The organism is Mesorhizobium sp. M0633, from assembly GCF_040320645.1.
In the GTDB taxonomy this organism is placed as follows: Bacteria; Pseudomonadota; Alphaproteobacteria; order Rhizobiales; family Rhizobiaceae; genus Mesorhizobium.
Map to the genome: position 1 here is coordinate 1 of NZ_JAMYQC010000013.1, position 115,343 is coordinate 115,343.

97 protein-coding genes and 3 pseudogenes (1 of these 100 running past the window's edge) are annotated in these 115,343 nt (G+C 60.9%); 64 read left to right on the forward strand and 36 right to left on the reverse strand.

Going from position 1 to position 115,343, the window contains the following annotated elements; translation table 11 throughout:
• Positions 1-165: 165 nt before the first annotated feature.
• The 4 genes and pseudogenes from NKI47_RS15700 (at position 166) to NKI47_RS15715 (ending at position 2,191) form a co-directional block, all read left to right on the forward strand.
• Positions 166-1,190: pseudogene (locus tag NKI47_RS15700) on the forward strand (zinc-binding alcohol dehydrogenase family protein).
• 104 nt (positions 1,191-1,294) lie between these two features.
• A pseudogene (locus NKI47_RS15705) lies at positions 1,295-1,396 on the forward strand (EamA family transporter); the annotation flags it as partial.
• A 133-nt stretch (positions 1,397-1,529) separates the two neighbouring features.
• Entirely contained in the window at positions 1,530-1,757 is a 228-nt protein-coding gene (locus NKI47_RS15710) for a CopG family transcriptional regulator (protein ID WP_352569963.1), read from the forward strand.
• Positions 1,754-2,191 (forward strand): TA system VapC family ribonuclease toxin, encoded by a 438-nt coding sequence (locus NKI47_RS15715; RefSeq protein WP_352591305.1) that lies wholly within the window; start codon positions 1,754-1,756, stop codon positions 2,189-2,191. Before NKI47_RS15710 ends, NKI47_RS15715 begins: the two co-directional genes overlap by 4 nt.
• 289 nt (positions 2,192-2,480) lie before the next feature.
• On the opposite strand, the gene NKI47_RS15720 is transcribed toward NKI47_RS15715, so the two are convergent.
• Both NKI47_RS15720 and NKI47_RS15725 read right to left on the reverse strand, forming a co-directional pair.
• Positions 2,481-3,608, reverse strand: coding sequence for an NAD(P)/FAD-dependent oxidoreductase (locus tag NKI47_RS15720; RefSeq protein WP_352591307.1), 1,128 nt, complete (start codon positions 3,606-3,608; stop codon positions 2,481-2,483).
• Between the two features lie 64 nt (positions 3,609-3,672).
• Entirely contained in the window at positions 3,673-4,674 is a 1,002-nt protein-coding gene (locus NKI47_RS15725; protein WP_352591310.1) for an SIS domain-containing protein, read from the reverse strand.
• Between the two features lie 100 nt (positions 4,675-4,774).
• Here NKI47_RS15725 and NKI47_RS15730 point away from each other — a divergent pair, with 100 nt between their 5' ends.
• The 4 genes from NKI47_RS15730 to NKI47_RS15745 all read left to right on the forward strand — a co-directional run bounded on the left by NKI47_RS15730 (position 4,775) and on the right by NKI47_RS15745 (position 9,464).
• Positions 4,775-5,641, forward strand: coding sequence for a PfkB family carbohydrate kinase (locus NKI47_RS15730; protein WP_352591313.1), 867 nt, complete (start codon positions 4,775-4,777; stop codon positions 5,639-5,641).
• Positions 5,642-5,799: 158 nt separating this feature from the next.
• Positions 5,800-6,636 carry an ABC transporter substrate-binding protein gene (locus tag NKI47_RS15735; protein ID WP_352591316.1) on the forward strand — a complete coding sequence of 279 codons (837 nt, stop codon included), beginning with the start codon at positions 5,800-5,802 and terminating at the stop codon, positions 6,634-6,636.
• A gap of 76 nt (positions 6,637-6,712) precedes the next feature.
• Positions 6,713-8,242: an amino acid ABC transporter permease/ATP-binding protein gene (locus NKI47_RS15740; RefSeq protein ID WP_352591319.1), complete on the forward strand. Its 1,530-nt coding sequence runs from the start codon at positions 6,713-6,715 to the stop codon at positions 8,240-8,242.
• A gap of 88 nt (positions 8,243-8,330) precedes the next feature.
• Positions 8,331-9,464: a LacI family DNA-binding transcriptional regulator gene (locus NKI47_RS15745; RefSeq protein ID WP_352591322.1), complete on the forward strand. Its 1,134-nt coding sequence runs from the start codon at positions 8,331-8,333 to the stop codon at positions 9,462-9,464.
• Between the two features lie 717 nt (positions 9,465-10,181).
• Here NKI47_RS15745 and NKI47_RS15750 read toward each other — a convergent pair.
• Positions 10,182-11,060: pseudogene (locus tag NKI47_RS15750) on the reverse strand (metallophosphoesterase); the annotation flags it as partial.
• A 986-nt stretch (positions 11,061-12,046) separates the two neighbouring features.
• Positions 12,047-13,603 carry a family 16 glycosylhydrolase gene (locus NKI47_RS15755; RefSeq protein WP_352591328.1) on the reverse strand — a complete coding sequence of 519 codons (1,557 nt, stop codon included), beginning with the start codon at positions 13,601-13,603 and terminating at the stop codon, positions 12,047-12,049.
• A gap of 1,610 nt (positions 13,604-15,213) precedes the next feature.
• Between NKI47_RS15755 and NKI47_RS15760 the strand changes: the two genes are divergently transcribed.
• Complete coding sequence (locus NKI47_RS15760) at positions 15,214-15,942, forward strand: class I SAM-dependent methyltransferase (RefSeq protein WP_352591330.1); 729 nt, start codon at positions 15,214-15,216, stop codon at positions 15,940-15,942.
• A gap of 128 nt (positions 15,943-16,070) precedes the next feature.
• Here NKI47_RS15760 and NKI47_RS15765 read toward each other — a convergent pair whose 3' ends face one another.
• Genes NKI47_RS15765 through NKI47_RS15785 form a run of 5 tightly spaced genes read right to left on the reverse strand, consistent with a single transcriptional unit; the run spans position 16,071 to position 21,549 of the window.
• Complete coding sequence (locus tag NKI47_RS15765; RefSeq protein ID WP_352591333.1) at positions 16,071-16,952, reverse strand: NAD-dependent epimerase/dehydratase family protein; 882 nt, start codon at positions 16,950-16,952, stop codon at positions 16,071-16,073.
• 6 nt (positions 16,953-16,958) lie between these two features.
• On the reverse strand, positions 16,959-18,575 hold the full coding sequence (locus NKI47_RS15770; RefSeq protein ID WP_352591336.1) for a Rossmann-fold NAD(P)-binding domain-containing protein: 1,617 nt from the start codon (positions 18,573-18,575) through the stop codon (positions 16,959-16,961).
• Complete coding sequence (locus tag NKI47_RS15775) at positions 18,576-19,754, reverse strand: glycosyltransferase family 2 protein (protein ID WP_352591339.1); 1,179 nt, start codon at positions 19,752-19,754, stop codon at positions 18,576-18,578.
• Positions 19,742-20,263 carry a glycosyltransferase family 2 protein gene (locus NKI47_RS15780; protein WP_352591342.1) on the reverse strand — a complete coding sequence of 174 codons (522 nt, stop codon included), beginning with the start codon at positions 20,261-20,263 and terminating at the stop codon, positions 19,742-19,744. Before NKI47_RS15780 ends, NKI47_RS15775 begins: the two co-directional genes overlap by 13 nt.
• Positions 20,260-21,549 (reverse strand): glycoside hydrolase 5 family protein, encoded by a 1,290-nt coding sequence (locus NKI47_RS15785; RefSeq protein WP_352591345.1) that lies wholly within the window; start codon positions 21,547-21,549, stop codon positions 20,260-20,262. Before NKI47_RS15785 ends, NKI47_RS15780 begins: the two co-directional genes overlap by 4 nt.
• A 334-nt stretch (positions 21,550-21,883) precedes the next feature.
• On the opposite strand from NKI47_RS15785, the gene NKI47_RS15790 reads away from it, so the two are divergent.
• The 11 genes from NKI47_RS15790 to NKI47_RS15840 all read left to right on the forward strand — a co-directional run bounded on the left by NKI47_RS15790 (position 21,884) and on the right by NKI47_RS15840 (position 34,696).
• The gene (locus tag NKI47_RS15790) at positions 21,884-23,563 is read left to right on the forward strand and encodes a glucosamine inositolphosphorylceramide transferase family protein (RefSeq protein WP_352591348.1); all 1,680 of its coding nucleotides are present in this window, start codon (positions 21,884-21,886) and stop codon (positions 23,561-23,563) included.
• Between the two features lie 690 nt (positions 23,564-24,253).
• A complete protein-coding gene (locus tag NKI47_RS15795) occupies positions 24,254-25,072 on the forward strand; it encodes a glycosyltransferase family 2 protein (protein ID WP_352591351.1) in 819 nt (272 codons plus the stop codon).
• On the forward strand, positions 25,060-26,205 hold the full coding sequence (locus NKI47_RS15800; protein ID WP_352591354.1) for a glycosyltransferase family 4 protein: 1,146 nt from the start codon (positions 25,060-25,062) through the stop codon (positions 26,203-26,205). Before NKI47_RS15795 ends, NKI47_RS15800 begins: the two co-directional genes overlap by 13 nt.
• Positions 26,205-28,181, forward strand: a complete 1,977-nt coding sequence (locus NKI47_RS15805) for a putative glycosyltransferase family protein (protein WP_352591357.1) — start codon at positions 26,205-26,207, stop codon at positions 28,179-28,181. Before NKI47_RS15800 ends, NKI47_RS15805 begins: the two co-directional genes overlap by 1 nt.
• 100 nt (positions 28,182-28,281) lie before the next feature.
• Positions 28,282-28,926: a hypothetical protein gene (locus NKI47_RS15810; RefSeq protein ID WP_352591360.1), complete on the forward strand. Its 645-nt coding sequence runs from the start codon at positions 28,282-28,284 to the stop codon at positions 28,924-28,926.
• A 14-nt stretch (positions 28,927-28,940) separates the two neighbouring features.
• Complete coding sequence (locus NKI47_RS15815) at positions 28,941-30,218, forward strand: glycosyltransferase family 4 protein (protein ID WP_352454209.1); 1,278 nt, start codon at positions 28,941-28,943, stop codon at positions 30,216-30,218.
• The gene (locus NKI47_RS15820) at positions 30,209-31,543 is read left to right on the forward strand and encodes a lipopolysaccharide biosynthesis protein (RefSeq protein WP_352591363.1); all 1,335 of its coding nucleotides are present in this window, start codon (positions 30,209-30,211) and stop codon (positions 31,541-31,543) included. The genes NKI47_RS15815 and NKI47_RS15820 overlap by 10 nt, the downstream gene beginning before the upstream one ends.
• Before the next feature lie 13 nt (positions 31,544-31,556).
• Complete coding sequence (locus NKI47_RS15825; RefSeq protein ID WP_352591366.1) at positions 31,557-31,847, forward strand: hypothetical protein; 291 nt, start codon at positions 31,557-31,559, stop codon at positions 31,845-31,847.
• 40 nt (positions 31,848-31,887) lie between these two features.
• Positions 31,888-33,072, forward strand: coding sequence for a GNAT family N-acetyltransferase (locus tag NKI47_RS15830; RefSeq protein ID WP_352591369.1), 1,185 nt, complete (start codon positions 31,888-31,890; stop codon positions 33,070-33,072).
• 27 nt (positions 33,073-33,099) lie between these two features.
• Entirely contained in the window at positions 33,100-33,456 is a 357-nt protein-coding gene (locus NKI47_RS15835; protein WP_352591372.1) for a hypothetical protein, read from the forward strand.
• A gap of 70 nt (positions 33,457-33,526) precedes the next feature.
• Positions 33,527-34,696: an FAD-dependent oxidoreductase gene (locus tag NKI47_RS15840; RefSeq protein ID WP_352591375.1), complete on the forward strand. Its 1,170-nt coding sequence runs from the start codon at positions 33,527-33,529 to the stop codon at positions 34,694-34,696.
• Between the two features lie 122 nt (positions 34,697-34,818).
• On the opposite strand, the gene NKI47_RS15845 is transcribed toward NKI47_RS15840, so the two are convergent.
• The 3 genes from NKI47_RS15845 to NKI47_RS15855 all read right to left on the reverse strand — a co-directional run bounded on the left by NKI47_RS15845 (position 34,819) and on the right by NKI47_RS15855 (position 38,553).
• Entirely contained in the window at positions 34,819-35,079 is a 261-nt protein-coding gene (locus NKI47_RS15845) for a class I SAM-dependent methyltransferase (protein ID WP_352591653.1), read from the reverse strand.
• A gap of 476 nt (positions 35,080-35,555) precedes the next feature.
• Positions 35,556-37,511 carry a polysaccharide biosynthesis/export family protein gene (locus NKI47_RS15850; RefSeq protein WP_352591377.1) on the reverse strand — a complete coding sequence of 652 codons (1,956 nt, stop codon included), beginning with the start codon at positions 37,509-37,511 and terminating at the stop codon, positions 35,556-35,558.
• 592 nt (positions 37,512-38,103) lie between these two features.
• Positions 38,104-38,553, reverse strand: coding sequence for a hypothetical protein (locus NKI47_RS15855; protein WP_352591380.1), 450 nt, complete (start codon positions 38,551-38,553; stop codon positions 38,104-38,106).
• On the opposite strand from NKI47_RS15855, the gene NKI47_RS15860 reads away from it, so the two are divergent.
• Positions 38,531-39,352, forward strand: a complete 822-nt coding sequence (locus tag NKI47_RS15860) for a LuxR C-terminal-related transcriptional regulator (RefSeq protein WP_352591383.1) — start codon at positions 38,531-38,533, stop codon at positions 39,350-39,352. The two genes, NKI47_RS15855 and NKI47_RS15860, sit on opposite strands and share 23 nt — an antisense overlap.
• Positions 39,353-39,676: 324 nt before the next feature.
• A complete protein-coding gene (locus NKI47_RS15865; protein ID WP_352591386.1) occupies positions 39,677-39,943 on the forward strand; it encodes a hypothetical protein in 267 nt (88 codons plus the stop codon).
• A gap of 107 nt (positions 39,944-40,050) precedes the next feature.
• Here NKI47_RS15865 and NKI47_RS15870 read toward each other — a convergent pair whose 3' ends face one another.
• From NKI47_RS15870 to NKI47_RS15885, 4 genes are all read right to left on the reverse strand, one after another.
• Complete coding sequence (locus tag NKI47_RS15870) at positions 40,051-40,809, reverse strand: LuxR C-terminal-related transcriptional regulator (protein WP_352591389.1); 759 nt, start codon at positions 40,807-40,809, stop codon at positions 40,051-40,053.
• 549 nt (positions 40,810-41,358) lie between these two features.
• Positions 41,359-42,015, reverse strand: coding sequence for a Crp/Fnr family transcriptional regulator (locus NKI47_RS15875; protein ID WP_352454219.1), 657 nt, complete (start codon positions 42,013-42,015; stop codon positions 41,359-41,361).
• Positions 42,016-42,331: 316 nt separating this feature from the next.
• Positions 42,332-43,408, reverse strand: coding sequence for an FAD-binding oxidoreductase (locus tag NKI47_RS15880; protein ID WP_352591392.1), 1,077 nt, complete (start codon positions 43,406-43,408; stop codon positions 42,332-42,334).
• A 91-nt stretch (positions 43,409-43,499) separates the two neighbouring features.
• The gene (locus NKI47_RS15885) at positions 43,500-44,357 is read right to left on the reverse strand and encodes a LysR family transcriptional regulator (RefSeq protein ID WP_292653663.1); all 858 of its coding nucleotides are present in this window, start codon (positions 44,355-44,357) and stop codon (positions 43,500-43,502) included.
• A 133-nt stretch (positions 44,358-44,490) separates the two neighbouring features.
• On the opposite strand from NKI47_RS15885, the gene NKI47_RS15890 reads away from it, so the two are divergent.
• The 6 genes from NKI47_RS15890 (at position 44,491) to NKI47_RS15915 (ending at position 51,304) form a co-directional block, all read left to right on the forward strand.
• Positions 44,491-45,573, forward strand: a complete 1,083-nt coding sequence (locus NKI47_RS15890) for an amidohydrolase family protein (protein ID WP_352591395.1) — start codon at positions 44,491-44,493, stop codon at positions 45,571-45,573.
• A gap of 11 nt (positions 45,574-45,584) precedes the next feature.
• Positions 45,585-45,938, forward strand: coding sequence for a Rieske (2Fe-2S) protein (locus tag NKI47_RS15895; protein ID WP_352591398.1), 354 nt, complete (start codon positions 45,585-45,587; stop codon positions 45,936-45,938).
• Between the two features lie 112 nt (positions 45,939-46,050).
• Positions 46,051-47,658: an ABC transporter substrate-binding protein gene (locus NKI47_RS15900; protein ID WP_352591402.1), complete on the forward strand. Its 1,608-nt coding sequence runs from the start codon at positions 46,051-46,053 to the stop codon at positions 47,656-47,658.
• Positions 47,659-47,758: 100 nt separating this feature from the next.
• Entirely contained in the window at positions 47,759-48,805 is a 1,047-nt protein-coding gene (locus NKI47_RS15905) for an ABC transporter permease (protein ID WP_352591405.1), read from the forward strand.
• A complete protein-coding gene (locus NKI47_RS15910; protein ID WP_352591408.1) occupies positions 48,802-49,686 on the forward strand; it encodes an ABC transporter permease in 885 nt (294 codons plus the stop codon). Before NKI47_RS15905 ends, NKI47_RS15910 begins: the two co-directional genes overlap by 4 nt.
• Positions 49,676-51,304 carry an ABC transporter ATP-binding protein gene (locus NKI47_RS15915; protein WP_352591411.1) on the forward strand — a complete coding sequence of 543 codons (1,629 nt, stop codon included), beginning with the start codon at positions 49,676-49,678 and terminating at the stop codon, positions 51,302-51,304. Before NKI47_RS15910 ends, NKI47_RS15915 begins: the two co-directional genes overlap by 11 nt.
• A gap of 209 nt (positions 51,305-51,513) precedes the next feature.
• Here NKI47_RS15915 and NKI47_RS15920 read toward each other — a convergent pair whose 3' ends face one another.
• Entirely contained in the window at positions 51,514-52,554 is a 1,041-nt protein-coding gene (locus tag NKI47_RS15920; protein WP_352591414.1) for an EscU/YscU/HrcU family type III secretion system export apparatus switch protein, read from the reverse strand.
• 78 nt (positions 52,555-52,632) lie between these two features.
• On the opposite strand from NKI47_RS15920, the gene NKI47_RS15925 reads away from it, so the two are divergent.
• Positions 52,633-53,442, forward strand: coding sequence for a tetratricopeptide repeat protein (locus NKI47_RS15925; RefSeq protein ID WP_352591417.1), 810 nt, complete (start codon positions 52,633-52,635; stop codon positions 53,440-53,442).
• An 83-nt stretch (positions 53,443-53,525) separates the two neighbouring features.
• On the opposite strand, the gene NKI47_RS15930 is transcribed toward NKI47_RS15925, so the two are convergent.
• From NKI47_RS15930 to NKI47_RS15960, 7 genes are all read right to left on the reverse strand, one after another.
• Positions 53,526-53,975: a hypothetical protein gene (locus tag NKI47_RS15930; RefSeq protein WP_352449145.1), complete on the reverse strand. Its 450-nt coding sequence runs from the start codon at positions 53,973-53,975 to the stop codon at positions 53,526-53,528.
• 12 nt (positions 53,976-53,987) lie between these two features.
• On the reverse strand, positions 53,988-55,346 hold the full coding sequence (locus NKI47_RS15935) for a type II and III secretion system protein family protein (protein WP_352591420.1): 1,359 nt from the start codon (positions 55,344-55,346) through the stop codon (positions 53,988-53,990).
• 44 nt (positions 55,347-55,390) lie between these two features.
• On the reverse strand, positions 55,391-57,559 hold the full coding sequence (gene sctV, locus NKI47_RS15940) for a type III secretion system export apparatus subunit SctV (RefSeq protein WP_352591423.1): 2,169 nt from the start codon (positions 57,557-57,559) through the stop codon (positions 55,391-55,393).
• Positions 57,556-57,942, reverse strand: a complete 387-nt coding sequence (locus NKI47_RS15945) for a tetratricopeptide repeat protein (protein ID WP_352591426.1) — start codon at positions 57,940-57,942, stop codon at positions 57,556-57,558. The genes sctV and NKI47_RS15945 overlap by 4 nt, the downstream gene beginning before the upstream one ends.
• Positions 57,893-58,324 (reverse strand): hypothetical protein, encoded by a 432-nt coding sequence (locus tag NKI47_RS15950; RefSeq protein WP_352591429.1) that lies wholly within the window; start codon positions 58,322-58,324, stop codon positions 57,893-57,895. Before NKI47_RS15950 ends, NKI47_RS15945 begins: the two co-directional genes overlap by 50 nt.
• Positions 58,321-59,325: a SctD/MshK family protein gene (locus tag NKI47_RS15955; RefSeq protein WP_352591432.1), complete on the reverse strand. Its 1,005-nt coding sequence runs from the start codon at positions 59,323-59,325 to the stop codon at positions 58,321-58,323. Before NKI47_RS15955 ends, NKI47_RS15950 begins: the two co-directional genes overlap by 4 nt.
• A gap of 123 nt (positions 59,326-59,448) precedes the next feature.
• Positions 59,449-59,631, reverse strand: a complete 183-nt coding sequence (locus NKI47_RS15960; RefSeq protein WP_126092905.1) for a hypothetical protein — start codon at positions 59,629-59,631, stop codon at positions 59,449-59,451.
• A 199-nt stretch (positions 59,632-59,830) separates the two neighbouring features.
• Between NKI47_RS15960 and NKI47_RS15965 the strand changes: the two genes are divergently transcribed.
• Together NKI47_RS15965 and NKI47_RS15970 are read left to right on the forward strand one after the other, a co-directional pair.
• Positions 59,831-60,706 carry a MurR/RpiR family transcriptional regulator gene (locus NKI47_RS15965; RefSeq protein ID WP_352591435.1) on the forward strand — a complete coding sequence of 292 codons (876 nt, stop codon included), beginning with the start codon at positions 59,831-59,833 and terminating at the stop codon, positions 60,704-60,706.
• 76 nt (positions 60,707-60,782) lie between these two features.
• A complete protein-coding gene (locus tag NKI47_RS15970; protein ID WP_352591438.1) occupies positions 60,783-68,699 on the forward strand; it encodes a LysM peptidoglycan-binding domain-containing protein in 7,917 nt (2,638 codons plus the stop codon).
• Here NKI47_RS15970 and NKI47_RS15975 read toward each other — a convergent pair.
• Together NKI47_RS15975 and NKI47_RS15980 are read right to left on the reverse strand one after the other, a co-directional pair.
• On the reverse strand, positions 68,683-69,648 hold the full coding sequence (locus NKI47_RS15975) for a LysR family transcriptional regulator (RefSeq protein WP_352591441.1): 966 nt from the start codon (positions 69,646-69,648) through the stop codon (positions 68,683-68,685). The two genes, NKI47_RS15970 and NKI47_RS15975, sit on opposite strands and share 17 nt — an antisense overlap.
• Before the next feature lie 3 nt (positions 69,649-69,651).
• Positions 69,652-70,374: a L,D-transpeptidase gene (locus NKI47_RS15980; RefSeq protein ID WP_352591444.1), complete on the reverse strand. Its 723-nt coding sequence runs from the start codon at positions 70,372-70,374 to the stop codon at positions 69,652-69,654.
• Positions 70,375-70,773: 399 nt separating this feature from the next.
• Here NKI47_RS15980 and NKI47_RS15985 point away from each other — a divergent pair, with 399 nt between their 5' ends.
• The 12 genes from NKI47_RS15985 to NKI47_RS16040 all read left to right on the forward strand — a co-directional run bounded on the left by NKI47_RS15985 (position 70,774) and on the right by NKI47_RS16040 (position 79,713).
• The gene (locus tag NKI47_RS15985) at positions 70,774-71,250 is read left to right on the forward strand and encodes a type III secretion protein (protein WP_352591447.1); all 477 of its coding nucleotides are present in this window, start codon (positions 70,774-70,776) and stop codon (positions 71,248-71,250) included.
• 18 nt (positions 71,251-71,268) lie between these two features.
• Positions 71,269-71,898, forward strand: coding sequence for a hypothetical protein (locus NKI47_RS15990; RefSeq protein WP_352591450.1), 630 nt, complete (start codon positions 71,269-71,271; stop codon positions 71,896-71,898).
• A gap of 22 nt (positions 71,899-71,920) precedes the next feature.
• Entirely contained in the window at positions 71,921-72,748 is an 828-nt protein-coding gene (sctJ, locus tag NKI47_RS15995; RefSeq protein WP_352591453.1) for a type III secretion system inner membrane ring lipoprotein SctJ, read from the forward strand.
• Positions 72,745-73,365, forward strand: a complete 621-nt coding sequence (locus NKI47_RS16000; RefSeq protein ID WP_352591455.1) for a SctK family type III secretion system sorting platform protein — start codon at positions 72,745-72,747, stop codon at positions 73,363-73,365. The genes sctJ and NKI47_RS16000 overlap by 4 nt, the downstream gene beginning before the upstream one ends.
• A gap of 5 nt (positions 73,366-73,370) precedes the next feature.
• Positions 73,371-73,985, forward strand: coding sequence for a type III secretion system stator protein SctL (gene sctL, locus NKI47_RS16005; RefSeq protein ID WP_352591457.1), 615 nt, complete (start codon positions 73,371-73,373; stop codon positions 73,983-73,985).
• Complete coding sequence (locus NKI47_RS16010) at positions 73,982-75,340, forward strand: FliI/YscN family ATPase (protein WP_352591460.1); 1,359 nt, start codon at positions 73,982-73,984, stop codon at positions 75,338-75,340. Before sctL ends, NKI47_RS16010 begins: the two co-directional genes overlap by 4 nt.
• Entirely contained in the window at positions 75,327-75,809 is a 483-nt protein-coding gene (locus NKI47_RS16015) for a hypothetical protein (RefSeq protein WP_352591463.1), read from the forward strand. Before NKI47_RS16010 ends, NKI47_RS16015 begins: the two co-directional genes overlap by 14 nt.
• Positions 75,810-75,829: 20 nt before the next feature.
• Positions 75,830-76,951, forward strand: coding sequence for a type III secretion system cytoplasmic ring protein SctQ (gene sctQ, locus NKI47_RS16020; RefSeq protein WP_352591466.1), 1,122 nt, complete (start codon positions 75,830-75,832; stop codon positions 76,949-76,951).
• The gene (gene sctR / locus NKI47_RS16025; RefSeq protein WP_352454246.1) at positions 76,944-77,597 is read left to right on the forward strand and encodes a type III secretion system export apparatus subunit SctR; all 654 of its coding nucleotides are present in this window, start codon (positions 76,944-76,946) and stop codon (positions 77,595-77,597) included. The genes sctQ and sctR overlap by 8 nt, the downstream gene beginning before the upstream one ends.
• A gap of 17 nt (positions 77,598-77,614) precedes the next feature.
• Positions 77,615-77,884: an EscS/YscS/HrcS family type III secretion system export apparatus protein gene (locus NKI47_RS16030; RefSeq protein WP_352454247.1), complete on the forward strand. Its 270-nt coding sequence runs from the start codon at positions 77,615-77,617 to the stop codon at positions 77,882-77,884.
• 9 nt (positions 77,885-77,893) lie between these two features.
• A complete protein-coding gene (gene sctT, locus NKI47_RS16035; RefSeq protein ID WP_352591469.1) occupies positions 77,894-78,709 on the forward strand; it encodes a type III secretion system export apparatus subunit SctT in 816 nt (271 codons plus the stop codon).
• Positions 78,710-78,870: 161 nt separating this feature from the next.
• Entirely contained in the window at positions 78,871-79,713 is an 843-nt protein-coding gene (locus NKI47_RS16040; RefSeq protein ID WP_352591472.1) for a D-glutamate cyclase family protein, read from the forward strand.
• A gap of 300 nt (positions 79,714-80,013) precedes the next feature.
• On the opposite strand, the gene NKI47_RS16045 is transcribed toward NKI47_RS16040, so the two are convergent.
• On the reverse strand, positions 80,014-80,814 hold the full coding sequence (locus NKI47_RS16045; RefSeq protein WP_352591475.1) for an IclR family transcriptional regulator: 801 nt from the start codon (positions 80,812-80,814) through the stop codon (positions 80,014-80,016).
• 239 nt (positions 80,815-81,053) lie between these two features.
• On the opposite strand from NKI47_RS16045, the gene NKI47_RS16050 reads away from it, so the two are divergent.
• The 4 genes from NKI47_RS16050 to NKI47_RS16065 are packed head-to-tail and all read left to right on the forward strand — an operon-like array spanning position 81,054 to position 85,563.
• Complete coding sequence (locus NKI47_RS16050; RefSeq protein WP_352470927.1) at positions 81,054-82,106, forward strand: ABC transporter substrate-binding protein; 1,053 nt, start codon at positions 81,054-81,056, stop codon at positions 82,104-82,106.
• 18 nt (positions 82,107-82,124) lie between these two features.
• A complete protein-coding gene (locus NKI47_RS16055; RefSeq protein WP_352591478.1) occupies positions 82,125-83,633 on the forward strand; it encodes a sugar ABC transporter ATP-binding protein in 1,509 nt (502 codons plus the stop codon).
• Positions 83,630-84,595 carry an ABC transporter permease gene (locus NKI47_RS16060; RefSeq protein WP_352591481.1) on the forward strand — a complete coding sequence of 322 codons (966 nt, stop codon included), beginning with the start codon at positions 83,630-83,632 and terminating at the stop codon, positions 84,593-84,595. The genes NKI47_RS16055 and NKI47_RS16060 overlap by 4 nt, the downstream gene beginning before the upstream one ends.
• Complete coding sequence (locus NKI47_RS16065) at positions 84,592-85,563, forward strand: ABC transporter permease (RefSeq protein WP_352449116.1); 972 nt, start codon at positions 84,592-84,594, stop codon at positions 85,561-85,563. Before NKI47_RS16060 ends, NKI47_RS16065 begins: the two co-directional genes overlap by 4 nt.
• On the opposite strand, the gene NKI47_RS16070 is transcribed toward NKI47_RS16065, so the two are convergent.
• Positions 85,537-86,478 (reverse strand): amidohydrolase family protein, encoded by a 942-nt coding sequence (locus tag NKI47_RS16070; protein ID WP_352591485.1) that lies wholly within the window; start codon positions 86,476-86,478, stop codon positions 85,537-85,539. The genes NKI47_RS16065 and NKI47_RS16070 overlap by 27 nt on opposite strands.
• Before the next feature lie 77 nt (positions 86,479-86,555).
• On the opposite strand from NKI47_RS16070, the gene NKI47_RS16075 reads away from it, so the two are divergent.
• The 6 genes from NKI47_RS16075 to NKI47_RS16100 all read left to right on the forward strand — a co-directional run bounded on the left by NKI47_RS16075 (position 86,556) and on the right by NKI47_RS16100 (position 92,348).
• A complete protein-coding gene (locus NKI47_RS16075; RefSeq protein ID WP_352591488.1) occupies positions 86,556-87,875 on the forward strand; it encodes an alanine racemase in 1,320 nt (439 codons plus the stop codon).
• A gap of 49 nt (positions 87,876-87,924) precedes the next feature.
• Complete coding sequence (locus tag NKI47_RS16080) at positions 87,925-88,269, forward strand: RidA family protein (protein ID WP_352591491.1); 345 nt, start codon at positions 87,925-87,927, stop codon at positions 88,267-88,269.
• A 9-nt stretch (positions 88,270-88,278) separates the two neighbouring features.
• A complete protein-coding gene (locus NKI47_RS16085; RefSeq protein WP_352576835.1) occupies positions 88,279-89,286 on the forward strand; it encodes a succinylglutamate desuccinylase/aspartoacylase family protein in 1,008 nt (335 codons plus the stop codon).
• A 55-nt stretch (positions 89,287-89,341) separates the two neighbouring features.
• A complete protein-coding gene (locus NKI47_RS16090; RefSeq protein WP_352591494.1) occupies positions 89,342-90,520 on the forward strand; it encodes a hypothetical protein in 1,179 nt (392 codons plus the stop codon).
• A 368-nt stretch (positions 90,521-90,888) separates the two neighbouring features.
• Positions 90,889-91,041 carry a helix-turn-helix domain-containing protein gene (locus tag NKI47_RS35130; RefSeq protein ID WP_502896956.1) on the forward strand — a complete coding sequence of 51 codons (153 nt, stop codon included), beginning with the start codon at positions 90,889-90,891 and terminating at the stop codon, positions 91,039-91,041.
• Positions 91,041-92,348, forward strand: coding sequence for a type II toxin-antitoxin system HipA family toxin (locus NKI47_RS16100; RefSeq protein WP_352591498.1), 1,308 nt, complete (start codon positions 91,041-91,043; stop codon positions 92,346-92,348). The genes NKI47_RS35130 and NKI47_RS16100 overlap by 1 nt, the downstream gene beginning before the upstream one ends.
• Positions 92,349-92,635: 287 nt before the next feature.
• On the opposite strand, the gene NKI47_RS16105 is transcribed toward NKI47_RS16100, so the two are convergent.
• Positions 92,636-93,079 carry a MarR family winged helix-turn-helix transcriptional regulator gene (locus tag NKI47_RS16105; protein ID WP_352591501.1) on the reverse strand — a complete coding sequence of 148 codons (444 nt, stop codon included), beginning with the start codon at positions 93,077-93,079 and terminating at the stop codon, positions 92,636-92,638.
• A gap of 97 nt (positions 93,080-93,176) precedes the next feature.
• Here NKI47_RS16105 and NKI47_RS16110 point away from each other — a divergent pair, with 97 nt between their 5' ends.
• Positions 93,177-94,778, forward strand: coding sequence for an FAD-dependent monooxygenase (locus NKI47_RS16110; RefSeq protein ID WP_352591504.1), 1,602 nt, complete (start codon positions 93,177-93,179; stop codon positions 94,776-94,778).
• A 232-nt stretch (positions 94,779-95,010) separates the two neighbouring features.
• Here the strand turns inward: NKI47_RS16110 and NKI47_RS16115 are convergent, their stop codons facing one another.
• The gene (locus NKI47_RS16115; RefSeq protein WP_352591507.1) at positions 95,011-95,484 is read right to left on the reverse strand and encodes a phosphatidylglycerophosphatase A family protein; all 474 of its coding nucleotides are present in this window, start codon (positions 95,482-95,484) and stop codon (positions 95,011-95,013) included.
• Between the two features lie 273 nt (positions 95,485-95,757).
• Here NKI47_RS16115 and NKI47_RS16120 point away from each other — a divergent pair, with 273 nt between their 5' ends.
• Positions 95,758-96,384: a CDP-alcohol phosphatidyltransferase family protein gene (locus NKI47_RS16120; protein ID WP_352591510.1), complete on the forward strand. Its 627-nt coding sequence runs from the start codon at positions 95,758-95,760 to the stop codon at positions 96,382-96,384.
• A gap of 59 nt (positions 96,385-96,443) precedes the next feature.
• Here NKI47_RS16120 and NKI47_RS16125 read toward each other — a convergent pair whose 3' ends face one another.
• The 6 genes from NKI47_RS16125 to NKI47_RS16150 form a co-directional block, all read right to left on the reverse strand.
• Positions 96,444-97,463, reverse strand: a complete 1,020-nt coding sequence (locus NKI47_RS16125) for an LLM class flavin-dependent oxidoreductase (protein ID WP_352591513.1) — start codon at positions 97,461-97,463, stop codon at positions 96,444-96,446.
• A 154-nt stretch (positions 97,464-97,617) separates the two neighbouring features.
• Positions 97,618-97,824, reverse strand: a complete 207-nt coding sequence (locus tag NKI47_RS16130; protein ID WP_352591516.1) for a hypothetical protein — start codon at positions 97,822-97,824, stop codon at positions 97,618-97,620.
• 18 nt (positions 97,825-97,842) lie between these two features.
• Entirely contained in the window at positions 97,843-98,985 is a 1,143-nt protein-coding gene (locus NKI47_RS16135; RefSeq protein WP_352591519.1) for a DegT/DnrJ/EryC1/StrS family aminotransferase, read from the reverse strand.
• A 253-nt stretch (positions 98,986-99,238) separates the two neighbouring features.
• Complete coding sequence (locus NKI47_RS16140; RefSeq protein ID WP_352591522.1) at positions 99,239-100,162, reverse strand: carbohydrate kinase family protein; 924 nt, start codon at positions 100,160-100,162, stop codon at positions 99,239-99,241.
• Entirely contained in the window at positions 100,159-100,605 is a 447-nt protein-coding gene (locus NKI47_RS16145; RefSeq protein ID WP_352591525.1) for an RbsD/FucU family protein, read from the reverse strand. The genes NKI47_RS16140 and NKI47_RS16145 overlap by 4 nt, the downstream gene beginning before the upstream one ends.
• Positions 100,606-100,607: 2 nt before the next feature.
• Positions 100,608-101,837, reverse strand: a complete 1,230-nt coding sequence (locus NKI47_RS16150; protein WP_352591528.1) for an ROK family transcriptional regulator — start codon at positions 101,835-101,837, stop codon at positions 100,608-100,610.
• Between the two features lie 267 nt (positions 101,838-102,104).
• Between NKI47_RS16150 and NKI47_RS16155 the strand changes: the two genes are divergently transcribed.
• From NKI47_RS16155 to glgX, 9 genes are all read left to right on the forward strand, one after another.
• Complete coding sequence (locus NKI47_RS16155) at positions 102,105-103,082, forward strand: sugar ABC transporter substrate-binding protein (RefSeq protein ID WP_502896960.1); 978 nt, start codon at positions 102,105-102,107, stop codon at positions 103,080-103,082.
• 154 nt (positions 103,083-103,236) lie between these two features.
• Positions 103,237-104,298, forward strand: a complete 1,062-nt coding sequence (locus NKI47_RS16160; protein WP_292653631.1) for an ABC transporter permease — start codon at positions 103,237-103,239, stop codon at positions 104,296-104,298.
• Between the two features lie 2 nt (positions 104,299-104,300).
• Positions 104,301-105,083 (forward strand): ATP-binding cassette domain-containing protein, encoded by a 783-nt coding sequence (locus NKI47_RS16165; protein WP_352470952.1) that lies wholly within the window; start codon positions 104,301-104,303, stop codon positions 105,081-105,083.
• Between the two features lie 174 nt (positions 105,084-105,257).
• Positions 105,258-107,726, forward strand: coding sequence for a glycogen/starch/alpha-glucan phosphorylase (locus tag NKI47_RS16170; RefSeq protein ID WP_352591532.1), 2,469 nt, complete (start codon positions 105,258-105,260; stop codon positions 107,724-107,726).
• A 146-nt stretch (positions 107,727-107,872) separates the two neighbouring features.
• Positions 107,873-110,086 (forward strand): 1,4-alpha-glucan branching protein GlgB, encoded by a 2,214-nt coding sequence (gene glgB / locus NKI47_RS16175; RefSeq protein WP_352591535.1) that lies wholly within the window; start codon positions 107,873-107,875, stop codon positions 110,084-110,086.
• Positions 110,087-110,121: 35 nt separating this feature from the next.
• Positions 110,122-111,387: a glucose-1-phosphate adenylyltransferase gene (gene glgC / locus NKI47_RS16180; protein WP_352490794.1), complete on the forward strand. Its 1,266-nt coding sequence runs from the start codon at positions 110,122-110,124 to the stop codon at positions 111,385-111,387.
• 3 nt (positions 111,388-111,390) lie between these two features.
• The gene (gene glgA, locus NKI47_RS16185; protein WP_352591538.1) at positions 111,391-112,836 is read left to right on the forward strand and encodes a glycogen synthase GlgA; all 1,446 of its coding nucleotides are present in this window, start codon (positions 111,391-111,393) and stop codon (positions 112,834-112,836) included.
• Positions 112,837-112,839: 3 nt separating this feature from the next.
• On the forward strand, positions 112,840-114,468 hold the full coding sequence (locus tag NKI47_RS16190; protein WP_352591541.1) for an alpha-D-glucose phosphate-specific phosphoglucomutase: 1,629 nt from the start codon (positions 112,840-112,842) through the stop codon (positions 114,466-114,468).
• Positions 114,468-115,343: the start of a glycogen debranching protein GlgX gene (gene glgX / locus NKI47_RS16195; RefSeq protein WP_352591544.1), read on the forward strand. It continues 1,158 nt past the right edge of the window; 876 of the gene's 2,034 nt are visible here — the first part of the coding sequence; it begins with the start codon at positions 114,468-114,470; its stop codon lies beyond the right edge, outside the window. Before NKI47_RS16190 ends, glgX begins: the two co-directional genes overlap by 1 nt.

Genomic DNA, 115,343 nt, shown 5'->3' on the forward strand with positions numbered 1-115,343 from the left:
CGACCCCCCCGTCCGGACCTGGCGCCCCGGGCGGGCGCGCGGGCGCCCCTCCTAATGTAATCTCGTGCTGCGCCCCCGCGGGGGGCGCGCCCCCCCCCCCCCCCCCCCCCACTTCCTGCCGGACTCCAGCTTAGCAAGGGGTGAATTACAATCATGAGCCCCAGCATCAAAGTCGTGCGATGCGCCGAGCCCGGCAGGCTGGTGTTTGAGGAGCAGCAGGCGCCAGGCACTCCGCCGGAGGGCTGGGCACTGGTCGATGTCGCCTATGTCGGGATATGCGGAACCGACTACCACATCTTCGAGGGCAGGCATCCTTACCTCGCCTATCCACGCGTCATGGGCCATGAAGTTTCGGGAACAATCGCGGCAATCAACGCGCCCGTGCATATGGCGGTTGGAGAGCAAATCCTCGTCAATCCTTATCTTTCCTGCGGACATTGTGCCGCCTGCCGCCAGGGCAAGCCGAACTGCTGCATGGCGATCGAGGTGCTTGGCGTGCACCGTGACGGTCCCATGAGTGAGCAGATTTTCGTGCCGGCGCAGAACTTGATTCCCGCGGCCGGTCTGTCACCGGTCGAGGCGGCCACGGTCGAGTTTCTGGCCATTGGTGCTCACGCGGTCCGCAGGTCCATGGCGGGGCCGGGCATTCGCACCTTGGTTATCGGAGCCGGGCCGATCGGCCTCGGCACCGCGCTTTTTGCGCGCATCGCGCAACTCAACGTGACCGTCATGGACGTCGATGCCGAGCGGCTGGCCTTTGCCGCAAGGCAATTGGGCTTCCTGGTGATCGACGGGTCGAAGGGATCGATCATCGAAACGATAGCGGAGCGCACTGCGGGAACAGGTTTCGACGTCGTCTTCGACGCAACGGGAAACAGCCGTTCGATCCAGTCCGCCTTTGCCTATGTTGCCCATGGCGGCGTCATGGTGATGGTCAGCGTCGTGCCGGACACATAACCTTCTCCGATCCAGAGTTCCACAAGCGGGAAATGATGCTGATCGGCAGTCGCAACGCGACGCGTAGCGATTTCCAGCACGTCATTGCCTCGATCTGCGCTGGAAAAATACCAATCGACCGACTCGTCACCCATCGCACCACCCTGCGCGACAGCCCACGCGATATTGCGATCTGGGCGCAGCAGAAGTCCGGTCTGATCAAGGCTGTTGTCGACGTGGCTGGATCTGGCTGACGTCAGCAAACACAATCAAGATATGTGACCGCAGCCCTGATGCTGCATTATGGGAGGGGGAGTTGCTCGGTGACGCCAGGCTAAGCGGCGCGCTTGACACGGCATTCGGAGTGGGTTTCCTCAGTGAACAATTGTCCCTGCCGAACTGGCTTGGCGTTTCACTGATTGCAGCAGCGGGCGCAGTTCTCGTCGCATACAAAGGTTGAAGCCGTGGAGCGACGATCCTTCCGGCACAAAACGCGTTCCACGCAAAGTCCGCCGGCTATTCGCACCGCTTGAGTATCCGACGTCGCTATTCTATATGATGCGTGATGTTTGATGCCCACCAAGGAGGGCGATATGAGAACCACACTGGCGATCGATGACGATGTCCTGGTCGCGGCCAAGGCCATGGCCCGGCAGCAGGATCGCAGCCTCGGCGAGGTCATCACCGATCTCGCCCGGCGCTCGCTGCGCCGGCCTCAAGCCGGCGGCGAGCGCAATGGGATACCTCTATTGTCGCCTCGGCCGGATGCACCTCCTGTCACGCTTGAGACGGTCAATGCCTTGCGAGACGAACTGCCTTGACGTTCCTGCTCGATCTCAATGTGCTGATCGCACTGATAGATCCTGGCCACGTGGCCCATGACGACGCGCATGCCTGGTTCGAAGTGACCGGTAACGCCGCATGGGCTACGTGTCCCATCACCGAAAACGGCGTCTTGCGCATCGTCGGCAACCAAAGATATCCTAATTGTCCCGGTTCGCCCGCCATCGTTGCGCAAATCGTTACCAAGTTGCGGGCTCTGCACGGGCACAGCTTCTGGCCCGACGATGTGACCCTGGTTGGCTCCGGCGACATCGATGCAGCGAAAATCCTGACCTCGGCACAGGTCACCGATACCTATCTTCTCGCGCTCGCCAAGGCGCGCGGCGGCCAACTAGCGAGCTTTGACCGCAAGCTGTCAGCGGCGGCCGTGAAGGGCGGGAAGTCTGCACTGCACCTGATTCCCACAAGGTAGACCGCCGGGGTCTTCGGTGCAGTCTGCCTTTCGATCTTCTTGGCTTTGAATTGAGGATTCCGCAACTTGTCGCGCTTAGCGCACTCCAGTGGATCGCGAGCGGCTATCTGACCATAGTTTGCGGGGCATTCATCTCTCCCCTGCGCGTTCGCGCTTGGACGCGCGGCGCTGACACTCGTCGCCGTCTCTGTCGCCGTAAGACGACAACCCGATCACACGATCATGTCACCCATCTCTTCCCCAGGCCCGCTGCCCATCTGGACAGTTCGGCCTTGCCCCAATTGCCCTTTCAGCTGAAACGATTAGGGCGGAAGGTCGCAAGCATGGGATGCGGATTGCCTGAGGCGATTTCTTTGGCAAGCAATTCGCCGACGATCAATCCAAGCGTGGCGCCGCTGTGGCCAAAGGCGACGTGAAGCCCGGCGACGGTCTCGACGGAGCCAAGCACTGGCTCGCCGTCGCCGGGGATAGGCTTCGGGCCAACTGAATAGGTAGCGAGTTGGAGCCGCGGATTGCCCTGGAGCACCGCACTAGCCTCGTCGAGCAGTCCTTTGACGGTCTTGTCATGCACGATGTAAGTTCCGTCAGAGTTGACCACGACTTCTTCCTCCGACCACGCCGAATCCAAAACAAGTTCGCCATCCGGCGTCGGGCGCACCGCCACGCGCGGCGTATTCAGCACGGCACGGAGCTCGGTCCTGATCGGCTTGGTTTTCAAGAGGAGTGAAATCGGCGTAGCGTCCGGGATATGGACTCCGATCTCAGCAAGCATAACAGGCGTCGCTGGCCCAACGCAAAGGATCACTGCATCCGCCTTTACCGGCACACCATCGGCAGTGACGACGCCACGCGCGCGACCACCTGTGGCATCCGTCCGCACGCGTCCGGCGTTCTGGACGAGCTTGCCGCCGCGGGAGCGGAACTCATTGAGCAGCAGATCGATCAGGCAGGGCAGGTCAACCCATCCTTCGCCAGGATTGAAGATGGCGCCCTGCGGGGTGATGGCGCTGGCGTTGACGCCGGGCGTCACTGCGCCGACTTCGGCAGGGCCGAGCAGAAGCGCGTCATAGCCAATATCCTGCTCCAGTTGGCAGATGGACGCGATCTGGTTCGCCTCATCATCCCGATCCCAGGTGAGGCCGCCGTCAAAGCGAAGCCACGACGCCGTTTCCGGCCTTGTGGCGGCCAGGGTCCGATAACGGTCGATGCCTGCAAGCCTCAAGCGGTGGTAGGCAGTGTCAGCACGTCGCGCTGAGTTCAGCCAGGAAAGTGAACGGCCGGATGCACCGTTAGCCGGCGCGCCGTCGTTGACAATGGTTACATCAACGCCAAGACGAGCAAGGTGCAACGCGGAAGAGATGCCGAAGATGCCCGCGCCGATAACAACGACATGGCGCAGCTTTGGGGAGGCAGTCATGGAGATATCCTTCTTCGCAGAAGACGGGCTGGGGGTTGTTGGATCGCTGCAGAGCGCGGCGGAACTAATAGTCGGTGAGCTTCTTCATGTAGCGCCGGCCCTCAAGCATTGGCCGGCCGCGCAGACCGGCCAGCTCGTAGGCAAAACGCCATAGTGTGTCAAAAAAGACCAAGGGAACGAGATAGGGCTTGATGTGTTCTGACATACCACTGAGGTCGAGTTCCGCTCCATCGAGCACCAGGATGTTTTCCCGGCTGCCGTGCTTGAAAAGGAAATCGCGAGCGCGTTCCGTAAGGTGCCTCGTCTCGTCCAAACCTAGCAAGGCCACGAAGCAAGCGTCCCGGTTCACCACCTCAAATGGGCCGTGAAAGAACTCGTTGGCGTGTATGGCTTGCGAGTCGTACCACTGCATCTCCATCAACACGCAGATGGCGTAGGAATACGCCGCACCGTAGCTTGCACCGCTGGCCAGTGTGTAGATCGTATTGCACGGCGCGAAACGGGGTGCGAAGGCCTTAAACCGGTCGGCATAGGTCCGGTGCGCACGTTCGATCGCCGGCTGAAGATGGCTCAGGCTCATCAGCAGATCGGCGGTCAGCCCGGCATCCTCCCGAGCATCGATTAGGCCGGCGAGCAACATGTAGAGCACGCCGTAGTTGCTGCGGGCTGCATCGATCGGTTTGCCCGTCGTGTAGGAGGCCTGGTAGGCGACTGCGTGGTCGACCGCCTGCGCGAGGGGCGATATCTGGTCGAGCGTCATGCCGATTGTCGTCGCGCCTTGATCCTTTGCATGATTGGCCGCTCGCACGGTCTCGTGGGTGGTGCCTGTCTGCGAGCAAAGGATAACGAGCGCGTCAGGTCCCAACCGTCGCGGATCTCGGCAGACGAACTCATCCGCGTTGTAGATGTCGCAGGCGAATGTGCCGCTGTGACGGTCGACGAAGTATTTGCCTGCCATCATGATCGAGAGCGAGCCGCCGCACGCCACGAGGAAAAGATGCGAAAACTGCCTGCCCGCCGTAGCGGCCAGGGCGCGTTCAACGTCGGCGGGGAGGGCGAAAATCATGAGGTTCCTTTCTCGTTGACAGAGCTTGGGCCGGCGCACAATTGACAATGGCGGGCCATTGTGCGAACGTTATCACACCCTTTAAACTGAAAGTCCTGCGATGGTCAAGATTGCCGCGATGGGCGACAACGTGGTCGATTGTTATCTCGCTCGCGGCGAGATGTATCCTGGCGGAAATTGCCTCAATGTCTCGGTCTATGTCAGCCGCTTCGGCGGGCAGTCGGCCTATGTTGGGGCGATCGGCAAAGACCGGGCAGGGGACTTGATTCACGCCGCACTCAAGTCCGAGCGCGTGGACGTCACCCGATTGCGGCGCCTTGAAGGGCCGACCGCCTATTGCCTCATAGGTCACCGCAACGCCGATCGGATTTTCCTGGACTTCGATCTCGGAATTTCGGCGTTCACGCCGACGCAAGAAGATCTGGATTTTCTCTCGGGTTTTCAGGCCGTCCACATCGGCCAGTCCAGCGGTCTGGACCCCTGGGTTGCCGCTGTATCAAGTAAGTCACTGTTGTCTTATGATTTTTCCACCCGGCGGGAACCGGGACACCGACGCGAGATTGGGCCCTATTGCTATCTGGCTTGCGTCTCGGGTGACGGTCTCGACGACAAGGAATTGGCCGCAATCGCAGCCGAATTGCTTGCATTTGGTTCAAAGTGGGTTCTTGTAACTCGCGGTCGGGCCGGCGCGGTGCTTCACGGCGCCACCGTCTCTTACCGAACCCCGGCGCGGTTGGTTGAACCCGTCGACACCCTGGGCGCGGGCGACACCTTCATCGCGAGAACGCTATTCGGCCTGCTTAAGGAAGAGACGCCTCAGGACATTCTTGGCCAAGCCGCGGAGGCGGCGGCTGCTACCTGCCGGTACTACGGGGCCATCGGCTATGCGGCAGCAATCGATCTAGGAAAGATCACGCCGGAGGTCCTCCGCGGAGCTCGGCGCATTCAAGACGAGAGAACCGTCTAGCTGCGAAATTCAACTGAGCAATTGACGCGAAAAATGGACAATGCTAGTTAAAGTGATAACGTTCTCATTCAAAACCAACGCCATGAAAGAGCGTTTTGATGGATGAGTCGTCGAGTGGGACCGCAGGCCGACTTCGGCCAATCGTAAGAGGAGAAGACATGCAAACGAATTCGAGCAGGCGCCAATTTGTGAAATCCGGTCTGGCGCTGACGATCGCGCTGGTGACAGGACTTGGCACGTTGGCCGCATCAACGCAGGCAAAAGCGGCCGACAACCCCTACAACCTCATCGACCCGACGATGATCAGCGTCGGAACCATGGGCGATGCGAAACCCTATGTCTTCACCGACGCCAACGGCAACTTCACCGGCTTCGACGCTGAACTCTTCCGCGACGTGGCGCGCCGGCTCGGGTTCAAGGAGGAGCAGGTCGTTTTCACCGGCCAAGAATTCTCGGCGCTGCTGCCGTCTGTCGCCAACGGCCGCTTCGACGTCGCTGTCGCCGCCATTGGCACGACCGCGGAGCGCAAGAAGACCGTGGATTTTGGCGACGGCTATCTCGCTGGCTACCTGTCGATCATTTCGGCTGATCCGGCTCTGACGACCAATGAGAGCACCGCCGGAAAGCGCATCGGCGTGATCCAGGGAACGCTGCAGGAAATCTATGCTGAGAAGAACCTGAAGGGCGACATCGTCAAATTCCCCGACAACAACACTGCGGTGGCGGCGCTGAACAACGGGACGATCGATGGCCATTTCACCGACTATGAGTCGGCCAAGCAGTATGTGGAGCGCTACAACAACCTTAAGATAACAATGAATGTGCCGTCCTTCGACGCGCCTGCCGGGTTCGTGGTCAAGAAGGGCAACGACGCTTTCCGAAAAGCGCTAAACAAGGCACTGCGCGAGGCCATGGAGGATGGCACCTGGAAACGGCTTCACGAGAAATGGTTCCCGGGTACCCCGATGCCGGATCAATATCTGCCAAAGAAGTAAATTCGCGCGCATTCGTTATCGTTTCCGGCCGGGCCCGTGAGCAACGGTGCCCGGCCGAGTTATAGATGGACTTGATATGAGCTGGTTCGACAACTTCGCCCGCAGCTTTCTTGATTTCCAGGCGATGGCAGAAGTTCTGCCGAACATGGTGATGGTCGGCCTCAAGAACACCCTGATCCTGGCCCTTGCCTCGACGTTTTTCGGGACGCTGATCGGTATCGTACTCGCCGTGATGGGGATTTCAGAGAACCGGCCGCTGAAACTCCTTGCCCGAGTCTACACCGATATCTTCCGCGGGCTTCCTGCCATTGTCACAATCCTAATCATTGGCCAAGGCTTCGCGCGGTTGGGCCGAGATCTGTTCGGTCCATCGCCTTATCCGCTGGGCATTCTGGCGCTCAGCCTGATCGCCGGCGCCTATATCGGGGAGATTTTCCGCGCCGGCATTCAGAGCGTCGAGCGTGGTCAGATCGACGCCACGCGCACTCTCGGCATGACATATGGCCAAGGCATGCGCCTGGTGGTGATCCCGCAAGGCATCCGCCGCGTCCTGCCTGCACTGGTCAACCAGTTCATCGGCAACGTCAAAGACTCCAGCCTGGTCTATTTTCTTGGTCTGCTCGCCTCCGAACGCGAATTGTTCCGCGTCGGCCAGGACCAGGCCGTGCTGACCGGCAACTTGTCGCCGCTGTTGCTGGCCGGCGTGTTCTATCTCGTGATCACGGTGCCGCTGACCCATCTCGTCAATTACATCGACGCGCGCATGCGCGTCGGCAAACGTATCACCGCTGTGCAAAGTGGCCTCAAGGAAGTCGCCGAGCTTGCCGAAGCGGTCGTGCCGGGCACAGAGACGTTGCCTGCAGCAGCGCCCACACGCTTCAAGGGTGGCGGTATTGAGGTGAAGAATATCGACATGGCCTATGGTGTCGTCCAGGTCCTCCATGACGTCAGTCTGAAAGTGGAGCCGGGGACCGTCACCTGCCTCATCGGTCCGTCGGGCTCGGGCAAGTCGACCTTGCTGCGTTGCCTCAACCGCCTCGTAGAGTGTCGAGCCGGTGACATTCTGCTCGATGGCGAAAGCATCTACAAACAGACCCCTGACCAACTCCGGCGGCGCGTCGGCATGGTTTTCCAGCAGTTCAATCTGTTCCCCGACCGCAGCGCGCTCGCCAACATCACCTTGGCGCTTCGCAAAGTTAAACGCATGTCGCGCGAGGAGGCTGAGGGCGCGGCCTTGGCGAGGCTGAATGAAGTCGGACTGCTGGAGCGTAAGGACCATCGGCCGGCCAATCTCTCGGGCGGGCAACAGCAGCGGGTGGCCATCGCGCGCGCCCTGGCCCTCGAACCCGAGATTATGCTGTTCGACGAAGTCACCAGCGCGCTCGATCCGGAATTGGTCAAAGGCGTCCTGAACTTGATGGCCGATCTTGGTCGGGGCGGGATGACGATGGTGGTCGTTACACACGAGATGAACTTCGCTCGCAAGGTCGCGAACCAGGTCGTATTTATGGACGAGGGGCGGATTGTCGAGGCAGGCCGACCAGAGGACCTATTCGATAACCCGCAAAGCCCGCGTCTTCGGCGCTTTTTGTCCGAGGTGCTGTGATTGCAATGGTGTGCGCAACGGGGGCTGTTGCGGTGTTCGCCCTTGCGGACGGGCTTAACTGCCGCTAGGTCGCCGGCACAACGCGCGCATGGGCGCTAGGTTTTTTTGCCGAGTGACTCAAAGATCACCCAAAAACGCAACTATCATAGAGGTCGCTCGCCGGGCCGGGGTGAGTTCCGCCACGGCCGGGCGTGTTCTTGGTGACTACGGCTACAGCAGCCCCGAGGTTCAGGAGAAGGTGCGCGCCGCAGCAGTTGAGCTGGGCTACCGCCCCAATCGCCTTGCCAAAGGTCTGATCACCGGTAAAACGCAGACTATCGGCGTAGTGGTTGGCGACATCGAAAGCCCATTCTACGCCAGCGTGCTGCGCGGAATAGGGGATGTCGCGCGCCGTGGCGGCTTCGGGGTTGTCGTTACGAACAGTGATGAAAATGCCGAACTCGAGCAAGAGGCGGTGCAACTGCTGCTGGAAAAGCAGGTCGACGGTTTAATTGTCTCATCGACCTTCGTGGACGAGCCGGATCACCTTCATGAAGCAGTCGCGGCTCGCTGTCCCGTCGTGCAGTTCGACCGCATGGTGGCGGGCCTGGAAACCGATTCAGTCGTGGTCGACAACGTTTCTGTAACGCATAGCAGCATCGCGGCGATGATAGCGGCCGGACACAGCCGCATCGGAATATTGGCGGAACTCGGGCCGGGCCAACGCGACGATGTTGGCTCGTTTGTGGCAAACGTTGATCTCTCCAGCGCTGATCTTCGCTACCATCATCCAAGCTGGCAGAGGCTATTGGGTTATCTCGAAGCCCATCGCGCCGCGGGCATTACGCCGGATCCGCAATTGATCCGTCGCGTGGCGCTCTATTCTAGCGAGGCAGCCCGCAAGGAGGCGCTCGATCTGCTGACAATGCGCAATGCACCGTCCGCTCTGTTTACGGCCGATGGTGTGATGTCGACAGGGGTTCTGGAGGCCATTTCCGCATTGAAGCTTGCGATTCCAGGAGACGTTTCGCTGCTCTGCTTCGACGATCTCGACTGGATGCAGTTCGTGGCCCAGGGTATTACAGCCATCGCGCAGCCGGCACATTTGATTGGAGCGGCGGCAGCGGAGCTTCTCTTGAAGAGGCTGGCGGAGGCCACGTTACCTTTCGAGCACCGTGTCCTTGCGGCCCGCTTGGTGGAGCGCAATTCAATTGCGGTTTATCTCACCCGCGAGCCCGTCTGATCCGGCCGCAACGGTCTATAGCTGGGGCTGAATTGCAGCCCCTCTCTATATCGAGGTCGATGCCATACAGGGATATTGACCTGCCGTATGTTTCTTCGCTTGCCTACACGCCATCGGCCATCTGCGGCTCGGCTCGGCTGAATGACAGCCCACCGCGGAACGCTGGATTTCAAAGAGGAATGTGTTCGGCGTGGTTCGGCCGACTATGTCCAGGATCACGGTTTTGATCCGCTATTGCGTGCAACAGTCCTAGCATGCTGCCGGGCGCAGGCCCCTTCAGGAATTTGAGTAGTCCTGAAACGCTGGTTCGCGCCGCCTCATCCAATAGGAGTATGCTCGCCGATGGCCCAAAGGAGATCTCGTGCAACCAGGGCCATTTGCATGCTCCAAGATGCGTTCTGCTCGGGCGCCAACGACAAGGATGGGGCTACAAGATGCCGTACCCATTCAGGTTTTCCGTTCCCCGAGAATGTGTCGAAGAAAGGTGTTTCGGGACGCCTGGCTCAGCTTCTTAAAGGCATTCTAGTGGATCGAGAGCTATCCGCCGACTCCGCCCGTCGGAGAAAGGGATGATAGACTGTGCCGCGTTCGTCTTGGATGCGATGGGAATACGGCATGTACACAACCATCAATACCCTCGTGCGAACGATCAACGGCGGACGGCAGGTCTCGTGATACAGCGGATGGTTCGTCTATAGGACGAGAGGACGTTTTGGGGCCGATATCGACGACCATGATCTCCGGCGACACGCCGAAGCGCACCGGCAGCCATGATACGCCCAAACCCCCGGATACGATCATGTGCCTCCCACCCTCGACGACATGCCCATAAGCGAAGCGCTGTCCGTAGGCTGAATTGATGATGGGGGGGCCAACGAATGGCAAGCGCACCTGTCCGCCATGTGTATGGCCGCATAACGTCAGGCTGACACGGTCAGGGACAGTAATGAAGATGTCCGGTTCATGCGCAAGGAGCAATATCGGATTGCCGTCGTTGGGTATTGCGGCCATTGTTCCAGGCAGATCGTCGACGCCCTTGTACACGCCGCGAGAAAACTGCACGGCCCACTGGTCGCCAAGACCCGCGAGCCAGAATGCTGGGCCATCCTGCTGACGGATAAGCGTGGCGGTGTTCTCGAGGACCGGAATGCCATTGTCGACGAGGGCTGCGCGGACACTATCGACACCGTGCCACCAGTCGTGGTTGCCGAGAATGGCGTGGCAGCCGAGTGGCGCCGAAAGTTTCGAAAGAGAATTCCCCCAAACAGTGTCGGGCACGATCCCGGTGGCATAGCGGGGCAGCACGCCCATCACGTAGTCGCCAAGGAGAAGGATGATGTCGGGCTGCAGGCTATTCGAAACACCAACGATCTCGTCGATCCTGGAAACCGGCATCCAAGGCTCGCAGGCATGGATGTCAGCGACCACGACGATGCGCAGGGGCTTGGCAGTGGTCGGCCAGCGCGGCGGAAGGAGCTTGTAGTGCGTGACACTCAGTCGAAACCGAGGCTCAATCGCGATGGCATAACTCGCCAGACCGAATGCCGCGAGCGACACGGCGCCAAAGAGCTTCAGGAATGAGCGCCGCGACGTCAGCACTTGTGTTTTCCAGCAGAACTAGGTTGGTACTAGAGATCGCTGCGTATTCAGCTGCGGCAGCCTGGACCACATCAACCGCGTGAGAGGCCTCGCTGGTCAATAGTTTCCCAAATTGGCGTCACCTGCAAGCGTTGGTCTTTATTGCGCAGGGAAGGGAGCTCGGGCTAGGACCCGTCACTGCTCCGAATTGCCACTGATCTCGGGCGGATGGTGCAGTTCCATTCCGGATGAATGCGTCGCCTTAGATGGCGAGCGCCTCCATCTCGACATCGTTCATTTGATCCCGTTTTTCGTCGGCCGCGGAATCGACCGCGCGCCCGCTTCGGGTTCGCTTGGTTGTCGTGACTGCGATCAGCTCGACCAGGCCACGCGATTGAGGAGGCGCCGTCCGCGCCAGCTTTGCGTGATGCGGCAGAACAGGGGTGTTCGATGTTGCGCCACGTCGATGTGCCCGTCGGATGGTGATGCAATGTGGAGCGCAAGGCCTGTCTCGCGAGTGAGTTGTTGCAGTTCGACCTTCCACAACCGGCTATGGTCATCCAGCTTCGAGCCGACCGCTTCCCGCCTTTGACCTATCGCCTCGACAAGATTGCGGCGCTCTCGAGTTGAAGCCGGAGGGCGAACTTTCGTCGGCTGCAAACCGGCTTCTTACCGCTCTCGCAGTGTTTCCTGCTTGTATCGCATCATTGGCGAGAGAAAGTAGCTGATGATGCTGCGCATGCCAGTCTGGGATGTTCATTCGGACCCGAAGCTTGGTAACTCCAGTCTCCTCGGTTCGGTCCGAATGGACAACCTGCGCAAAGCTCACAACTAGAGCGGTTCCATCCCGATGGCATCGGGATGGAACCCCATCTCTTTTGCTTGGCAGATCATCGCCGAAAACCGGGCTCCCGCCTTTGGTACGCTGAGTTCGGTTCGGCACCATGGCTTTGAGGTGCTGTTCATCCAGTCCTTATTTGGCCATGGCAGCCCCGCGTAGTCCTTCAGGTCACATAGAACGAGGCTGCGTTGAGCGACAGATGTGGGGAAAGGCTTGCGAACTGTATTTGAGATGCGCCGCCGGCCCCGTCACTGTCGAAAGAGAGCGCCCCGGTTGCACTGTCGTAGATGATGTGATCGGAGCTGTCATGCGCGGCTGCACCAATAAAGAAAGCTTTGGATGGAAGCCCTCCCGGCTGAAGCCCGGCAAAAACGGTATCGCTGAGATGGAACGTATCCTGGGAGCGCTTGAAGTCGGTGATCTTGTCGACATTACCGGCTCCAAGAGCAGTATTGAACGAGAAGGCATCGTGGCCTCCGTAGCCGGTCAAGACGTCGGCGCCGAGGCCGCCGTTAATGACATTGTTGCCGGCATTGCCCTGGATGGTCTGGGCGAACTCGTTGCCGGCGAGGGTCATTGCTTTCGTGCCTGACGCGTTATTGGTAGCGAGGAGCTCGATCTCCGAGCCGGCGGAAAGCGCATAGCTCACCGAGGCGAGCACACTGTCGTTGCCGCCGCCCACCGCCTCAACCACCTTCTCGTTGGCATTATCGACATAATAGGTGTCGTTGCCGCCATAGCCAATCATCGTGTGGCCGCTGGTTCCGTGTAATACATCGGCGTCGCTGGTGCCGTACAAGGTGCCATCGCTGGTGCTGCCGGAAGAAGGAACCGTCCCGGTGCCAGACACGGGCTCGGTCCCGGTCGAGCCAGTGATTGGGGGAGTGACGTTAGCACCCGTCACCGTGTCACCGCTGCCTGCCTTCTGGTAAAGCTGAATCTGATCGACTTGCATCTGCATCGACGAAGGAGTCGAACCATCCAGAGCCGTATGCCATCCGGTCACGTTCGAATTCGCGACCCCATTGTTCATGATCAATTCCATCGGTTCATCCGGGATCGGCGCCTGTGCGCTGGTCACTTGCGCCATCTGATGCCCGTCGAGATACCAGGTGATCGATTGACCGGGCACCCAGTTGATGCCGTACGTGTGGAAGCCGGCCGTGAGGTCGGTCCCCGTATCAATGCTGTTTCCTACCCACCCTGACGGCGAGTGGAGGTGCCAGGAGAACATCTGGTCCGCCGGCCCCGAACCGGTAAATCCGCCCTCCTGCATGTCGATCTCGAAATTGTCGCCGCTGCTGCCGGCGCCATGGCCGGGCAACAGCCAAAGGGCCGGCCATGCGCCATCGCCGCTTGGCGCCTTCATGCTGATCTGAAGGTAGCCGCCATTGAATTCGAAGTTGCCGTAGCTGCTGACCGCGCCGGACGTGACCGGGTATGTCTGTGTGGTCCCCTGATTTATGCCGCTGATGGGCTGCTTGATCGCCGTGAGATCCAAGGCCCCATTGCTCACGGAGACTTGGCTCGGCACATCGTAGTCGGCATAATATTGCGAGCCTGCGTTGCTTCCTCCTGATCCATTGCTATTCCATGGCCAGCCATTGGCGGCATTGCTGGTGATGTAGGTATGCCAGTCGCTGTCGAGCGCCGTACCGGAGAAGTTTTCCTCGAAGACGAGATCGCTAGAGGCAAAGCCTGCGGGGGCGGAAAGAGTCATTCAGTGATCCTCTTTGGTGTTGAAAACAGGGAATTCCACTGCCGCGCATCGCCAAGGCGCGCGGCAGATCGCATGCTCGCAGTTGGGCACTGCGAACGGAGTTTCAAAGTAGCGGAGATTTGGAAGTCCTCGCCCAGACATTATTGTCGAGCAAGCTGAACGTTGAACTCGCCATCCGAAGACGAATTTTGTCGAGGGTGCTGCCGCGCACGCAAGCTGTTCGGCGGTTCCAGCCGCAGCCAAATTGAAGTCGAGCGCAGCTCTTCCGGCACCGCCGAGCTGTTTAGTAAAAACACGGTGTATCCTTGGCTGGTTGTGTTTTTTTGTTGTAATTACGCCTGCGCCATAAGTAAAACGCAGGCAGTTTCGCTCGTTGGACTTATCCCGCTTACCGTCTTATACTATCGGGGAGTGATTAATCCGAGGACAATATATCGAGCTAACACGAGCTTACTGCCATTTGCGGCGAGAATGAGGCTCAGCGAGAACTTATTAACACATTCTAATGTAGGACGTGTGTCGAACGGCCGCACCGAAGCGCCCTTCCGGACGTCCTACCAAAACCGTGTCCGTCGGCTGAAATGTTGCGCCGGTTTGAGCGCATGTGTTCGCGGGGTCGTTCGCATGTGAGGTCATCGACAAGGATGGCCGGAATGTCTTCCGAGTTGCGTGGCGGACGAGCCGTCGAACCTATGGCTGGCGCTGCCGGCCCGATGTTCGACCGTGCCGTTTGCGCGGCCGATGCAGTCTCTACACGTATTGCTGAGGGATCTCGCCAGCGCCACGGCGGCGATGTCCCACATGATCCGCCTTCAATGATCGAAGGTGAGAGCTGGCCCTGCTATCGAGTGCAGGCCCTACAGCGCCGACAGGCCGTTCAATCGAAACGCCAGCGTGCCTGCATGTAACGCGCCGAACCTGCAACCGCATCCAGGGGAAGTGCGATCGCTTGAGCGGCTTGTTGAAGTGGCTGATACTTGACCCCTATGGCGCGGCGCGTTCTCGCCGCGTGGCGCCTGCCACGAGTCTGAACCGCGCAGCCAGTGGCCAAAGCTCCACCTGGGGCACAGTCGATTAGCGTGCTCTTTTGCTGCATGGTCGTCTATGCAGGTTGACCGTCGTTCAGAACGTAAAGCCGACAATGCGGCATCGCTTGTCCCTGATCGGCGAAAATTTCTGCCAGTCAGCCTCGCTGTGGAACGAGAGGAGTTGGATTCCCATGAGCTACCTCAGATGGGCCGCGTGCCTTACGGGACCTCCCCGGAAGCTTCGCCGCCGGCGGCTTGACGCCATCGAGAGTGTCGTTACATTTGTAATGGCTAGGTTTTGCTTTTATCCGGTTGCGCCCACTGAGATGCGCGGTTCGCATGTAGCGTGTAGTCCCGAGGCAACGGAGGAACCCTGAGCGACCTCAAGACCGGTGCGGCTCCCTAACATTCGTCCATTCCCGAAATGTGAAATGCGATCGACAGGACGACTTAGGATCCCCTTCTGGACCTGGCCTTGTGCCATGCAGCGACCTCGATCGCTGGTCGATTTCAAGCCAAAAGAAACTATTAGTAACACCGAAATATTTGAAGAGGCAACTTAATCTGGCTCGACCACAAAAGATGGCAGAGATGATGTCAAGTAATGACCTCTATACCGGAATAGATTATGCCGCTGCTAATCCTACTTGGCATGACGAAGATGGCGGTGTTAAGGCCGCGAACATCGCCAAGATCGTGCACGCCAACAACATCAGTTGCCAGAAAATCGTCGATACAGGTTGTGGGACGGGAAGCGTTCTGGATGCTCTTCTTCGGCATGATATCTTCCGTGATTCAACAGCCATCGGCTACGATATCGCTCCCTACGCTATAAATTTGGCCAAACACCGAGAAAAAAACAACCTCAAGTTTCACTGCGGCGACTTCTTTCAGACCGGCGAGAATTGCGATCTTCTTTTGTGCATCGATGTTTTCGAGCACGTTGATGATTATATTGGCTTCCTTCGAAGACTAAGAGGACGATCAAGATACTATACGTTCCATATTCCACTTGACATGAATGTCGTCGGACTTATACGTGGTCAGCATCTTAAGCAACGCAAGGAGGTTGGTCACCTGCATTACTTTGATCAGGCAACGGCGCTAGCGACTCTGCGCGACACAGATTTTAAAATTATTGACGCACAGTACACTAGGACCGCGGAAGATATTCTGCAGATCCATCCCGAATGGAGAACCACTACAGCCATCCTCGGTAATGCCGCCCGAGGCATTGTCCGGACTATGGCCGGAGAGGACCTGTCGGTGCGCTTACTCGGCGGCGCCTCGCTGATCGTCCTCACGAGCTGAGGTGGTGTTCGTGCGCGTCGAGCGCGAACCGACCTTTGTGTGCTGGAGGCTCACGAAGGTGAAAGTTGCAGTGCCCGGGAAGTGTCAAAACGCTGTCACCCGCAGGGCTGGGCAAATCTCCCATATTTTTAACGTCGATCTCCGTCCAGCGAGAAGCTTCGAAACCTGATTCCGAGCTGCTTGAGCTGCCCTACCCCGGGAACCTCTGCCGCCGGGTGCACGAGCCCCAGGATGGAGTCGGATCGGAAGGGTAGGGGGACGTGCAGGGCCTCTCCTGCCCGGAGCATGCAACTGACAAGCTGCGAGGGCACCGGGACGGCACGTAGTGTTCTGCCTTGTGACGCGGCGATCTCGTTCATGAGCCGTCGGAACGGCACGGGTTCGGGGTTGGCCAGCCCTACCGGTTCCGGCAGGGGCATGTCCGATTCGGCAATACGCACCATGGCGGCTGCCATGTCTGCCTCATGCACGGTGAACTGATGGGAGCGCGCCCCGATGAGAGGTGTAACCGGCAGTTTGGTGAGTTTGCGCAGCGCGCCGGCCATCCCGGCCCAACCGGGGCCGTAAACCAGTCCGAGGCGGGTGGAGACGCCTCCCAGACTGCTGGCTGTGCGCTCACACGCCAGCTTGGCCTGGCCGTACAACTGTCGGGTTCCCTTGTAAGCGGACATCGAGGAGATGAAAATGACCCGGCGAACCCCTGCGTCGGCGGCATTGCGGAGGAGGTGCTGCGAGCCGGACACATTGACACCCCATACATCGCCGGCACTGACGAGACTCAGGTCCCATGCACTATGGATGAGCACATCTAGGTCGCTGAATGCGGGTCCCGACGGCGGGCGCTTAATCTCATATGGGCGCCATTCGGCGACGCCGGCCATTGCGGCGGCAGATGCGGAGGTCGCCCGGTTCGGGCGGGCGAACGCGATGACCTCATGCCCTTGCTGGGCGAAGGTAGCACGCAGGATGGACCCGACATACCCAGTCGCTCCGGTGATGCCGACCCGCATTGATGCTCACCCCGTCAGTTCCATCGCCTCGCAGGCGATGCGATGAGAATTGGCCATCACGGTCAGCGTAAAGGTAGTCGCCGGAACATTTGGGAAAACCGAACCGTCGATAAGATGAATCCGGTCCCAACGCGCCAGCCGCCCGACGCGGTCTGTCGTCGTACTCCGGGCGTCCCGCTCACTAGCGTGGGGAAAGCTGCCGCCAAAGTGGTAGCTCTTGGCCCCACCCGACCACAGCATTTGCGACGTGACCGGCCACAAATCAAGGTAAGGTGCTGCCCTATAGATGCGCTTTATTACGTCAGGCAGCGTCGGAGGCACGTCTTTGCCCCTGACCCTGGTCTCGCTGAACCCCTCGGCAGTAAGGGTAATCCGGGGTAGCTCATCAGGAGCTGCGGGCACCTGGGCTGTGATCCGTATCTTGGGTGACGCCCAGGATGGCAAATAGCCGAGGCCTACCGTCAATCGGCTCAGCAGCCGATCTGTCGCGAAGGCGGCGGCGGGATGTTGGAGGAAGCCGGGCAGCGCATCGTAGTATGCGTGGTTGAACGGGTAACAGTGAACCTGTGAGACGTCGAAGCCTTCGTCGTCCCGGCCGATGACCATGTTGAACTGGTTGAGTGTGAACTCGCGCCTTGTACGTGGGTCGGGAGTCGGCTTCACGGACATCATTGGAAGAACGAACTGAGCCGATTCCGAAAGATGGACCGGCTGGTCCGATCCGAGCGAGCCCAGGATCAGCCGAGTGGTGCCGATAGCTCCGCAACCCACGAAGACCCGGTCGGCTGCGAATCGCTGGATCCGGCCGCTGGATAGCTCCCGAGCCTCCACGACTGCCGTGTCGGCCTCCTGGCCGATTCGAACCGCGAGCAGCCCGCTGTGATAGTCAATCCTCCCGCTGCGCCTGAAGCGGTCGAAGCTGTGCGAGGCCGAGTAGATCAGCGACCGCGGGCACCCAGTCATGCACAGGCCGCAGGGCTGGCATTCGGGCGCCGAGAAGGCGAGCCGCGCGCGCCCTATGGTTATTCCGGTGGAGCGTACACGATCGCGGTGCCGGTCGTAGTTGGCCAGCACCATCTGCGTCCGCGGTGCCAGCGGCGGAAGCGGGTGCGGAGATCCGATGAGCGGAAACCACTCATCGAGATCGTCGGACTCTCCGGCGAACGGAATGTGACCAAGGATCGTCCGATAGTGCTCTTCCATATCCGAGAAACCGAACGGCCATCTCTTGAATGTGGCAGCGCTGAAGGGCATGATCTGGGCCCCCCAGACGTTGCTGAACCCTCCGTAGGCGCATGAGATCACAGCAGAGTTGACTCTACCCTGGGAGTGGACTCCGTCGAGTTGGCCCTTGTTGACAAACGGAAAATCGGATCCGTAGCTTCTCTTTTCAGGGAGCGAATCCGACTGTACGCGCTTGGGTTGCAATCCGATCCGGCGGACGTCCTCCTCATCCCAGTCGCCGACACGCAGCTTGGACAGCCTGGAGATTACCTCTTGCGTCTGGACGTCCAGCACGGTGCCCGGATCGAACACAGTTATCTTCTCGTCAGACTTCCCGGACAGCGCCAACACGGCGGCGGCTGCAGCCGGACCCGAACCAATGATTATCGAAGAAGGCATTCACTTCTCTCGCCCATTGGCTCGCGCGGCTGTGTTAAATACCTGCCTGGTGGCCTGTCGGCGCTGCCGGCGCAATCGCCGCGCCCGCTCGACATGACCGGCGGCGTGGCCTGCCGCGGCCAGACCTATGCCAATGATTATGGCCGAGGACCGGACCAGCCCATGGGGGTCACCCTTGGCGGCTTGCCAAATCCCTCGCGGTACGCCCTTGGTCAGCGCGTGCCAGACGAAGTGGGTTTCCGCACCCAGAGTTGCGGCGTCGCCCATCTGGGCAAGAGCCTCGACCTTCCCCTTGTTGACGAAGAAGCAGCGGCGCCAGAAGTACTTCCAACTCGGCCGTGAGGCGGGTACAAAGTGGCGGACGGTCGCTGCCGGTTCGTAGATGACAGCCTCACTACCCTTGATCTGCGCCACGCGGTGGCACATGTCCATGTCGTCGTGATTGTCGGAGTGGAACCCTCCCACCTGCTCAAGGAGGGTTCGCCGCACCGACATGTTGGCACCTATAAGATGAGCCAAGGGGCCTCGGCTTGTCGGAAGACCGTCATAAGCGCATCCGAACACCCAGTCGAACTGCACGGGAAACCAGGCCGGGCGGCTAGCCTCGAAAACCGGTAGGGGGCGCCCGCCGACGGCGCCGATGCGCTCATCCTGGTACGGGTCTGTGAGAATCCCGAGCCAGTCCTTGTCGGCCGCTGCATCGTCATCCAAGAACGCCAGAATGTCTCCCGCAGCTGTCTCGGCTGCCGTGTTTCGGGCCGACCCCAGGTGCCCGTCGTACTTGTTCTGGATCACCCGTATCGGAGGGGTGGATGCGGCGAAGCCAGCCCAGTACGCGGCACAACGGTGAAACAGGATTTCATTGTGGTCGATGCATACGATGATCTCGCAGGGTTGCAAGGTCTGCTCCTGAACCGAGGCCACCGACTGAAGCATCAGCTCCCATCTGTCCTCGGTGTAGGCACAGATAATCACCGAGATCGTGGGGGGGCGCGGGACCTGCCGGCGTTCGCTGGTGACGCCATGCTCGGTCTGCCCGGTTTTCGATCCAGGCTGACCGGTTGTGGCAACGGCAACGTCATTACCGCGGCGGGCAAAACCGATACTTAGGTTCCGGACGTGGCCCCGCTGGCCAACGCCAATCGGCGTACAGGATTGCGCAAGCATCAGAATACGCATCTAGGAATTCTCCCGACTTGAACTGCCAATGTCTGCCCCAAGCTCTTCGATAGACGATGCGATAAAGCCAGACTTCCACGCGCTGGATTCGGCTTACCCGGAAGCCGGCTCTCAGCATAAAGAAACCACGAGGGCCGAGGTTTGCGCCACAGAGGCTCGAGGCGGCCGCCGACGCCAAGCACGCGCGGGTCGGCGTAGGGCATCAGCAACTCGTCCAGCCAGCGCTCATCGGCGATCGCATCGTCATCGAGAAACGCCACGACCGGCGCGCGCGCCAATCCGGCTCCCGTCGTGCGACCGTCGCACAGTCCACGCACGTTGGTATTAGGTGTGACGACGACACCCTGGATCTCGCGCCGGGCGCTCTCCAAGAGCGCCTCATCGTTGTCGACAACGAGGACGATCTCGCGGGCCGGGCAGGTCTGGCGGCGCACCGACGCGATGGCCGCGTTCAAATCGTCCCAGCGATCGAGTGTGTCGGCGCAGATCACGACGGAGGCTTCGGTCATGGCAACTGCCGGCTGCTTTCTGAGGCCGGGCTGGTTTCGCGTGTCTGCGTCGCCCGAGCCGTGGCGGCTTTGAGGATGTTCCAGAGCGGACCTCCGTCGTTGTGAATATCGAACTTGTCATATTCGTCGACGGGATAGCGTCCGCTGTCCTGCCGCGACACCAGCCGCCACACCATCCAGCCGGCGCAGTTGCGCTCGCGCGTCAGCGTGTCGAGCCACATCGCGTAAGCCTGGGCAAAGTTCTGATTGGAGCGGGCATAGCCGAACTCCTCCAGAAGCACCGGCTTGCCGGCGCGAACTGCCAACCGGCAGAACTCGGTGATCAAGCTGTCGAACTGCTGGACGGTGAGCTTGTAGTAGAGCGGGTAACCGTGCCAGGTCCCGAAATCGAGAGTCGGGATCGTCAGATCCGATAGCTTCGACTCGACGTTAGCGTGCCCTGAGGTGACGAGATGGTTCGGATCGAGCGACTTCACGTAAGCCGTCATTTCGGTGGTCCAAGCCAATCGTAAGGCCTCCGGCTGCGCATTGCCTTCGTTCATTAGCTCCCAGGCCATGATGGTCGGATCATCCCGGTAGGCGAGCCCGGTGAGCGGGTTGACTCGCTGCACGACGTGGCTGACCCAGGTCCTGTAGTCGCGCTTCGTGCGCGGATCCTGGAAGAAAAACTCCGACTTCTCTTTGCTGAGGTCGGTGTCGTACTGGCTCTGCACGCCTGGGGCGTCCCGGCTCCCATACCAGGCCCGCATCTGCTGGGCGCCGCCTGTGAAGGCCCAGAAATCCAGGACGGCGATGATCAGCCTCAGGCGTCGCTTGCCGGCCTCGGCGATGAGGAAATCAACCTTCTGCATGCCGTCGGCGCCGTCATTGATCGCCATCCTGTTTTGGCTCGGGTCCCAGTAGAGCAGGTACGTGCCCTTGACCGAGAGATTGCTGGCTTCGCCTTCAAGCCGCCAATCCCAGATCGTAGGCTTGCTTCCGTCGAGCGACCCGATCACCGGCTGGAGGAAGGTGCGGACCACATTGGCGCCCATCGCCACCGCGTCATCGAGAACGCGGGTGACCTCATCCGGCGACCCGTAGGTCAGATAGTGGTTGTTTACGCCGGTCACGAAGAACGGCTTGCCGTCCAAGGTGAAGTTCGTTCCGGAAGTCTTGATAAAGGACGTTGCCGACGGGTCATCCGCGGCGCTCACGACTGCCGGAACGGACAGCAACGCGCACACCAGCACCCGCAGTCCGGCGTTGCGCAGCCTATTTCTCACTCGTTGCCAGCCAACAATCACCCGGCCATGTGGCTCTCGCCGGGCGCCGAGTGCAACAGCCCCGAAGGATTACCTCCTCTGACCTCGCACAGCCCGGGCGTCGTTCGGGCATAGTGGTGCTTGGCCGATTCCGGTCGCTCGAGTATGGACCCGTGCTGTCAGACATCGCTCCCAACCAAGAGTTCGGCTCCTCTTATTGGCGAGTCCCCGCGGTAGTAATAGGTGGGAAATATTCTCGCGCTGTGACACGCGCCATCGCTTTCCATCTACATCCCTGGCCCGCGGGCCCGCGGCGGAGTCTTGGTAAGGCGGATCGCCGCAGGCGGTTCTCGTCAAGCTGTGAGCCGGCGTCCTTTTGAAATCCGCGGTCAGAACAACAATGCGCATTTGCCTGAGTCTCGATCCATCGCGGCTACTTCGGTGGCACCTCTGGCTGGCAGAAGCGCTTGCTGAAGTGCCCGGCAACGAGGTCTCCTGCGCTTTGGCGGCCGGTCGCCGCCCGCTGCCGTTGACCTGCCGTCTGCTGCTCGAACTCGAACGACTGGTCTATGGCTTTCGCGGGAACGGCGCCACTGACTCCGTCGAGGCGGCGCTGCGGTCCCTGCCGCCGCCTCCGTCCGACCAAGTGGACGTGGTGATCGATTTGAGCGGAGAGGAGACGCGCCCGGCGGGGCTGCGGGTGCTGACGCCGCTCTTCAACGGCGTACCCGGCGAGATCGGCGTCATGGCGGCCGTGGCGAATGATCAGGACCTTCTCGTCGACCTGCACGACACGGCGCGCCCGTTGCGGCCGTGGATGGCCCGTCCGGCCAGTGTAGACCGTGGAGTGTTCTCAGCGAGTCTAGACAGCGTCCTCTCCTGCGCTGTGCTGCTGATCCTCAAAGCCTTGCGCGAGGAAACCGGTTCAGCTGCGTCCGGTGTCCCCGGTTCACGGACGGCCGTGCCTTCACTTGGCGCATCCTCGGCCCTTGCAAGGGCGACCGGCACGGTGGCATCGAAAGCGATCAGGTTTTTGGACGTCCTGGCAAGAGGCGGCAGGATGTGGGGGGTTGGCTGGCGCTTCGATGAATCGGCGAGCCTGCTCGACAAAGGCGAAGCAACCTTCTCGGTGCTCACCGGAAGCACCGATAGCTACCTTGCCGACCCGTTCCCGTTCCGGCGCCAAGGGCAGGATTTCATTTTTGTCGAACAGTACCTCTACTCGAAGAACCGGGGGTGCATTGCGGTCGTGGCAGCGGACCGGGACGGGACCGTCGGCGCACCCCAGATCGTCGTGGAGGAACCGCATCACCTCTCATACCCGTTCGTGTTCGAGCAGGACGGGCAGATCTGGATGATCCCCGAATCGGGGACGGCCAGGAATGTTAGCCTCTACAGGGCAGTGGAATTCCCTTACCGGTGGACGCGGGAGGCCTGCCTCATCGAGGGGATCGAGGGCTACGATACCACGCCTCTCTGCCATGAGGGCGGCTTTTGGTTTTTCGTCAGCCCAAGGCGTTGGAGGTCCACGTCTTGGGATGTCCTCAGCCTCTACCGTGCCGAGAGCCTGACCGGGTCTTGGACGCCCCATGCCGCCAACCCGGTCCTGATCGATGCCAGGCTCAGCCGCCCCGCAGGCGCCGTCATCCGACACGGCGGACGCACGCTACGCCCGGTCCAAGACTGCGCGCGCGGCTATGGCAGCGCGGTGACGTTCTGCCAGATCGATGCGCTCGGGGCGTCGGAGTTTGCCCAGACCCCGGTCGGTCGCATTTGGTCCGGAGCGTTGGGGTGTCACACCTACAACCGCCGGTCTGGCTTGGAGGTGATCGACCTGTTCGGGCATATCCGGGGTTTGCGAGAGGTCACGACCTCCTATCGTTTGCTGGTACCCGACGCGCCGGTCTCGGGACCGCGTGGGGTCTCGGGACCGCGTGGGCAGTCCCTCTCTTGGGCGGTCTCGTCCGGGTCAGCCACCCGTAGCCAGGTGGTCGAGCGCAAGGTACCCCGCCCGAGAAGGGTCGGGCGCGCCCGACCCTTCTCGGGCACAGAATAAGCTCGGAAATCACGGCCGAGTGAAGGAGCGAGCCCACCTGCACATTGCAGCTTCTGGCCAGTGGCAATGTCAGCGTTGTCTGGACGTTCATTTCTTCGCGCCGACGATCTTCGCTGCCTTCCGCACGGTTCGGTCAGTAGAAAATTGTCGCTTGTGAGCTAGTGCCGGCCGCGGGTCGATGGATGTCCTCGCCGGCGTTGGAAGTGGCCCCAGAGGTCTGAACGGGTTTGGCAACGCTGCCAACACAGCTGCTGAAGTGATCGGTGCCGCTGCCGTGCTATCCGCGCTGGTGGTATGGGCTGGAAATAACCTGAAGAGATACCCCAAAAGAGCTAATCATCTATTGTCTTTTCCTAACCATCCATCGTCCTTCCATTTAAGATATGCATAGGTAATGCTCGCATACAACCTAAAAGTTAGGGGGCTGCAACAGATCTTATTTCACCTCATCTTCATTCTTCTTTCCACTATGGCCGGGAGCCCGCATATGATTGGATCAAGCACATCCGTGGATGTGGCGGTCATTGGAGCTGGCCCCCCCGGCTTGTCGCTGGCCGCGCATTTGCGCGCGCGCGATGTGGAGCACCGGACGTATGACCCGGTCCATCATCTCGCCCGATACCTATCGGCAGTCCTGGCGCGCTTTCAGCCCGCCCCCTGGGTTCCATCGTACGACCTTAAAGCGCTGCCATGAACGCCCGTCTTTCCAGCATTGTCGCCCCCATCGGTGCCGCATCGCCGCCTGACTCGATCAATTTCGCGCTGCGGCGATCGTTGATTCTGCCTCGAGTCAGCTTTGTCGTCCCGACGCTCAATGAAGCCGAGAACCTCCCTTGGCTTCTGCCGCGCATCCCCAACTGGGCGCATGAGATCATTATCGTGGATGGCCGTTCCACCGACGACACGGTCGCGGTCGCGCGCCGCCTGCGCGAGGACGTGAAGGTTGTCATGGAGCCCCGCCGGGGCAAGGGCGCTGCACTGCAAGCGGGATTCCTGGCCGCCACAGGCGACATCATCGTCATGCTGGACGCCGACGGCTCCATGGTCCCGGAGGAGGCGATCGTGTTTGTCAGTGCGCTGATGGCCGGCGCGGATCTCGTTAAGGGTTCACGATTTATCCAGGGCGCCGGCACCGGTGACATGTCGCTGTTCCGGATGTTCGGCAACACGGGCCTGACCCTGTTCGTGCGGCTGCTCTATGGCGGTTGGTTCTCCGATCTATGCTACGGATACATAGCCTTCTGGACCAAGCACGTCGCCACGCTGAACTGCGATTGCGACGGGTTCGAGATCGAGACCCTCATCAACGTGCGAGCTTTGAAGAACCACCTCAATATCGTCGAGGTGGCAAGTTTCGAGGCTCGGCGCATCAGCGGTGTGAGCCACCTGCGCGCCATCCCGGACGGCTGGCGCGTCCTCAAAACCATCCTGCGCGAGAGGCTGCACCAACAGCACAGGCGGAGCGCCACAGCCTGTGATGACGGTGGACAACCCCGATGCGAATCCTGATGGTTGCCGCTCGCTGCTACCCCTTCATGGGCGGCATCGAAACTCACATCCAGGAGGTCGGCCCTCGCTTGGCTGCGCGTGGCCACGCGGTTGACGTGCTCACTACCGATCCTTCGGGGGAGCTGCCGGTTGAGGAGGCGGTGCCCGGCATGCGCGTGCAGCGCGTGCCGGCCTGGCCGAGGGAGCTGGACCTCTACGTGGCGCCCCGCATTTATACCGCCATCCGGCGCGGGGTTTGGGATCTGATCCATTTCCAAGGTTACAACAGCTTCGTGGCGCCGATCGGGCTGCTGGCGGCCGTCCGCGGGGACCTTCCGTTCATCCTGACCTTCCACAGCGGCGGGCATTCCTCCCGGCTGCGCAACGCCATGCGCGGCACGCAGCACGCGCTGCTCCGGCCGCTAGTGGCCCGGGCCGCGCGGCTGATTGGCGTCTCCGAATTCGAAGCCAGCTTCTTCAGCGCGAGGATGGGCGTGCCGCGGGAACGGTTTGTGGTCATCCCGAACGGTGCCGCGATGCCGGTTGCGAGCCCCGGCGTCAAAGTCGATCCGCACCTGATCGTCTCGGGCGGCAGGTTGGAGCGTTACAAGGGCCATCACCGGGCGATTGCGGCCTTGCCCGAACTGATCCGCCGGGTACCGGATGCCCGACTGCACATCGTCGGAAGAGGCCCGTACGAGGGAGAATTACGACGCCTCGTCGCGACGCTCGGCCTCGAAAAGCGGGTCACCATTGCGGGAATCCCCGGATCCGAGCGGCAGAAAATGGCAGACCTCCTGGCGAGCGCCGCGCTCTTCATACTGTTCAGCGAATACGAGGCCCATCCGGTCGCCGTGATGGAAGCCCTTTCACTTCGCCGTCCGGTCCTCGTCAGCGACACGTCCGGTCTGCGGGAGCTGGCCACCAACGGCCTGTGCCGGGCGATCCCGTGCAACGCCGGTCCGGGAGAGCTGGCCGCCGCCATGGCCGAGGAACTCGAGTCCCGTCGGGAGGTCCCGGATTTGGCGCTGCCCGACTGGGATGCTTGCGCGCACGCGCTTAGCGACGTCTATTATGATGTCCTCGGCAACCGATCCACTGTCCCCGTGCCCCCCGGTGGCCTGACATCCTGGTCTCCTGCGAGGAGAGTATGATGCTGATGTTGCCAGCTCATTTCACCGCAGGAACCAGGATCAACCCGCTCCAGGTCGGGATCCGATTCGTCTCGGCCGTTGTCGGTCCCGACCTTCGCGACGGCAGCGCCGATGGCCCATCGCAACGCGCCAGTTCCGGATGGATCGCGGCTCTATGCCTAACGATCGCCGCGGCTCTACTCCTGGTCGTGGCCGGGCACGCAGCCGGGCGCCGGGACTATGACGTGGCGGCGCCGCTCTTCTGGTCCGGTGTCGTTCTCCTGGTCGCTCCGATCAGCCTTCGCATCGCCTGGCCGACAACAGCCAGGGGTGAGCGCCTGGTGCTCCTGTTCCTGCTTGCCGAAGCCCTGTTCTACTGCAAGCTAGTCTATTCCCCGACAAGCTTCAGCGGTTACGACGAGGTTTTGCACTGGATCGCGGCCGAGGATCTCATCACAGCCCGGCGGCTGTTCCTGTCCAACCCGCTTTTTCCTATCGGGTCAAGCTACCCCGGCCTGGAAATCCTGACGACCGCGATCGTCGATTTGACGGGACTGCCCTTGTTTGTGGCGGGAGCGCTCTTGTTGGTCATCCTTAAGGGCACGTTCATCGGTGCACTGTTTCTGTTCCTTGAAAGCATCGCCGGATCGCCGCGTATCTCGGCCGTCGCCTGTCTGGCCTATATGGGTTGCTCAACCTTCTTCCTGTTCGACTCGATGTTCTCTTACGAGAGCCTCGGCATGGTGCTGTGCCTGCTGACTTTCGCGGTTGAAGCAGCGTCCAAGGATCTCGTCGGGCAACCGAGGCTGAAGTCGCTCGGGTTGATTGCATTGCTGTTGGCAAGCCTCGCGGTCACGCATCACCTCTCGGCCGCCTTCGCCGCCATCTATTTCGGAGCGCTAGCGGCCCTCGAGGCTTTGCGCCGGCAAGACTCCCTTCGGATCAAGACCAGCATTGCCGTGGGTCTCGCCGCCATCCTCGCCATAGCCCTGCCGATCCTGTGGGTGCAGGCCCGTGACGTCCCTCTCACAGGCTATCTCGGTCCGGTGATCGAGTCCGGCTTCGACACATTGCTCGGGAAGATCCGAGGCGCGCCCACCCCGCCGTCGGAGCACCTCGGAGCGCCGGACAAGGCCCTCTACATGCGGCTCACCACTTTGCTGGCGCTCCTGCTGGTGGCGCTCGGACTGGCAACGGGATTCTTTCGGTCGCTGGCCCTGGCAGCGCCGAGCGGTGCGCGATCCGGTTGGCGTCCCATCCACGGCATTCTCAAACGCCGCTGGCGCGACAGCCGCCTCGTGCTGCTCAGCTTGCTGGCCTTCGGCCTCCCAGTCTCGGTGGCCTTCCGACTGACCGTCGCCGGCTGGGAAATCGGCAACCGCATGGGAACGTTCGTGTTCATCGGCGTTGGACTGGTCGTCGCGGTGAGCATCGTCCACTTCTGGCAGGGTCGCGCGCCACGCGGGTGGCGCCGCATCGCGCCTGCCGTTGCCTTGGTGATCATGGTCCTAGGCGGCGTGACGAGTTCTTCGATTAATCCGATCCATGGGCGCTACAGGGTGGGTGCAGATCAGGAATCGATCGAGCCGATGGGGATCGAAACGGCACTCTGGGCCAGGGAATGGCTGGGTGCCGGCAACCGGTTCACCACCGACCGTATCAACCGTCTTCTGCTTGCGGGTTACGGCCGGCAGGACGTCCGAGTCACCATCGTCAAAGGGATCGATCCCGCGCGCATATTCGATGCCGAGACATTGGGGCCCGACGAGTTTTGGGCGTTGGCGCGAAGCGACATCGATTTCCTGCTCGTTGACCTTCGCCTGACCACGGCTCCGCCGGTGCTCGGCTTTTACTTTCAGCCGTGGCAAGCCCAGCAGGGAACTCCGCTCTCGGGCGCAGCGCTGCTCAAGTTCAATGACGTCAAGGGCGTCACCCGCATCTACGACAACGGCTGGATCGTCATCTACGATGTGAGAGGATTGCATGAGAATTGGTAGCAAGTGGGACCTTCTGGCCGCGTGCCTGTGGGCGGGGGCCGCAGTGGCTGCCGTTTCGGTTAGCGACAGCTTGCTCCTGCGTACTGCCCTGGGCGCGCCCATGGTGTTTTTCGTCTCGGGCCACGTGGTGCTGCGGGCCATGGGTGTCAGGACCACCTCCGCCTTGCAACACCTGGCCTACGCGGTCGGAGCAAGCCTCGCCGCCGGCATTGCCGGGGGCTTTGCCCTGAACGCCGCAGGCTTCCTTACACCGCTCGGGTGGGCGCTGTGGTTCTGGGCCGTGACGGCCGCCGCGGCGCTGCTGGCGGCCGAGCGCCGCGACACACCCGATCTGCCAGCCTGGCCGGCACCAGCGCGGATCCGGTTCTGGCAGGGGGCCGCGTTCATGCTAGCGCTGCTCGTGGCGACCGGAGCCTACGCGGTTGCTGTCCGGGACGAAGCGGCCTACCGGGAATTCAAATACACCGCGTTCTGGTTGTTGCCGTCGGCCAGTGGCGAGTCCGGCCAGATCACCGTCGGCATCAGGAGCGCCGAGACCCAACCTCAGCGATTCGACCTGGAAATCACCCTTGATGGGCAGCCGTTCGCCATCTTCCGATCGCTCACCATCGCGCCGGGCGACACCTGGATACGGAAAATCCCGGTGCCCGTCTTGGGAACTCGCCAGACGGCCGAGGCGCGGCTCTATCGACCGGAAGACAACCGGCTCTATCGCAGCGTTTCGACGATGGTGCCGCGCATCTAGAACGAGGCTGGACCATGCGCATCCTGCTGCTATCACAGTTCTATCCTCCGGTGATCGGGGGAGAGGAGCGGCACGTCCGCAATCTCGGCGCGGCGCTGGCGCAGCGGGGCCATCATGTCAGCGTCGGGACTTTGATGCATCCTGGATCGCCTGAAACCGAGCTGGACGGCGCGGTCCGCGTGCATCGCCTGCAGGGAACGCTCCAGCGCCTGTCGGGCCTTCACACCGATCCCGAGCGGCGCCATGCACCGCCCTTTCCAGATCCCGAATTGGTGCTTGCCCTGAGGCGGCTGGTCGCTCGGGAGGAGCCGGACATAGTCCACGCCCATAACTGGATCTACGCGTCCTTCCTGCTGCTCAAAGGTTGGAGTAGGGCGCGCCTCGTGGTTACGCTCCACGATTACGGCCTTGTCTGCGCCAAGAAGAACTTCATGCATTTGGGCGCCCGTCTCTGCAGTGGCCCAGCGCCGGCCAAGTGCCTGCCCTGCGCCGCAGGACATTACGGGGCGGTGAAGGCAGCCGCGACCACTTTGGGCAACTGGGCGTCGAGTTTTGCCGCTCGGCGCGCGGTGGACCGTTTCATCGCGGTGAGCCACGCGGTGGCGCGCCACACCGGACTGACCGAAGGCCGCGCCCCCTACGAGATCATCCCGAACTTTGTGCCCGATGATGTTGCGATGCTTGGCCCGGAACATCCCTGTCTGCGTGAGCTACCCCGGGGTGAATTCATCCTGTTCGTCGGTGATATGATGCGCCTCAAGGGCATTGACGTTCTCCTGCAAGCCTATGCCGGCCTGGAACGGGCGCCGCAGCTGGTCCTGATCGGGCGCCGGGTCGCCGATACGCCAACAGAGTTTCCGCCGAGCGTTCGCGTCTTCAATGCATGGCCGCATTCCGCCATCATGCATGCGTGGCGGCGCTCACTGTTCGGGGTGCTGCCGTCGGTCGGGCCCGAAGCCTGCGCGACGGTCATCATGGAAGCGATGGCTTCCGGCAAGGCGGTCGTCGCAACCGGCGTGGGCGGCATGCCGGATCTCGTCGATCATGGCGAAACCGGGCTTCTCGTGCCGCCCGGTGATGCGCACGTCCTTGCCCACGCAATGCAGACCCTTCTGCAGGACCGCGCCTTGCTCGCTCGCCTGGAGGCGACAAGCCTCGCCCGAGTCGGGCGCCTCAAGGCAGGAGCGGTCGTGACTCGGATCGAGCAGGTCTACCGGGACGTCGTGTGCCCAGCCGCTAGCAGGTCAGCGGTACCGGCGCAGCAAGGTTCGGGGGAGCCATCATGCCAATAGGTCTCGTGGGGACAGCCATTATTCGCGTCCGGCGAGAGCTTCAAAAGAGCGCCGCGCTCGTTCTGAATTCCGGCGCTGTGGCGATCGGAACGATTGCAACGGCCGGTCTTGGGTTTGTCTATTGGTGGCTCGCGGCCCGGCTGTTTCCGCCGGAGGTGATCGGCAAGGCCTCCGCTCTCCTGTCCGTGATGGCGCTCGTCGGCCTGCTGGGCGAAGCCGGGCTCGGGACCCTGCTGATGGGTGAAATCGTACGGCATCCCGGCAAGGGGCGCGGCCTCGTGGCCGCTGCAGCGTCCGTCGGGGTGGCGCTGGGGGTCGGCCTGGCCTTGTTGTTTGTCTTCGGGGAGGCGTACCTCAACAGCTCGACCGGGCCGATCGGCGGCTGGTTCGAGGCTGTTACGTTCGTCCTCGGCTGCTGCCTGACCGTACTCTGCGCGATGGTCGATCTGGCGCTCGTCGGCAACCTGCGCAGCACCGGCAGGATGATCCGGCAGGTGCTGTTCTCCACGTTCAAGCTGATGCTGATCGCCGTCGCCGCTGCCGCTGGCTACACCTCCAATGCCGCGCTTCTTCTGAGCTGGGTGGCCAGCCTGGTGGCGTCCTGTATCGGCGTCGATCTCTTGACCCGGGGCGGTGCGCGTCGCCTCGTTGGGCCTCCCGATTTCCAGCTGCTCCATACGCTCCGAAGCAAGGTCTTCGACCACTACGCGCTCGATGTCGCCTCGCAGGCACCAGTCGTCATCATGCCCTACCTTGTGCTGGTTCTCCTGTCGCCGATCACAAATGCCGCCCTCATGCCGTTGTGGATGCTGGTCTTTACGGCCTCGTTGATTCCAGCAGCCATGGCCACGATCCTGTTCCCTGTGATCAGAACAAGCCCGAAACAATCCAGACACGACATCCTTGTGTCGCTGTCGGCGTCATTGCTCTTCTCGCTGGCCTGTGCCGTCTTCGTCTTCACCTATTCGCAGGAGATCCTTGCGGTCTTCAATCCGGTCTATCCTGAGATCGCCGGTTCGAGCCTACACTTCCTCGGCTTCAGCCTGTTGGGATCAACGCTCAAATTTCATGCCTGTACGCTGGCGCGGTTGGGCGACAGGATGCGCAAGGCATCTCGCTGGTTCGCGCTTGGCGGATTGCTGGAGCTGTGCTTCGTGGTCGCGGGGGCGAAGCTTGATGGACTTCAAGGCCTGGTCCTAGGCTGGACGCTCGCGGTCAGCATCGAGGGTGCATGTGCCGCCCTGATTTTGGCCTTCGCGATGAAACTGGATTCTGCGGCCGGCCCCGCGCACGACCGACCGACCGCGTCGCCGCTCCAGACTTGAGGAGACACCGATTATGGCGCTGGATTGTCGACTGCAATTGGATGGCCCGTGGGCCATCGCGATCGGACTCGTCGGCGTCGAGCACTTCGGCTGGCCGTGGGTCAAAACGCACTTCCGCATCGGGGCGGGAGCGCTGCGGGTCCAACTGTTCTTCATTTTGAGTGGCTTCCTGATCACGCGCAACTTGCTGTTCAGACTGGAGCAGCCTGCGGGCGAAGTCATCCGCAAGTTCTTCCCTATAATTCGATCGGCGACCCGGACAAGGCACGCTACCTTTTGGGATTTCAAGCAGAACATTCTCTAGCAGCAGGACTGGCTAAACCTCTGTTACATAGGCACACCCAATGACGACGACGGCGAATATTGCTCTGCAAATTTTCACCGATATGGACGCGGTGGAAGCTCAATGGAGAACATTAGAGCAGCATGCGGATTGTACCGTATTCCAATTGTTTGATTGGCAGATGGAATGGTATCACCACATCGGCTCCAAAGAGAGACTGATCCCGGTGATCGTGCTGGGTCTCGACGATACCGGCATGGCGGTTTTTATTCTGCCATTGGCGATCGAACGCCATAGTCTGATCCGCCGGCTGGTCTGGTTTGGATCGGAATTGTGCGATTATAATTCGCCCATTCTGGCGATAAATTTTAGCGATCACGTGAAACCTGGCCGATTCGGCCGCCTGTGGAAAGACATAATTCGGGCGATTCAAGACTATCCTCGACTTCGTTTCGACACTGTTGAATTTTCCAATATGCCCAGTGTTGTCGGCTCCCAACCTAATCCCTTTCTCGAGTTGCCGGTCTTGCTGGCTAATTGCGCCGGGCATGTCGCAACCCTCCCGGAAGCGAACTGGAATAGGTTTTATGCGTCAAAGTTTTCGAATTCGACGCTGCATACCCACCGGCGCAAGGCCAAAAACCTCGCCAAGCAAGGTGGCGGCGCGATTCGCTTTGTAGACGTGCAAGATCAGGCCGAGATCGAGTGCACCATTGCAAAGCTGATCGAACAAAAACGGAGCAGCTATGCCCGAATGGGTGTTCATGATATGTTCGAACGTCCGGGTTTTCGCGAATTTTATTTGGCGATTGTCGCCAATCCTCGGTTGCGCGAGGTCATCCATGTCACGCGGCTGGATGTGGATGGGATTCCGGTGGCGACGGGTCTGGGTCTCCGGTTCAATTCCAGTTATTCACTGGTGATGTCGAGTTATCTGGAGGAGTTTGCCAAATACAGTCCCGGGCGTCAGCATATTCAGGAAATGATGCAATATGCCATTGGCCGGAAGATTCAGAAATTCGATTTCACGATCGGCGACGAGCCTTATAAGCTTTCGTGGTCCGATATCAATTTGCTTCTGTTTTTCCATTTTGATAGCAGAACTTTGCTCGGTCGTATTGTCGTTGCGGTGCGAATGGCTATCCATTATATAGATACATGGTATGCCAAAACGCCGTTAGTAAAGCCGCCGCTGCGGCAGGTTGTTCGCAAGACAAGACGATCCTTGCATCGCATGTTTCTCTGACTGGACGATCGTGAGTTTGAAATCGGTGTGGGATACATCATAGCGCTTCGCGAAAAAGTATGGTACAATGCGGTTTATCTGCGGGAGACGATGATGTATAGTGCAGATATTGGGATTGTAGGAGGCGGTCTGGGGCGGCTCTATCGCCGCCGCGACGCTCGGGCGAGCCGGATTTCGATCGTCCTGATCGACGTGCATCATCCCTGTGCGGAGGATTTTTGCTGCGAGAAAATTGAGGAGAAGCACTTCAAGTTGCTTCGCGAGACTGGCGGGTCGATGGAGGGGATTCCGTCAAAGCTGTTTACCGAACTGTGGATTGCGCGGTTTGGTCGCGTGATAAACAAGCGCGCTAGTTTGGTTTTGCAGCAAAAGACGGAGTCTTGAATTTTCTTCGACACCGTTTGGTGCCGTCATGATCGTGCTGTCAATGAAGTGGTGAGCGGAGGAGCGGGAATTGAATAATATTGATGTAGCGGTCCTCGGGGGTGGTACCGCCGGCTCGTTAGCCGCTGCGATGCTTGGCCGGATGGAGATTTCGACCATCCTTGTTGATATCCATCAAGTCTATCCAGTGGAGTTTCGCTGCGAAAAACTCGATGACGATCAAGTCGACTTGCTCAAAAAAACCGGGCTGGCGGATGCCGTATTGGCGGCTGCGACACCGATGACTGAGATATCGGTGGCCCGTCACGGTTATGTCATCGGTAAAAAGCATGGGAAACACGGCGAGCCTTGCGAATATGGGATGGCTTATCAGGATTTGGTAAATGTTATTCGCCGCCAGATTCCAGATAGCGTCCAATTCATCTGCGCTAAAGTGACCAAAATAACGACGAGCTCCGACCGGCAGAAAGTTACCCTGTCAAATGGTGACACATGGTCGACCCGATTGATTGTGGTGGCGACCGGCTTAAACAATGTCGTCCGGGGTGCGATCACGCGATCCGAGATCAGCAAATGCCACTCGATCAGTGTTGGTTTTGATCTCACCTCTAAAGCTGGTTTCAAATTTCAAGCTTTAACGTATTTTGCGGAAAAGCCAGGGCCCATGGGTTATGTGAGCATGTTTCCGATTGGTTCAAGAATGCGCGCCAATGTGTTCGTCTACCATGGTGATATACGCCATGCGTGGTGTCAGGAAGTGCGCACATCGCCGTTATCTGCATTGTATGCGGTAATGCCCCGATTGAAGCGTCTCCTTGGTGATGCTGTCGTGTCAAGCGATATTCAGATTCGACCCGTTGATCTTTACGCCGCGCAGAATCACGAACAGCAACCCGGTCTGGTATTGGCTGGTGACAGTTTTGCTACCAGCGATCCGGCGGCGGGTACCGGTCTCAATAAAGTGCTAACCGACGTTGATCGGTTACGCCATCATATTCCGACATGGTTAGCCACACCCGGAATGGGGGTCGAGAAAATCCGGACATACTACAATGACCCCGTCAAAGTTGCCTGTGATGAATGGTCGCTTGCTGAAGCATCTTACAACCGATCACTGGCGTCCGATACAACGCTTTTATGGCGTATTCGTCGGATGGGCAGGATTGGTCTCGACATGATGGGAATCTCGATCCCACAACTTCGCTTGGCGGCAAGCGCAGTTCGTTGGGGAGCAGGCTGAACTTGGCGGTATCGACAGCGTTGTTGGCAGCAACGAGCTCATTAACGCCCCATGGCCGAACAGCCTGCTTTCGAGGCCAATCCCCGTAAACGCGCGTGACAGCTCACGATAGCTATATTCCTTCAGGTGGAATCCACATGCAACTTTGTCAAAGTATACCGAATGTCGTGAGGACCCGTGACCGCGTGTGTAGTGATGCAGTAGTAGGCACCGCCAGGTACAAGAACACGGTATAGCTGCGAAAGCTGCCTTACTGCGTCGGGGTGGAGGTGCTCCATCAACCGACCACTAAACACAAAATCAAGACTATTATCGGCGAAAGGTAGATCGATACCATCGATCTTGGCAAATTGAAAATTGGCAGGCTTCTCCCAGGTGGCGATAACGCGTCAGTTACGTTGATTGCATCTGATGAGCAATTATTGCACATTGCTAAGGCTAGCTTACGGCCCCCAATTCGCCGAAACGCGCGCCTTTCTGGACAAAAAAGCTTGCTGTACACTTTAGCATGGAGGCTGAGCCGAGCGTCTTGATCTGAATTCAGCAGCTGAGTAGCCAGAGCCTTCTCGATTTGATAGTGCGCAGATTTCGCTCGTACGCGCGTCGTGACAAAATTCCGAGATCTTTGACCAATCCCTCTTGATTGGCACCTGCATCCCGTTCGATGTCATCTCACTGCAACTTTGTCAGTGATCCGAACTCCTGAGCGGAGGCGGACATGCAAGCGGAGGCGGACATGCTCGATCATGAATCGGTTCAAGCTGTCGGCGACGGCGAGTGGTCGGTTCGCGCTTCCCACTTCGTGCCGACGAGTTCATCCACGCAGACCAGCAATGCAGACCAATGTCCTTGCCGGGCGTCAATTCGGACCGATCCTCTCCTCTCTCACCACGCGGGCAGGCTCGACATCGTTGGGATTGCACGCTCCCGGCAAGCTCTCGCAGCTCGGCGACACGGTTGGGACCGACGAACCGGCCGGCTCTCTTGGCTCGCTTTCGCCTATGATGATGTTGACGAGGTCGCCTGGCTTTAACAGGGTCATCCCAACGGTCTCGATGCTGACCGGCCCGGCAGCCGATTGCCGCACGATTTGATAAGTTGCGCTGTTTGCGTCCTTCGCAAACTGGGCGCGGGTCACCGGCAACGTGTACAGGACGCCTTCGCTGGCGTTCAACTCGCGCTGATTGGCCGCGATCTGACTCTCCATGGTCTCGATCTCGACCTCCAGATCGATCCTGAGGTCGGCCCTGGTCCGCAACACCTCAGACTCCAGCGAAGCGAGGCGCTGCTTGGCGGCCGCGTACTGGTTGAGGGCGTCCTGCCGGCGCTGTTCCGCGTCGGACAATTCGCCCTGGACTTGATCCATCACGGTCATGCTGACAACTTTGCGGTCCACGAGCGTGCGCATGCTGTTGACGCGCTCCTGGCGCAGCTTGATGAGTTCGTTGAGCGACTCCATGCGCCCATACGCGACAACGTCCTGCTTGGCCGCGTCCAGCGCACGCAGGGTCGCGCGCTCACGATCCTTGCGGGCCGTGGCGACGGCCTTGCGCCGGTCGCTCTGCTCGTTGACGAGTTTGGCAGCTTCGGTCGCGCCGGCCAGCTCCAGCAACTGGCGCGGGATTGTGGGTCTCGTACCGTCGCGCTCGGCCTTCAGCACGGCCGCGCGCGCGAGCAACTTCAACATGGCGTCGATTGCCCCGCTCCGCTTCTGGATCTCGCGTACGGCTTCGATCTTCTGCCACGGCTCGCCCTCGGCCCGGTCCAGTCCGCCTGCTAGCGCGATCGCGTGCAGGACGGTCATGCCGGCCGCGTACTTGAACGAGCCTGGATTCTTGACCGGCCCCAGCACGTAGATGGGCGGGCGTTCCAGCGGCAGGACGTTGACCAGTCCCTCGCGGCCCAGCAGTTGATTGAAGGTTTCCACTAGGTCGGCCTGTACCTGTTGCGTAGACCTGTTGGCGACCGGAATGGAGCCAAGCAAGGGCACGGAAATCGTGCCGTCCTCTTGGATAATATATTCGCCGCTCAGTTCCGGACGCTGCAGGATGCCGCGCAAGGCCGAGGGCGCGCGCCCCCACTTGTCTTCCTCGACCTCGACGCGCTCGTAGAACGCGACCTTGAGGCGATCGCCGACGCCAAACAGGTATCCGGTTGGCACGCTTGGTGCCTTGCTGCGGGTTTTGGGGAGTTCGGCATTGGTTTCGACACTCCGTTCGACTGACGCCACGCCCGCCGCATTCGGTCCTGACGCGATCGCACGGGAGGGTTCGGCCATGGCTTGAACCGGTTGTTCTTGCCAGCCATTGATGGCAGCAGATACCTTCTGCATCACGGCTCCCGCGGCTCCGGAGACATCCTCGGCCTTCTGCATCACGGCTCCGGAAACATCGTCGGCCGTCTCCATCATGGCCCCAGAGACATCCTCGACTCTCTGCACAACGGTTGCGGAGACTTCCTCGACCTTCTGCGCCACGGCTGCGGAGGCAGCCTCGACGTTTTGTACCACGGCTGCGGAGGCAGCCTCGACGTTTTGTACCACGGCTGCGGAGGCAGCCTCGACGTTTTGTACCATGGCTGCGGAGGCAGCCTCGACCTTCTGCGCCACGGCTGCGGAGGCCGCCTCGACGTTTTGTATCACGGCTGCGGAGGCATCTTCGACCTTCTGTCTCACGGGCTGCATCACGGGTCGGGAGACTTCCTTGACCTGTGCCACGGCTCTGGAAACAATCTCTAGTGCCCCTAAGTTTTTGGCCGCGGCCCCGCCCAAGGCGGCGACCCCGGAGAGCCCGAAGACAAGCAGGATGGCCTTCAATCCCCTGCGCTGGGCCGCCTGTGACGAGGGAGCGACGGGCTCGCAATTGAATTCTGTATTAACGGCCATGGCGTGTGGCTTTCTCTTTCGATGGTGGCCATCCCGTCCGATGCGTCCGGTCCGGTCGAGCAAGGCTCGACCGGATCGTGACCCTTCACCGCCGGCAGCACAACTGTCCCTTTGTGGGCACTCCATTCGGATAAAGGAGAATCTGGGGCAAACTCGCCCAACCGGATTGCTGCGCTCCAGGAGAGCTTCCTCGATGGTGACAGGACAAACGCGATCGAACGAAACGGAGGGCCGGAAACTTGGTTTGCCGACGTGCGTCTCTGTGGCTCCGACATGCATTGGCAGGATAGCTGGCCATTTCCCACTATGTTGTCCGGGCCCAGAAGAACGACGCGACGAAGCCGTCAGTCTTGGCAATCCTATCGGGTAATCATAGCGAAACTGGCCGCATCGCGTTTCTTTCGTCGGCTCTCATGTCTGGCTAGAATTCCGGCCCCGACAAAGCAAGATCCCTTGCAGCGTTACCCTAAATCGGCCGCGGCAGGCATTGCCTCAGCTGCTGAAGCTCGGCGTGTGCGTGTGCTCAGATCAGCGTGCCCGCGTCAGCGTCGGCTTCACCCGGCCCTGCGCGACATCCCCGAGTGGTCGACTGCCGCGGGGCGGCTCGCCTGAGCCCGCCGCTCGCCGCATAAACCGCGACGCTCTCCCGCCAGATCGGGGGCACCACCACGCCCACCGGAAAACAAGCCCTGGCAATCCTCACGGCCGCGCAGTCCTTTGCTACGATGGCCGCCTCCCTGAGCTGCTGAAACCAGGAGCTCGTGCCCTTGACCAAAAGCCCCAGGTTGAAGAATTCGGATACGCCTCGATGATGCTGCCCTACGCCTAAAGATGGTATTTGGGTGTAAGGGTTTCCGAGCGTAACATTAAGAACAAAAGAAACTGTGCGGCTGGCGCTTTGGAGCATCCCAATCGACAGGTGTATCCCAATCGCGCCGAGCGAGAATGCGATGATGAAAAGAAAATCTTTCATAACCGTGCTTGTCGAGCCGAGCGAGTTGCTTCGAGAAGCGCTTAGTCGAACCCTGAATGCGGCAAATTTTCGTATTCTTTTCTCCGCGGCGACTGTTCACGATCTTCTGCAGAAGCCGCTACCCCAGCACCGTTCCATCTTGCTCATCATAGATGTCGGCGATACTGATGCGGATGCTGAGTTCGCACAAATTGCAGACTTTAAGGCGATCTACCCGACCAGCCATGTCGTTGCGCTAGCCGATCACTGTCGAACGACCAACATAATCTCAGCTTTTCGTGCCGGGGCTAACGGGTATCTGACAAAGGTCGCTGCTTACGACACGTTCATTAAAGCTCTCGAATTGGTTACGCTAGGGCAAATCGTGTTGCCTACGGAAACTTCGATGGTAATTGAAGATATTAGACAAGGGTTGAGGAATGATGCTGTAGCTGCTGAGTTACCGAGCGCTGCAGTTAAAGTGGAGATTGAAGGTGAAGAACTAGTGATTTTGTCAAATCGGGAGAAGTCCATTCTGCGTCGCTTGATCGGAGGGGAATCCAACAAAGTCATCGCGCGCGAGATTAATATCGCCGAGGCTACAGTGAAGGTACACGTCAAGGCCATCCTTCGAAAGATTCGGGTTCGCAACCGAACACAGGCCGCAGTTTGGGCAATGAACCATGGTATGCTTACTCCAGCGTCTGGCGACGGCCCGACGGGGAACGACACGATAGAACCTCAGTCAGCTCACCATCCGCATGACCTGCCTGAAGCACAAAACGGATACCTCTTTCTCGATGATAATCATCCAATATGACCTGCGATAGATCTTCGTTCGGGCTGGCGCATCCACTGCCAGACTTCGTTGCCGATCAACAAGGCATAGGGCTCAAATCGTTCCCGGGCTGGGCGAAGGAGCGCGGTGGGAGACCGCACGCATCATGTGGACGGCGCCGATGTGACCACGACCCGGCCCTTTGTATTGGCGGCGGTCGTCTCAGATCGCGTTGTCGCCTGTACTCAATAGCGTCGATTGCCGAGTTAGATCGCCTCAAACGGCTCGAACTCACTGCGTGATTTGATAACAAATTGCAAAGCTCGCGGATTTTATTGCCATTTTGAATCTGAGGAATTCATCAAAATGGGCGAAGCGAAGACTGTTTCTGGATTGTCATTCAGCGAAGTCCGGATCGGAACGGTTGAAGGCGGAGAATCCGGGGTGCTGGTGTGGAAACGCGACCAATTGGTGGCGGTCCTTACCCAAATCGACGAGGAAGCATATTCCACGAAAGGCAAATGGTTCCTCGAAACGGGATTCGGGCTGCTGAGCGGTCAGCACAAGAATTTCGATACGATCGAGGAGGCCATAGGATGGGTAGGAAGACACACCTTCCCCGAGCCTGCTTAGACAGCCGATTAGCCGCCGATTTCGACTTTCACAATACATGTTTGATAGGGCGAATAGCCGAACATGGCCACAGGATTCACCCAAGGTGGGCAGTGTTATACTTGGGCTCACTCTTCAGGCAGAGTTCCTTCTGAGAGAAGATCGTTGACCTTGCAGGCGACTTCCGTGCGGTTGGTCGCCTTTAGCTTCTTCATGATATTGCGGATGTGGACCTTCACCGTGCTTTCGCGCAAATTCAGTTCGTAGGCGATGATCTTGTTCGCCTTGCCGCGCCGGAGCGCTAGCGCAACCTCGGCCTGCCTAAGCGTGAAAATGCCCGCCAAAGGCTGCGTGTCGCGGCGGCCCGACTCTATCAGGTGCCGCATAGCAAGGACACTGCTCGCCGGCACGAAGATGCCTCCCGCTGCCGCCAGGTTGATTGCCTCGACACAGACATCGATTCCAACAGAGGTCGGAATGTAGCCGCGTGCACCGCATTCGAGAGCGGTCAGTATCTGGGCAAGGTCTTCTGTCTCGGCCAGGACGACCACAGGGACCGATTTGAACTCGGATGAAATGTGCCTGATCTCGTCAGCGAGGCCATAATCTGTAACCTTCCGACTGCCAAGGTTGAAGAGTATGGCGGCAAGGGGAGGGGCAGAGCTCTTTCCGACGCGCCATTCCTCGACGGAACGCCACGCGGTGACATCCATACCGAGTTCGTGGTCCACGAGAGCCGATGCGAGACACTCGCGGTCTAGAGCCCTTCCGTCCAGAATGAGGAGGCATTCCCTGCCTGTCTGCCCGCGAACGGTTTCCGTTCCACCGGACGGGACTCCGGATCGATTTGCCGAAGTGCAATTGTGCAGTCCTGCTGTGGAGCCCATATCAATACCCGCTCTTCCACACAAGCCGCCTTGCGCCGGCCGATATGGTTTCCGCATTCTCTGGCATTGAAAAACTTGGTATTGCGCCTTGTGAAACGTCGAGGCTCGATTACTCCATTTGCGTCCTGTTTAGTTCCCGACCCAGCAGACACCCAACTTGGGTAAGTGTAGGGTTTATTTATAAGCAGTCTCTAACATAGGTTGCTTTTTTCATAATTTTCAGGGAACCGGCGCCAAGCCGGACCAAAGGGCTGCAATCCGCCTGAAGACGCATGCACAGGACCACTTGGCCATCTCACCTAGCAGGCAGCCGAATGTTGATCGGCTGGTACCTGCGGCGATTCCCGCGGTAGACCAGAACTCCTGAAGGTGCCGTTGACATGGTTAGCGCACAGCGCTGATAGCCATGGCTCAACAATTTAGCTTGAGCCCCACCCGTGGATCTGCCGCAGTAAAAGGGGCTCCGCGCATATTTCAGCAACACACCGGCCTCGGTGCGACAGGCCGAGTTGCCGCCCGTCATGATAATCTCTTCAAGCGAGATAGCCGCTACCTGAGATACTCGCTGTCGAATCCGGCTGTTTCGACCAGCTTCTTGCGATTGATCACCTCTACATGGCCTGACTTGAAAGAAACGAGATCGGCCTTGCGGAGCTCCCTTAACGTTCGGTTGACGTGAACCGTGGTCATGCCGAGTATGTCGGCCAGTTCATGCTGGGCAAGAGGACACTCATACCTTCCATGCGCCGACAGCCCAACCCTGGAGAGCCTCACCTCCAACTCTAGCAGGAAGTGGGCGGTACGCCTCATCGCGTTCCGCCGCCCGGTATTCATGAGATGTTCGGCAAGGATGGCGTTCAGGCGCGCCAGGGAGCAGGCGATCTTCTTCCCGATTCGGCCTTCCGACAGGATGGCCTCGACCAGTTCCTTACTGGAAATTTCATAAACAGCTAGTTCGGTTATGGACGCCAGCGACGCAAGACGGGGTCCGTCCAAGCCACGGAAACCGACGACATCCCCCTTGAGGGGAGTGTCTATGATCTGCCGCTCTCCGTCCGGCAGTGCCTGATAAAGTATGCCCCAGCCCGATTTTACAATGAATATCTCACTGTTGTCGTCCTCCTGCCGGCATATCACCGAATGGGGTTTATAGATTTTTGCGGTAACACCGAGAAAATCGTTGTTCCCCCACTCGTCCTTCGACAACGTTCCCCCTATGGGATGCGAGCACATGAACTCCAATAGTGTCTGCATGAAGAATCGCGAACTTGCTTCTGGTTCCACACGACTTGCAATAGTTTCTCCCGAACAAATCGACAGAACGACCTCTTACCCTAGGGGCGGGGTTGCATACTGTCCTCGTCTGTTTGAATGAGGTAAACTGCAATTAATTTAAGGGGTTCAGCGGCGGTGAACTCTCCCGTGCAGCCGGACAACAGGCTCCGAAACGCTAATCACATTGCGGTCGCAACACTATGGCTTGGCTATGGAACGCAAAAGCTGACCCGGATGCGGATGGCAATTACAGGTCAAGCAAAACGTCGCCTTGCGGGCGGCTGCAGCACGCCAGGACGTAGCCTGCCGATTTGGCTTCCGATGTCAGCCCGCCTAAGTCATCCATGACGACTTCGCCAGACAGCTTGGCGATCCGACAGGTCCCGCAAACTCCCTGCTGGCAAGCGGTCGGGACGTAGACGCCACATTGGCGCGCCGCTTCGAGCAAGGTCTCTCCGGGCGCGCAGTCATGCGCAACGCCAGACCTGACGAAGCGGACCGAAGACGAAACCTTTGAAGCCGGTACCGAACGCGAACTGTTGCCGCCTCCGAAGCTCTCCTCATGATACTGTGAACGGGCGAGGCCGATTGCCTCCAGGCAGCCGCGTGCCGTCTTCATGTAGGATTCCGGCCCACAAGCGAAAATGGTGCGGCTATGGAGATCGGGAACCAGGTTCAGGAGCATTTGACTGCCAATGCGTCCAGTTGGACCCCTCCATGCCGCGTCTTCCTGACTGCAAATGCAAGTCACTTTAACATTGGGAAAGCGAGCGGCAAGTGCGTCCAGTTCAAGCCGAAAGATGATGTCTTCCGGCGTTCTCGCACTGTGAATGAAGCGGATATCCTGGTCGGCTGCGCGGTCGGTAAATGCGCGCAGCATCGACATGACGGGAGTTATCCCGCTGCCACCTGAAAGGAAGAGGGACTTTGCATGCGGCAGATCGTCGAGATTGAACGAGCCGAGCGGCCCTTCGATCTCGATCCCGTCGCCCGGCATCAAATTGTCATGCAGCCAATTCGAAACGAGCCCGCCCGGCGTCCGTTTCACGGTGATCTGTAGGTCGAGCGGTCGCGTCGGCGGTGACGAAACGGAGTAGGAGCGCGTCACCGCGGCACCGTTGATCCTAAGGTGCACCAGAACATACTGGCCAGCGCTGAAGCAGAACATCCGATCTGAAGTGGGTGTGAGAACGAATGTTTTCACATCGTGCGTTTCGTCGATCACGCGCCGGCAGAGCACAAGCTGCGATGTGGTCTGTGCCCACTGCCGATGACGCTTTGTTGGGACGAAGCCGGAGGCTGCAAAGGCCGCGTATGCATTCATCAGTCAACTCGGGTTTGAAGTCGAGCCAAGATGCCACTTCAAACCCCGCTGAACAGCCGCGCAATCCTGCCTTTATGATCGGTAATTTCGATTAGACTTCCAGAGACATTACGGCGACCTGGAGAGCTCGGATGCCTTTGCGAATAATTGGTTCATGTTTGCGGCGCGCGAGTATCGCGGTGTGGACTGGCTGGTGCAGCGTCGGCGCTCCCTCGACGAGAAACGATGGGAGCTCGGCCGTGAACCGGCGCGCATCGTCGCTACGCATATAGCAGGTGCCGCCCGTTCGTCGGAGCATGATCTCCGCCAGAGTTTCCGATCCCGTCGAAAGCCGACAGATCGCCAACTCGGCCAGCAGCTCTGCGTGCGTCTTTTCCAGCACGGCGGTGTAGCCCGGGCGAATGTAGGTTTCAGGGTCGACGTCGGACAGCGTTCTGGCAGCCGTCGAAACCATCACATATTCCTCGACCATCAGATGCTCGTAGGCGATCTCAGGCAGGTAACGAGGCGCATAAAGCACGGCGATATCGAGATTTCCCATGCTTAGGTCGCTGACCATCTGGTTCGAATAATCCGACTCGACATGGATCGAGGATTTGGGAAGCGCCTGGCACAGTGTCTCGACCCATCCCGGCAGGACCGAACGGGTCATGCCTACTTGAGCGGCGATGCGCAAGGTGCCCTCGAAACGGTTGAACGCTCGCACGTCGTGGCGAGCTTGCGACCACGTCGACAGCAGGGATCTGGCGTACGCTTCGAACCGCCGCCCTGCGGCTGTCGGCTCAGCACCGGCACGCCCGCGCTGAAAGAGCTCCGACCCGATCGCACTCTCCAGATTCTTGATGCGGGTGCTGATCGTCGACTGGGTCAATCCCAACCGATCGGCGGTGCGATTGAAGTTTCGCGACTCGATAATGTCGAGAAAGGTTTCGATGTGATCTAGCTGCACATGACCTCCGATCGAAAAAGTCGATCATATTGCGCAGGATCATAAGCTTGATCAAACAATACTCAAGGCGGAAGCTGCACACGGTGAAATCGGCCGGCAGATCGACCAGGCTGAAGCTACGGAGCTGAGCAACGTGTTCATAGTCGACTGCGATTGTCACAATTACTGGTCAAGCGCGACCGTATTGGAGCCTTACCTTTCCGGCCTATGGAAGGACATGTTCGTCGAAGGCGAGAAGACAGGTCCCGTTGGCGCCTTCCCGCATGGCCATCGTCCCTGGTTTCATCCGCAGGACTTCTCCCGCAAGGACGTCCGTCCGAAAACAGAAGCCGACAACTATCTCATCATGAAGGAAAAACACCTCGACAAGTACAAGGTCGATGTGGCGATCCTGACCGGCGACGAGCCGATCGAGGCTTCCACCCTCGCCAATCCCTATTATGCCAGCGCCCTCGTCAGCGCCTACAATGACTATCAGATCGACCACTGGCTGCCGAAGGACGATCGCTTCATGGGCTCGATCATCGTCGCGCCACAGGATCCGAAGCTCGCGGCCGCCGAGATACGCCGTCTGGGCAATCACCCGCGCATGGTTCAGGTTCTCGCTTCGCAAGGCTCCGTCAAGCCCTATGGCGATCCGTTTTACCATCCAATTTATGAGGCTTGCGCCGAGGTGGGGCTGCCCTTTGCCATTCATCTGGGCGGCCATGGCGGCGTGAATTCGACCGCGATTGCTCCGGCCCCGACGACATTCTTCTGGGAGACCCATGCCATCCTGCACATGTCGGCGATTTCACATGTCGCAAGCATGATTGCGCATGGCGTCTTCGAGAAATGGCCGGATCTCTACTTCGTAGTCATCGAGTGCGGCGTCGCCTGGGTGCCGTCGGTATTATGGCGCCTGGACGCCGATTACAAAGCTCTACGCAAAGAGACGCCATGGCTGAAGATGCTGCCGTCCGAATACTGCCGGCGCAACATCCGCTTTTCCACGCAGCCGCTGGAGCAGCCCGCAAATATTCAGCATCTCTGGTCCACTCTCGAGGCGATGGACGGCGAAAATACGCTGATGTTTGCCTCCGATTATCCGCATTGGGATTACGACGACGCCAACACGCTGCAAATCCCTCCCGCCTGGAAGAGCAAGATCATGGGGCTGAATGCGTTGGAGGTCTACAAACGCATCCCCCGCGCGCAAGCGGCGAATGCCGCCTGAGGAAGCAGACGATGCCTGAGAAGACATATATTTGCCGTGTCGACGAGATCGAAACCGGATCTCCCTTCATCACCAAGATCCGCAGCCTTTCGGTCGGGGTTTTCCGCATCGGAGATTCATTCCACGCGCTGCTGAATGTTTGTCCGCACCGCGGCGCTCCGCTTTGCGAGGGGCCGCAATGCGGAACAACTGCACCGGTCGAAGGGGCGCAATTCATCTATCACCGCGAAAACGAGATCGTGCGCTGCGCCTGGCATGGCTGGGAATTCGACATCAAATCAGGCGCGGCCCTGGTCGATCCGTCCGTTCGCGCGCGCACATTTCCAGTCACCGTCGAGGCGGGCAGCATCTATGTGACAGCCTGATCGAGGTGCGGATTTGAGCGGTCAGAAGAAAGGGTGATCGCGGCTGACGAGCAGATTTCTTCACAGGTGCTTGACGAACAATAACGCGGAAAATCCGCAATGGGAGAGTCAAATGTCAGAATCTGAATACAAGCTTGGTATCGCTCAAAGCCAGATTGGCCGCGGCAAGATTTCCCGTCGCGACTTCATTCATCTTGGGCTGGCCGCTGGGCTGACGCTTACCGCTGCGGACAAGCTCTTCGTCAGCACGGCCCGGGCCGAACCGCTGCAGGGCGGCTTCGCCAAGCTCGGCATGGCACATGGGGCAACAACGGATTCGATCGATCCGGCCGGCTACCCGGACACATTCACACAAACCGTGTTCTCGGGCTCGATGTCCAACAGCCTCACCGAGGTCGACGCCAAAGGCAACGTCCAGCCGGACCTTGCCGAGAGCTTTGAATCGTCGGATGGCGCCAAAACCTGGGTCTTCAAGCTGCGCAAGGGCGCAACCTTCCACAACGGCAAGAATGTGACGGCGGACGACGTCGTGACTTCGCTGCGCTACCATATGGGCGACGAAACCAAATCGGCGGCGAAGCCGCTGCTTGAACCGGTCGCCAGCATCAAGGCGGACGGCCCGGAGACGGTTGTCTTCACGTTGAAGAGCGGCAATGCCGACTTCCCCTACATCATGAGTGACTACCATCTGGTCATCATGCCGGCCAAGGACGGCAAGGCGGATTGGGGATCGGGCGTTCGCACCGGTGCTTTCGTGCTTGAGAACTTCCAGCCCGGAGTTTCGGCCAAGCTCAAGCGCAATCCGAACTACTTCAAAAATGGCAAACCCTATCTCGACGAGGTGGAGTTCATCGCCATCACCGATCTCGCCGCTCGCATGGCCGCGTTATCGACAGGGGAGGTGGACTATATTGGCCGCGCCGACCTCAAGACCCTCGGCATGTTGAAACGCAATCCCAAGGTGGAGATCGTCGAGGTCACCGGCTATGGCCACTATACCTTGCCGATGAATGTCACGATGGCGCCGTTCGACAATCCGGACGTCCGAATGGCTTTGAAATGGGCGATCAATCGTCAGGAGATCGTCGACAAGATCTTTCTCGGCCACGCCACCGTGGCCAACGACAACCCGATCGCGCCGGCAATCAAATTCGCCACGAATCCGCAGCCGCAACACAGTTTCGATCCGGAGAAAGCCAAGCATTATCTGAAAAAGGCCGGAATGGAAAAACTGAAGGTGGATCTCTCGGTCGCCGATGCCGCTTTTGCAGGCGCTGTGGACGCGGCTGCGCTCATCCGCGAAACGGCAGCCCAGTGCGGCATCGACGTAAACGTCGTGCGTGAGGCCGAGGACGCCTATTGGGATAATGTCTGGCTCAAGAAACCTTGGTGCGCTTCCTATTGGAGCGGTCGCGCGACCGCCGACTGGATGTTCACGCAAGCCTTCGCCGCAGACTCCAGCTGGAACGAGTCGTTCTGGAAAAATCCCCGCTTCAACGAGTTGCTTGCCCAGGCGCGCGCCGAGACCGACGAGGCCAAGCGGGCGGCAATGTATGCCGAGATGCAGCAACTGACCCATGATGATGGCGGCAGCATCGTACTGGTCTTCAACAATTTCGTCAGCGCCAAATCCAATAAGCTCGCACATGGCGAAGTGGCGCCGAACTGGGAGAACGATGGACTGAAGATGGCCGAACGCTGGTGGATCGCCACTGCGTGAGAGTGCGGGCCGGACCCGCGATGGTTGCGAGGGTCCGGTTGGCCCCGGTGTGCCCTGCCGGATGTGGCAGGGCAGCGGCCGCAACGGGAAACGCGTGCAAATGAACCCCGTCGCAAGAACGGTTCTGCAGCGCCTTGGCCTCGGCCTCGTCACGCTGTTCATCGTGTCCATCATCATCTTTTCTGCGATTGCAATGCTTCCGGGCGACTTCGCCAAGGCGATGCTCGGGCAATCCGCCACACCCGAAACGGTCGCCGCCTTCCAGCGAGAAATTGGCATCGACCGTCCGCCTGTCGAGCGCTACTTCGTCTGGGTCGGGCAGATGCTCCACGGGGATTTCGGCTCTTCGTTCGCGAGCCGCACCGGGTATCGGCGCACTGTCGCCGAGATCATCGCGCCGCGCCTCTACAATACGATGTTCCTTGCATCGATGACAGCGCTGATAGCAGTTCCGCTGGCCCTGGGACTTGGCATCCTCGCTGCGCTCTACCGCAATGGCTGGTTCGACCGGCTGGTGAACGCAATGACGCTGACAACCATTTCGTTCCCGGAGTTTTTCGTCGCCTATATGCTCGCCTACCTGGTCATCTCGCGCGACACGTTCATCGGATCCGAGTTTGCACAATCCCTGCCGCACTGGCTCGCAGTGTCACTGAACTGGATGCTCAACGCAGTTCCCAAGTTCCCGACTTTGTCGAATGTGAACGACCAGACGCCATTCTGGGAGCATGTCTGGAGAGTAGCCTTGCCGGCAATCACACTTACGCTCGTCATCGTCGCCCACATGATGCGCATGACACGAGCGGCGATCATCAACATGCTGGCAAGCCCCTATATCGACATGGCGCGTCTGAAGGGAATGTCGCCCATGGCCATCGTACTCAGGCATGCGTTGCCCAACGCCTGGGCTCCGATCGTCACGGTGGTAACGTTTAATCTCGCTTATCTGGTCGTCGGAGTGGTCGTGGTCGAAGTGGTGTTCGTCTATCCCGGCATTGGTCAGCTGATGGTTGATGCGGTCAAATCCAGGGATGTTCCGGTTGTCCAGGCCTGCGCCCTGATTTTCGCGGCGACCTACATCCTGCTCAATCTGACCGCCGACATCATTTCGATCGCCACCAATCCAAGGCTCTTGCATCCACGATGACCAGCTACGAACCCATCGCTCAGGTTCACAGGCTGAGGCGCTCGCGCGCCACCCGGGCCAAAACGGCGCTGAAGAAGGCACCCTTCAGTGCCTGGTTCGGCATCCTCGTCATCATCGGCTATGTCATCGTTGCGGTGTTCGCGCACTGGATCGCCCCATACGGCGAAACGCAGGTCTTCAGCGAAGCCTTCGCACCGTGGAGCGAGCAGTTCAAACTGGGAACCGACCAGCTCGGCCGCGATATGCTCACACGCTTGATTTACGGTGCGCGCAACACCATCGGTATCGCCGTCGCGACCACACTGCTGTCCTTCGCAGTCGGCGTCTCGCTAGGTCTTCTAGCCGCATTGTACAGAGGATGGCTCGACCAGATACTGTCGCGTGCGGTTGACGTGTTGATGTCGATCCCAAGCCTGATCTTCGCCCTGGTGCTGCTTTCGATCTTCGGGTCGTCGATCACCAGCCTGATAATCATAATTGCGCTGCTCGATTCTACCCGTGTCTTTCGGCTCGCACGCGCCGTCGGGCTTAACGTGGCAGTGATGGAATATGTCGAAGTGGCGCGATTGCGCGGGGAAGGCCCGAAATGGATCATCGCCAAGGAAATCCTTCCCAACGTGATGCCGCCGCTGGTCGCGGAGTTCGGCTTGCGATTTTGCTTCGTATTCCTCACGATCGCGGCACTGTCCTTCTTGGGCGTCGGCATTCAGCCGCCGACCGCCGATTGGGGATCGATGGTGCGCGAGAATGCAACCCTGATCACCTACGGCGATGTCACGCCGCTGCTGCCGGCCGGCGCGATTGCCCTCCTCACGGTATCCGTGAATTTCGTCGTGGACTGGTTCCTGCACGCAACAAGCGGGTTGCGGGATGAAAGGTAGCGGTCCGGCCTCGCGCGAAAAAGGCAAGGATCTACTGCAGATCCGCAATCTCCATGTGGAGGGCTTCTCGGACGAGCGATGGCATCCCATTGTCCGCGGGGTCGATCTGGCGCTGAAGCGGGGGGAGGTTCTTGGCCTGATCGGCGAGTCAGGCGCCGGCAAATCCACCATTGGCCTCGCCGCGATGGGTTACGCCAAGCCGGGCTGCCGTATTACACAGGGCTCGATCCTGTTCGACGGGATCGATCTTCTGGCACTCAGCGAAACAGGGCGGCGTCGCCTCAGAGGCTCCCGTCTCGCCTATGTCGCGCAAAGCGCCGCGGCCTCTTTCAATCCGGCCCACCGGCTCCTCGACCAGACTGTCGAAACTGTGGTGGCGCATGGGATTGCCAGCCGAGAGAAAGCGAACCGGAGTGCCGTCGATCTTTATCGGCGTCTTCAGCTTCCAGACCCGGAGACCATCGGCTTTCGCTATCCTCATCAGGTTTCCGGCGGACAGTTGCAACGGGCAATGACCGCGATGGCGATGGCCTGTCGTCCGGACCTCATCGTCTTCGACGAGCCAACGACGGCGCTCGATGTGACGACGCAGGTCGAAGTTCTCGCCTCCATTCGCAATGTCGTGGAGGAATTCAACACGGCTGCAATCTATGTGACGCATGATCTGGCGGTGGTGGCGCAAATGGCGGACCGCATCATGGTTTTGCGCGATGGACTTACCGTGGAGGAGGCTGAAACACGCCAGATGCTCGCCTCGCCCAGCCAGGAATATACCAAAACGCTCTGGGCCGTGCGCAAGCTCGCCAAGCCCGAAGTTCCGGCCGATGAATATCTGCTTACGATAGACAACGTCACCGCGGCTTACGCGCGGAGGGTCAAGGTGCTCCAGGATGTCTCCATCAAAGTTCCACGTGGACGAACAGTGGCTGTGGTCGGCGAATCCGGTTCCGGGAAATCGACGCTCGCTCGCGTCGTTACCGGCCTGTTGCCGCCGCTTTCGGGGTCGATTTCCTTTGCCGGCCAGGCCCTTTCCAAGACCCTGGAGACCCGCCCAAAAGAGATTCTGCGTCGCATACAGATGATTTATCAAATGCCCGACAACGCGCTAAATCCGCGCCAGACGGTCGAAGAAGTCATAGCTCGGCCGCTTGAATTCTATCTTGGCCTCAAGGGAGCGCAGCGGGATCGGCGGATCGGCGAACTCATGCACATGGTCGAGATGAGCGAAACTTACTTGGATCGTCTGCCGGCCGAACTGTCGGGGGGCCAGAAGCAGCGCGTTTGCATCGCCCGGGCGTTGGCCGCCGATCCGGAACTCATCATCTGCGACGAAATCACATCCGCCCTCGACCAGATTGTGCAGGAGGATATCCTGAAGCTCTTGATGCGGCTTCAGCGCGAGCTCGCCATGAGCTACATTTTCATCACCCATGACATTGCCACCGTGCGAGCGATCGCCGACGAAATTGTGGTCATGCACCAGGGGAAAGTCGTTGAGCAGGGATTGAAGAGCGAAATTCTCACGCCGCCGCATGCCCCCTATACCGAACGGCTTTTATCCTCCGTGCCAGAAATGGATCCGGATTGGCTGACAAGGCTGCTGGCCAGCCGGGGCTGAGGACGCATTGTTATTCAACGCGAATGAACGCAAGCTGCGGATCGAGCGGCATGACAGGTCCACCGAAACGCCCTCATTGAATCGGCCTGCTCGGTCTTCCGCCGGGCCGCCTTGACGCTGACGGATGCGCGACAACGGGACTTCCGCTTCGCTTCCACCAGCCGACAGGGCTAGACTGGCATAGAACGACAATCGCAGGGTTTTCGGCTTCAAGTGAGCCCGTGCCGGACGAGGTGGCGAACGACCGGGGAAAACATCTGCTGGCCGATATAAGACCCGATGTTCGCATTTTCGAAGATCGCTTGGGCGGTAACGGCATCCTCGACTATGGGGATACCTGCCTCGCGCGCCTGAGCCATCATATCTTCGGCCGCACGGCCCTGACCCTTGCCGACAATTGTCGGCACAGGCGTTTCGCCCTTGACGTAGCGCAACGCCACGGCGCGGTCGCCTGACACCAAGACGATGACCGCGTTTTCCACACCTAGCTTCGCAGGCTGCATCACTGCTTCGCGCCGCTGTCGCTGCTGTTCACGGCGGATCAATGGATCGCCTTCGAGATCCTTGTGTTCGCGCTTGTATTCGGTTGTTGTCATGCGCATGTCCCGTAGGAACAGCCAGCGCTGAATAGGAACATCGATCAAGCCGATGACGATAAAGGCCAGGGCGGCGGCAGTCCCGAGAGGTGTCATCACCGCCTTGATGATCGGCTCCAGGCATGTCTGACCACAGCCTGGCGCATCGAAGAGAGGCTGTAGCCAGGCGATCAGGATGAATACGAAAAGGCTTGCCAGGAACACCACCTTGACGAGGCCCTTGGCGAACTCGATGACATTGCGGAGCGACAGGATCTTCTGAAGGCCCTTCGCCGGGTTTATGTGATCGAACTGCGGCTTGAGCGGCTCGAACGAGAAGACCGGCCCGAACGTGGCCAGCATGCCGAAGGCTACGGTGAGAACCACAACGATGCCGACTAGCGGCAATGTGGCAAGCATCAGCAATGAGAACGAGTGGTGGATGGCACGTAGGCTGACCTCCTCGAAAGAGCCGCCGGGCACCGTCACAGTCTGCACGAGTTCCGAAAGATATTTGAAGAGCAGCGGCCAGCAAAAATAGAGATAGCCAAGCGCTGCGAAAAGAGTGAAGCCGGATACCAGGTCGCGGCTTTGCGAAACCTGGCCCTTGCGGCGGGCGTCACGAAGCTTCTTGTCGGACGCCGGTAATTTCTTTTCCTCAGCTTCTTCGGCCATGTTGCAATCTTACCGCACTATCGTGGTTCCAGTCGGCCGATGCCCTGTGTAAGGTGGGACAGGCTTGAATACGGAGAGGTGGATTTGCGGTTGCGTGTCGTATTCATGCCAGTCGTCGTCGCGCTGGCGCTGAGCGGTTGCCAGACGACCCAAACCGGCTCCGTGCAGGCCAAGGCGCAGGGCCCATCGTCTCAATCCGAGCGCCTGATCAAGCTTGCCGACGATATTGATGCGCGCGGAGAAAGTGATACCGCCATCGCGCTCTACCAGCGCGCCGCAGCAATGCCAGGCGCCAAGGCGAGCGCGTTCGTCAAGACAGGCGACGCTTACATGCGGGCAGGCTATCCTGCCGATGCCGCCAAAGCTTATCGGGCCGCGCTCGCCAAAGCTCCCAATGACGGGGGAGCAATGCTTGGGCTTGGCTCGGCGATGATGGAGGTAGGCGATATCGATGCAGGCATGCGCGCGCTTGCGCAGGCAGCGCCGCTGGTCAACACCAGCGGCGCCTACAACCGATTGGGCGTTGCGCAGACTTTCGCCGGGCAGACAGGGCAGGCGCAGGAGACTTTCGCCCAGGCGTTGAGACTTGCGCCGGGCGATCTTGACGTCGAGACCAACATGGCATTGGCGGCAGCCCTCGAAGACAATTCCGCTGCGGCGCTGCCGCTGGTGCAGAAAATTGCCGCCGCTCCCAATGCGCAATTGCACCACAAGCGCAACATTGTGGTGGTGTACGGGCTTCTTGGCCAGGCCGACCAGGTCAAGGCCTCGCCGCCAATCGGGCTGACGACCAAGGAGGTGGCCACCCTGCTTGCCCGCGCAAGAACCATTCGGCTGAAGGGCAGCACTCAGGCCAAAGCGAAGGCGCTCGGCTCCATCCTCGGCTAGCGAATCGGGCCGGAGGGCCTGAAGCGATCTTCCGCGAAGCGCGACGCGTAGGGTGACACTACGCGGGCGAATACCGCGCCGGCTCACTCGACTGGGAGCGTTGTTTGCGGCACCGACGGCGCGCTGTTGGCGCCGCCTATCGGAGCCTCCTCGCCATCGAGGTAGCGACGGGCCGCGCGCGCGGTCGGTGCCGCCGCCGCCGGGCCCATGCGGCGGCCTTCTACGAGGTCACGCTGGCTTTCGGACATCCGCTGAAGATTGAAGGCATTGGCGCAACCGGGCGGCAGATGGGAGCCGACGCCGGAGACGATCGTCAGATTCGTCTTGGCAGCAGAGTTGTCGTCGTCGGCTGGCTCGGCCAGACAGGCATCGGGAGCAAGAACTGAGCCGCCGACACCTTTCTCGGAGCCGCCTGCATCCGTCGAAACATAGTTGTAGCCAGGCGAATAATCCTGCCGCTGTTGCGGGCTGCTCGCGCAGCCGGCCAGAACCAGCGCTGGAACAACGCAGAAAAATGCGATGGGGGATGTCATATCCGGTCCTCGTTACTTGATGATCAGACCCGTCGCCGATGCGTCATTGGCGTGCTTGCGGCTGCGGTGCTTGGCTGCCGGACGATCAAGCGGCGTGGCGAGGCTGTCGCGCACCGGTTCCACCAGATAGGGCGTAATCAAAATGACCAGTTCGGTCTCTTCGTGCTGGAAACGCTGTGATTGAAAAAGCGGGCCAAGCACCGGTACATCGCCCAGCACCGGAAACTTTTCCAGATTGCGCGAAGTCCGCTGCTGGAAAAGGCCGGCGATCGCAAATGTCTGACCGCTCGCCACTTCGACCGTGGTGTCGGCCTTGCGCACGACGAAACTCGGCATGGCGAAACCGTTGGCGCTTACGGATCCGGTCTCAGATAGAGAACTGACTTCCGGCTGGACATGGAGCGCGATGCGATTGCGGCCGATCAGCGTCGGGGTGAAGCCGAGGGATACGCCGAAGGGCTTGTATTGGACGGTGACGACGTCGGTTCCTTGCGGGATCGGAACCGGAATTTCGCCACCGGCGAGAAAGCTTGCCGTCTGACCGGTCATGGCCGTCAGGTTCGGTTCGGCCAGTATCTTGACGATGCCGTTGCGTTGCAGGGCCTCGATCAGAATGTCGAAGTTCAGGCCATGCGCCTGGTCCATGTTCAAACCGAAATTCCCGTTGCCCGAGGGCACACCGTTGTCCTGGAACATGTTGAATTCGAAGCCGCCGCTCCTGTAGCCGACGGACCAGTCGACGCCGTAGGACTGCAGTTCCGTGCGCGAGACCTCGGCGAAGCGAACCCGAATGTTGACTTGCTGTGAGCCCTGCACGGTCATGTTGTTCAGCGGCGGCTGTTCCGGTGGCGAGAAGGTCCGGGCGACATTGTCCAGATCCGTTGCCTCATCGACGCCTCGCGCCTCACCTGTTGCAACGATACGGGTCCCGAAAATGTGGAGATTTGTCGCCGAGCTCGGCTGCATTGCTTGCTTGGCCTCGGTAGCAGGCGTGACATCGGGGGTGACGCGGAACTGGGCCGTTGCCTCGATCCGTTCATCGGCCGTGATCGCAATGAGGTTGGTCAGGCCGGGTTTGAGGCCGAACACATAGACCATGCTCGGCGACACGACCTGAAGGTCCGCGATCGTGGTATCGGCAATCAGCACGGATTCGACCGGTTCATTGAACCGCAATAAGCGTCCTTGCCCGACCGGCAAGCCGACCGTTGGTTTGCTCGGCAACGCTGATATGTTCTGTGCCGTCGCATCGGCCAGTGTGAGCAACAACGCCAGCAGGGCGCCAATCGTCGCGATAGCGAGCCGGCCTAAATCTGCCCGCCGGGCGAAAGCGGCTGATCCTGCGCCTGCCGCGGTGTTGTGGATGGTCATGCCATTTCTCTCCTGAATCCCCAATGTCGTCCGTCCGGCTGGCGTCAGGAGGGCGCCTCCTGCGCGGCATTCGCCTGAGCCGACGGGAGCGAATGGGAGACGACGCGCGCGCCGGCTTTGCCGGAGCGGCCGGCGATCGTGGCCAGCGGCTGGACGTTGAATTCGTGTGCGAGTTCCTGGAAGGACAGGACCGGAAGCTCGATGGCATTGTGTGCCAGCAGGCTGCGCATGTGACGGCGCACATCCATCGCGGCGAGGACGACCGGTGAAACATCGGTGGCGTTCTGCGACCGGGCTCGCTCGATTTCGGTGACCAAAGCCTGCGCATCATCGTCCGACAGATTCAGGAAGGTGCCGGTCGATGTGCTTTGCACCGCGTTTCGCAGGATGTCTTCGGCCGACCGCTGCAACACATAGGCCGCGATGATGTTGTTGCGGCCGGCGAAGCGGAAGCTGATCTGGCGCTTCAAGGATGTGCGGACATGTTCCGTCAGCAAGAGGACGTCCTGTTCGCGTTGGCCCCATTCGATGAGTGCCTCGAGGATAAGGCGCAGATTGCGGATCGGGACGTTTTCCCCGACGAGCCGGCGGAGCACTTCCGCGATCTTCTGGAGCGTCACGGTCTCCTGCGCCTCCCTGACCAGATCCGCATAATCCGGTTCCATGTCCGAGAGCAGCCTGCGTGTCTCCTGAATCCCGACGAAATGGCCGGCATAAAGACGAAGTGCATGGCCGGTCCATTTGGCCGCTATTTGCACCGGCGTTGAGAAGACGAACCCGGCTCCCTTCAGTGCTGACAGGTAGCTGTCATCGGCCCATACGAATTTACGCAGACCGGCAATCGGAGAACCTTTTTCGTAAGGTATTTGGAGCAGATCGAGATGCGTCGTGTCCGCTTCGACAAGAACACGGTTGGCAGGAATTTCAGCATCCAGGATGGGCGCACCTTCCAGATCGACGCGGACGCTTCGTTGCGAAAGCATCTCGTCGACCTGCATGCCGATGGCCGGAACGTCGACACCGAGATCACCGAAGAGTTCACGGCGCACGCCGTCGGCGAGCGCGGCAAATTCGGGCTCCGGGACTAAGTGTGCGAGCTCGGTTCCGAAGCGCACGACCACGCGGTAGGATGGAGATAGTGTTGCGGTGGAGATTGCCGAAAGCGACGCGGAATTCCCCCGCTGTGCAGGCGAGGCGGTATGGCCGATGTCTTGAGGCTCGGAATCCTGGGCGGAGCGGCGATTGATTGCATAGGCGCCGGCGCCGCAGCAGCCACCAAGGACCAGGAACATGATGGAGGGGAAGCCTGGCACCATGGCAAGGCCGACCATGATCACGGCTGCGAGTGCGAGCGCGCGGGAGTCGCGGAGCAGTTGGCTGGTTATTTGCTGGCCAAGATCGCCCGTTCCGTCCGCGCTGCCGACGCGCGTCACCATTGTGCCGGCGGCCACAGCGACGAGCAATGCGGGTATCTGCGCCACCAGGCCATCACCCACGGTGAGCAACGTGTAGGTCGCCGCCGCGTCGCCGAGCGACATGTCGTGCTGCAGCGTGCCGACTGCGAAACCACCTATCAAGTTGACCAAAATGATCACAATGCCTGCAATCACGTCTCCCTTGACGAATTTCATGGCGCCGTCCATTGCGCCAAACAGCTGGCTCTCGCGCTCCAGCTGCTGGCGCAGATGGCGTGCCTCCGCCTGGTCGATGTCGCCGTTGCGCAGCTCGGCATCGATGCTCATCTGCTTGCCCGGCAGCGCATCGAGCGTGAAGCGCGCGGCCACCTCGGCGACGCGTTCGGCACCCCGCGCAACAACGATGAACTGCGCAACGGTGATGATCAGGAAGATGACGAGGCCCACGGCAATGCTGCCGCCAACGACGAAGGTGCCGAAGGCGGTAATGATCTCGCCTGCGTCGGCCTGGAGCAGGATCAGTCGCGTGGTCGTGATCGTGATCGCCAGCCGGAACAAAGTGGCGATGAGGATGACCGACGGCAGTGACGAAAACTGCAGTGGATGAGAGACGTAGAATGAGGCCAGCAGAATAAGCACGCTGATGGCGATGTTTGCAGTGATGAGACTGTCGACGAGAAACGTCGGCAATGGAATGAGCATCATTACCACCGCGACGAGCATCAGAATGGCAATGACCAGATCACTGCGGCGTGACAGCCTGGCAAGGAATTGCATCAGCCGTTCCGAGACGGTCATCCGACGCCTCGTTGCGACAGGAAGCTAAGCAAGGCACTGCGCGCCTCCGTCTTGCGCCCGGCCACGAGCAAGGCGCGGCTCTTCAGCAATGTAAGCACCGGGTGATCCATTCCTTCCAAGGTCTCCAGCCTGGCAATCGTGGCAAGCGCCTTTTCCGCCTCGCCATCGAGTATGAGAAGGTGCGCCAACGTTCTGAGGACGCCGGCATTTGCCGGCGAGAGCTGTGCAGCAATAAGCAGGTAGGCCGCGCCCCGCTTTGCCTGCCCGTGGCACCCGTAGAGATAGCCCAGGACATGCAAAAGATGCACGGTGTCACGCGGGTCGGTCAGAGTTCTATCCTTCCTGCATGCGACCAAGCAGATCGCGATGACGCTCGATTTCATCTTCCATCAGCGTTTTGGCGAGCGTCTTGAGTTGCTCCCCACCCTCAAGGGTTGGGACCAGGTGCATTACGAGGTGCTGGAGAATGGGCACGGAGCGCCGCAGGATAGCCGGTTCGGGAATATTGGGCATGACGAAATTGGCGAGTATCTCGTCGAGCGACTCGCCGGCCGCACCTTGAGAAGCCTGGAATTCCGCCGTTTCCGGCCTTTCTGCACCGGCGGCTGATTTCGTCCCCTGAGCACGGTTTGCTGCTTTGTCGACTCCATTCATCCGTCGCCGGCTGATGGCCTGGCCCCGCACACCTTCCGCCTGCCGCCCCTCGCGGCCCGACGTGTCAACCCGTGCCGTGTCGAATCGTGCCGCTTCAAGCCGCCGGTTCACGGATATTTCAGCGCGACCGTGGCGCCGCCCTTGGTCAGGAGAAGTTCGGTTTCGCCGATGTGTTTGACGGCCCAGCCGTCGTCGGTGAACGCACCTTCGTGATAGCGCGTGCCATCGGCTGCGATGACGTAGGGCCGCTCGCCATACCAGATCGCCTGCAGCCTCAGGCGCGGGGCCTGCTGCGCATTGCCAACCATGACGTTTGAGATGAGGGGAAGGTGAGCGCCGAACGACTGATCGAACCAGGATTGCGTTTGTGCCCAGACATCACTCTTGTCATTCGGGATCATACCCGAGACCACGAGGCGTCCCTCTGATTGCAGAACCGTTAATGTGCTTATGCCGAATTGCTCGAGGCGCAGCTTGAGCTGGCTTTCCGCTTCGGCGGCAGTGTGGATTTGCGCTGGCGATGAATCGTCCAGGATTTTTTCCCCTGCCTGGCCGGCGAAAGCCACTCTGACTGGTTGCCCGTCTTGAGAGGACGCCTTTGCGCCAATCTCTTGCTTGGCGAAAGAAAACCCGTTCGCGGCGATGGAAATTGCGAGAACCGCACAGAGAACGCTGCTCGCGACCAGCAGCGGGCGATTGGCAAAGGACCATCGATTGGGTACGCGTTGCAGGCTGACCAGCTTGATCCGCGCCTCGCCAACACTTATGGTGAGCGGCAGCCTGCAGCGGCTGCCATGTCCCTCATGGATGGTCTCGCCCGTGGCCAACGTGACATCGCCGCCGACGGCTTCGATTTCAACTTGGCTGCCCTTGCGCCGCAGCCTTGCGTGAATCGGTGCGATGCCGGCATCGCGCAGGACAATGTCCGACTCATTGCTGGAGCCGATCGTATATTGTGGCTCGACCAGACTGACTTCGGCGCCGGCGTGAAATCCGTGGGTCACGCTCAGCGCAATGGAATGTCCGGTGTCCGGGGAGGGGGCGATGATCGATCGGAGTTGGCGCGCCGGCGCTGCTGGTTCCAGATGTTTGCTGATAGGACGAGCGGTCATGCCACTTCATCTCCCGCCGATGACCATTTCAAATGCAGCCTGATGACGGCGCTGAAAAAATTGCGCCGTGCAAGGTACGCCGCCGGGTGGTTGCGGCGGCGCATGGTTCGGGAATCCGCCGCCTTAGGCCTTTTCAGCCGACTGGCCGAGCGTCCTGGCGGTGCTCATCAGCATGTCATGCTGGGATTTCGCGATCTCTTTCGTGATCTCCAGGCCAAACATGCGCTCCTGGTGCTTGATCATCTTGTCCAGGTTCTGTTCCGGCGACCCTGCAGAGCCGGAGGTAATGGGAGGGGTAGCAGCCATCATTGTCTCCTTGAGGGACTATTCAAGTTGCAAACTCCGGACTCACATCGCTGCAGTCCGGAGGGTTGCGAAGGCAGCTTAAGGCAGCATGGCCGAAAATGAAAGTCCAGTTGGAATATTTGAGACACTTCGGTTCCAACTGTTGCGTCGCCTGGGTTCAAGGAGTACCTTGGCAGGTGGGTGAATGGGGTATTTCAGAATGGAAAAAGGTCCTTTGGCCGAGCTTTTGGTCGACCGGTTCGAGACTATGCCACCGCAGTTGCGGGTCGCCGCACGTTTCGTGCTGGATCATCCCAAGGATGTCGCACTGATGTCGATGCGCGAGCAGGCGCACCAGGCCGGCGTTTCGCACAGCACGATGATGCGGCTGGCGCGATGGATTGGCCTTGAAGGCTACGAAGATATGCGCAGCCTTTATGCGCGCGCGCTGCGCGAGACCAGCGCGGGCGAGCCGGCGCGACAGGGCATCGGACAGCATGGCGATCCGGGATATTCGACTGCCGGCGTCGTTGCCGACACGCTCGCCGCCCAGATCTCAAGCCTTGGCGAATACCGCAACGCCATGCAGTTCATTGCGGCAGCCGGTCTGCTCGCCCGGTCACGCGATCTGTTCGCTGTCGGCTCGCGCGCCGCCTATCCGGTCGCGAGCCACTTCGTTCACATCATGTCGTTGCTGGCTGGCACCGACTGCAAGGTGACGCTTGTCGGCGAGATGGCCGGACCGGGCCTGGATGCCCTCCAGCACGCGGGACGTGGCGCGGTGCTTCTTGCGGTGGGCATATCGCCCTACGAGCGCACGACGATCGACGTTGCGCGCCAGTCGGCTCGGCAGGGCATCGGCGTGGTGGCGATCACAGACAGCAGCGTGTCGCCGCTGACACAGATCGCGCGGGAAACAATTATCGTTACGTCAAATTCGCAGTCGTTCTTCCGAAGCATGGCGCCGGCGTTCGCCGCCGTCGAGATTCTGGCGGCGCTGGCGGCAGCGCAGTCTGAAACGAACGCCGCAGAACGGGTAAAACAGTCGGAAGAGCAGCTTGCTGCTTTCGGCATTTATTGGAAGCCCCCTCGATAACATCCGAAAGGTTGCGATCGGGCGGGCGTGACGGCAGCCAGGCTGCCGGCAACGTTAATTTCCGGAGGTCGTCCTCATGGTTCGCCCGATAACGCCCACCAAGCCGCCGGTCCAGCCGCAAAAGGTCAATGCCAAGGCAAACGCCGCGCAGATAGCGCGGCTGGAGGCCCAGGCTGCCAAGCTGCGGGAGCAGATCAGGCTTGCCAACAGGATGGGCGAGCGTGATTGGGCGGCACAGGCCCGCCAGGAACTGGCCCATGTGAGCACGCAACTGGATTCGCTTCAGTCGCCGCCGGTTGCGGCTTCGGCAGCGCCGAGGGTCAACGTCGTCAACGCCAGCAACGGCACATCCGTCAATGGCAGGACGGTGACGCCGGCTCTCTACACGCAGACCAATGTCGCGGCACTGGCGGCGACACCGGTGAAACTGGATGGCAGCACGCCCGAAGACAACGGCGCGGAAGCGACGGCTGCGCGCAACATTGTCAGCGACGTTACCGGCGGCAAAAGCATCGACCAGATTGCATCTGCCCGGGGCGTGACGCGCGAACAGGTTATCGCCGCGCTCAGGTCCGGCGGGATGACCGTTTCAACCGCTCACCCGAGCGGCAATGGCGACGTGCTGACGACGAAGATCACGGATGCCAGCGGCCGCACCATCACGCAATATTACGACTACCAGCACGACAGCTACTACACGAGCGTGGAGCAACCCAACGGCACGGCAACCACTACACCGATCCGGGATGGGCTCGGGCGCAAGGAAACCAGCAGCTATAATCCCGACACCGGTGCCATCACGACGCGTTACGAAGACGATCTGCGCACCGGAACCGTCACCGAGCGGACCACCTTGCCGAACGGCGCTTCGGTGGAAACCGTTACACCCGGGAACGGGCCGGCCTTGCCGGTCACCACCGTCAACGGTCCAGATGGTCGCAAGACTGTCCTCGCTGCATCTCAGGATCCGGGCGGGGCAACCACCCAGGGCATCAAGGATGATCTCGCGGACGGCAAGAGCATCGAGCAAATCGCGCAGGAAAGGGGTCTGACCAACGAGCAGGTCATCGCCGAGCTGCAGGCCGCGGGCTATCAGGTCACGACGCGCGAACCGACGAGCGACAATGGTGACGTGCAGTCGGTTGAAGTCGTCGATCCGCACACCGGCGTCAAGACCGTCTACTATCACGATTACCAGCATGATGAGCGCACCGTCGTGACGACGTCTGACGGCAAGGAAACGACGGGGTCGGAGGACGGGAACGGCAGGACGCGCAACAGCGTTCGCAACACCGAAACGGGCGAGACCACAACCACAATCGTTGATCCGAAGGCCGGAACCGAAACCACGATCGTCACCGACAAGGACGGTCGGGTGACGACAACGACTACGGAGGAGATCAATGGCGGCGAGCCCGTCGAGTACGAGGTCAAGCCAGGCGACAACCTGACCCTGATAGCGCAGCAATATGGCGTGTCGCTGGACGATCTGAGGAGAACGAACCCCGAGCTCTTCAATTCCCCTCGTGACCCCGACATCATTCACCCGGGCGAAAAGGTTACCATCGAAAACGGTACCCGCACGACCGTGGAAGTCACCTTCAACGGTTATACGCTGACCACGAGCCCTGATGGCAGCATGACGCTGCACAACAACACCACCGGGACCGACCTGAAGATCGAAGCAGGAAGTACGCAGGAGGCGTTGGCCAGGACGCTGTTGGCGGTGAACCCCAACAGCAGTGATGCCACGGAGGCAAAAGAGGGCGAGGTCGTAAAGACCTTCGTCGAAGGGCTGCTGGCGGGTGAAGCCTTGCCCAGTCTCATCGACGCGGCAGAAGAAGCCGGACAAAACAAACAGGACCTGATCGAGAGATATGGTCTAGGTACCGTCGCCACGCCCGAGCTGGACGGTGAGAACAGGGTTGTCAATCCATTCGGCGATCCGCCGCAGGGTAATGCACCCTCCGGCGGAAAGTGGACGCTGATGAAGATCGATGGCGTCTGGACCTGGGTCGATCCCGAGGTGGCCCAGGCCATCATAGCTGAGAACATCGCGCTGTCCCAAATTACAGAGACGCGAGCTCTGGCCGGTCAGCGGCAGGAACAGTTCAACGTCTATATGCTCGACTCCGCCTACAAGGATGCTGTTGATGGGGCGCAGACAGTTATAAACGAGGCGTTGGCACCCCATGGTCTGCAATGGACCCCGCAGAAACCGGAAGGCACGGTTGCCGATGCGCAGGAGCGGCTTACCAAGGCCAACACCTTGCTGCAGAACGCGCAGGATGCCCGTGGCGAATATGAGACTGCTGGGCGCATTCTCGCCGACGCCATCACCCAGCAGAGCGAACTTGCGCCGCTGATTGATCCCAATGCAGACGTTGCATCCGCGCAAGGGCAGCCAGGTCCCAATCGGCAAACGCAGTACGCGCAAGGCCTCGCGGATCATGCGGCTGTCGATCAGCTGTTCTCCGAAGTCGGCCTGCATCTGAGCAAGGGCGACAAGCTCACCATCGACTTCCTGGTGGGGCAAGCCGAGCTTGACGGCGTTCCGACCGACTCGAAGGAATATCAGGACCTCAAGGCGCTGCAGACGACAGCAGGCAATCAGCTCGAATTGGCGGAAGCCTATCAAAGCTACTTCAACGCCCATGCCGATGCCACGCAAGTAGGTGCGCAGCAGACGGACCTCGAGCAGAGACTGCTCGCCGAATACAATAGCGAGCACCAGTTTCTGTTCGAACAGGGAAAGAAACATCAAAGGGTCAGTGGCGATTATCTGGGTCTCTTCCAATCGCAAAAACTTGAGGTCCGCGACGGCCAGCTGTGGGTGGTCAACCAGTTCGAAGAGGGCACGACCGAGCAGCAGCTCACCTACAATCTGAGCGAAACGAACGTCAGGGATGAGTACCGCGATCGGCAACCCAACAAGGACTGGCAGCAGCTTTTGGGCGGCAGCAGTTCCACCGGGCCGGTGTGCACGGCAAATGGCCTGGAAGCGGTGAGGGCCAGCGAGGCGCAGGCGGCGCAGAATCTCAACGATGTCCTGGATCGGCAGCTCGGCGACAGCATTGAAGACCTGAACTCCGAGCTGTCAACGCTGCAGACCAACTTCAACAATGCGTTGACGGAGCACGGGCCAGGAACAGTCGATGCTCCTGAAGGCACCCTGCCCAATGGCGTGCAGCCTGTCGAGATCAACGTCGGCGGACAGACAATCAAGGTGGCGCCGGAGGTTGCCCAGACATACAACGAGATAGGGATCGATGCGTTGACCCAGAGCGGGAAGGCAGTCTGGATCGACCTGGATACAAAAGATGACGATGCCAGTGGACGCTGGGTTGATCCCGAACTAGCGGTCGCCAAACTCAAGCTGGACGCGACAAGGCTTCAGATAACGCAGGCCGAGGAGCTGCGCGGGCTGGTGCAAGGCTTCAGCGACTATCATGAGCTTCGGTCCAGCGATCCCTCGTTGCTGGTTGACCGCAACAGCACGGTGGACAAGACCTATCTAGACGAGCATGAGCAGCAGACGCTTGACGGCATCTATCAGCCGAAGTTCCAGCAACTGCTCGACAGCGGCTACGACAACGAGTTCCGTGAAAAGCGCGGCACGGCCCTTGAGGAGACGGTCGCCAGAACGCTCGGCATAGATCGTTCGACCGAGGAAGGTCTCGAGGCGATCGAGAATGTGACGGAAGAGATTCGCGATATCGGCGGCGACAATCCTTATGTGCGCAGCGTGCCGATTTTCTATGTTGACGATGAGGTCGGGACACAGCAGGTCGCGCTGTTTGCTGTGCGTGACGGAGACGGCAACACTCGCTATGTCGATGTGACCGGCAAAAAGTTCGACGACCTCGGAGATTTCCAGGACAACAACAACCAGTTCGGCGAAGATGGCAAGCTCGTCGTCCCCAAGGGTCTGGAGATGAAGGCCGGCGATGACGGCAGGATCGAACTGGAAGTCGTCAAGTCGCGCAATGTTTCTGCTTGGGACAAGGTCGTCGATCCGCTGGTTGGCATCGGGACGGGTATAGCCACCATTCTGTCGTTCACGCCGGCCGCGCCGATTGCAGCACCCTTGGCCTATACGGGCGCTGCCTATCTCGGCACCCGAGCGGTCATAAACCAGGTCAACCATCTGGAACATGGCGGCGAGTGGGACGATACCGAGTCGCTGATGAATGTCGCCAGCGTGGCAACCACGGTTCTGCCGATGGCTTCCAGCGGTCTGCGCACCATTGGATCAGCAGGAAGGGAAATGACGGCCGCCGGATTGGCGGGAAAGGAAATGACGGCCCTGCAGGCCTTCCGTGGCAGCATAGGCGCAACACGGTCCAGCTCGCCCCTGGCGCTCGAAACCCGAACCTACATGCAGTCGACCGCTGGTTTGAACAAGGCGGCCTGGGGAATGGATGTCGGCTCCGTGATTGTCGGTGCACCTTTGCTGGCGACATCGGCCTACGATCTCGCTGTCAACGGGGAGCAGATGAACGGTCTCCAGCTTGCCAACGCGCTTACGGGTCTTGGCACCGGCATTGCCGGCACGGGCCTCGGCATTCACGGACTGCGGGCACTGCGACCTGGAACGGGCACGCAGGCAAGCGTTTACAGGCCGACCGGGGAACAGGGATTTCAAGATCCTAGTCATCCTGTGATACCTGGAGAAGTGGTCAACACCAGTGACGCCAGCGGTGACGGTCCGACGATGCAGCCGGGCCGCGATCCGCATGGGTCGACTGGGCGCAATTCACCGCCTCCCGCTGATAGCGATCCCATCATTGTGCCGAACAAGCCGGCAGGAAAAGACGACTCGATGCGCCTCGTCTGGGATCCGGAGACGCGCAGCTTCACCGGCATGCCGGAACCCGACACAAGCGGGCACACGTCTCCGGGCAGAACCCTGCGGCTCCAAGACAAGAACGGCGAGGTGATCGTCGCGGCGATGTTGGGCACGGAGCCCAGGAGCCCGGAACAGGTGTATGTGCCGCCTTCCGACGGACCGCGCGCGCCGGCCGATGCGCCGGAGGTCGCGGACAAGACGCACATACTGGTATACGACCCCGATACGGGCGAACCCGTGGTGCTACCCTGGATACGTGGTGCTTCCGACGACCATGTGCCGGGGAATCTTGGGTATCCCGAGGAGGGCAATCAGCCTGTCGAAGGCGCGGGCGATCCTACAAGACCCTTGCGTGGCAATGTCGGCCCGTTTGTGTTCCGGGCCGATACCCGCTCGCCAACCGAGATCAGGGACGCGGGAGGCTTCTCGCCACCGCCCCCGACAGGAATCTGGGTGGACAATCCGCAAGGCATTGCCCTGAGCAACTATGTCATGGGCAATACCCATGGCCGTTTCGTCGGCACGAGCCAGTCGATCTCGGGAGCCAAGGCTTTCGTTTCGGAAGAGTCACGAGCCGCTCGGCAGCAAGGTTACACCTATCTCTACACGCTCAATCCAAGCAGACCGCGCCTCCACGTCCCGACTGAATTCGAGGCAATGGGCCGACCCGTCAGCGACAGGATGGCCCGCGTCGACGAGACCGCAGTCGACGGCAGAATACCATGGAGCGAGGTCTATGGCTGGCGGATGATGGATCCGGACGGGAATTTCGTCGGTGAGTTCACGCGCAATGAGGATGCCGTCGCGCCCGGCACATCGACGCAAAAACGCCCACAGGTCATCTTGCGGCCGGCCGACGAGTTCTGGGATGTCAATACGCCAGCACAGACCGAAGCGCCGCCGCCCCCAGTGGCCGAGGTGGTCAGCAACGAAGCCCCAGCTGTGACTGGCGAAACGCCACAAGCGGTGAATATTGCTGCCGAAACGCCGACAGCCGCTACATGGCCGCCGGCGCCCGACCGGGGCAGGGCGGTTTTTGACCCTGACCGCGGAAAGATCGTCAGCCTTGAGCTTCCGGTGAGCTCCGCCGCGGAACCAGGATATGCGGAACCGGTGCGGGCGCCGACCGGGCCGGAGGTCAGGGCGCTTTCAGCCGATCAGATTTCCGAACTGACAGGCACGCAATTGCACGCCATCAAGCCAGAGCATATCGCCAAGCTGGCGCCTGAGCAGGTTGCTGCACTGAGCCCCGAGCAGATCGGGCAGCTGACGTTTGATCAACTTGCGGCGCTTCGGCCGAAGCAGTTGCGGGCGCTGAGTGCCGAACAGCTCCAGGCGATCAGGCCAAGCAGATTGCAGGCCGTTGCCCCTGGCCGTATCACCGGCTTACGACCGGATCAGGTCGCTGCCTTTTTACCCGAGCAGCTCGCTGCCTTGACCATTGAGCAAGTGCGCAAGCTGACACCCGACCAGATCGCCAAGCTCAGTGATGAGCAGCGCAATGCCCTTACGTCGGAACAAGTCGCCGCCATGAGACCTGCCCAATTCGGCCATCTCGATGCGACCCAGTTCGCGGCGTTGAACCCTGATCTCGTCGCAGCACGCGATCCGGTGGCAACGGCAAAGCTGTCGCCGGACCACATCTCGGCGCTTACGCGGGAGCAGCTTGGCGCTCTGACCATTCATCAGATCGAGGCGCTGACGAAGCAACAGATAGCGGCGCTGACGCCGAAGCAGCTTGCCGAGTTGAGCCCAGGCCAGTTGCGCAAGTTCACGCCTAAGCAGTTTGCCTGGATGTCGACGGAGCAAACAAACGCCCTCTCCGTGCTGCAACTGACGACCTATCGGGCAACGCATAAAAAGGCGATGACGCCGGATCAGGCCACCAGCGTCGATCTGGCCCTCAGCTATGCCAGGATGCGGGAAAACGCTCAGGCGCTCGCCACCTTTGGCGGCATGTCGACCACCTCCTACATGTTGTGGAGTTCATTGCCGCCAACCTGGACCGCCACCGCCGGATCGGTGGCATTTGGCGTGCGAGGCATGGTTTTCGGCGCCCAGGCGCTCTTCCCCAACGCAACCGCAGGTCACAAGCCGTTCGGGCGATTCCTCAACGCGCTCGGCGGAGCCACATTCATTGCCGCAGCGCCAGGTGCCGCGACCGGGATGATCCAGGGTAAGGATCTTGTCGTCAACAGCACGTTCACGCTCGGCAACATCGTCTATGGCACGAAGTCGATGCTGCAGTCGTTCACCGGCAGACCGGTGATCCGAAACCTGGCCGAACATCTGGCTGGACCCGGCTATGTGCTTGGCTGCGCCGTCTATACGCTGCACTCCTGGCCGGCGCCGATCGCCACAGTCGCCGGCACCATGTTCACCTTCGGTTGCGCGGAATTCTGGGCGTCGGCCATAAGGACGGACCGGATGAATCGCCGTTCAGTGCCGCGAACCGATGCTGATATCGCGGCGGCGGAAAAGTCCGACAAGAGATGGGCTGCATGGGATCGGTGGACTCTGGGCATCACCTTCGGCGTTGGAATGCTTCTCTTCTCGCTGGACGCCCTGCTCGCGGAGCCTTGGGAGGGCGCGAAGACCCCCCCTCCACCCGATCCGAAAAAACCGGATGGCGATGCCTCGTCCCAGCAACCCGATGATCCTTCGGATGTTCCAGGTGGCCCGCAGATCCCGGGGGAGGATTTCCCGCAACTTGTCGTGGTCGCCGATGACGGCCTGAATTTGCGGACCCGGCCTGACGGGGATTCGACCGTGGGAACCGTTCTGCAATCCGGCACATTCATCCAACAGACCGCGAAGCCGTGGGCCGATCCGTCAGGGGAGACCTGGATACCTGTCCAAGGTTTCGGACCGGACGGCGAAATGCATAGCGGCTGGGTTTCCGGCGACTATGTCGAGGCTCATGCCGAGGGCAGCAGCAATCCTGAGGGCCGCACGAACCCAACGCTGGAGAAAGACGGTTATCGGTGGGTCGAGGTCAGGGATGGCGACAGCATTCGCCTGATAGCCAAGACCCATTCTGCGGATGTGGCGGACACGGTTGTGCTCAACATGGACCATATTCTGAGCCCGGACGTGATCTTCTCAGGCGACCGCGTCTATCTGCCGATCACCTCGATCGGCTGAGAAACCGCGGGCCGAGCCTATCGTCCATTGACTCCTGCGCCTTGTCGGTTCTCGCGGCATACGCGTTTGCGACACTGGCGGCGAGTTTTGCCGCCCGCTCAGCTGCCGGATTGGACGGTTCGGAGGAGTAGGAGGCGGTAAACTGCAGATCTGACGGATGCCATTCGCAGTCGACAATGCGCAGTTTACCGCTTGCGGTATAGTCCTGGACGACTTCCTCAGGGAGAGAGGCGATGCCGATACCATTGAGTGTCATTTTGATGGAAGCGGCCAGCGAATTAGCGGGAAAGATACGCGGCGTCTCTTCCAGTTCGCCGGTCAGCTTGCGGTAAAGTTCGCTGTAGGGTCTGGTGGTCCGCGCATAGCTGATGATTGGGAATTGCATCAGATCAGTCAGCGTCAGCTTGCGCCGCGGAGGCAGGTTCAGGTGCGGCGAGCAGACCCACACGAGCGGAAAGGACGGCATCTCGATGTTCTCGATGCTGTGTTCCAGAATTGGGCCCATCAGCACCGCAAGATCGAGTCGGTGCGACATGAGTTCGTTGCGAAGGGTGGTCGTCGCATCAACGACGATATCGGTATCGATAAGCGGATAGTTTGCTTGCAGCTCCCGGAGGAAATCCGGTAGCCAGGTGTGAACGATCGTTTCGGCAACCCCGAGCCTAAGCACCCCTGCCGTCTCTGAAAGCGAGCTGGCCGTCAGTTGCAGCCGTTCCGCTACCCGCAGGACCCGTTGAGCAGACGGCAGAAGCCGTTGTCCCTGGGCTGTCAGCCTGACATTGCCGCTCTGCCGCTCGAACAGCTTGGCACCTAGCGCTTCTTCCAGCCCGGCAATTCGGTTGGATACTGCGGGCTGCGTGGTGTTGAGTCGTTCGGCAGCCTTTCGAAAGCTTCCGAAAGTCGCCACCAGTAGAAAGGTTTCGAGCTGCTTGATGTTGAAAGGGATCACAATTCAATGCCGGACAATAATCTGAGCGCCGACCTTTACGCGGTCAAACAGGTCAATGACGTCTTCATTGGTCATGCGAATGCAACCAGAGGAGTTGGCTTGTCCGACGGTCCACGGCTGATTGGTGCCGTGGACGCGATAAAGCGTGTTTCCGATATACAGTGCCCGTGCGCCCAAAGGGTTGTTCGGGCCTCCGGCCACGTGCGCAGGCAAGATACGGCCTTTTGATGCTTCTCTGGATCGCATTTCGGCCGGTGGCCGCCAATCTGGCCAGTCCTTCTTTTTCGAAATCGTGTCGCGACCGGACCACTCCAGCCCCTCCTTGCCGACCCCCACCGCGTATCGTAGCGCTTTGCCGCCCCCCAGCACGTAATAGAGACGCCGCTCCGTGGTGTTGATCACAATCGACCCCTTCGGCTGAGCCTCGCTGAATGTCACGACCTGCCTGGGAATCCCTGACTCCTCGGGCGTGAATTCTCCGTCCGCCGTCAGGCCGGAAGCGCTAGGCGAGACCAGTACATTTCTTCCCCGATCGTATGTCCAACTTCTAGGGTCATAACCGCTGTTCGATTGGGCCTGCGCCGACGCGATTGCGGCAATCGACGCCACCGCGACCAGAACCGATGCACTCAATGCCTCGATGAGACGCGTTGCCGCAAACCTCTTGCCTCGAGCAACGCCTGCGGGCACGTCCAGCTTCGCGAGCAGGCTGTTGGTTGCCGTCACCGAGACCACTCCTTTCCACATACCAATGACCCCGAACCCGGTGGTAACCGATTCCTACCCGCACTGTATCGTCTTGCGGTTCCTTCGCAACATTTGGCACAGGACGTTGGTATGCAATCCAATTGGACTTCCCATTTTCGAGTGTCCACGATAGAATGACATCGGCGGACAAGCTATGAAGCAAGCGAGGCGGGGCATTACTCGTGGGTCGCTTTCGATAGGACCAATGTGACGGGACCCAGCATCAGCCATGGTGATCGGTTATCTGGAGGCAGAGCTGCCCTAGTGGCCTGCCGGCTTGCCGTCGTCCTGGCGCTCGGCTTTGGCTCCCAGCCTGCGTTTGCTGCCGAACCGCGCTGGCCCCCTGGCCCGTACAAATACATCACGATCGATCAGTCCGTGACAGACGCGCTGGTTGAGCTCGGCCGCAACATGCGGGTGCCCATGCGTCTCAGCAAGCTGGTAAAGGGGCGCCTGAGCGCCGGCATGCCGGTTGGAACGGCTCGCGAGTTCCTCGAAGAGATATGCAATCGATACGGGCTGGTCTGGCATTTCGACGGTATCGTCATGAACGTCGCGACGGAAGCGGAAGTCCAGACGGAAATGATCCCGCTTGATGCCAACATGGCTGCTGGCGCCGAAGACAGGCTTTCACGGCTGGGCGTCAGCGACCCGAAGTTTCCAATAAAGGTTTCCAAGCAAGACGATGTCATCTCGGTATCGGGGCCGCCATCCTACATCGAACTCGTCAGGAAAACGCTCGGGGTTCCTGCCACGCCGAGCACGAAGCAGGAAGCCGGCAAAGCTGTGTCGGTCCGCGTTTTCCGCGGAAAGCAGGCGGAGGCGCAGACTGTCCCCTCCGCCAAACCGAACTAAAAACTGGAGGGCACATTCATGCAAATCGCGCCGATTGGAGCCCTAGAGGCTACGCTTGCAAACTTGACCACCAGCATAAGTTCGCAACAGCAAATCACCGCCGGCGCGGCAGCGCAGCCCGGTAACCGAATGGTGGGCGCCAAGCAAGAAAAGCACGATGCCGCGAAGGTCAATATGCCTGAGCGCAGTGATGTCGCGACGCCGGCTGGTCAGCAGGTGGCGCAGACGCCCGGCGCCAATCCGGCAATAGGCGGACAGACTTCCAAACCGGAGAAGACCGAGCCGATCGTCGAACACAAACTCTTCGACTACATGGCCGAGACGGAAAAAGCCGCAGGTGGGGTGTTCACGGAACCATCGGCCCTTTTCGGTTCTGCCGTTAAGTCGCTCGAAGGAACCATGCAGCAGGTCCAGAAGGCTCTTGGCCAGGCTAACGCTTCCTCAAGTGCTGAAACGGCCGCCACGCCGGATCGCGCCGACAAGACGGCCCCGTCCGGCAAGGAAGGCGAAGACTCCCCAGCCAAGAACGCAGAGCAACTCCTGGAACGATCGATTTCGGTGATGTGGGCAGCCGCCAATCTCGAGGTGGTTACGAGCAGCGTGACGGCCGTCACGTCGTCCACCAGCACGCTGATCAAGCAACAGTAAGCGCCGCGGAGTGTTCGCGCCCATGCCAACCTCGCAGCGGCGTTTAACGCGATTGGATCGATGCGGCGCCAGGTTTCGCGTTGCGCTCGTTGTCATGGGTATGCTTGTGCTCCAGGCGTGTTCGGTGGAGTTGTATTCCAACCTCAACCAGCGGCAGGCCAACGAGATCGTGGCCACGCTCATGCGTCACGGGATCCCGGCCCAACGCGAGGTCGGCAAGGACGGCAAGATGACGGTTTCCGTACAGAAGGGCCGCTTCGCCGAAGCTATGGCCATTCTCGACGAGAGCGGCTTGCCCAAACAGGAATTCCAGACGCTCGGCGAGGTGTTCAAGAGGGATGGGCTTGTGTCCTCGCCGGTGGAAGAGCGGGCAACGATGATCTATGGCCTGAGTCAGGAGCTGTCGCAGACGATTTCGGACATCGACGGCGTACTTTCGGCGCGCGTTCATCTCGTCCTGCCCGAAAACGATCCGCTGAGGCAGCAACTGGTACCGTCCTCCGCCTCCGTGTTCATCCGGCATCGCGCATCCGTTCCGATGAATGAGCTCATCCCGCAGGTCAAGATGCTGGTGGCCAAGGGCATCGCCGGGCTGACCTATGACAATGTTTCCGTCACCCTCATTCCGGTTGCAGCGACAGCCCCCGAGCAGGAAACCGGCGAGGCCGGGTTCACCAGCTTCCTCGGCCTGTGGCTACATCCCGACAGCGTCGCCGCCGCGATGTCACTGTTTTATGGCATGGCGGCGGCCATATTCGTGCTGGCTGGTCGGTTGGCCTACATGCAGTGGTATCGACGGCCCGGCATCTATGCGCTCGATGCTTCCGCAATGCCGGTGAAGAAAACATGACCCAGCCCGGCTCGGAGCAAACTGCCAGCCCGGAATGGCAGGCATTCATCTCCAAACCCGCGTCCTATGTGGATGCGGCTTGGCTCGCGGAGTGCTTTGACGGCGCGGTCGGCGAGGCTGCCTGCGAGCGCATGCTGCGCTCGCAACGCTTGCAGGAGCGACTGTCGAAGCTTCTGCTCGATCGGCATAGGCTCTCTCCAGTGGTCGAAGAGCCGGCCGACGAGGTGGATCGAGCGATCGCCTTGTCGTCTGGCGAAGAGCTGGAGGAACTTGCACTTCGCTCGGGCGCGATCTACTGGGCTGGGAGTCTGGCCGCTGTCATTGTTGGGCGCGAAGCGGCCGCATTGCAGGCGGCGCTTGGGGCTGATCTGTGCGCTTTCGCCCTCGCCAACCGCGATCTGGCCGGCCCGATTGATCGATTGGGGCCGCTGGAAGACATTTCCGGTCGCGTCTACGGCGACGGCCTGAGCTGCCTTGGCGCCTGGTGTCAGATCATGCCGGGCGATACGAGCATGCGGGTGCGTCTCAAGCTGGTGCCGCAAGAGCTCATCCACCAGCCGTCAGCCGAACAATTTGCCGAGGTCGGCCCCGCGATTGTTCGACGAGCGATGAGCTAGACGAGATGATCGAATCGGGCAAAGCGTCGGAAGCTCTGAGGCGTCCCTACGCTCGGATCCTGCGGGCCGCCGAGGTGCGCGCTCTCCAGGATGGGCATGCGTTTCTCGATGAAGCAAGGCGTGATGCGCAGCAGTTGCGCGACGCCGCTCGGCGAGCCTATGCGGCCGAATATGCGCAGGGCTATGACGACGGCAAAACGCAAGGCGATGCTGAGGCCACGCGGCTAGTCAGCGAGACGGCGGTCAAGGTGGATCGCTATTTTGGTGGGCTGGAATCCGAAGTCATTGGCCTTGCCGTCGATATCGTCAGGCGAATTCTGGGAGAATTCGACGTCGGCGCGCTTGTCGCCAAAGCCGCAAGACAGGCGGTGACTGAAATCCGCCGCGCCAAGTACCTGAAACTCCGAGTTCATTCCGCGTCCATCGAAAGGGTTCGTGATGAGCTGGACGCAGTCTTGCGCCAGAGTGATCTGGCGATGACGGTTGAGATCGACGCGGATGACGCGCTGGCTCCGGACGCCTGCATCGTTTCGACCGACTTTGCCGTCGTCGACGCGAGCATCGACGCGCAGCTCAAAGCCATAGCTGCCGCGATTGCGCCGAAGACGGAGGTCCGATGACCGCGCCCGCCGCTGATATCGAAAGCCGTCTGGCCACCATCATTCCGAATTTGCGTTCGGGCCTGCGCGACGATACCGGCCGGCCCAGGAAAGGGCGTGTACGGCGTGTCGCCGGCACCGTCATTCATGCGACCGTGGAGGAGGCCCGTATCGGCGAGATATGCGAACTCGTCGACCCTAGGACCGGAAGGGTGACCAAGGCGGAAGTCGTCGGCCTCATGGACGAAATGGCGATCCTTGTTCCGCTGGGCGATTTGGCCGGTCTTTCAAACCTGACTGAGGTCGTGGCGACCGGAAAAGACCAGCAGGTGCTCGTCGGCCCCAGCCTTCTTGGTCGCGTGATCAGCGCGCTTGGCGAGCCATTGGACGGCAAGCCGCTTTCGCCGGACGGCATCGCCGGCAGCTATCCGGTCAATGCCTATCCGCCATCTCCGCTGGAGCGCGGCTTGATTTCCCAGCCGATCCAACTCGGAATACGCGCACTCGATGCGCTGCTCACCTGCGCGCGCGGCCAGCGCGTCGGAATCTTTGGCGGACCGGGCGTGGGAAAGTCGATCTTGCTTTCCGATATCGTCAGCGGCACCGATGCCGATGTCGCGGTGGTCGCCCTTGTTGGAGAGCGCGGACGTGAGGTACGCGAATTCCTCGAACAACAGCTCGGGCCCGAGGGCAGGGCGAGGGCCATTGTCGTTGTTGCGACCTCCGACCGTCCCGCCATTGAGCGTGTCAAGGCTGCCTATGTGGCGACCAGCATTGCCGAATATTTTCGCGACCAGGGCAAACATGTGTTGCTTGCAATGGACAACCTAACCCGGTTTGCCCGTGCGCACCGAGAGATTGGCCTGGCCGCGGGCGAGCCGCCGACGCGTCGCGGCTTTCCGTCTTCGCTGTTTGCGGTCTTGCCCCGTCTGCTCGAGCGGTCAGGCACGGGTCGCGTCGGATCCATCACCAGCCTCTACAGCGTTCTTCTTGAAGGCGACGGTACGCTGGACCCTGTCGCCGAGGAAGTTCAGGCCCTCCTTGATGGCCACGTCTTCTTGTCGAGCGAGCTTGCGCAGCGCAACCATTTCCCGGCCATTGATGTCCTGCGCAGCCGAAGCCGCCTCATGGATGCGGTTGTGGCGCCGGAACATCGGTCCGACGCCGGCCACCTGCGTGAACTGCTTGCCCGCTACGCTGACATCGAGCTTCTCCTGCGCGTCGGTGAATACGAAAAAGGCAGCGATCCCGTGGCGGACGAGGCAATGGCGAAGATCGATGTCATCAACGCCTTTCTGCGTCAGGCGTCCGCCACTCATGAGAGCCTGGAGAGGACACGCCAACTCATGCGGGAGATCGTCGGTGAAAGATCGTGAGATGATCACTCGATTACGCGAGCTCAGACGCCGCCGTGAGGACCGTGCAAGGGAAGAGGTGATCAAACGGCACGCCGCTTTGGACCGGGCCGCGAGGGAGGGTCGGCAGGCGGCCAGTGCGGTCACGGAGCACCTGCAGCGCACGGTCGATGCCGAAGATGCAGCGTTCGGCTCGCTTATTGGGCATCCGATAAAAGCTGCCAGCCTTCACCAGCTACAGGGCCGGTTTGAAATCGCCGCCAGAAAAACCGAGCAATTGCGTGAAAACGAGAAGATGGCCGGCGTCGCCGAGCAGCAACGGCAAGCGGAACTGTCGGCAGCTCGCAATGATCATCGTGAGGCCATGAAAGCTCTGACGAAGCTGGACGGGGTATTGGAGCATCTGATCAACCGCACCGCTCGACGTTGCCTGGCGCTTGCCGAGCTTTCCGAGGAAGGAGAGCGCGGTCCAACGCGCCTGCCCACATAGCCCATTTTGTGATCGTGAATATGGATGTGATGCCCCAAGCCTTTGCGTCGGGAAAAACGAGAGCGCAGGTAAAGCCGGCAAAATGCAAGGCCTCACGGTCGAGCGTTGGCGAGCGGCTGGTGCTGAACTCTGTTGCGTCTGTCGACGTTGAGGCATTGAACGCCTTCTACCGCCGGCGCGCGCACGCGGAAATCACGATCGCGGGCAGGGCGGTGCCGATTGCCGCCGTCTGGCCGGCGCCGAACCCTGCGGGCCAGCGGTGGTACACCATTGCGTTCTCCGTCGGAGACACGATGGGCAAATTGCGCCTGCCGCTTTCCGTGGTCGAAAGAGGCTTCGCCAGGGCAGACGAACTGGTCGACATGAAGCGGCTGGCCCCCGCCCACGCCGCACTGCTGCTGGAATCCGCGTTTGAAGAGGATCTCGAATGGATTGAGGCCAAGCTGGGCGACACTATCGCGCTCACCTCGGTCACACAAACAGAAGCAGTTTCGGTTTCGGGCGAGACCCCGTTGGCTTTTGTCCTGACCGACAGCCAGGAGACGATTAACTGCGTCTTGAACACGAGTGACGCCAGCCTGGCGGTTCGGATCGGCCGTCTTTTTGACGAGATCGCTAAGGCCAGACCGCCGATCCCGGCCGAATTTCCTTTGCCGATCTGCCTTCGGCGTGGCGCACTCAAAGTAACCCTTGGCGAGCTGAAAAGCCTCCAGGCTGGCGACGTGGTGCTTTTCAGGAATGAGGCGGAAGAACGCAACGCGGCACTCATCATTGCCGAGCACCTTTATGCATCGGTGGCCCTGACTGCCGCCGGGCCGCAATTGCTTGCCGCGCCGACCCCCGTCGCCGGATCCAATTGGGAGTGGACCATGAATCAGAACTCGCCGCCGTCAGTTGGCCAGACCTTGGAAGAGTCAACTCTGGACGAGTTGCCGGTTGTACTCGCTTTCGAAATCGGCCGCACGGCAATGCCTCTCGGAGAGGTGAGGCAGCTTGCGCCCGGCGCCATCGTTCCGCTCGCCGATGTAACGGAGGCGATTGTCGACATCATCGCCAGCGGTAAACGTGTTGGCAGTGGCGAGATCGTGCGGATTGGGGAAAGCCTGGGCGTGCGGATCCTTCGTATGTTCGATAATGCTTGAGAATTCGCCCAATCTCCTTGGTATTCTGATCGCCGTCGGCTTCGTCGGGTTGCTGCCTCTGGCGGTGGTCACGATGACGGGGTTCTTGAAGATTTCGGTCGTGCTGTTTCTCATCCGCAATGCACTCGGCGTCCAGCAGATGCCACCCAATCTGGTGCTGTACGGCATAGCGCTTGTGCTCACCGTCTATGTCACGACACCGTTGCTGAGCGAGATGTCTGGCCGACTTCAAGAAGGGCAAGTTCAGTTCCAGACGACCGATGACCTCGCCAGGGCAGCGCAACTGGTCAGGGAACCACTGCAGCGACACCTTATGAAATTCACTCAGCCGCAGGAGCGGCAGTTTTTTCTCGATGGAACGAGCCGCCTTTGGCCGGAACAGGCGCGGCAGAACCTGAAGGACGACGATCTCTCGATCCTTGTTCCGGCCTTTGTTGCGTCCGAGCTTACCCGAGCCTTCGAGATCGGTTTCCTGCTTTACCTTCCTTTCCTCATCATCGACATCGTTGTCGCCAATATCCTGATGACGCTCGGCATGATCATGGTCTCGCCGGTCCTTATTTCGATTCCCCTGAAACTGTTCCTTTTCGTCGCCATAGATGGCTGGTCGCGCCTGATGCATGGCCTGATCCTGAGTTACGGCTGACGACATGGCGGGTGCGCATGAACAATGACTTCATCCTGGCGAAGGTCCAAAGCGCGCTTTTGACGGTGCTGTTCGCGTCCAGCCCAGCGATCATTGCGGCACTGGCGGTCGGCATCCTCGTCGGCCTTGCCCAGGCGCTGACACAGATTCAGGACCAGTCGCTGCCGCAGACGATCAAGCTTGTCGTGATCCTGCTGGTCATCATCGTCTTAGGTCCTGTGCTTGGCCAGCAGATCGCGCAGCAGGCATCGACGGCTCTGGACGAATTCCCCGTCGTCACACGTTGAGGCACGCAGGTGCCGGTCGAACCACTCTTCGCGTCTGTCAAAGACCTTCAGGTCTATCTCTTGGCAGGCGCTTTCGCGCTCGCACGCGTGGGTGGTTTCATGCTTCTGATGCCGCTGTTTTCGCGTGTGCCGCTATCAGGGCTTCTGCGCAATGGCGTGGCATTGGCGCTGGCAGTTCCAATCTTTCCAATGGTCGTGAGCAAGCTGACGAACAGCGACATCACGACCACGATGATCGCAGCCTACATTCTCAAGGAGGTTGTGGTCGGTGTAACGCTCGGGCTGTGTATGGGGATACCGTTCTGGGCAGCAGAGGCTGCCGGTGACATCCTCGACCTGCAGCGGGGCTCTACGATGGGGACGCTGATCGACCCTATGATGACGCACGAGACGAGTGCTACCGGCACCTTGCTCGCGGTCATCATGGTCACAATCTACCTGGCTGCCGGCGGCCTGCAGCTTTCCCTGACCAGTCTCTACGAGAGCTACGGCCTGTGGCCGATCGACAGTCTTCTGCCTGTATTCAGCAAGGATGCTGCGGGAATATTTCTGCGTCTGCTGAATCGCATCATGGCGATGGCGCTGACCCTCGTTTTCCCGCTCATCATCAGCATGCTCCTGTCCGACATTGTGCTGGCTTTCCTGGCGCGGGCGTCTCCGCACCTGAATGTTTTTGCACTGTCGCTGATCGTGAAGACGCTGGTGTTCAGTCTCGTCTTTGTACTCTATGCGGCTTTCCTGCTCTTCTACATGAACCGCGATCTTGGTTTCCTGCATGAGGCAAGCCGACAGATAGAAGCGATCGGCTGCCGCGAGTGTCAATGAGAATAAATATGAGCAAAAGCTAATAAAAAGCGCCATCCTTCGCCGGCCAATAAATACGATTTATCAATGAGGAAAGATTCTGATGATTTGACAAGCGGCAGACCTGCCGATGATCTTACGCGCTCTCGACGTGTCGTTGAAACGCGCATCCGTTGGAAGCCATGGCTCGCCCGATCACTTTACCGATCTACGAGGATTTGCGAATGGTCGATGCAGGCAGATTGCGCAGACTCGTCAGGATGGGTGCCTATGAAGGGCATACAGGAGGGCTTGCGCGCGGCAAGCTCCAGGCCAACGTCGTGATTGTGCCGCGCAGCTTTGCCGCCGATTTCTATCAGTTTTGTGTCCGCAATCCGAAACCCTGCCCTTTGGTCGGTGTGAGCCGTGCGGGCAGCCCATTTCTGCCTGCGCTGGGCGATATCGATATCCGGACCGATGCACCACAGTACAGCATCTATCACTTCGGCGAGATGATCCGCCACACCACAGACATCATCGACCTGTGGCGAGATGACTTTGCGGCCTTCGCGCTCGGCAGTTCGCTCACCGTCGAGGCCGCACTTGTCGAACGAGGCGTGAAACTCCGGCGTATCGGCCGTGGAAAAACCGCCCCCAAGTTCCGCACCAAGATCGAGACGTCCCAAGTCGGACCGTTCGGTGGCGAAATGGTCGTCTCCATGCGTCCGATACGGCATAGCGAAGTCGACAAGGTTCGCGTGCTCACCGCGCGCTTTCCGCATGCGCACGGGTCTCCCATCCATGTCGGAGAGCCCACGACGGTCGGCATCCGAAATTTGATGGCTCCCGACTGGGGTGATGCTGTCGAAGTCTTGGACGGGGAGATCCCTGTATTCTGGGCGAGCAGCCTGACCGCCCAAGACGCTCTTGCTCGTGCCGAACTCGCGATCTCCATCACAGTCTCGCCGGGCCATATGCTGATCACGGACGTGGATGCACGAGCGCTGTCTTGGATTAATTTCGAAATTGGCGCGAGCTTGCAATGATCGTGCTCAAGTCGGAGCTTGCCTGATCCAACGGCTCCGAATCACTTCGACTGCAGGGCGGACGCGAGGATAGCTACCCTTTGCCGCCGGATTCTGGACCTCGCATCCGTCGCGACCTCGCCCGACTGAAGATACTCATTAGGAGGTCAATGTTGTCGGGCGACCCGTACTAAATTAGAAGATCTGGTAGCAGGAGCGCGCTGCCGCCTTTGCCATACTCACCGGAGTACCAGTTCCGGCTTCGCTGCTGCGGCTGAACGAACGGAGCCTAATCCCGGATCTTCGCGTGCCGATTTTTTACTAGCTTCCCGCCAACGACAACCCACGGGCGCGCTCGCATAGCAGGGCAAGCAATTCGCTGCGCCGCGCTTCCGGTGTGTCGACGGGCAACACGAAGCAAAGCGTCTTGTTGATGGCCCCGTTGCCGTCGCGGATGGGCGCGGCCATGCACCACGTGAAGCGGTCGGCCAGAGCAGCCGTCTCGCTGAAACCTTGCTGGCGCGCCAGAGCGACATCGCCGAAGAACTCGGCTGGCGCAATGACGCGGCCGTCGGGAAGCGTGTAGTCGCCAGGCGGAATGAAGTCCCGTATTTCCTGTTCGCTCATATGGCCGAGCAGCAGCCTTCCGGACGCCGTCCACGGTATCGGCACCTCGACTCCGACATCGCTTGAAATCCGGAACGGGCCAGGCGAGTCCCGGCAATCAAGGACGACATATTTGGTCCCGCGCAGGCCGCACAGTTGGACGGTCTCGCCCGTCTCCGCGCCTAGTCTGTCCAGGGTTTCGATGATGCGCCGGTAATGGGCATTATGATGTGAGTAGGCCCAGCCGAACAGATGCATCGCCTTTCCGAAATAGACATAGCCTTCCGTTCCGACGTTCTCGAGCATTTCGGCTTCCAGCAGGCTGTTGACGATTTCATAAGTGGTTGAACGCGGCGCGCCGATCATCTTGGCGATGTCGCCGACGCGCATCGGCGCGCGGTGCCGCAGAAGGGCCTCGAGTAGCATGATGACGCGGTCGATCCCGCGACGCCGTTCGCCATTGCGCGGCTCGGCGCCGGCTTCCGTTTCAATTAGACCAGTGACGCCATCGCTCATGTAGGCCGCACCCGCGCAAAAATCATTCGGCCCTCGTCTCAAGACGCTTGAAAGATGTCAAGGCTCAGTCTAGCATCCCATTTGTCCGATATATAGGCCTGTTGTCTGAAATATCGGACAATAACGAGCCAAGCGCAGTAAGTCCTGACGAGAAAAACGGGCGGTTTCCGATGCGGCAACCGGCGGGTTTTCTCGTCCCGACCCCGCACGTCCAAGCATAACTTCAGAAGGGAACAATCATGACGAAATCATCGTTTTTCGCATCCGCCAGTGCCCTTTGCCTCGGCCTTCTCCTCAGCCTCGGCGCCGGTTCGCAAGCCAACGCCGCCGCTAAATGCATCAAGGGCGATCGCAAAGCACCATATACGATCGGCTGGGCCAATATCTATTCAGTGCCGACCTGGATGAAGCAGACACAGGGCACGATAGAAGCCGAAGTCGAGACTTTGAAGAAGCAAGGCTTGGTCGACAAGCTCGTCGTGACCGATGCCCAGGGCGACGCCAACGTCCAGATTCAGCAGATCCAGTCGATGATCGATTCCGATGTCGATGCCATCATCCTGATCGCTGGTTCGTCGACCGCGCCGGCGCGCGTGCTGGCGGACGCCTGCGCCAAGGGCATCGCCATCATCAACTTCGACAGCCTCGTCGATACCGACCAGGTGACCGCCAAGGTCAACACCGATTCCTCACAGTGGGGCGATCAGGCGGCCAAGTTCTTGATCGACGCCATCGGCGGCAAGGGCAAGATCCTCATCCTCAATGGCCCAGCCGGCGTTTCGGTCAGCGACGACCGGCGCAAAGGCGCCGATGCCGAGCTTAAGGCCCATCCCGATGTGAAGGTGCTTGCCGAGACGAACACGCCCTACAATGTCGCGCCCGCCCAGGAGGCCGTCACCAGCCTGCTTTTCGCCAACCCCGAAATCGATGGCATCCTGTCGCTGGGCGGCGCGTTGTCGGCGGGCGCCGTGCTCGCGCTCGACAAGCAGGGCCGCGACCAGGTGCCGATCACCGGCGAGAATGCGCGCCAGTTCCTCGAACTGTGGAAGGAAAAGGGCCTGAAGAGCTGGGCGACGATGCAGCCGAACTGGCTCGGCGCCTTCGCCACCTACACCGCCGTCCAGGCACTGGAAGGCGAGGATGTGCCGGCTTTCGTCAAGATCCCGTTGCCGGTGATCGACAATTCCAACATCGACGAATACCTCGCCCGGGCGAAGGATTTCCCGGCTGACGGGTATATCTATTCGCCGTATGATGAGGATCTATTTAAGAAGCTGCTGGCCCAGAAATAAGCCTGAAGGGTTGTAGCATTGACAACCACGGCTCCGCTTCTCGCCGCGCGGGGGGTGTCGAAGTCCTTCTTCGGCAACCCCGTTCTGCGCAACGTTTCCATCGCTCTCCAGCCGGGCCGCGTGCATGCGCTGCTGGGCGAGAACGGCGCAGGTAAGTCGACACTGATCAACCTTTTGTCCGGCGCCTTGCGCCCGGACGGCGGGGCGATCGAGGTCGATGGGCGCCCGGTCTCGCGCATGACCCCCGCTAATGCGCGACAGGCCGGGATCGCTGTTGTCCAGCAGGAACTGAGCCTGACGGCCAGCTTGTCCATTGCCGAAAACATCGGGCTCGGTGCCTATCCCAAACGGTTCGGCTTGATCGACTACAACGAGCTTGCCGTCCGGGCCAAAGCCGCATGCGATCTTGTCGGGCTTTACGAACCGCTGTCTACGCCGGTGGGGCACCTGTCCCTCGGCCGCCGGCAGATGGTGGAGATCGCCAAGGCGCTTTACCGCCGGCCGCGCGTGCTCATTCTCGACGAACCCACCTCATCGCTATCGGCAACTGAGACAAAAATCCTCACCGACCTGCTGGAGAGGCTTCGGGGCGAGGGCATCGCTATTCTCTACATCTCACACCGACTGAACGAGGTGATGACGCTGTGCCAGCATGTCACCGTGCTCAAGGACGGGACCTGCACGGCGGACTGCTCGCTGGAAGGAACCGATGCCGCCGGGCTGGTACGGCTGATGGTCGGCCGCGACCCCGGCGATCTCTTTCCACGATGGCGGCCTTCGCCATCGCCGGCCGACGCCATCTCGGTTCGTAAATTTTCGGCCGGCCTGATGCGCGACGTCGATCTCGACATCAGGACGGGCGAGGTGCTTGGCATTGGCGGCCTGGTCGGGCAGGGGCAGGAAGATCTGCTGCTTGGCCTCTACGGCGCGATCCCCGCCAGGACGGTATCCGCGACGGTTAACGGTGTTTCGGGTTTGCCCCGCGGCGTGCCGAACGCCAATGCGCTCGGCCTCGCTTATGTCCCGGCTGACCGCAAGCGCGAAGGCTTGCACCTGATCCATCCCATCATCACCAATATGATGCTGCCCGCCTTCGCAAGGCTGCCGGCGCTGAAGCTGCGCAGCCGGCGTGCCGAGCGCGATATGGCAAAGGGTCTCGCCGCCCAGCTTGCCATCAAGGGCGACCTCGACCGCCCGGCGCAGGCACTCTCAGGTGGCAACCAGCAGAAGGTCGCGCTGGCGAAATGGATGCCACACGAGCCGCTTGTACTTCTCCTCAACGACCCGACGCGCGGCGTCGATGTCGAGACCAAGCGTGAGATCTACATGATGCTTCGCAAACTCGCCGCCGCCGGCAAGGCGATCGTGCTGCTCAGTTCCGACACACCCGAACTGGTGCACCTTTGCGACCGCGTCGGCGTGGTCCGCGAAGGCCGCATCGTGGCCATGCTCGAGCGCGAGGCACTGAGCGAGGAAGCCATCGTTTCCGCCGCAATGGGTGCCGAACAGCAGAAAGTTGCGGCATGAGCGCGGTTGCATCCTCAAGCCAAGCCGGCGCGCTCTACTGGCCGGTTCAGCTGCGCCGCAATGTCGGCGTGCGCAGCCTGTTCGCTGTGGTCCTGGCGTTCGTCATTGCCTACGGTTCCCTGTTTCCCGGCCTCTTGACAGCGTCCGGTTTCGCCAAATTCACCCAGAGCTGGTTTCCGCTGGCGCTGGTCGCCATGGCCCAGGCGATCCTCATGCTCACCGGCGGCATAAGCCTGGCCATCGGTGCCATGGTCAGCCTGGGCGCGGTGATCGCTGCGACGACGATGACTGGGCCGCTGGGCGTAGCCGGGGGTGCCGCTGCGGTGGCGCTGACCGGTCTCGGCATCGGTGCCGCGATCGGGTTCATCGTCGTGAAACTTCGGTTGCCGGCAATCGTGGTGACGCTCGCTGGCTCCTTCATTATCGGCGGCGCTGCCCTGCTCATCCTGCCGAGGCCGGGCGGCGCCATACCCGAGTGGCTGTCGGACCTGCTTGCCGGCAACACGCCGGCGGCATTCGTGCTGCTGGTACTCATCGTGCTTTTGTGGAAACTCTATCTCGCCACGCCGCTTGGTTTGAGCATCTATGCTGCAGGCGAAAATCCCGTCGGCGCCTACCGCTCCAGCGTGCCGGTCGACGGTGCCCGGATCGCCGCCTACGCGATTAGCGGACTGCTTTGCACAGGCGCCGGCCTGTTCATCGCCGCGCAAACGGGTTCGGGCGATCCAGTCATCGGCACGGCGTTCACGCTGAATTCCATTGCCGCCGCAGTGCTCGGCGGCATCGGTTTCCTCGGCGGCCAGGGTACCATGCGCGGCGCTCTTGCGGGCAGCCTGCTGCTCAGCCTGATGATCAGTGTCATGTTCTTCCTCGGCTTCACGCCGGTCGCCCAATATGTCGCCCAGGGCCTCATCATCATCGGGGCGGTCGCCATCCCGCAATTCCGCAAGGTGCAGCAATGACAGCACGGAAAGACAGCGTGAGCGGCAGGCGCGCCGTGACGATTCTGCGCAGCCGGCCCTTCCTTACGATCGCTATAGTTGCGGCGGTATGGATCGCGGCGAGCTTCGCTTCACCTGGCTTCGGCGCTTATGGGCATTTGCGCTATTTGGTTGAATTGGGCGCGGTGATCGGCCTGGTCGCGGCGGGCCAAACTTTCGTGGTGATTGCCGGCGGCATCGACCTTTCCGTCGCGGCGATCGTCACGGTTAGCGCTGTCAGCCTGCCGCTGCTTTCGTGGCAGGCGGATCCGACAGGGCTCACCGCCGTTCTTGCAGTTCTCACGTTGACGAGCGCAATCGGTCTGGTGAACGGGCTGGGCGTGGCGCTGTTGCGCGTTCATCCAATGATCATGACACTGGCGATGGCGACATTCCTGCAAGGTCTGCTGATCATCATCGCCGGCGGCAGTGCCGTGACCGCCGAGAACCCGCTGGTCCGCTGGCTCGGCAATGCGCGGCCGGTCGGTATTCCGGCAGGCGTGCTTTTGTGGGTGGTCATTTCAGTGATCGTTCTGACCACGATGCATGCGACATCCCTTGGCGCCCGGATATTCGCGATGGGCGCCAATCCGCTCGCCGCGGCGCTGTCCGGGGTTCCCGTCGCCTCGACCACGCTGGCGGTCTACGGCATCAGCGGCTTCTGTGCGGGACTTGCCGGTGTGTTGGTCCTCGGCATGAACGGACAAGGCTATGTCGGTATCGGCGATCCTTATCTGCTCGCCTCGATTGCCGCCGTGGTGCTTGGCGGCACCTCGATCCTCGGCGGGCTCGGCACCTATGCCGGCACCATCCCCGGCGCCATCCTGCTGGTTACGATCACGGCGCTGATCACCGTGGTCAACGCATCGCCCGGCTGGCGCAGTATCCTGTTCGGGTCGCTGATCCTGGGGCTGCTGCTTCTCTCAGGCAGAGAGCAGGCCCGCCGATGACATATCCTCCAGCCGATAAATGCGCCGTGCATTGCCGTAGAACAGTGCCGTCTGCTCGTCCGCGGAAAGCTCTCCTGCAATGGCCTTGAAGCTGTCATACACCGCATCGAACGATGCATGCAGGCCGGCGACTGGAAAGTCGCTGCCGAACATCGCGCGCCGCGTACCGAAACAGTCGATGCAATGCATGACAACCGACCTTAGGCTGTCGAGCGTCCAATCATGATCGTAGGCGACCAGATCCGATATCTTGATAGCGACGTTCTCGCGCTCCGACAAAAGCCGCAGCCCTTCGCGCCACACCCGCATCCCGTCCGCATCGCGATCGACCGGGCTGCCGCAATGGTTGAGAACAAAGAGCTGGTCCGGAAAGGCCGCTGCGAGGCGCGCCGCGCCGGTGAGCTGGCGCGGAAACACCATCAGGTCGAAAACCAGCCGGCGGCGCCCAAGCAGGGACAGGCCGGCACGCCAGGCCGGATCGTCCATGATGCCGTCGCGGGCGGCAAAACGACGGGCGGGATTCGGATCCCAGCTCAATATGTCGCGTACGCCGACGACACGGTCGAATGCCGCCTGCGCCTGGACCAGCGCCGGCGCTTGGCGGTTCGCCAGAGGTACGTGAACGACGTAACGGGCGGCCACGCCGCGCGACTTGTCGAGGGTTTCAAGCCACCGCGTTTCACCGACGCAGTCATCCCCGGCCCAACCGGCTTCAACATGGACGGTGGCGACGACACTGTGCTGGCCGGCGTCGCGCAAATAATCTTCAGGAAGGTAGTTTCGCCGCAAGGGGCCAAGCTCGCCCAGACCGCCGCGTTCGCCAGCCGTGGGCGTGAGCCAGGGATGGCGGCCGAGGCCGAGATCCCAAAGGTGATGGTGGGCATCGATGATCGGTCCGCAGTAACGCTTTGGCACGTATCTCTCTCATGGTGTGGCCGGCATCGGAAATCGATCCGGACTTCATCCTGCGAAAGCGAAAGGACTAGCATCGGATGACCGAAAACTCACCCGTACTGTCGCTCGCGACCCGTGAAAATTTCCTGCTCGACGATCGTATCCGCGGCGTGCCGCCTGGCACCATCGGGCTGGACAGCAGCTTTGTCGCATCTGAGCGCTGGCATCCAGCGCATGGACGTATGTCGTTGCCGGTGTTGACCCTCGACGAGGAGGCCTTCATCGCCAATCGTGACCTGTTCCTGGGGTATGCGCGAGAACAGGGCGCCGTGATCGCCCCGCATGCCAAGACCCCGATGGCGCCTGACCTTGCCCGGTCGCTGATCGAGGCCGGAGCATGGGGCACGACCGTCGCCGACATAAGGCAGGCCACAGTGATGCTCAGAGCCGGGCTCTCTCGGCTGATCATCGCCAATGAGGTCGGCGGACCAGGTGGTGCGAACCGACTTGCTGTCCTTGTCGGCGCCTGGCCAAGCGCCGAGTTCTACGTTTTTGCCGACTCTTTCGACGCAGTGAATGCGCTTGCTGAAGCTTGGCGCGCCAATGCGACGCTGCCGCCATTGCGCGTGCTCGTCGAACTTGGTGTGGGGAGGGCAGGCGCCCGGACCACCGGCGAAGCCGAGGCGATCGCCGACGCGGTTGTAGCAGCCGGAGGGCGGCTGCTGATCGCCGGCGTCGCAGCCTACGAAGGTGCCGCGGCGCAAGCCGATCCTGGCCGCACCGATGAGGCGATATCCGCCCTGTTGGCAATAACAGCCGATATGTTCCTGCGGCTCCGCGCCCGCGTCGGCGGCGACACCCCGCTGATCGTCACCGCCGGCGGCTCGGTGTACTTCGACAAGGTGGTCGCAGCGCTTTCGCCCCTCGTCTCCAGGGACGGCAATGCCACGTTGGTGCTGCGCAGCGGCGCCATCTTCTTTCACGACCATGGCGTCTACGACAGGTCGCTCGGCGCACTCGATGCCCGCGACGGTTTTGCGATCGGCGGCGTCAGTGCTTCCGCACGAAATTCCTTCCAACCGGCTTTGCGCCTGTGGGCCGAGGTACTGTCGCGGCCGGAGCCCAGCCTTGCTATCTGCGGTATGGGCATGCGCGACGTGTCGTTCGACCAGGGCTTTCCGAAGGTCGTGACCATCTTTCGTGCCGGCAAGCAGCTGCCGAAAGCGCGTGCCGAGGTCTTCAAGCTCAACGACCAGCACGCCTTCCTTACAATTGCGTCGGGCGACGATATTGCCGTTGGTGACGTCGTTGAATTCGGCATCTCGCACCCCTGCACCTGTCTCGATCGCTATCGCGTGATTTTCGGCGCCGACGCGGACGGGTATGTCCGCCACGCCTTTCCCACCTATTTCGGCTGACCAGATATCGCGGCCACTTCCAAAAAAGAGAACCTCGAAAGGATCTGATATGATCAAGTACTTCCAGTCCGGCTCCCGCATGTCCCAGGCGGTCGTCTATGGCGGCCTCGTGCACATCGCAGGCCAGGTGGCAGACGACCGCAAGGCCGGCATCGAGGGTCAGACGCGCGACGTACTCTCCAAGGTCGAGGCGCTCCTCGTCGAGGCCGGCAGCAGCAAGTCGAGGCTAGTGGCGATCAACATCTTCCTGCCGCAGATCGCCGACTTCGATGCCATGAACAGCATCTACGATGCCTGGGTGGATCCTGCGCGCCTGCCGGCGCGCGCCTGTGTCGAGGCGCGTCTCGCCGATCCCGACCTCCGCATAGAGGTCACTGCGATCGCAGCTGTCTGAGCCGCCGCCATGCACACCGGCCTCAGCCATACGCTCGACTTCGACCGGGACGGCAAGACACTCGGCCATCTCAGCATTCCGTTTTCGATCGACCGTTCGCCCTATTTCCAGGTCAAGGTCCCGATCTGCCTTGTCCGCAACGGCGAGGGCCCGTCGGTGCTTCTGATGGCCGGCAATCACGGCGACGAATACGAAGGCGAGCTGTCGCTCGCAAAGCTGGTGCGCCGGCTCGATCCCAAGCGGATCAAGGGTCGCGTCACCATCCTGCCGATGGCGAACGTGCCGGCGGTGATCGCCGCAAAGCGCTGCTCGCCACTCGACGGCGGCAATCTCAACCGCGCCTTTCCGGGCGACCCGTCAGGCACGCCAACAAGCCGGCTTGCCAATTTCCTGGAGATGGAACTGTTTCCCCGCCACGACGTCATCTTCGACATTCATTCTGGCGGCACCTCGATGGAGCATCTGCCGACCGCGCTTGTCGAGCACAATACCGATCCCGACCGGCACCGGCGCGGTGTAGAGCTAATGCGGACGCTCAGCATGCCATATGGGTTCGTGGCCGACAACGGCCAGGCCTCACCGACCTCCATGGGTGCGGCGCGCCGGGCCGGCGCCATCGGCGTCAGCGGAGAGTTCGGCGGCGGTGGCACGGTCACGGTCGATACGATGGAGATTACAGCCCGCGCACTCGACGCCCTGATGGCCGCCTTGGGAGTGGTTGAGGCGCCGGTTCTTGCACCCGCAACCGGGCCTTCGGCGCCGACGCGGCTTCTTTCGTTGTCTCGGCACAGTCAGGGCCTTTATGCCACAAGCCGTGGTTGGTTCGAGCCGGCAGTCAGGCTGGGCGACAGCGTGACTTCAGGCCAACTGGCGGGCTGGTACCACGACCTCGAACGGCTCGACCTCGCCGAGCAAGCCCTGCACTTTGTCGAAAGCGGCATTGTGCTTTCGCGGCGGCTGCACACGATGTGCGAGGCGGGAGACTGCCTCATGCAGGTCGCCGAGCCGGTCGACTGATAAGAAGCCCTCCCGACCATACGCCAATATCGGGATCAAGACTGAGGATAACCGGATGCAACTGTCCATGTGGACCTATCCTTGGGATGTCCAGGATCTGGGCTTGGAGACGGTCGAGCGCGATCTTGTCGAGCGTGCCGGGCTCAACATGATCAGTCTGGCGACTTCCTATCACGCTGGCCGGTTCCTGCAGCCGCGCAGCCCGCGCCGGAAAGCCTATTTTCCGGAAGACGGAACCATCTATTTTAAGCCAGATGCGGCACACTGGGCCGACCTTGCCATCCAGCCCAAGGTGGCGGACGTGATCATGGAAGGCGGCGATGTGCTTGGCGACCTTGTGCGCCGGCGCGAGGTGGGCGGGCTCGGCGTTTCGTGCTGGACGGTCTGCTTGCACAACACCCGGCTCGGCATGCTTCATCCGCAGGCCGTAACCCGCAACGCCTTCGGCGATGCCAACTACTACAATCTCTGCCCATCACATCCGGAAGCACGCGCTTATGTCCGCGCGCTGATCGCCGATATCTCGCACAGCTACAGGCCGGACCGGATCGAGCTTGAAAGCCCGTCCTTCATGGGCTTCGCCCACGAATACCATCATGAGAAAGATGGTGTCGGGCTGACGCCGGAAGACGATTTTCTGTTGTCGATCTGTTTCTGTCCGTCTTGCCTTGCGCGCGCGGCCGAGGCCGGCGTCGACGGCGAAGTAGCGCGCAAGCTCGTCGGGCAATGGATCGTCGAGACCTGCGAGCGCGCCGTGCCCGAACGGCGCTTTCCAGACTTTCCGGGGAGCGGCCCCGACACTTTTTTGCCATGGCCGGAACTCCATGGCTACCTGCTGTGGCGGTTCGAACCGGTGACCAGCCTGGTCGCCGAACTGCGCGAGGTGGCCAATCCGGCGACCCGCGTTGTCATCATCGATTTGAAAGACGGTTGGCTTGGCGGCTGCGATCTCGCGGCGCTCGGCAAGGTCTGTGACGGGGCAATCCTGTGTGCCTACGACATGCAGCCAGGCGATGTCGCCAGCCTGATGGCGGCCGGACGCGCAGCCCTTGGCGTGGAAAAGTTCCTCGGCGCCGGCTACCGGCTGTTCTATCCGGAAATGGCAGGCCCCGACATCCTCACCGCCAAGGTGAAAGCTGCGATGGCGCCGGATGTCGACGGCATCAATTTTTACAATTATGGCCTTGTCCCTGCCGCACGACTCGATTGGGTGAGTGCCGCAACATCCGTTTGAAAAACCGATCCGTTGCCGCAGTCTGCTAGGACTGACCTCACTTTGCCTTGGAGCTTTATGAGCATGCCGACTATTCGCTTCGGTCACATTGGCCGGCGGCGGCCGGACAAGCTGAAAGCATGGCCATGACGGTCCATGCGGATCGAAGATCATACGCCCGACCATATTTGCTGCATATACGCTTCCGAGTATACAGAGTTTGATACGGAAGAGCGTATATTGAAATTTATCTGCGCGAGCGTATAATACCATGGCCAGAGAGGTACGCTGTGGACCAAATCGCCCGAACACCCAAGCAGATTGGAGATGCCGTCCGCCGGCAGCGTCGCAAGCTCCGCCTGAACCAGACCAATGTCGGGGACCAAACGATGCTGCGTCAGGCGACCATCTCGGCCGTCGAGAGTGGCGCGCCTGGGACCCAGCTCGGAACGCTTTGCGACATTCTCGCAGCGCTCGACCTCGAATTCGTCGTCCGCCCTCGGACCAAGGCAAAGCCGGCCGAGATCGAGGACATCTTCTGATGGCTCGTCCGCGGCGGCACATCCCGCTAAATATCTTCTTGAACAGCCGTCTCGTCGGGCGGCTGAATAGACAATCCAGCGGCGCGATCGATTTTCAGTACGATCCGTCTTGGCTTGCTTGGGAGCACGCGCTGCCCGTCTCGCTATCACTGCCTCTGCGTGAAGATCGTTATATCGGTGCGCCCGTCATCGCCGTCTTCGACAATCTCCTGCCCGACAACATCCCCATTCGCCGCCGTATGGCGGAGCGTGTTCATGCTCAAGGAATAGACGCCTACGACCTGCTTGCCGCTGTCGGACGCGATTGTGTCGGCGCATTGCAATTCCTGCCGGATGGTGTCGAGCCAGGCCCCGCTGGTATTGTCAACGGCAAACCCGTTGACGATACCGAGATTGCCCATCTTCTCCGCGATCTGGCATCGGCTCCCCTTGGGCTTGGCGAGGACGAGGACTTCCGGATCTCGATCGCTGGCGCTCAGGAAAAGACTGCGCTCTTGTTCTGGAAAGGACGTTGGTACAAGCCGCTGGCGACGACTGCCACGACGCACATCCTCAAACCACAGATTGGACGGTTGCCAAATGGCATCGACCTTTCCTTCAGTGTCGAGAACGAATTTTTCTGCCTCAAGCTGACAACCGCCCTAGGGCTCCCGAGCGCCGTCGTCGCAATCGAAGAGTTCGAAGGCAATCGCGTGCTCGCGGTCGAGCGGTTCGATCGCCGATGGACCAGTGACAATCGTCTCCTGCGTTTGCCCCAGGAAGACTGCTGCCAGGCCCTTTCTGTGCCGCCGTCACTGAAATACGAATCCGACGGCGGGCCTGGCGTTCCGGCTATCCTCAATTTGATGAAGGGAAGCGACCAACCGGAGGTAGATCAAGCTGCGGTTTTAAAAGCCGTGGTTGCCTTTTGGCTTCTCGGCGCCACAGATGGGCACGCCAAGAATTTTAGCGTCTTTCTTTCTCCCGGCGGCCGGTTCCGCATAACGCCGCTCTATGATGTGATTTCAGCGCAGCCCAGCCTTGATGCGGGACAGATCAAGCACAACAAAATGAAACTGGCGATGGCCATTGGTGACACACGCCACTACCTCGTCGACAGCGTCATGCCACGCCATTTTATCCAGACCGCCGCCAAAGCAGGGATCGGTCCGAAACCCGTCAAGGCGATCTTTGATGAGCTGCGCCAACAGGCGCTAGCGGCGGTCGAACTGGTTTCTGCATCGCTCCCAAAGGATTTTCCTGCGGAAGTCGCTGATGCCATCGGCAATGGGGTCAGGGCTCGTGTACGCAGACTGGAAGAGGCGTGATGCTGAAAGTCGAGACGCAACCAGACTGATGTCGCCATTGCGACAACGTTCAAATGGTCTTCTTCAGCAGCAGCAGCATCCCGGCGGCCACGGCCGCCGCTGCGTCGTCCAGCATGATGCCGAACCCACCCCTTACCTTCTCATGCGCGATAGGATGGGCCAAGGTTGACCACGTCAAAAAAACCGGAAAGCAAGGAACCTGCCGATTACCAGAGCGGCTCGAGCGGCAGCATGGAAAGTGTGACGCGGCGCTACCCGATCCTAGCCAGTGCCTTTCTGGGATAGGATCAACTCACGGATTTGCCAGCCTGTAACTTTCTTACGAGGCCGATCAACTGATCCAGATCAGCGCGTGGAAGCGCAAGTATCTCGGGCGGGGGCTTGTGATATTCCCTTGTCAATTCCTCAATGGTTGCAGCACCCTTGGCCGTAAGCTTGACAAGTTTGACACGGCGATCGCTTGGCGACGGAACACGTGCGGCGAGCCCCGCCTGCTCAAGCCGGTCGACCAGCCAGGTCGCCGTCGATGGATCGCACTGCCATTGAGCAGCCAATGCGCCGATCGGCTTGCCCGCGTCTTTGTCGAGGGTGAAGAGGGCGCGGGAGTCGTTGGGCGTCAGGCCCAATTTCCGCTGGATCTCCAACCGGTCCGGCGCGGACCGGATCAGGAAATCAAACATCAGGCGCCATGCCTCGGTGGCGTGCTGCAAGCGATCTTGGCTCGGTCTCATTCCACGCTCCTTCGAGTCTTGACACATACTTGGACCAATCATATGATTTGATCAATCAAAATGTTTTTGTGGTCAAAGCAATGAGAGGAGATCCGAGATGACCAATACCACGGTTCTCGTCGTCGGAGGCGGCCTGAACGGTCTGACGGCGGCCGCCCTATTGGCTCACAACGACATTGCGTGTGTCCTCGTCGAGCGTCATCCCGACACGTCAATCCAGTACAAGTTTGCCGGCATCTCCCCGCGCAGCATGGAGATTTTCCGAAGCCTCGGCCTCGAGGAGGAGATTCGTACAAATCGGACGGGGGACCAGCAGGCAGGCGCTATTGCGCGCGCCAGGAATCTCGCCGATCCGGAGATTCAATGGGGCGGACCGGCGTGGCCGGATGCAAGTGCCCTCAGCCCCACGCAACCGGCGACGTGTGATCAGCACGTCCTGGAACCGATTCTGCGCCGCTACGCCGAGCGGAACGGTGCAGACGTGCGTTTTAGCACGGAGCTGGTGACTTTCGATGAGGACGAGACCGTCGTCCGCGCGGAAATTCGCGATATCGCGACTTACGCAAAGGAGGTCATCTCGGCCGACTATCTGATCGTCGCGGACGGTGCGAACGGTTCCCTGCGAGAGAGGCTGGAGATCAGCCGCAGCGGGGCAGGCGGCCTTCAGAACTGGATGAATGTAGTCTTTGACATGGACATGCCTCCGACGATAGGCGGCAAGCGCTTCACGTCGTGCTTCGTGACGGACCTCAACGGGACCTTCACGCCCAGGGAGGGTGGACGATGGCTTCTGGCGCTCCAGTACTTTCCCGAAAAGGGCGAGAAACCACAGGATTTTGATGAAGCCAAGTGCAGGGAACTGATCATACGAGGTGCGGGCCGGTCGGACATCACGACGAGGCTTGTCGATGCGCGCTCCTGGGAAGTGGCCGCCCTCACAGCGCGCCAATTCCGCCGAGGCCGCGCGTTTCTTGTGGGGGATGCCGCACATGTGATGCCCCCAACAGGCGCTTTCGGTGGCAATTCAGGTATCCACGACGCCCATAACCTTGCCTGGAAGCTTGCGATGGTAGCACGCGGGCATGCCGATCCCTCGTTGCTGGATAGCTATGACATGGAGCGCCGGCCGGTCATCGAGGCTACGTTAGCGCAAGCGCTCGCCCGCCTACAGAAATGGTTCGACGATCCGTCGAAGCGGTTGCCTCCTCCTGTTGCGATCGTCGAGGATTACGACGTGGTATTTGGCCAACGCTACACTGCAGGCATCGTGGCTCGGGAATCCACACCGGACGATCACCCGTTCCAAAAATCCGTCGAGCTGTCGGGTCGCCCTGGCACGCGTTTACCGCATTTCGCGGTCGGGCGCGCCGGCCAGCGGATTTCGAGTCTCGATTTGTGCGATCGCGATCTTCTTCTCCTCTGCGCCGACGAAGCATGGTGTCAGGCCGCTGACGCCGTAAGCCAACGCCTCCGTATGCCGCTGACCTGCCACGCCTTGGGTGCCAATGGGGATCTGATTGACTTGGACCATCGGTGGCCTTCCGCGCTCGGGGTTGAAAGCGGCGGTGCCGCCTTGGTCAGGCCGGACGGCTTTGTCGCGTGGCGGTCAATGCACGGTGTGCCTGATCGCGTACAGGTGCTGATCGAAACACTTGATGGGTTTGGTTTCCGTACTCAGGCACACGAACACCATCGGTGAGCGGCGGCGAGTGCGGATGCCTCCTGCGTTCTGGCACGCCGATGTCGTCGCCGGGAATGCGGGCGATGCCAGGGCGCAGACGGCCAGCGCACGAAGCCCGGCCGCTACGACTCCCTTGCCGATCCCATCGCCTGGAATGGCCGCGATCCTGTGGCTTCGCATCGGTCCGGTCTTCCCTTGTGGCGCTAAACTCCGATGGACCACCGTGGCCTTGGCAGACCGAATGTCGCCGTTACCGCAAATGGTTAATCAAACCGTTCAGCAGGAGCAGCAACGCCCCAGCGGCGACAGCCGCGGCCGCGTCGTCCAGCATAATGCCGGCCCCACCCCTTACCTTGTCATGCATGATACGGATGGGCCAAGGCTTGAGGACGTCGAAAAACCGGAAAGCAAGGAAGCCTGCTGCCCACCAGAGTGGGTCGATCGGAAGCATGGAAAGTGTGGCGGCGGCGCCGAAGGTCTCATCGATGACGACGATCTGCGGATCCTCCGTCCCGGTACGGGAGATAACATGCGATGACGCCCATACGCCAACGGCGAACAGTGCCGCATAGGCAAGCACGGTCAGCCAAGGCGATGCAGGTATCAGAGCTGCAGCAACCGCCACTCCAACCATTGCGCCGACCGTGCCCGGCCATATTGGAGATAATCCCGCGCCAAGAGAGGTCGCGAGCAGGTAGGCAAACTTGGGTGAAAATTTATGCATCGAGTTTCGGCCGGCTTCCGACGGATGGCAAGCAATCATAGTCACATCGTTCGGGTGCGGCCGCCAGACCGCCGGCCGATTTGCTCCGTCAGCTTGGCGAGCGCCTTATTCCGCCGGCCGCATTCGTCGAAAGAAATCGCTGTTGCGGCGAGTTGAGAATGTTGCTGAGCCCGGTCTCGGCCCGCTTTGACCAATTGGAACGTTAGCGACGGTGGAACAAACCCGCAAATTGCTGGTAAAGCTCGGTGAAACGACATCATCAGAGGAGCCGCCATGATCGCCGGTCTCATGAAAAGTCGCATCGACCCGCTATGGGAGCAGGCCGCCTCTCCGCTGATCGGGATCGGCATGACGCCGAACCAGGTTACGGCTAGCGGGCTCGTGCTCGTCGCTTTGTCCTCGGCCGCCTATGTCTATCACCATTCAAGTCTTGCCTTTGGCCTTTGCCTGGCGTTTGCCTTCACCTTCGATGCGCTGGACGGTGCGGTAGCCCGCCGGACAAATATGAGCACCAAGGCCGGTGGCTATTTCGATGCCGTCGTCGACCGTTATCAGGAATTGGCCGTCTTTGCGGCAATCGGCTGGGTCGCCGATCTGTGGGCGATCGCAATGTTCGCGTTCGCCGGCGGGATCCTGACCAGTTACGCCAAGGCGCGGACGGCGCTGGAAATCCCTGTGGAAAACCACGGTTGGCCGGATTTCTTCGAGCGGATGGAACGACTGGTTTTCATTTGCGTGCTGCTCGCCACGGACGGAGTCGCGACCGCCATGGGCGCGGCTTCGCCCTGGATTCTGGCGGGTGGGTTCGCGCTGTACGCAGTGCTGGCCAACGCCACAGCGCTGCAACGGATCAGTCGCGCATTTGCGATGCTGAAACGAGCCGACGGGAAGCAGCCGTGAGACCGCTAGAACGCGAGCATCGTATCGACCGCCGTGGGTTTTTCCAACAAAGTCGCGCGTCAGCGCCAGCCCAAGCCAGGGGCGACATGGGTCAGGATCGCCTCGATGACATGGGCATTGTAGTCGACGCCGAGCTGGTTGGGGACGGTAAGCAGCAGCGTATCGGCCTCGGCGATGGCTTCGTCGCCCTTTAGCTGCTCGATCAGGACGTCCGGTTCGGCGGCATAGGAGCGGCCGAACACCGCGCGTCTGTCTGCCTCGATGTAACCGAAATGATCTCCGCTCTGGTTGCCGCCGAAATAGGCCCGGTCGCGATCGTCGACCAGCGCAAAAATGCTCCGGCTCACCGACACCCGCGGCTCGCGCGTGTGTCCGGCCGCCTTCCAGGCCTCACGAAAAGCCCTGATCTGTTCGGCCTGCTGGATGTGAAACGGCTTTCCGCCTTCGTCGAATTTGAGCGTGGAACTCTGCAGGTTCATCCCCAGCTTCGCCGCCCATTCGGCGGTGGCGTTTGTGGCGGCGCCCCACCAGATGCGCTCGCGCAGGCCCTCCGAGTGCGGCTCGACGCGAAGCAGGCCAGGCGGGTTGGGAAACATCGGCCGCGGGTTGGGCTGCGCAAAGCCTTTGCCCAGCAACACTTCGAGCAGCACTCCGGTGTGTCTGCGGGCCATGTCGGCATCGCTCTCGCCCTCTTGCGGGGCGTAGCCGAAGTAGCGCCATCCCTCGATCACCTGCTCCGGCGAGCCGCGGCTGATGCCCAGCTGCAGACGCCCTCCGGCGATTAGGTCGGCGGCGCCGGCGTCCTCGGCCATGTAGAGCGGGTTCTCATAGCGCATGTCGATCACCGCCGTGCCGATCTCGATTCGGCTGGTCTTCGCCCCAACCGCTGCCAGCAGCGGGAAGGGCGAGGCGAGCTGGCGCGCGAAGTGATGCACGCGGAAATACGCGCCGTCCGCACCCAATTCCTCGGCCGCGACGGCCAGCTCGACGGACTGCAAAAGCGCGTCGGCTGCCGTCCGCGTCTGCGATTGCGGCGAGGGCGTCCAATGCCCGAACGAGAGGAAACCAATCTTCTTCATGAAAATAGCCAGCCTAGAGGGAAAACAGGTGCAGACTATGCTTCGGCGCAGAGCAAAGCATCCCGAAATCGGAACCGACCGCCCCAGTTTGAGGTGAACGGTCCGTTGTTGATCAGCGATGCCGTCAATGGCGAGCCTGTTGCCGGCGCCGCATCTAGGAAGGTGCCGCGAACGCGAGCACTATCGCGATGAGGATCAACAGCGGCCCCATCCATTTAAAATGGGTTCCAAAGTTGGTCCACCATGCCTGCTGTTGGCCCGGGCGAGCTTGAGAGGGGTCCGAGAAAAATCCGAAGCCGACGCCAGCCATCCACAACCCGGCGCAGAACATGATGAACTCGTCGATGTATTCCGCGACCACGCTTCGAAACTTTCGAATTTATGCCGCCGCTACATGCGCCGAATTCGAGCCGATATAGTTACGGATTGTTTCGATGATCCGGTCCTGGTCAGCCTCGCTCAGATAGGGATGCATCGGCAGGCACAGGATGCGCTTCGGCAGCTCTTCCGAAACGGCAAGGCCGGTCGGCGTGCGCGGATAATCGCGATAGGCAATCTGGCTGTGCAGCGGTTTCACATAGTAGATGACCGACGGAATGCCCTTTTCACCGAGATGTGCCTTGAGCCCGTCGCGTTTCGGCGTTTCGATGGCGTATTGCGCCCAGGCCGAGCGGCCGCCGCCCAGATTGCGCGCTGCCTTGACGATATCGCCGAGACCTTCGGCATAGCGATTGGCGACCGCTTGCCGCACCACCATCTCGTCTTCGAGAATGGCCAGCTTCTCTATCAGGATCGCCGCCTGCAGCGTGTCGAGCCGTGAATTGATGCCGACGCGGACATTGTCGTATTGCGTTTCGCCCTTTCCGTGAAAGGCGAACGAGCGCAGCTGTTCGGCCAGCGCATCGTCATTGGTGAACATCGCACCGCCGTCGCCATAGCAGCCGAGCGGCTTTGCCGGATAGAAGCTGGTCGAGCCGACGGTGCCGAACGAGCCGCACATCTTGCCGTGAGCCGAGCCGCCGGTCGCCTGCGCCGCATCCTCGATGACCATCAGGCCTTCGCGATCGGCGATGGCCATGATCGCCTCGTAATCGGCGGCGAGGCCGAACAGGTCGACGGGAATGATTGCCTTCGGCCTCAGCCGGCCCTCCGCCTTGATCATGGCGATTGCCGCCTCGAGGCTGGCGATGTCGATATTGTAGCTGTCGGCATCGACATCGACGAACACCGGTTCGGCCTTGGTCAGCGCCACCACTTCGGCCGTGGCGGCGAAGGTGAAGCTCGGCACGAACACCGCGTCGCCCGGGCCGATGCCGGCGGCAAACAGCGGCAGCAGCAGCGCATCGGTGCCGTTGGCGCAAGCGACCACATGCTTGGTGCCGATATAGGCGGCGAGCTTGTTTTCGAGTTCGGTGACCTGAGGTCCGAGAATATAGCGGCCTTCGTCGACAACCCGGTCGATTGCGGCTTTCAGCCTGTCGCGGATGCGTTCGCGCTGCGCGCCAAGATCGATAAACTGCATGTCGGCCTCAAACGGTTTTAGCCAGATAACCGGCCGCTGGTAGCAGACTTGGCACGGCCGAGAAAGCCGCAGGGCAAAACCCTGAATTGCTCAAGTGTCGCAGCCTGTTACCTCTGATTTCCGATCTGCCCTCTTAAACGCGGGGAAATCCGGGCTTCGGCCGGCCTGATACGGGCTTCGCATCCCGCCCGCCAGGCTGGACGAAACATAAAGTGATCGCCGGTGAGCAGTCCATGGGCTGCGCACCAGCCGGTCAAGCGAGTTCATGCCGCCATGGCGGATTGGCGCCGGCCCGCGATACCGTCACCGCCGCGGCCTTGGCGCCGAGCGTCAGCGCCTTTTGGATGGCGCCTTCCGGCAAACTGGAGATTGCCGTCTTCGAGAGCAGACCCTGTTCGTGCAAGGAGGCAAGAATGCCGGCATTGAATGTGTCGCCGGCGCCGACCGTATCGACCACCTCGATCTTGTCCGGCACGACGGTGACCCGGTGCTGGCTGCTGTAACCGACCGCGCCCTCGCTGCCGTGGGTGACGACGATCAGCTTCGGACCGCGGTCCAGCCAGTTGCGGACTACGTCCTCATGCGAGCCGGCTTCGCCGAACCAGTTCAGATCCTCGTCCGACAGTTTCACGATGTCGGCCATCGCCATCATGTTGCGGATGCGCCTGAGGTGCTTGGCCTTGTCGGGAATGAAGTTTGGCCGGATGTTGGGGTCGAGCATCATCACGCGGCGCTCATGCTCGCGTCGCATGAACTCTTCATAGGCCGACCCGGCCGGCTCCGAGATCAGGCTGATGGCGCCGAACAGCATGGCCTCGATCTCGCTGCCGAGTTCCGGCAAGTCCTCGATGGTCAGCATGCGCCCGGCGGTGTTCTCGTCGTAGAAGGTGTAGGTCGCCTGGCCGTTGTTGAGCCGCACGAAGGCGAGAGTAGTCGGACGCGGCGAGGTGTGCGCATAGGTGGAACTGACCTTGCTGGCCCCCAGCGCCTCCCTGAACTGCCCGCCGAACAGATCGGACGACAGGCCGGAGAAGAAGCCGGCCGGCGCTCCGAGCCGGCCGAGCGCAATGGCCGAGTTGAAGACGGCACCGCCGACATAGGGCGCAAAGGCCGGCTCGCCCTCCGTCGTGGTGCGCGGCAGCATGTCGATCAGGGCTTCGCCGCAGCAGAGAATCATGAAGTTTTGCTTTCCGGCGGATAGATCACGCCCTTGCGAATGATGATGTTGGCATAAAGCCGCGGCTCGCTTGTCGCGACGATCGCATGCGCGGCCTTGACCCGTGCATAGAAGTCGGCGCCGGCAAGCGCAACCACCGTGCGGCCCGGCGCACGCCTGGCGCAGATCGCTTCCATCTCATGGTGAACCGGATCGGCTAGCAGGGGATCGCCTTTGGCCGAGGCGCGAAACAGCGCGTGCGGCACGGCGTCGTCGACCGGCAATACGCTCAATACCGCATCGAGCACGGGGACGAGATGATGACCGTCGGCGCGGATCAACCGTTGTGCCTGTTGCTCGGCCGGGTAGTTGCCGTCGACCAGCGCGATCTCGTCGCCATGGCCCATTGCGCGCAATATCGCCAGAAGCTCCGGGCCGAGCAGCGCCGGGATGCCGATCAGCATGCTCAGAAGCTCCGGGAAATCGTGGTCGAGCCGATGAGGAAGCGCTCCGATAGCGGCAGGCTGGCACCACCCAGCGCCCGCGCATGGATGCCGACCGTTCCCTCGCGAACGGTCGGAAGCCGCAGGCCTTCGCCGTCGATCCTGCCGATTGCCTGGATGACCGCATCAACAAGCCGCCTGCGCACGGCAAGCGGCATCCATCCGTCGATCACCGCGGCTTCGAAATCGATGACGGAGGACGCCGCAACAATGGCATAGGCGAGCGCCTGCGAGGCGCTTGCGATCCAGTCGTCGAGCTCGGCGCCGATCTCGCCCCAGTCCTGTGGCGAGGTCCACAGATGCGACGCCTCGACGCCACGCGCGTTGAGCGCCTTTTCCAGCGTGGCGATCGAGGCCACGTCGATCAATTGCGTCGGCTTGCCGTCCGGCCCGGGCACCGGCATCGAGCCCAGCGCGCCGGCATTGCCGGTTGGGCCGCCAAAAAGCCGGCCGTTCAGCACGATGCCGCCGCCGGCAAAGGCGCCGATGTAGAAATAGACGAAATCGCGCGCCGCACCCGCCGCCTGGCCAAACACGAGCTCCGCGCCGCAGGCCGAGGTGGCATCGTTCTGCAGATAGACTGGAAATTCGCATTGCGCCTGGATGTCGGCGCGAATATCGCGATGGCGCCATTCGTCCATTATTTCGAGCGGCGCGCCGGCGGTGTCGGCCCAGTTCCACAGTTCGAACGGCATGGCGATGCCAAGCCCGGCGATGCGTTTGTCCTGCGCCGGGGTGAGTTCGCCGCGCATCTTCTTCATGCCGCTCGTGACGAATTCCACCGTCTCGCGCGGCGCCGGATAGCGGTAGGAATGCTGCAGCATCGAGCGTACGTTGCCGAGGAAATCGATCAGCACCAGTTCGGCGCTGCGGCGGCCGATCTTCAGGCCGATGAAATAGGCGCCGTCGGGATTGAGCGCCATGGGTATGGAAGGCTGGCCGATCTTGCCGCGCAACGGCGCCTGGCGGACGAGCAGGTCGTCCTCCTCCAGCTCGCGCATTATGACCGAGACCGTCTGCGCCGAAAGGCCCGTCATGCGCGCAATGTCGGATTTGGCCAGGCTGCCGTGCTGACGCACCAGCGACAGCACCAGCCGCTCATTGTGGTCCCGCATGCCGCTTTGATTGGTGCCGCGGTGCAGACGGCTTTCGGCCGCATCGGGCGAGCCGTGCCTCGTAATGCCGGTCTCCACCCTGTTCCTCCCGTCGGTTCCCCTCAATGCTTTTGGTCTAGAGTGAGTGAACAATCCTGCGTTGTCAATAATAAATAAGAGTGATTTAATTATTGACAGTGCTGGCGGACTGGTGTCTCTTGCGATCGGCGTCGACACTGGGAGATTTCGTCGGACGCGCTGCAGATGCCGGTTGGCCGGCATCCTAAATGGTTCCATGGGAGGAAAATCGTGACCACGTCAAAACTGTTGAAATCCACCGTGTTTGCCGCGGCCGGACTGAGCCTGATGGCCTTTGCGTCGACGGCATCGGCCGCCGGGGTCGGCGCCTGCTTGATCACCAAGACCGACACCAATCCCTTCTTCGTCAAGATGAAGGAAGGTGCGACGGCCAAGGCCAAGGAGCTTGGCGTCGATCTCAAGACTTACGCGGGCAAGATCGACGGCGACAGCGAGAGCCAGGTGGCTGCAATCGAGAGCTGTATCGCCGACGGCGCCAAGGGTATCCTCATCACCGCGTCCGACACCAAGGGCATCGTGCCGACCGTGAAGAAAGCGCGGGACGCCGGGCTGTTGGTGATCGCGCTCGACACCCCGCTTGATCCGATCGATGCGGCTGACGCGACCTTCGCGACCGACAATCTGGAAGCCGGCAAGCTGATCGGCGCATGGGCCGCCGCGACGCTTGGCGACAAGGCCAAGGATGCCAAGATCGGCTTCCTCGACCTGACGCCGTCGCAGCCCACGGTGGATGTGCTGCGCGACCAGGGTTTCATGACGGGCTACGGCATAGACGTGAAGGACCCCAACAAGATCGGCGACGAGGACGATCCGCGCATCGTTGGCCACGACGTGACGAACGGCAATGAAGAGGGTGGTCGCAAGGCGATGGAGAACCTTCTGCAGAAGGATAACACCATCAACGTCATCCACACCATCAACGAGCCCGCAGCTGTCGGCGCCTACCAGGCGCTCAAGGCCGTCGGTCTCGAAAGCCAGGTGCTGATCGTCTCGGTCGACGGTGGCTGCCCCGGCGTGAAATCGGTGGCCGAAGGCGTGATCGGCGCTACCTCGCAGCAATATCCGCTCCAAATGGCGGCGCTCGGCATCGAGGCGATCGCCACTTTCGCCAAGGACGGGACGAAGCCGAAGCCGACCGAAGGCAAGAACTTCTTCGATACCGGCGTCAACCTAGTCACCGACAAGCCCGCCAACGGTGTGAAGTCCATCGACACCAAGGAAGGCCTCGCCAAGTGCTGGGGCTGAGCCTGGCCTGACCGGCAACAGATCGCGGTCGGCCGGGGCTTGATACCCGGCCGCTCCGGGTGGACGATGTGCCGATCTAAACGCAAATAGTGCCGGCGGCAGACCGGAAGGCGTGGATGGCGTCGGCGGTTGGCCGAAGCCCAGGGGAGGAAACATGGCTCAAGCACAAGAATTCGAAAAAGTTCTATCGAGCAGCGACACAAGCGTCGCCGCGTTCGACGAGCATAAATCGGCCGTCAAGCGTGCCCAGCATTTCCTGCATTCCACGCCGGCAGCGGTGCCGCTCATCGTGCTGGTTCTGGCGATCATTATTTTTGGCATCACCATCGGCGGGCGTTTTTTTTCATCCTATACGCTGACGCTGATCCTTCAGCAGATCGCGATTGTCGGCATTCTGGGCGCCGCGCAGACGCTGGTGATCCTGACCGCCGGCATCGACCTGTCGATTGGCGTGATCATGGTGATTTCGGCTGTGATCATGGGCAATTGCGCGGTCAGCTACGGTATGCCGGCCGTGCTCGCGGTGGCGATCGGGCTTCTCGCCGGTGGCGCATGCGGCCTGCTCAACGGTGTGCTGGTCGCCTACATGAAGCTGCCGCCCTTCATCGTGACGCTCGGCACCTGGAACATCGTCATGGCCACCAATTTCATCTATTCGGCCAATGAGACGATCCGCGACACCGACGTCGACGTCCAGGCGCCTCTGCTGCACCTGTTTGCCCTCAGCTTTAAGGTCGGCACGGCCGTGTTGACGCTTGGCGTCATTGCCATGGTCGTTCTCGTGTTGGTCCTCTGGTACGTGCTCAACCACACCGCGTGGGGCCGCCATGTCTACGCGGTCGGCGACGATCAGGAGGCTGCGAAACTGTCGGGCATCCAGACGAAGAAGGTGCTGATGACCGTCTATGCCCTTGCCGGGCTGATCGCCGCCTTCGCAGCCTGGGTCTCCATCGGCCGCAATGGCTCGATCTCTCCTTCCGCCGCGGTCACCGACTACAATCTTCAGGCCATCACCGCGACGGTGATCGGCGGTATTTCTCTGTTCGGCGGGCGCGGCTCGATCCTCGGCACGCTGTTCGGCGCCATGATCGTCGGCGTCGTCTCGATGGGCCTCAACATGCTGGGCGCCGACCCGCAGTGGAAGGTGCTGCTCACCGGAGTGCTGATCATCGGCGCCGTGGCGATCGATCAATGGATCAGAAAGGTTTCGGCATAGCCATGACCCAGGAACCCATCCTCATCGCGCGCGGTCTGGTCAAGCGCTATGGCCGCGTCACCGCCCTCGACAACGCCGATTTCGACCTCTATCCGGGCGAAATCCTTGCCGTCATTGGCGACAACGGCGCCGGCAAGTCGTCGCTTATCAAGGCGATTTCCGGCGCGGTCGTGCCCGACGAAGGTGAGATACGACTTGAAGGCAAGCCCGTTGCGTTCAAGTCGCCGATGGAGGCCCGGGAGGCCGGCATCGAGACGGTCTATCAGAACCTGGCTCTGTCGCCGGCGCTGTCTATCGCCGACAACATGTTCCTCGGCCGGGAGATCCGCAAGCCGGGGTTCCTCGGCGAATGGCTGCGCATGCTCGACCGCCCGGCGATGGAAAAGCGCGCCCGCGACAAGCTCACGGAGCTTGGCCTGATGACCATCCAGAACATCAGCCAGGCCGTGGAAACGCTTTCCGGCGGCCAGCGTCAGGGCGTGGCGGTGGCGCGCGCCGCCGCCTTTGGCAGCCGGGTGGTGATCATGGATGAGCCGACGGCCGCGCTCGGCGTCAAGGAGAGCCGCCGCGTCCTCGAACTGATCCTCGACGTGAAGAAGCGAGGCCTGCCGATCGTGCTGATTTCACACAACATGCCGCATGTTTTCGAGGTGGCGGACCGCATCCACATTCACCGGCTCGGCCGTCGCCTGTGCGTCATCGATCCGAAGCAGTATACGATGTCCGACGCGGTCGCCTTCATGACCGGCGCCAAGGTGCCGCCGGAAGCGGCGCTGGCGGCTTGAGCAAGAACTTGAGGCCCATCGCCGAGGGCCCAAACGCGCTGTTTCCAAATGCCAAATTGCCGCAGGGCAACCCGGCTTGCGATCACCCGAATCGATTGAACATCCGGTGGGATGCACTAGCATTGGCAGAGATGGTGAAAGCCGCATGATCCTGGCAACGTCACGAGAGGCAGCATGACGCGCGCGATGACAACCGAAGCTCCTCTGCCCACGCTCAAAAACCCGGATCCCAAGACGCTCGCCGAGGAAGTCTTGCAAGCCCTCAAATACAGGGTCGGCAAGGGCACCAACGTTGCAACCCAGTACGATTGGCTCACCGCCTCAATCAAGGTTGTACGCGACCGCATAGTCGATCACTGGATGCAGGCGACCCAAGAGGCCTACGCCCAGCAGGAAAAGCGCGTCTACTACCTGTCACTGGAATTCCTCATCGGCCGCCTGATGCGCGATGCCTTCTCCAATCTCGGCCTGATGGACAATATGCGCGAGGCGCTGTCGTCGCTTGGCGTCGACCTCGACATCATTGCTACGCTCGAACCGGACGCTGCCCTTGGCAATGGCGGTCTGGGCCGGCTCGCCGCCTGCTTCATGGAAAGCATGGCGACCGTCAATATCCCCGCGCATGGCTACGGCATCCGCTACGCCAACGGCATGTTTCGGCAGGAGATCCATGACGGCTGGCAGGTGGAGCTGCCCGAGACATGGCTCGATCACGGCAATCCCTGGGAGTTCGAGCGCCGCGAACGCTCCTTCGAGGTCGGCTTCGGCGGCTCGGTGGAATCGGTCACGTCGAACGACGGCCGGCTCGAGCGCCACGTCTGGAAGCCGACCGAACATGTTCTGGCAGTCGCCTATGATACGCCGGTTGTCGGCTGGCGGGCCAACCGCGTCAACACGCTGCGTCTGTGGTCCGGCATGCCGGTCGACCCGATCCTGCTCGACAAATTCAACGCCGGCGATCACATCGGCGCGCTCGCCGAAAGCAACAAGGCCGATGCGTTGTCGCGCGTCCTTTACCCGGCCGATTCCCACAAGGCCGGCCAGGAGCTGCGGCTCAGGCAGGAGTATTTCTTCTCCACCGCCTCGCTGCAGGACATCGTCCAGCGTCATCTCAGCCAGTATGGCGACCTGCAATCGCTGCCCGACAAAGCGGCGATCCATCTCAACGACACCCATCCGGCGATCGCCGTAGCCGAGCTGATGCGCCTGTTGATGGATGTCCACGGCATGGATTTCGACCAGGCCTGGAGCATCACCAAGCGCACCTTCGGCTACACCAACCACACGCTGCTTCCCGAAGCGCTGGAAAGCTGGCCGGTGCCGCTGTTCGAGCGGCTGTTGCCGCGCCACATGCAGATCGTTTACGCCATCAACGCCGAAGTGCTGCTCGAGGCGCGCGCCTCCGACCAGTTCTCGGACGAGCAGATCAGCCGCATCTCGCTGATCCAGGAAAATGGCGATCGCCGCGTGCGCATGGGCAATCTGGCCTTTGTCGGCTCGCACTCGATCAACGGCGTCTCTGCCCTGCACACGGAATTGATGAAGGAGACGGTGTTTGCCGACCTCCACAGGCTCTACCCGGATCGCATCAACAACAAGACCAACGGGATCACACCGCGGCGCTGGCTGATACAGTGCAATCCCGGCCTCACTGCACTCACCCGAGAGGCGATTGGCGACGGCTTCCTCGACGACATCGACGAGATAAAGCGGCTTGATCCTTTCGCTGAGGACGCCGCCTTCCGCGACAAGTTCGCCGCCGTCAAACGGGCGAACAAGGCGAGGCTTGCCAAGCTCGTTGCCGACCGGCTCGGCATCAAGGTCGACCCATCGGCGCTGTTCGACATCCAGGTCAAGCGCATCCACGAATACAAGCGCCAGCTCTTGAACATTCTCGAAGCGGTCGCGCTTTACGACCAGATCCGCTCGCATCCGGAGCGCGACTGGATGCCTCGCGTCAAATTCTTCGGCGGCAAGGCGGCGCCCAGCTATCACAACGCCAAGCTGATCATCAAACTTGCCAATGACGTCGCCCGGGTCATCAACCGCGACCCGGCGGTGCGCGGCTTGCTGAAAGTGGTGTTCGTGCCGAACTACAATGTCAGCCTTGCCGAGATCATGATGCCGGCCGCCGATCTTTCGGAGCAGATATCGACCGCCGGCATGGAAGCGTCCGGCACCGGCAACATGAAGTTCGCGCTGAACGGCGCGCTGACCATCGGCACGCTCGACGGCGCCAATGTCGAGATCAAGGAATGCGTGGGCGACGACAATATCTTCATCTTCGGCCTGACCACCGATGAGGTCGCCGAACGACGCAACAATGGTTACGATCCGCGCGCTGTGATCGAGGGATCGCCTGAATTGGCGCAGGCGCTGGCCGCGGTTTCATCCGGAGTCTTTTCACCTGACGATCCGGATCGTTATCGCGACCTGATCAACGGTCTTTACCAGAGCGACTGGTTCATGGTCGCCGCGGATTTCGATGCCTACGCCGCCACACAGCGCGACGTCGATGCCGTCTGGCGCAACAGCCCGGACTGGTACGCCAGAGCCATCCGCAATGTCGCGCGCGTCGGCTGGTTCTCGTCCGATCGAACGATCCGCCAATATGCGAAAGACATATGGCACGTGCCCGCCTGATATGATTGCATGAGGCCACGAACAATGTGGTCCTAGTGGAGTGGATTTGACCCTCGCATCCCTTGGAGGGTTAGGCGGCATGCGAATGTCGAATTCAAAACTCCACTAGAAACATACACTTGGTGCCCGGGGAGGGTCACTGCCTGATGAGCAAGCCGCGCGCGACCGTTGCGACAAGCGGGCCGGACGGACTGGCGCCAGCCGGCGATGTCGCGGCGATTGTCGCCGGCACGCACGGCGATCCGTTTGCCGTGCTTGGCGTGCATGAGGCGGGAAAGGGCTTTGTCGCCCGCTGCTTCGTCCCTCATGCCGAGTTCGTCACCGCCTATACGCTGACCGGCAAGAAGGCCGGCGAGCTGTCGAGACGCGACGACCGCGGTTTCTTCGAAGGCAAACTGTCGCTGCGCAAACGCCAGCCGCTGCGCTATCACGCCAGGAATTCCGGCGGTGACTGGTGGCTGACCGATCCATATTCCTTCGGTCCCGTGCTCGGCCCGATGGACGATTATTACATCGCCGAAGGGTCGCATCTCAGGCTGTTCGACAAGCTCGGCGCCCATCTCATCGACCATGAAGGTGCATCGGGTGTGCATTTTGCGGTGTGGGCGCCCAATGCAAGGCGCGTCTCGGTGGTCGGCGACTTCAACGAGTGGGACGGCCGCAGGCATACCATGCGCGTCCGCCGCGACACCGGCATCTGGGAGCTGTTCATTCCCGACATCGGCGCAGGCCGCCCATATAAGTATGAAATCATCGGGCCGGATGGCGTGAGATTGCCGCTCAAAGCCGATCCGTTCGCCTTCAAGTCCGAACTGCGCCCGGCCACCGCCTCGGTGACGGCACTGCCGCCGGCGCATGAATGGGGTGACGAGGCGCACCGGAACTACTGGCGCAATGCCGACCACAGGCGCGAGGCCGTATCGATCTACGAGGTCCATGCCGGGTCATGGCGGCTTCACGACGACGGCAGCTTCCTGTCGTGGGATGAGCTCGCCGACAGGCTGATCCCTTACGTGGTCGAGAGCGGTTTTACCCACATCGAATTCATGCCGATCTCCGAACACCCTTATGACCCGTCCTGGGGCTACCAGACGACGGGTCTTTATGCGCCGACTGCCCGCTTTGGCGATCCGGACGGTTTTGCCCGCTTCGTCGACGGCGCCCACCGTGCAGGCATCGGCGTCATCCTCGACTGGGTCCCGGCGCATTTCCCGGTTGACGAACACGGTCTGGCAAAGTTCGACGGTACCGCGCTCTACGAACATGCCGATCCGCGCAAGGGCTTCCATCCCGACTGGAACACCGCGATCTATAATTTTGGGCGCCGCGAAGTGATTTCGTTCCTGGTCAACAATGCGCTGTTCTGGGCCGAGAAATATCACGTCGACGGACTGCGCGTCGATGCGGTCGCCTCGATGCTTTATCTCGATTATTCTCGCAAGGCCGGTGAATGGATTCCCAACGAGAAGGGCGGGCGGGAGAACCTCGAAGCGGTCAGCTTCCTGCAGCGTATGAACAAGGAGGTCTACGGCCACCATCCAGGTGTGATGACCATCGCCGAGGAATCGACCTCGTGGCCGAAAGTCTCGCAGCCGGTGCATGAAGGCGGACTGGGCTTCGGTTTTAAATGGAACATGGGCTTCATGCATGACACTTTGGAGTATTTCTCCAAGGAGCCGATCTTCCGCAAGCATCACCACAACGACATCACCTTCGGTCTGGTCTACGCCTTCAGCGAGAATTTCGTGCTGCCGCTGTCCCATGACGAAGTGGTGCACGGCAAGGGCACGCTGCTCAACAAGATGGCCGGCGACGACTGGCAGAAATTCGCGACGCTGCGCGCCTATTACGCGTTCATGTGGGGTTATCCCGGCAAGAAGCTGTTGTTCATGGGCCAGGAGTTCGCACAGCGCCGCGAGTGGAGCGAGGGGCGGGCGCTCGACTGGAACCTGCTCGATTTCCGGCTCCACCGCGGCGTCTGGCAGACGGTGCGCGATCTCAACTATCTCTACCGCTCGCGCCCCGCGCTGCATGCCCGCGACTGCGAGCCGGAGGGCTTTTCCTGGCTGATCGTCGACGACAGCGCGAACTCAGTATTTGCCTGGCTGCGCAGCGCGCCGGGCGGCAACCCGATCGCGGTCATTTCCAACTTCACGCCGGTGCCGCGCGACAATTACCGCGTGCCGTTGCCGCACGCCGGAAAATGGCGCGAGATCATCAACACCGATGCCACGGATTATGGCGGTTCCGGCAAGGGCAATAGCGGCGGCGTCGAGGCTCAGGCGGAAGGAGGAGGCATTTCGGCGACGATGCTTTTGCCGCCGCTGTCGACGATCATGCTCGAATTCGTCCCGGACTGAGCTATGTCTGGAGCATCTAACCTGGGAGGATAGGAATGGCTGAAATAAAACGAACACAGCCGCTGGCACGCGACGCCATGGCTTATGTGCTGGCCGGCGGCCGTGGCAGCCGGCTCAAGGAACTGACCGACCGCCGCGCCAAGCCGGCGGTCTATTTTGGCGGCAAGACCCGCATCATCGATTTCGCGCTCTCCAATGCGCTCAATTCCGGTATCCGCCGCCTCGGCGTCGCCACCCAGTACAAGGCGCATTCGCTGATCCGCCATCTGCAGCGCGGCTGGAACTTCCTGCGGCCCGAGCGCAACGAGAGTTTCGACATCCTGCCTGCCAGCCAGCGTGTATCGGAAACGCAATGGTATGAGGGCACCGCCGACGCCGTTTACCAGAACATCGACATCATCGAGGCCTACGGGCCGGAATACATGGTCATCCTGGCCGGCGACCACATCTACAAGATGGACTACGAAATGATGCTGCGCCAGCATGTCGAGGCCGGCGCCGACGTCACCGTCGGCTGCCTCGAAGTGCCACGCATGGAAGCCACCGGCTTCGGCGTCATGCATGTCGATCCCAAGGACACCATTATCTCCTTCATCGAAAAGCCCGCCGATCCGCCGGGCATTCCCGACAAACCGGATTTCGCGCTCGCCTCGATGGGCATCTATGTGTTCAAGACCAAATTCCTGATGGAGCAATTGCGTCGCGATGCGGCGGAGCCCGGCTCGAGCCGCGACTTCGGCAAGGACATCATCCCCTACATCGTCGAGCACGGAAAGGCGATCGCCCATCGTTTTGCCAAATCCTGCGTGCGCTCGACCGCCGAGAACGAGGCCTATTGGCGCGACGTCGGCACGGTCGACGCCTATTGGGAGGCCAATATCGACCTGACCGACATCACGCCGGAACTCGACCTTTACGACCGCGATTGGCCGATCTGGACCTATGCCGAGTTGAAGCCGCCGGCAAAATTCGTGCATGACGAGGATGGCCGCCGCGGGTCGGCCGTGTCGTCTCTCGTGTCGGGCGATTGCATCGTTTCGGGCGCTTCGCTGAAGCGAAGCCTGATCTTCACCGGCGCCCGCATCAATTCCTATTCGACGCTGGAGGAGGTCGTCATGCTGCCGGACGTCCATGTCGGCCGCAACGCCAGGCTGAAGCGCGTGGTCATCGATCACGGCGTCAGGATCCCGGAGGGTCTGGTGGTCGGCGAGGATCCCGTCCTCGACGCCAAGCGTTTCCGCGTTTCGGAAAAAGGCATCTGCCTCGTCACGCAGGACATGATCAACAGGCTGGGATCGTAGTGCATGCAGGTTCTGTCGGTGGCGCCCGAGATCTTTCCGCTGGTCAAGACGGGCGGGCTCGCCGACGTGACCGGCGCCTTGCCCGTGGCATTGGCCGGCAAGGGCGTCATCATGCGCACGCTCGTCCCCGGCTATCCTCAGGTGATGGGCGCCTTCAGGAAAAAAAAGCCGGTTCAGCAATATCCGTTGCTGCAGGGCGGCAAGGCCTCGGTGCATGCCGTCCAGATCGCCGGGCTCGACCTGTTCGTGCTTGACGCGCCGCATCTTTTCGACCGTCCCGGCGGCCCATACGGCAACGCGACCGGCGCCGACTGGCCGGACAATTGGCGGCGGTTCGCGGCCTTGAGCCAGGTAGGCGGTGATATTGCCGGCGGCGCAATCTCGGGCTACCTGCCCGATATCGTCCATGCCCATGACTGGCAGTCGGCAATGACGCTCGCCTACATGCGCTACGGCAAGGCGGTCGGCACGCCGTCGATGATCACCGTGCACAACCTCGCCTTCCAGGGTCAGTTCGGCGCCGGCATCTTTGGCGAGCTTGGCCTGCCGGCGGCGGCGATGGCGCTCGACGGCGTCGAATATTACGGCGGCGTCGGCTTCCTCAAGGCCGGCCTGCAGGCGGCGTGGGCGATCACCACGGTCAGCCCGACCTATGCGCAGGAAATCCGCTTGCCCGAATTCGGCATGGGCCTCGACGGCCTGATCAACATGCGCTCCGTCGATCTCCATGGCATCGTCAACGGCATCGATACCGAGATATGGAACCCGGAAACCGACAAGCATCTGGTTTGCAACTACACCGCAAAGACGCTCAAGGCACGGATGCCCAACAAGGCCGCGGTCGAGGACCGCTTCAGCCTCGATCGCGATGACAGCCCGATCGTCTGCGTCATCAGCCGTTTGACCTGGCAAAAGGGCATGGACATATTGGCGGCGGCCGTCGACGGCATCGTTGCAAGAGGTGCGCGGCTGGCGATCCTCGGCTCCGGCGATGCCGGGCTCGAAGGCGCATTGCTTGCCGCCGCAGCCCGCCATCGCGGCCGCATCGGCGTCGTCGTCGGCTATGACGAGGGACTCTCCCACACCATGCAGGGCGGCAGCGACGCCATCATTATCCCATCGCGCTTCGAACCTTGCGGGCTGACACAGCTTTACGGCCTGCGCTATGGCTGCGTGCCGGTGGTCGCGCGCACCGGGGGCCTTGCCGACACGATCATCGATGCCAACGAAGCCGCCATCTCTGCCGGCGTTGCGACCGGTTTCCAGTTTGCGCCCGCCAATGCCGGCGCCTTGCTGCACGCCGTCCGCCGCCTTGTCGAGGCGCATGCCAATCCCGCAGTGTGGACGTCGATGCAGCGGCAAGGCATGAAGGCCGACGTTTCGTGGGACAAAAGCGCCGAAAAATATGTCCAACACTATCGCTTGCTGCTTTCGAAAAGGGCTGCCTGACTGATGATCCGCACCGTCGCCACCAAACCCTATCCCGACCAGAAGCCCGGCACCTCCGGGCTGCGTAAAAAGGTCCCCGTGTTCCAGCAGGAGCACTATGCCGAGAACTTCATCCAGTCGATCTTCGATGCGCTGGACGGGTTCGAGGGCAAAACCCTGGTGATCGGCGGCGACGGCCGCTTCTATAACCGCGAGGTCATCCAGAAGGCCATCGCCATGGCCGCGGCAAACGGCTTCGGCAAGGTGATGGTCGGGCAGGGCGGCATCTTGTCGACGCCGGCCGCTTCGCATGTCATCCGCAAATACAAGACCTTTGGCGGCATCATCCTGTCGGCCAGCCACAATCCGGGCGGCCCGCATGAGGATTTCGGCATCAAATACAATGCCGGCAATGGCGGCCCAGCGCCGGAAAAGCTGACCGACGCGATCTTCGAAAAAACCAAGGCGATTTCAAGCTTCAAGATCGCCGATATCGGGCAGGTCGACATCGACACGATCGGCACGGTCAAGACGGGGGACATGACCGTCGAAATCATCGATCCTGTCGCCGACTATGCCGAACTGATGGAAAGCCTGTTCGATTTCGACGCATTGCGGGCGCTGTTCAAGTCGGGCTTCCGCATGCGCTTCGACGCCATGCATGCGGTGACCGGCCCCTACGCCAAGGAGATCCTCGAAAACCGGCTCGGCGCGCCCAACGGCACCGCCCGCAATTTCATTCCGCTGCCGGATTTCGGCGGCCATCATCCCGATCCCAATCTGGTGCATGCAAAACACCTCTACGACGAGATGATGGGGCCGGATGCGCCAGACTTTGGCGCCGCCTCGGATGGCGACGGCGACCGCAACCTGATTATCGGCAAGGGAATTTTCATCACCCCGTCTGATTCGGTGGCGATGCTCGCCGCCAACGCCCATCTGGCGCCGGGCTACAAGGCTGGGCTGAAAGGCATCGCCCGCTCGATGCCGACCAGCGGTGCTGCCGACCGGGTCGCCGAAAAGCTCGGCATCGGCATCTACGAGACGCCGACCGGCTGGAAATTTTTCGGCAATCTGCTCGATGCCGGCATGGCAACGATCTGCGGCGAGGAGAGTGCGGGCACCGGCTCCAACCATGTCCGCGAAAAGGACGGCCTGTGGGCTGTGCTTTTATGGCTCAACATCCTTGCCGTGCGCGGCGAAAGCGCCAAGCAGATCGTCACCCAGCATTGGGCGGCCTATGGCCGTAACTATTATTCGCGCCACGACTACGAGGAGGTCGAGATTGATCGTGCCAACGCGCTTGTCGACGAGCTGCGCGCCAAGCTCGGCTCGCTGCCTGGCACCAGCGTGCGCGGCATGACGATCGCCAGCGCCGATGATTTCGCCTATCACGATCCGGTCGACGGCTCGGTCAGCAAGAACCAGGGCATCAGGGTGTTGTTCGAAGGCGGCTCACGCGTCGTCTTCCGCCTGTCCGGCACCGGCACCTCGGGCGCGACGCTGCGGCTTTATGTCGAGCGCTACGAGCCGGACAAGAACCGCCACGATCTCGACACCCAGGAGGCACTTGCCGATCTGATCGTGGCGGCCGACGACATTGCCGGGATTCGCCGCCATACCGGCCGCGCCAAACCGAGCGTCATCACCTGATGTCGTCGGGACTATCCGCCGGCTATCGTCCGCGATTTGGCGGGCTTGCCGGGGAGGGCGGCATCCGCTTCGCCGCATGGTCCTCGTTGGCTCGGCGCATCTGGGTTTCGATTTTCGACGAACACGGCAACCGCGAAATCGACCGGCTGGAACTCCAGTCGGAAGGCGAGGGCGTCCACGCACTTTTTGTTGCCGGTCTCGCCGCTGGCACCCGATACGGGTTCCGTGCCGATGGCGACTACGCGCCGGAACACGGTTTCTGGTTCGATCCCGACAAGCTGCTGGCCGATCCCTATGCCGTCGAGATCGACAGGCCCTATGCCTATGACGGCCGGCTAGCCGCGCGCCGGGGTGAGGGGGCCGACACGGCGCCGCTGATGCCGAAAGCCATTGCTGGCGCCTTGCCGGAACCCTTGCCTGCCTTGCCGCCTCTGTTTCGGTCCGGCGGCCTCATCTACGAAGTGCCGGTACGCGCGTTCACAAAGCTGCATAAGGACATTCCCGAGAAGCAACGCGGCACCATTGGAGCGCTCGCTCACCCCCTCGTTGTCGAGCATCTGCAAAAACTCGGCGTGGCAGCCATTGAGTTGATGCCGGTGACTGCATCGATCGACGAACGGCATTTACCGCCGCTCGGTCTGCGCAACGCCTGGGGTTATAATCCCGTGACCTTCATGGCGCTCGATCCGCGACTGGCGCCCGGCGGTCTGGCCGAGTTGCGCGGAACGGTCGCCGCGCTGCGCGAGGCCGGCATCGGCACCATTCTCGACCTGGTGTTCAACCACACCGGCGAAAGCGACCGGCTCGGCCCGACATTGTCGCTGCGCGGGCTCGACAATCGCGCCTATTACCGGCACGAGGCCGACGGCGCTCTG

Coding starts and splice junctions, on each gene's coding strand:
- NKI47_RS16075 (WP_352591488.1), top strand. CDS start 86,556: ATGACCGAAAACTCACCCGTACTGTCGCTCGCGACCCGTGAAAATTTC.
- NKI47_RS16010 (WP_352591460.1), top strand. CDS start 73,982: ATGACCGCGCCCGCCGCTGATATCGAAAGCCGTCTGGCCACCATCATT.
- sctR (WP_352454246.1), top strand. CDS start 76,944: ATGCTTGAGAATTCGCCCAATCTCCTTGGTATTCTGATCGCCGTCGGC.
- NKI47_RS15895 (WP_352591398.1), top strand. CDS start 45,585: ATGCCTGAGAAGACATATATTTGCCGTGTCGACGAGATCGAAACCGGA.
- NKI47_RS16090 (WP_352591494.1), top strand. CDS start 89,342: ATGCAACTGTCCATGTGGACCTATCCTTGGGATGTCCAGGATCTGGGC.
- NKI47_RS35130 (WP_502896956.1), top strand. CDS start 90,889: ATGCTGCGTCAGGCGACCATCTCGGCCGTCGAGAGTGGCGCGCCTGGG.
- NKI47_RS15955 (WP_352591432.1), bottom strand. CDS start 59,325: ATGACCGCTCGTCCTATCAGCAAACATCTGGAACCAGCAGCGCCGGCG.
- NKI47_RS15805 (WP_352591357.1), top strand. CDS start 26,205: ATGCTGATGTTGCCAGCTCATTTCACCGCAGGAACCAGGATCAACCCG.
- NKI47_RS15910 (WP_352591408.1), top strand. CDS start 48,802: ATGACCAGCTACGAACCCATCGCTCAGGTTCACAGGCTGAGGCGCTCG.
- NKI47_RS16170 (WP_352591532.1), top strand. CDS start 105,258: ATGACGCGCGCGATGACAACCGAAGCTCCTCTGCCCACGCTCAAAAAC.
- NKI47_RS15880 (WP_352591392.1), bottom strand. CDS start 43,408: ATGAATGCATACGCGGCCTTTGCAGCCTCCGGCTTCGTCCCAACAAAG.
- NKI47_RS15740 (WP_352591319.1), top strand. CDS start 6,713: ATGAGCTGGTTCGACAACTTCGCCCGCAGCTTTCTTGATTTCCAGGCG.
- NKI47_RS15870 (WP_352591389.1), bottom strand. CDS start 40,809: ATGGGCTCCACAGCAGGACTGCACAATTGCACTTCGGCAAATCGATCC.
- NKI47_RS15915 (WP_352591411.1), top strand. CDS start 49,676: ATGAAAGGTAGCGGTCCGGCCTCGCGCGAAAAAGGCAAGGATCTACTG.
- NKI47_RS15865 (WP_352591386.1), top strand. CDS start 39,677: ATGGGCGAAGCGAAGACTGTTTCTGGATTGTCATTCAGCGAAGTCCGG.
- glgC (WP_352490794.1), top strand. CDS start 110,122: ATGGCTGAAATAAAACGAACACAGCCGCTGGCACGCGACGCCATGGCT.
- NKI47_RS15970 (WP_352591438.1), top strand. CDS start 60,783: ATGGTTCGCCCGATAACGCCCACCAAGCCGCCGGTCCAGCCGCAAAAG.
- NKI47_RS16085 (WP_352576835.1), top strand. CDS start 88,279: ATGCACACCGGCCTCAGCCATACGCTCGACTTCGACCGGGACGGCAAG.
- NKI47_RS15945 (WP_352591426.1), bottom strand. CDS start 57,942: ATGAAATCGAGCGTCATCGCGATCTGCTTGGTCGCATGCAGGAAGGAT.
- NKI47_RS15710 (WP_352569963.1), top strand. CDS start 1,530: ATGAGAACCACACTGGCGATCGATGACGATGTCCTGGTCGCGGCCAAG.
- NKI47_RS16140 (WP_352591522.1), bottom strand. CDS start 100,162: ATGATTCTCTGCTGCGGCGAAGCCCTGATCGACATGCTGCCGCGCACC.
- NKI47_RS15935 (WP_352591420.1), bottom strand. CDS start 55,346: ATGACCATCCACAACACCGCGGCAGGCGCAGGATCAGCCGCTTTCGCC.
- NKI47_RS15965 (WP_352591435.1), top strand. CDS start 59,831: ATGGAAAAAGGTCCTTTGGCCGAGCTTTTGGTCGACCGGTTCGAGACT.
- NKI47_RS15930 (WP_352449145.1), bottom strand. CDS start 53,975: ATGACATCCCCCATCGCATTTTTCTGCGTTGTTCCAGCGCTGGTTCTG.
- NKI47_RS15815 (WP_352454209.1), top strand. CDS start 28,941: ATGCGCATCCTGCTGCTATCACAGTTCTATCCTCCGGTGATCGGGGGA.
- NKI47_RS16125 (WP_352591513.1), bottom strand. CDS start 97,463: ATGAAGAAGATTGGTTTCCTCTCGTTCGGGCATTGGACGCCCTCGCCG.
- NKI47_RS15905 (WP_352591405.1), top strand. CDS start 47,759: ATGAACCCCGTCGCAAGAACGGTTCTGCAGCGCCTTGGCCTCGGCCTC.
- NKI47_RS16155 (WP_502896960.1), top strand. CDS start 102,105: ATGGCCTTTGCGTCGACGGCATCGGCCGCCGGGGTCGGCGCCTGCTTG.
- NKI47_RS15770 (WP_352591336.1), bottom strand. CDS start 18,575: ATGCCTTCTTCGATAATCATTGGTTCGGGTCCGGCTGCAGCCGCCGCC.
- NKI47_RS15825 (WP_352591366.1), top strand. CDS start 31,557: ATGGCGCTGGATTGTCGACTGCAATTGGATGGCCCGTGGGCCATCGCG.
- sctJ (WP_352591453.1), top strand. CDS start 71,921: ATGCCAACCTCGCAGCGGCGTTTAACGCGATTGGATCGATGCGGCGCC.
- NKI47_RS16065 (WP_352449116.1), top strand. CDS start 84,592: ATGACAGCACGGAAAGACAGCGTGAGCGGCAGGCGCGCCGTGACGATT.
- NKI47_RS16050 (WP_352470927.1), top strand. CDS start 81,054: ATGACGAAATCATCGTTTTTCGCATCCGCCAGTGCCCTTTGCCTCGGC.
- NKI47_RS16120 (WP_352591510.1), top strand. CDS start 95,758: ATGATCGCCGGTCTCATGAAAAGTCGCATCGACCCGCTATGGGAGCAG.
- glgA (WP_352591538.1), top strand. CDS start 111,391: ATGCAGGTTCTGTCGGTGGCGCCCGAGATCTTTCCGCTGGTCAAGACG.
- NKI47_RS15755 (WP_352591328.1), bottom strand. CDS start 13,603: ATGACTCTTTCCGCCCCCGCAGGCTTTGCCTCTAGCGATCTCGTCTTC.
- sctQ (WP_352591466.1), top strand. CDS start 75,830: ATGGATGTGATGCCCCAAGCCTTTGCGTCGGGAAAAACGAGAGCGCAG.
- NKI47_RS16145 (WP_352591525.1), bottom strand. CDS start 100,605: ATGCTGATCGGCATCCCGGCGCTGCTCGGCCCGGAGCTTCTGGCGATA.
- NKI47_RS15855 (WP_352591380.1), bottom strand. CDS start 38,553: ATGAAAGATTTTCTTTTCATCATCGCATTCTCGCTCGGCGCGATTGGG.
- NKI47_RS16080 (WP_352591491.1), top strand. CDS start 87,925: ATGATCAAGTACTTCCAGTCCGGCTCCCGCATGTCCCAGGCGGTCGTC.
- glgB (WP_352591535.1), top strand. CDS start 107,873: ATGAGCAAGCCGCGCGCGACCGTTGCGACAAGCGGGCCGGACGGACTG.
- NKI47_RS15800 (WP_352591354.1), top strand. CDS start 25,060: ATGCGAATCCTGATGGTTGCCGCTCGCTGCTACCCCTTCATGGGCGGC.
- NKI47_RS15795 (WP_352591351.1), top strand. CDS start 24,254: ATGAACGCCCGTCTTTCCAGCATTGTCGCCCCCATCGGTGCCGCATCG.
- NKI47_RS15990 (WP_352591450.1), top strand. CDS start 71,269: ATGCAAATCGCGCCGATTGGAGCCCTAGAGGCTACGCTTGCAAACTTG.
- NKI47_RS16030 (WP_352454247.1), top strand. CDS start 77,615: ATGAACAATGACTTCATCCTGGCGAAGGTCCAAAGCGCGCTTTTGACG.
- NKI47_RS15730 (WP_352591313.1), top strand. CDS start 4,775: ATGGTCAAGATTGCCGCGATGGGCGACAACGTGGTCGATTGTTATCTC.
- NKI47_RS15830 (WP_352591369.1), top strand. CDS start 31,888: ATGACGACGACGGCGAATATTGCTCTGCAAATTTTCACCGATATGGAC.
- NKI47_RS15775 (WP_352591339.1), bottom strand. CDS start 19,754: ATGCGTATTCTGATGCTTGCGCAATCCTGTACGCCGATTGGCGTTGGC.
- NKI47_RS16135 (WP_352591519.1), bottom strand. CDS start 98,985: ATGCAGTTTATCGATCTTGGCGCGCAGCGCGAACGCATCCGCGACAGG.
- NKI47_RS16100 (WP_352591498.1), top strand. CDS start 91,041: ATGGCTCGTCCGCGGCGGCACATCCCGCTAAATATCTTCTTGAACAGC.
- NKI47_RS16045 (WP_352591475.1), bottom strand. CDS start 80,814: ATGAGCGATGGCGTCACTGGTCTAATTGAAACGGAAGCCGGCGCCGAG.
- NKI47_RS15900 (WP_352591402.1), top strand. CDS start 46,051: ATGTCAGAATCTGAATACAAGCTTGGTATCGCTCAAAGCCAGATTGGC.
- sctL (WP_352591457.1), top strand. CDS start 73,371: ATGATCGAATCGGGCAAAGCGTCGGAAGCTCTGAGGCGTCCCTACGCT.
- NKI47_RS16115 (WP_352591507.1), bottom strand. CDS start 95,484: ATGCATAAATTTTCACCCAAGTTTGCCTACCTGCTCGCGACCTCTCTT.
- NKI47_RS15765 (WP_352591333.1), bottom strand. CDS start 16,952: ATGCGGGTCGGCATCACCGGAGCGACTGGGTATGTCGGGTCCATCCTG.
- NKI47_RS15780 (WP_352591342.1), bottom strand. CDS start 20,263: ATGACCGAAGCCTCCGTCGTGATCTGCGCCGACACACTCGATCGCTGG.
- NKI47_RS16165 (WP_352470952.1), top strand. CDS start 104,301: ATGACCCAGGAACCCATCCTCATCGCGCGCGGTCTGGTCAAGCGCTAT.
- NKI47_RS16160 (WP_292653631.1), top strand. CDS start 103,237: ATGGCTCAAGCACAAGAATTCGAAAAAGTTCTATCGAGCAGCGACACA.
- NKI47_RS15920 (WP_352591414.1), bottom strand. CDS start 52,554: ATGGCCGAAGAAGCTGAGGAAAAGAAATTACCGGCGTCCGACAAGAAG.
- NKI47_RS15720 (WP_352591307.1), bottom strand. CDS start 3,608: ATGACTGCCTCCCCAAAGCTGCGCCATGTCGTTGTTATCGGCGCGGGC.
- NKI47_RS15735 (WP_352591316.1), top strand. CDS start 5,800: ATGCAAACGAATTCGAGCAGGCGCCAATTTGTGAAATCCGGTCTGGCG.
- NKI47_RS16105 (WP_352591501.1), bottom strand. CDS start 93,079: ATGAGACCGAGCCAAGATCGCTTGCAGCACGCCACCGAGGCATGGCGC.
- NKI47_RS15820 (WP_352591363.1), top strand. CDS start 30,209: ATGCCAATAGGTCTCGTGGGGACAGCCATTATTCGCGTCCGGCGAGAG.
- NKI47_RS15860 (WP_352591383.1), top strand. CDS start 38,531: ATGATGAAAAGAAAATCTTTCATAACCGTGCTTGTCGAGCCGAGCGAG.
- sctV (WP_352591423.1), bottom strand. CDS start 57,559: ATGACCGTCTCGGAACGGCTGATGCAATTCCTTGCCAGGCTGTCACGC.
- NKI47_RS15810 (WP_352591360.1), top strand. CDS start 28,282: ATGGTGTTTTTCGTCTCGGGCCACGTGGTGCTGCGGGCCATGGGTGTC.
- NKI47_RS15760 (WP_352591330.1), top strand. CDS start 15,214: ATGGCAGAGATGATGTCAAGTAATGACCTCTATACCGGAATAGATTAT.
- NKI47_RS16110 (WP_352591504.1), top strand. CDS start 93,177: ATGACCAATACCACGGTTCTCGTCGTCGGAGGCGGCCTGAACGGTCTG.
- NKI47_RS16040 (WP_352591472.1), top strand. CDS start 78,871: ATGGCTCGCCCGATCACTTTACCGATCTACGAGGATTTGCGAATGGTC.
- NKI47_RS15745 (WP_352591322.1), top strand. CDS start 8,331: ATGGGCGCTAGGTTTTTTTGCCGAGTGACTCAAAGATCACCCAAAAAC.
- NKI47_RS16190 (WP_352591541.1), top strand. CDS start 112,840: ATGATCCGCACCGTCGCCACCAAACCCTATCCCGACCAGAAGCCCGGC.
- NKI47_RS16000 (WP_352591455.1), top strand. CDS start 72,745: ATGACCCAGCCCGGCTCGGAGCAAACTGCCAGCCCGGAATGGCAGGCA.
- NKI47_RS15725 (WP_352591310.1), bottom strand. CDS start 4,674: ATGATTTTCGCCCTCCCCGCCGACGTTGAACGCGCCCTGGCCGCTACG.
- NKI47_RS16060 (WP_352591481.1), top strand. CDS start 83,630: ATGAGCGCGGTTGCATCCTCAAGCCAAGCCGGCGCGCTCTACTGGCCG.
- NKI47_RS15960 (WP_126092905.1), bottom strand. CDS start 59,631: ATGGCTGCTACCCCTCCCATTACCTCCGGCTCTGCAGGGTCGCCGGAA.